At 68.2% G+C, this 108,531-nt stretch carries 122 protein-coding genes and 2 tRNA genes (2 of these 124 only partly in view); 76 read left to right on the plus strand and 48 right to left on the minus strand.

The genetic code is table 11. From position 1 onward, the window contains the following. Nucleotides 1–275: the 3' end of a DUF2268 domain-containing putative Zn-dependent protease gene (locus ASF27_RS01270; RefSeq protein WP_056357128.1), read on the plus strand. The gene continues 388 nt to the left of window position 1, outside the view; only the last 275 of its 663 coding nucleotides appear in the window; its start codon lies beyond the left edge, outside the window; its stop codon occupies nt 273–275. 115 nt (nt 276–390) lie between these two features. Here the strand turns inward: ASF27_RS01270 and ASF27_RS01275 are convergent, their stop codons facing one another. From ASF27_RS01275 to rpmB, 3 genes are all read right to left on the minus strand, one after another. After that, a complete protein-coding gene (locus ASF27_RS01275; protein ID WP_056357131.1) occupies nt 391–951 on the minus strand; it encodes a TetR/AcrR family transcriptional regulator in 561 nt (186 codons plus the stop codon). After that, nucleotides 948–1,421, minus strand: coding sequence for a nuclear transport factor 2 family protein (locus tag ASF27_RS01280; RefSeq protein WP_056357135.1), 474 nt, complete (start codon nt 1,419–1,421; stop codon nt 948–950). The genes ASF27_RS01275 and ASF27_RS01280 overlap by 4 nt, the downstream gene beginning before the upstream one ends. Nucleotides 1,422–1,620: 199 nt before the next feature. Further along, the gene (rpmB, locus tag ASF27_RS01285) at nt 1,621–1,926 is read right to left on the minus strand and encodes a 50S ribosomal protein L28 (protein ID WP_056087207.1); all 306 of its coding nucleotides are present in this window, start codon (nt 1,924–1,926) and stop codon (nt 1,621–1,623) included. Nucleotides 1,927–2,268: 342 nt separating this feature from the next. Between rpmB and ASF27_RS01290 the strand changes: the two genes are divergently transcribed. The 13 genes from ASF27_RS01290 (at nt 2,269) to ASF27_RS01350 (ending at nt 16,659) form a co-directional block, all read left to right on the plus strand. Further along, nucleotides 2,269–3,102: a DUF3108 domain-containing protein gene (locus ASF27_RS01290; RefSeq protein ID WP_056303147.1), complete on the plus strand. Its 834-nt coding sequence runs from the start codon at nt 2,269–2,271 to the stop codon at nt 3,100–3,102. An 8-nt stretch (nt 3,103–3,110) separates the two neighbouring features. Next, nucleotides 3,111–3,482, plus strand: a complete 372-nt coding sequence (locus ASF27_RS01295) for a hypothetical protein (protein WP_056263639.1) — start codon at nt 3,111–3,113, stop codon at nt 3,480–3,482. A 68-nt stretch (nt 3,483–3,550) separates the two neighbouring features. After that, the gene (locus tag ASF27_RS01300; RefSeq protein ID WP_056357138.1) at nt 3,551–6,964 is read left to right on the plus strand and encodes a helicase-related protein; all 3,414 of its coding nucleotides are present in this window, start codon (nt 3,551–3,553) and stop codon (nt 6,962–6,964) included. 15 nt (nt 6,965–6,979) lie between these two features. Continuing rightward, nucleotides 6,980–7,285, plus strand: coding sequence for an RNA-binding S4 domain-containing protein (locus ASF27_RS01305; RefSeq protein ID WP_056171960.1), 306 nt, complete (start codon nt 6,980–6,982; stop codon nt 7,283–7,285). Between the two features lie 214 nt (nt 7,286–7,499). Further along, nucleotides 7,500–7,838: a ferredoxin FdxA gene (gene fdxA, locus ASF27_RS01310; RefSeq protein ID WP_056171963.1), complete on the plus strand. Its 339-nt coding sequence runs from the start codon at nt 7,500–7,502 to the stop codon at nt 7,836–7,838. A 550-nt stretch (nt 7,839–8,388) separates the two neighbouring features. Next, nucleotides 8,389–8,982, plus strand: a complete 594-nt coding sequence (locus ASF27_RS01315) for a CarD family transcriptional regulator (RefSeq protein ID WP_056263635.1) — start codon at nt 8,389–8,391, stop codon at nt 8,980–8,982. A 238-nt stretch (nt 8,983–9,220) separates the two neighbouring features. Next, nucleotides 9,221–10,093: an RNA polymerase factor sigma-32 gene (locus ASF27_RS01320; protein WP_056171967.1), complete on the plus strand. Its 873-nt coding sequence runs from the start codon at nt 9,221–9,223 to the stop codon at nt 10,091–10,093. A 248-nt stretch (nt 10,094–10,341) separates the two neighbouring features. Then, nucleotides 10,342–10,539 (plus strand): hypothetical protein, encoded by a 198-nt coding sequence (locus tag ASF27_RS01325; RefSeq protein WP_156368810.1) that lies wholly within the window; start codon nt 10,342–10,344, stop codon nt 10,537–10,539. After that, nucleotides 10,536–11,324, plus strand: coding sequence for a 4'-phosphopantetheinyl transferase superfamily protein (locus tag ASF27_RS01330; protein ID WP_056357141.1), 789 nt, complete (start codon nt 10,536–10,538; stop codon nt 11,322–11,324). Before ASF27_RS01325 ends, ASF27_RS01330 begins: the two co-directional genes overlap by 4 nt. Before the next feature lie 102 nt (nt 11,325–11,426). After that, nucleotides 11,427–11,503 (plus strand) — tRNA-Pro (locus tag ASF27_RS01335). A gap of 141 nt (nt 11,504–11,644) precedes the next feature. Further along, nucleotides 11,645–13,669, plus strand: coding sequence for a glycosyltransferase (locus tag ASF27_RS01340; RefSeq protein ID WP_056357822.1), 2,025 nt, complete (start codon nt 11,645–11,647; stop codon nt 13,667–13,669). Continuing rightward, nucleotides 13,666–14,772: a glycosyltransferase gene (locus ASF27_RS01345; protein ID WP_056357144.1), complete on the plus strand. Its 1,107-nt coding sequence runs from the start codon at nt 13,666–13,668 to the stop codon at nt 14,770–14,772. Before ASF27_RS01340 ends, ASF27_RS01345 begins: the two co-directional genes overlap by 4 nt. A gap of 453 nt (nt 14,773–15,225) precedes the next feature. Beyond that, entirely contained in the window at nt 15,226–16,659 is a 1,434-nt protein-coding gene (locus tag ASF27_RS01350) for a GumC family protein (protein WP_244480892.1), read from the plus strand. A 128-nt stretch (nt 16,660–16,787) separates the two neighbouring features. Here the strand turns inward: ASF27_RS01350 and ASF27_RS01355 are convergent, their stop codons facing one another. The 5 genes from ASF27_RS01355 to ASF27_RS01375 form a co-directional block, all read right to left on the minus strand. Beyond that, a complete protein-coding gene (locus ASF27_RS01355; protein WP_056357149.1) occupies nt 16,788–17,360 on the minus strand; it encodes an NUDIX hydrolase in 573 nt (190 codons plus the stop codon). Nucleotides 17,361–17,441: 81 nt separating this feature from the next. Then, nucleotides 17,442–17,687 carry a sulfurtransferase TusA family protein gene (locus tag ASF27_RS01360; protein ID WP_056357825.1) on the minus strand — a complete coding sequence of 82 codons (246 nt, stop codon included), beginning with the start codon at nt 17,685–17,687 and terminating at the stop codon, nt 17,442–17,444. Between the two features lie 100 nt (nt 17,688–17,787). Next, nucleotides 17,788–18,240 (minus strand): hypothetical protein, encoded by a 453-nt coding sequence (locus tag ASF27_RS01365; RefSeq protein WP_056263624.1) that lies wholly within the window; start codon nt 18,238–18,240, stop codon nt 17,788–17,790. Nucleotides 18,241–18,359: 119 nt separating this feature from the next. After that, the gene (locus ASF27_RS01370) at nt 18,360–19,727 is read right to left on the minus strand and encodes a glutamate--cysteine ligase (protein ID WP_056166784.1); all 1,368 of its coding nucleotides are present in this window, start codon (nt 19,725–19,727) and stop codon (nt 18,360–18,362) included. Between the two features lie 128 nt (nt 19,728–19,855). Continuing rightward, nucleotides 19,856–20,608 carry a 16S rRNA (uracil(1498)-N(3))-methyltransferase gene (locus ASF27_RS01375; RefSeq protein ID WP_056166782.1) on the minus strand — a complete coding sequence of 251 codons (753 nt, stop codon included), beginning with the start codon at nt 20,606–20,608 and terminating at the stop codon, nt 19,856–19,858. A 270-nt stretch (nt 20,609–20,878) separates the two neighbouring features. On the opposite strand from ASF27_RS01375, the gene ASF27_RS01380 reads away from it, so the two are divergent. Then, nucleotides 20,879–21,361, plus strand: coding sequence for a hypothetical protein (locus ASF27_RS01380; protein WP_244472856.1), 483 nt, complete (start codon nt 20,879–20,881; stop codon nt 21,359–21,361). 111 nt (nt 21,362–21,472) lie between these two features. Further along, nucleotides 21,473–22,429 (plus strand): 4-hydroxybenzoate octaprenyltransferase, encoded by a 957-nt coding sequence (gene ubiA, locus ASF27_RS01385; RefSeq protein ID WP_056357151.1) that lies wholly within the window; start codon nt 21,473–21,475, stop codon nt 22,427–22,429. Between the two features lie 3 nt (nt 22,430–22,432). On the opposite strand, the gene ASF27_RS01390 is transcribed toward ubiA, so the two are convergent. Further along, nucleotides 22,433–22,927, minus strand: a complete 495-nt coding sequence (locus ASF27_RS01390; RefSeq protein ID WP_056357153.1) for a DUF6101 family protein — start codon at nt 22,925–22,927, stop codon at nt 22,433–22,435. 355 nt (nt 22,928–23,282) lie between these two features. Here ASF27_RS01390 and ASF27_RS01395 point away from each other — a divergent pair, with 355 nt between their 5' ends. After that, on the plus strand, nt 23,283–24,164 hold the full coding sequence (locus ASF27_RS01395; protein WP_082478733.1) for a 3'(2'),5'-bisphosphate nucleotidase CysQ: 882 nt from the start codon (nt 23,283–23,285) through the stop codon (nt 24,162–24,164). 220 nt (nt 24,165–24,384) lie between these two features. Here ASF27_RS01395 and ASF27_RS01400 read toward each other — a convergent pair whose 3' ends face one another. Both ASF27_RS01400 and ASF27_RS01405 read right to left on the minus strand, forming a co-directional pair. Next, nucleotides 24,385–24,615: a hypothetical protein gene (locus tag ASF27_RS01400; protein ID WP_056166770.1), complete on the minus strand. Its 231-nt coding sequence runs from the start codon at nt 24,613–24,615 to the stop codon at nt 24,385–24,387. A gap of 192 nt (nt 24,616–24,807) precedes the next feature. Further along, the gene (locus tag ASF27_RS01405; RefSeq protein WP_055956856.1) at nt 24,808–25,017 is read right to left on the minus strand and encodes a cold-shock protein; all 210 of its coding nucleotides are present in this window, start codon (nt 25,015–25,017) and stop codon (nt 24,808–24,810) included. Nucleotides 25,018–25,487: 470 nt separating this feature from the next. Between ASF27_RS01405 and ASF27_RS01410 the strand changes: the two genes are divergently transcribed. Further along, the gene (locus ASF27_RS01410; RefSeq protein ID WP_056166767.1) at nt 25,488–25,874 is read left to right on the plus strand and encodes a hypothetical protein; all 387 of its coding nucleotides are present in this window, start codon (nt 25,488–25,490) and stop codon (nt 25,872–25,874) included. A gap of 8 nt (nt 25,875–25,882) precedes the next feature. Here the strand turns inward: ASF27_RS01410 and ASF27_RS01415 are convergent, their stop codons facing one another. The 3 genes from ASF27_RS01415 to ASF27_RS01425 form a co-directional block, all read right to left on the minus strand. Continuing rightward, entirely contained in the window at nt 25,883–26,101 is a 219-nt protein-coding gene (locus tag ASF27_RS01415; protein ID WP_056357156.1) for a hypothetical protein, read from the minus strand. Between the two features lie 107 nt (nt 26,102–26,208). Continuing rightward, a complete protein-coding gene (locus ASF27_RS01420; protein ID WP_056357159.1) occupies nt 26,209–26,496 on the minus strand; it encodes a hypothetical protein in 288 nt (95 codons plus the stop codon). Between the two features lie 455 nt (nt 26,497–26,951). Next, complete coding sequence (locus tag ASF27_RS01425) at nt 26,952–28,154, minus strand: pyridoxal phosphate-dependent aminotransferase (RefSeq protein WP_056263617.1); 1,203 nt, start codon at nt 28,152–28,154, stop codon at nt 26,952–26,954. A gap of 296 nt (nt 28,155–28,450) precedes the next feature. Here ASF27_RS01425 and ASF27_RS01430 point away from each other — a divergent pair, with 296 nt between their 5' ends. Next, the gene (locus tag ASF27_RS01430) at nt 28,451–28,756 is read left to right on the plus strand and encodes a helix-turn-helix transcriptional regulator (protein ID WP_056357162.1); all 306 of its coding nucleotides are present in this window, start codon (nt 28,451–28,453) and stop codon (nt 28,754–28,756) included. A gap of 34 nt (nt 28,757–28,790) precedes the next feature. Here the strand turns inward: ASF27_RS01430 and ASF27_RS01435 are convergent, their stop codons facing one another. The 4 genes from ASF27_RS01435 to ASF27_RS01450 form a co-directional block, all read right to left on the minus strand. Next, nucleotides 28,791–29,480 carry a class I SAM-dependent methyltransferase gene (locus tag ASF27_RS01435; RefSeq protein ID WP_056357166.1) on the minus strand — a complete coding sequence of 230 codons (690 nt, stop codon included), beginning with the start codon at nt 29,478–29,480 and terminating at the stop codon, nt 28,791–28,793. A gap of 139 nt (nt 29,481–29,619) precedes the next feature. Continuing rightward, complete coding sequence (cysN, locus tag ASF27_RS01440) at nt 29,620–31,026, minus strand: sulfate adenylyltransferase subunit CysN (RefSeq protein ID WP_056357167.1); 1,407 nt, start codon at nt 31,024–31,026, stop codon at nt 29,620–29,622. 1 nt (nt 31,027) lies between these two features. Next, nucleotides 31,028–31,957, minus strand: a complete 930-nt coding sequence (gene cysD, locus ASF27_RS01445) for a sulfate adenylyltransferase subunit CysD (protein WP_056166742.1) — start codon at nt 31,955–31,957, stop codon at nt 31,028–31,030. Next, nucleotides 31,954–32,751, minus strand: a complete 798-nt coding sequence (locus ASF27_RS01450; RefSeq protein ID WP_056166739.1) for a phosphoadenylyl-sulfate reductase — start codon at nt 32,749–32,751, stop codon at nt 31,954–31,956. The genes cysD and ASF27_RS01450 overlap by 4 nt, the downstream gene beginning before the upstream one ends. 228 nt (nt 32,752–32,979) lie before the next feature. Between ASF27_RS01450 and ASF27_RS01455 the strand changes: the two genes are divergently transcribed. The 3 genes from ASF27_RS01455 to ASF27_RS01465 all read left to right on the plus strand — a co-directional run bounded on the left by ASF27_RS01455 (nt 32,980) and on the right by ASF27_RS01465 (nt 37,392). Beyond that, entirely contained in the window at nt 32,980–33,486 is a 507-nt protein-coding gene (locus ASF27_RS01455) for an Lrp/AsnC family transcriptional regulator (protein ID WP_056166999.1), read from the plus strand. Nucleotides 33,487–33,609: 123 nt separating this feature from the next. Beyond that, nucleotides 33,610–35,382, plus strand: a complete 1,773-nt coding sequence (locus tag ASF27_RS01460; RefSeq protein WP_056357170.1) for a flavodoxin domain-containing protein — start codon at nt 33,610–33,612, stop codon at nt 35,380–35,382. Between the two features lie 213 nt (nt 35,383–35,595). Further along, a complete protein-coding gene (locus ASF27_RS01465; RefSeq protein ID WP_056357173.1) occupies nt 35,596–37,392 on the plus strand; it encodes an NADPH-dependent assimilatory sulfite reductase hemoprotein subunit in 1,797 nt (598 codons plus the stop codon). Between the two features lie 33 nt (nt 37,393–37,425). On the opposite strand, the gene ASF27_RS01470 is transcribed toward ASF27_RS01465, so the two are convergent. Then, nucleotides 37,426–37,686, minus strand: coding sequence for a BrnA antitoxin family protein (locus tag ASF27_RS01470; RefSeq protein WP_244480893.1), 261 nt, complete (start codon nt 37,684–37,686; stop codon nt 37,426–37,428). 194 nt (nt 37,687–37,880) lie between these two features. On the opposite strand from ASF27_RS01470, the gene ASF27_RS01475 reads away from it, so the two are divergent. Both ASF27_RS01475 and ASF27_RS01480 read left to right on the plus strand, forming a co-directional pair. Continuing rightward, nucleotides 37,881–38,078, plus strand: coding sequence for a hypothetical protein (locus ASF27_RS01475; RefSeq protein WP_056166727.1), 198 nt, complete (start codon nt 37,881–37,883; stop codon nt 38,076–38,078). A gap of 78 nt (nt 38,079–38,156) precedes the next feature. Then, nucleotides 38,157–38,798, plus strand: coding sequence for a TetR/AcrR family transcriptional regulator (locus ASF27_RS01480; RefSeq protein ID WP_082478734.1), 642 nt, complete (start codon nt 38,157–38,159; stop codon nt 38,796–38,798). A gap of 7 nt (nt 38,799–38,805) precedes the next feature. Here ASF27_RS01480 and pyrF read toward each other — a convergent pair whose 3' ends face one another. Both pyrF and ASF27_RS01490 read right to left on the minus strand, forming a co-directional pair. Continuing rightward, nucleotides 38,806–39,501, minus strand: coding sequence for an orotidine-5'-phosphate decarboxylase (gene pyrF, locus ASF27_RS01485; protein WP_056357178.1), 696 nt, complete (start codon nt 39,499–39,501; stop codon nt 38,806–38,808). 57 nt (nt 39,502–39,558) lie between these two features. Then, nucleotides 39,559–40,188: a uracil-DNA glycosylase family protein gene (locus tag ASF27_RS01490; RefSeq protein ID WP_056263596.1), complete on the minus strand. Its 630-nt coding sequence runs from the start codon at nt 40,186–40,188 to the stop codon at nt 39,559–39,561. Between the two features lie 450 nt (nt 40,189–40,638). Here ASF27_RS01490 and ASF27_RS01495 point away from each other — a divergent pair, with 450 nt between their 5' ends. Together ASF27_RS01495 and ASF27_RS01500 are read left to right on the plus strand one after the other, a co-directional pair. Beyond that, on the plus strand, nt 40,639–41,811 hold the full coding sequence (locus tag ASF27_RS01495; protein WP_056357181.1) for a zinc-dependent alcohol dehydrogenase: 1,173 nt from the start codon (nt 40,639–40,641) through the stop codon (nt 41,809–41,811). A 132-nt stretch (nt 41,812–41,943) separates the two neighbouring features. Next, nucleotides 41,944–42,219 (plus strand): hypothetical protein, encoded by a 276-nt coding sequence (locus ASF27_RS01500; RefSeq protein ID WP_056357184.1) that lies wholly within the window; start codon nt 41,944–41,946, stop codon nt 42,217–42,219. A gap of 54 nt (nt 42,220–42,273) precedes the next feature. On the opposite strand, the gene ASF27_RS01505 is transcribed toward ASF27_RS01500, so the two are convergent. The 3 genes from ASF27_RS01505 to ASF27_RS01515 all read right to left on the minus strand — a co-directional run bounded on the left by ASF27_RS01505 (nt 42,274) and on the right by ASF27_RS01515 (nt 45,411). After that, the gene (locus ASF27_RS01505) at nt 42,274–42,597 is read right to left on the minus strand and encodes a hypothetical protein (protein ID WP_056357187.1); all 324 of its coding nucleotides are present in this window, start codon (nt 42,595–42,597) and stop codon (nt 42,274–42,276) included. 105 nt (nt 42,598–42,702) lie between these two features. Next, the gene (locus tag ASF27_RS01510; RefSeq protein WP_056357191.1) at nt 42,703–44,907 is read right to left on the minus strand and encodes a xanthine dehydrogenase family protein molybdopterin-binding subunit; all 2,205 of its coding nucleotides are present in this window, start codon (nt 44,905–44,907) and stop codon (nt 42,703–42,705) included. A gap of 48 nt (nt 44,908–44,955) precedes the next feature. Next, nucleotides 44,956–45,411, minus strand: a complete 456-nt coding sequence (locus ASF27_RS01515) for a (2Fe-2S)-binding protein (protein ID WP_056166708.1) — start codon at nt 45,409–45,411, stop codon at nt 44,956–44,958. 253 nt (nt 45,412–45,664) lie between these two features. On the opposite strand from ASF27_RS01515, the gene ASF27_RS01520 reads away from it, so the two are divergent. The 5 genes from ASF27_RS01520 (at nt 45,665) to uraD (ending at nt 50,249) form a co-directional block, all read left to right on the plus strand. Next, a complete protein-coding gene (locus ASF27_RS01520; RefSeq protein WP_056357193.1) occupies nt 45,665–47,266 on the plus strand; it encodes a HAMP domain-containing sensor histidine kinase in 1,602 nt (533 codons plus the stop codon). A 129-nt stretch (nt 47,267–47,395) separates the two neighbouring features. Next, entirely contained in the window at nt 47,396–48,757 is a 1,362-nt protein-coding gene (locus ASF27_RS01525) for an MFS transporter (RefSeq protein WP_056357195.1), read from the plus strand. A gap of 25 nt (nt 48,758–48,782) precedes the next feature. Then, nucleotides 48,783–49,343: a hydroxyisourate hydrolase gene (uraH, locus tag ASF27_RS01530; protein WP_082478735.1), complete on the plus strand. Its 561-nt coding sequence runs from the start codon at nt 48,783–48,785 to the stop codon at nt 49,341–49,343. A 39-nt stretch (nt 49,344–49,382) separates the two neighbouring features. Continuing rightward, nucleotides 49,383–49,736 (plus strand): hydroxyisourate hydrolase, encoded by a 354-nt coding sequence (gene uraH, locus ASF27_RS01535; RefSeq protein WP_056166698.1) that lies wholly within the window; start codon nt 49,383–49,385, stop codon nt 49,734–49,736. 6 nt (nt 49,737–49,742) lie between these two features. After that, on the plus strand, nt 49,743–50,249 hold the full coding sequence (gene uraD / locus ASF27_RS01540; protein WP_056357199.1) for a 2-oxo-4-hydroxy-4-carboxy-5-ureidoimidazoline decarboxylase: 507 nt from the start codon (nt 49,743–49,745) through the stop codon (nt 50,247–50,249). Here the strand turns inward: uraD and cobT are convergent. Then, a complete protein-coding gene (cobT, locus tag ASF27_RS01545) occupies nt 50,246–51,283 on the minus strand; it encodes a nicotinate-nucleotide--dimethylbenzimidazole phosphoribosyltransferase (RefSeq protein WP_056357201.1) in 1,038 nt (345 codons plus the stop codon). The genes uraD and cobT overlap by 4 nt on opposite strands. 101 nt (nt 51,284–51,384) lie before the next feature. Between cobT and cobS the strand changes: the two genes are divergently transcribed. From cobS to ASF27_RS01560, 3 genes are all read left to right on the plus strand, one after another. Next, a complete protein-coding gene (cobS, locus tag ASF27_RS01550; RefSeq protein WP_056357203.1) occupies nt 51,385–52,209 on the plus strand; it encodes an adenosylcobinamide-GDP ribazoletransferase in 825 nt (274 codons plus the stop codon). A gap of 61 nt (nt 52,210–52,270) precedes the next feature. Then, nucleotides 52,271–52,504 (plus strand): DUF1289 domain-containing protein, encoded by a 234-nt coding sequence (locus ASF27_RS01555; protein ID WP_056166988.1) that lies wholly within the window; start codon nt 52,271–52,273, stop codon nt 52,502–52,504. Beyond that, nucleotides 52,501–53,196 (plus strand): TIGR02281 family clan AA aspartic protease, encoded by a 696-nt coding sequence (locus ASF27_RS01560; RefSeq protein ID WP_056166687.1) that lies wholly within the window; start codon nt 52,501–52,503, stop codon nt 53,194–53,196. Before ASF27_RS01555 ends, ASF27_RS01560 begins: the two co-directional genes overlap by 4 nt. Here ASF27_RS01560 and dusA read toward each other — a convergent pair. Continuing rightward, nucleotides 53,193–54,215, minus strand: coding sequence for a tRNA dihydrouridine(20/20a) synthase DusA (gene dusA, locus ASF27_RS01565; RefSeq protein WP_082478736.1), 1,023 nt, complete (start codon nt 54,213–54,215; stop codon nt 53,193–53,195). The genes ASF27_RS01560 and dusA overlap by 4 nt on opposite strands. Nucleotides 54,216–54,337: 122 nt before the next feature. Between dusA and ASF27_RS01570 the strand changes: the two genes are divergently transcribed. After that, nucleotides 54,338–55,420 carry a site-specific integrase gene (locus tag ASF27_RS01570; RefSeq protein WP_056357207.1) on the plus strand — a complete coding sequence of 361 codons (1,083 nt, stop codon included), beginning with the start codon at nt 54,338–54,340 and terminating at the stop codon, nt 55,418–55,420. A gap of 483 nt (nt 55,421–55,903) precedes the next feature. Next, nucleotides 55,904–57,730 carry an AAA family ATPase gene (locus ASF27_RS21335; protein WP_082478788.1) on the plus strand — a complete coding sequence of 609 codons (1,827 nt, stop codon included), beginning with the start codon at nt 55,904–55,906 and terminating at the stop codon, nt 57,728–57,730. Between the two features lie 699 nt (nt 57,731–58,429). On the opposite strand, the gene ASF27_RS01575 is transcribed toward ASF27_RS21335, so the two are convergent. From ASF27_RS01575 to ASF27_RS01615, 9 genes are all read right to left on the minus strand, one after another. Beyond that, nucleotides 58,430–58,690 (minus strand): pyocin activator PrtN family protein, encoded by a 261-nt coding sequence (locus ASF27_RS01575; protein WP_056357209.1) that lies wholly within the window; start codon nt 58,688–58,690, stop codon nt 58,430–58,432. Next, nucleotides 58,687–58,935 (minus strand): hypothetical protein, encoded by a 249-nt coding sequence (locus tag ASF27_RS01580; RefSeq protein ID WP_056357211.1) that lies wholly within the window; start codon nt 58,933–58,935, stop codon nt 58,687–58,689. The genes ASF27_RS01575 and ASF27_RS01580 overlap by 4 nt, the downstream gene beginning before the upstream one ends. Beyond that, nucleotides 58,932–59,429 (minus strand): hypothetical protein, encoded by a 498-nt coding sequence (locus ASF27_RS01585; RefSeq protein ID WP_056357214.1) that lies wholly within the window; start codon nt 59,427–59,429, stop codon nt 58,932–58,934. The genes ASF27_RS01580 and ASF27_RS01585 overlap by 4 nt, the downstream gene beginning before the upstream one ends. Next, nucleotides 59,426–59,746: a hypothetical protein gene (locus ASF27_RS01590; protein WP_056357216.1), complete on the minus strand. Its 321-nt coding sequence runs from the start codon at nt 59,744–59,746 to the stop codon at nt 59,426–59,428. The genes ASF27_RS01585 and ASF27_RS01590 overlap by 4 nt, the downstream gene beginning before the upstream one ends. Continuing rightward, on the minus strand, nt 59,743–59,964 hold the full coding sequence (locus tag ASF27_RS01595; protein WP_056357220.1) for a hypothetical protein: 222 nt from the start codon (nt 59,962–59,964) through the stop codon (nt 59,743–59,745). The genes ASF27_RS01590 and ASF27_RS01595 overlap by 4 nt, the downstream gene beginning before the upstream one ends. Then, nucleotides 59,961–60,275 (minus strand): hypothetical protein, encoded by a 315-nt coding sequence (locus tag ASF27_RS01600; RefSeq protein WP_056357222.1) that lies wholly within the window; start codon nt 60,273–60,275, stop codon nt 59,961–59,963. The genes ASF27_RS01595 and ASF27_RS01600 overlap by 4 nt, the downstream gene beginning before the upstream one ends. A 2-nt stretch (nt 60,276–60,277) precedes the next feature. Beyond that, nucleotides 60,278–61,399 carry a DNA polymerase III subunit beta gene (dnaN, locus tag ASF27_RS01605; RefSeq protein ID WP_056357225.1) on the minus strand — a complete coding sequence of 374 codons (1,122 nt, stop codon included), beginning with the start codon at nt 61,397–61,399 and terminating at the stop codon, nt 60,278–60,280. Nucleotides 61,400–61,595: 196 nt separating this feature from the next. Next, nucleotides 61,596–61,970, minus strand: a complete 375-nt coding sequence (locus ASF27_RS01610; protein WP_056357227.1) for a helix-turn-helix domain-containing protein — start codon at nt 61,968–61,970, stop codon at nt 61,596–61,598. Beyond that, a complete protein-coding gene (locus ASF27_RS01615) occupies nt 61,970–62,209 on the minus strand; it encodes a hypothetical protein (RefSeq protein WP_056357230.1) in 240 nt (79 codons plus the stop codon). Before ASF27_RS01615 ends, ASF27_RS01610 begins: the two co-directional genes overlap by 1 nt. Before the next feature lie 214 nt (nt 62,210–62,423). Between ASF27_RS01615 and ASF27_RS21990 the strand changes: the two genes are divergently transcribed. Continuing rightward, the gene (locus ASF27_RS21990; protein ID WP_156467422.1) at nt 62,424–62,684 is read left to right on the plus strand and encodes a hypothetical protein; all 261 of its coding nucleotides are present in this window, start codon (nt 62,424–62,426) and stop codon (nt 62,682–62,684) included. Here the strand turns inward: ASF27_RS21990 and ASF27_RS21340 are convergent. Further along, the gene (locus ASF27_RS21340) at nt 62,681–63,466 is read right to left on the minus strand and encodes a S24 family peptidase (RefSeq protein WP_244480894.1); all 786 of its coding nucleotides are present in this window, start codon (nt 63,464–63,466) and stop codon (nt 62,681–62,683) included. The two genes, ASF27_RS21990 and ASF27_RS21340, sit on opposite strands and share 4 nt — an antisense overlap. Here ASF27_RS21340 and ASF27_RS01620 point away from each other — a divergent pair. Then, the gene (locus ASF27_RS01620; protein ID WP_056357233.1) at nt 63,465–63,710 is read left to right on the plus strand and encodes a hypothetical protein; all 246 of its coding nucleotides are present in this window, start codon (nt 63,465–63,467) and stop codon (nt 63,708–63,710) included. The two genes, ASF27_RS21340 and ASF27_RS01620, sit on opposite strands and share 2 nt — an antisense overlap. Nucleotides 63,711–63,733: 23 nt before the next feature. Here the strand turns inward: ASF27_RS01620 and ASF27_RS01625 are convergent, their stop codons facing one another. After that, the gene (locus ASF27_RS01625; protein ID WP_056357236.1) at nt 63,734–63,949 is read right to left on the minus strand and encodes a hypothetical protein; all 216 of its coding nucleotides are present in this window, start codon (nt 63,947–63,949) and stop codon (nt 63,734–63,736) included. 119 nt (nt 63,950–64,068) lie between these two features. Next, nucleotides 64,069–64,305: a hypothetical protein gene (locus tag ASF27_RS01630; protein ID WP_056357240.1), complete on the minus strand. Its 237-nt coding sequence runs from the start codon at nt 64,303–64,305 to the stop codon at nt 64,069–64,071. Between the two features lie 121 nt (nt 64,306–64,426). Between ASF27_RS01630 and ASF27_RS01635 the strand changes: the two genes are divergently transcribed. Together ASF27_RS01635 and ASF27_RS01640 are read left to right on the plus strand one after the other, a co-directional pair. Then, nucleotides 64,427–65,056, plus strand: a complete 630-nt coding sequence (locus tag ASF27_RS01635; RefSeq protein ID WP_056357243.1) for a hypothetical protein — start codon at nt 64,427–64,429, stop codon at nt 65,054–65,056. Between the two features lie 233 nt (nt 65,057–65,289). Continuing rightward, the gene (locus ASF27_RS01640) at nt 65,290–66,513 is read left to right on the plus strand and encodes a hypothetical protein (RefSeq protein ID WP_056357245.1); all 1,224 of its coding nucleotides are present in this window, start codon (nt 65,290–65,292) and stop codon (nt 66,511–66,513) included. 40 nt (nt 66,514–66,553) lie between these two features. Here the strand turns inward: ASF27_RS01640 and ASF27_RS21995 are convergent, their stop codons facing one another. Next, nucleotides 66,554–66,841 carry a hypothetical protein gene (locus ASF27_RS21995; protein ID WP_156467423.1) on the minus strand — a complete coding sequence of 96 codons (288 nt, stop codon included), beginning with the start codon at nt 66,839–66,841 and terminating at the stop codon, nt 66,554–66,556. Nucleotides 66,842–66,940: 99 nt separating this feature from the next. Here ASF27_RS21995 and ASF27_RS01645 point away from each other — a divergent pair, with 99 nt between their 5' ends. The 26 genes from ASF27_RS01645 to ASF27_RS01765 all read left to right on the plus strand — a co-directional run bounded on the left by ASF27_RS01645 (nt 66,941) and on the right by ASF27_RS01765 (nt 90,673). Further along, on the plus strand, nt 66,941–68,707 hold the full coding sequence (locus ASF27_RS01645) for a DNA primase family protein (RefSeq protein WP_056357248.1): 1,767 nt from the start codon (nt 66,941–66,943) through the stop codon (nt 68,705–68,707). Between the two features lie 314 nt (nt 68,708–69,021). Continuing rightward, nucleotides 69,022–69,729 (plus strand): transcription termination/antitermination NusG family protein, encoded by a 708-nt coding sequence (locus ASF27_RS01650; protein WP_162238629.1) that lies wholly within the window; start codon nt 69,022–69,024, stop codon nt 69,727–69,729. Nucleotides 69,730–70,317: 588 nt separating this feature from the next. Beyond that, a complete protein-coding gene (locus ASF27_RS01655; protein WP_056357254.1) occupies nt 70,318–70,929 on the plus strand; it encodes a phage terminase small subunit P27 family in 612 nt (203 codons plus the stop codon). Between the two features lie 65 nt (nt 70,930–70,994). Next, the gene (locus ASF27_RS01660) at nt 70,995–72,620 is read left to right on the plus strand and encodes a terminase TerL endonuclease subunit (RefSeq protein WP_244480895.1); all 1,626 of its coding nucleotides are present in this window, start codon (nt 70,995–70,997) and stop codon (nt 72,618–72,620) included. Further along, on the plus strand, nt 72,617–73,888 hold the full coding sequence (locus ASF27_RS01665; protein WP_082478738.1) for a phage portal protein: 1,272 nt from the start codon (nt 72,617–72,619) through the stop codon (nt 73,886–73,888). The genes ASF27_RS01660 and ASF27_RS01665 overlap by 4 nt, the downstream gene beginning before the upstream one ends. Beyond that, nucleotides 73,872–74,558, plus strand: a complete 687-nt coding sequence (locus tag ASF27_RS01670; RefSeq protein ID WP_056357260.1) for an HK97 family phage prohead protease — start codon at nt 73,872–73,874, stop codon at nt 74,556–74,558. The genes ASF27_RS01665 and ASF27_RS01670 overlap by 17 nt, the downstream gene beginning before the upstream one ends. 29 nt (nt 74,559–74,587) lie before the next feature. Continuing rightward, nucleotides 74,588–75,988 carry a phage major capsid protein gene (locus tag ASF27_RS01675; protein ID WP_244480896.1) on the plus strand — a complete coding sequence of 467 codons (1,401 nt, stop codon included), beginning with the start codon at nt 74,588–74,590 and terminating at the stop codon, nt 75,986–75,988. Between the two features lie 65 nt (nt 75,989–76,053). After that, a complete protein-coding gene (locus ASF27_RS01680) occupies nt 76,054–76,572 on the plus strand; it encodes a hypothetical protein (protein WP_056357263.1) in 519 nt (172 codons plus the stop codon). Nucleotides 76,573–76,580: 8 nt separating this feature from the next. Next, nucleotides 76,581–77,045 (plus strand): head-tail connector protein, encoded by a 465-nt coding sequence (locus ASF27_RS01685; RefSeq protein WP_056357266.1) that lies wholly within the window; start codon nt 76,581–76,583, stop codon nt 77,043–77,045. Further along, nucleotides 77,045–77,374: a head-tail adaptor protein gene (locus ASF27_RS01690; protein WP_056357268.1), complete on the plus strand. Its 330-nt coding sequence runs from the start codon at nt 77,045–77,047 to the stop codon at nt 77,372–77,374. The genes ASF27_RS01685 and ASF27_RS01690 overlap by 1 nt, the downstream gene beginning before the upstream one ends. Continuing rightward, entirely contained in the window at nt 77,374–77,952 is a 579-nt protein-coding gene (locus ASF27_RS01695; RefSeq protein ID WP_056357271.1) for an HK97 gp10 family phage protein, read from the plus strand. Before ASF27_RS01690 ends, ASF27_RS01695 begins: the two co-directional genes overlap by 1 nt. Nucleotides 77,953–77,954: 2 nt before the next feature. Further along, nucleotides 77,955–78,152, plus strand: a complete 198-nt coding sequence (locus ASF27_RS01700) for a hypothetical protein (protein WP_056357274.1) — start codon at nt 77,955–77,957, stop codon at nt 78,150–78,152. Beyond that, nucleotides 78,142–78,564: a DUF3168 domain-containing protein gene (locus tag ASF27_RS01705; protein WP_082478739.1), complete on the plus strand. Its 423-nt coding sequence runs from the start codon at nt 78,142–78,144 to the stop codon at nt 78,562–78,564. Before ASF27_RS01700 ends, ASF27_RS01705 begins: the two co-directional genes overlap by 11 nt. Before the next feature lie 2 nt (nt 78,565–78,566). Beyond that, the gene (locus ASF27_RS01710) at nt 78,567–79,013 is read left to right on the plus strand and encodes a phage tail tube protein (protein ID WP_056357280.1); all 447 of its coding nucleotides are present in this window, start codon (nt 78,567–78,569) and stop codon (nt 79,011–79,013) included. Further along, the gene (locus ASF27_RS01715) at nt 79,010–79,435 is read left to right on the plus strand and encodes a gene transfer agent family protein (protein WP_056357283.1); all 426 of its coding nucleotides are present in this window, start codon (nt 79,010–79,012) and stop codon (nt 79,433–79,435) included. The genes ASF27_RS01710 and ASF27_RS01715 overlap by 4 nt, the downstream gene beginning before the upstream one ends. Further along, nucleotides 79,432–79,563 carry a hypothetical protein gene (locus ASF27_RS23355; protein ID WP_277996059.1) on the plus strand — a complete coding sequence of 44 codons (132 nt, stop codon included), beginning with the start codon at nt 79,432–79,434 and terminating at the stop codon, nt 79,561–79,563. The genes ASF27_RS01715 and ASF27_RS23355 overlap by 4 nt, the downstream gene beginning before the upstream one ends. Further along, nucleotides 79,564–81,798 carry a hypothetical protein gene (locus tag ASF27_RS01720; RefSeq protein WP_056357286.1) on the plus strand — a complete coding sequence of 745 codons (2,235 nt, stop codon included), beginning with the start codon at nt 79,564–79,566 and terminating at the stop codon, nt 81,796–81,798. Continuing rightward, a complete protein-coding gene (locus tag ASF27_RS01725) occupies nt 81,798–82,433 on the plus strand; it encodes a DUF2460 domain-containing protein (protein ID WP_056357291.1) in 636 nt (211 codons plus the stop codon). The genes ASF27_RS01720 and ASF27_RS01725 overlap by 1 nt, the downstream gene beginning before the upstream one ends. 2 nt (nt 82,434–82,435) lie before the next feature. After that, nucleotides 82,436–83,323 (plus strand): DUF2163 domain-containing protein, encoded by an 888-nt coding sequence (locus tag ASF27_RS01730; protein ID WP_056357293.1) that lies wholly within the window; start codon nt 82,436–82,438, stop codon nt 83,321–83,323. Further along, nucleotides 83,301–83,756 carry an NlpC/P60 family protein gene (locus ASF27_RS01735; RefSeq protein WP_056357298.1) on the plus strand — a complete coding sequence of 152 codons (456 nt, stop codon included), beginning with the start codon at nt 83,301–83,303 and terminating at the stop codon, nt 83,754–83,756. The genes ASF27_RS01730 and ASF27_RS01735 overlap by 23 nt, the downstream gene beginning before the upstream one ends. Beyond that, nucleotides 83,753–87,664 carry a glycoside hydrolase/phage tail family protein gene (locus ASF27_RS01740; RefSeq protein ID WP_056357301.1) on the plus strand — a complete coding sequence of 1,304 codons (3,912 nt, stop codon included), beginning with the start codon at nt 83,753–83,755 and terminating at the stop codon, nt 87,662–87,664. The genes ASF27_RS01735 and ASF27_RS01740 overlap by 4 nt, the downstream gene beginning before the upstream one ends. After that, nucleotides 87,657–88,553, plus strand: a complete 897-nt coding sequence (locus ASF27_RS01745) for a DUF2793 domain-containing protein (RefSeq protein WP_056357302.1) — start codon at nt 87,657–87,659, stop codon at nt 88,551–88,553. Before ASF27_RS01740 ends, ASF27_RS01745 begins: the two co-directional genes overlap by 8 nt. Nucleotides 88,554–88,583: 30 nt before the next feature. Next, complete coding sequence (locus ASF27_RS01750) at nt 88,584–89,246, plus strand: lysozyme (protein ID WP_082478740.1); 663 nt, start codon at nt 88,584–88,586, stop codon at nt 89,244–89,246. A gap of 59 nt (nt 89,247–89,305) precedes the next feature. Further along, a complete protein-coding gene (locus tag ASF27_RS01755) occupies nt 89,306–89,812 on the plus strand; it encodes a hypothetical protein (RefSeq protein WP_056357305.1) in 507 nt (168 codons plus the stop codon). Next, nucleotides 89,809–90,315, plus strand: a complete 507-nt coding sequence (locus tag ASF27_RS22625; RefSeq protein WP_200918670.1) for a hypothetical protein — start codon at nt 89,809–89,811, stop codon at nt 90,313–90,315. Before ASF27_RS01755 ends, ASF27_RS22625 begins: the two co-directional genes overlap by 4 nt. Next, nucleotides 90,284–90,673 (plus strand): hypothetical protein, encoded by a 390-nt coding sequence (locus ASF27_RS01765; RefSeq protein WP_056357308.1) that lies wholly within the window; start codon nt 90,284–90,286, stop codon nt 90,671–90,673. The genes ASF27_RS22625 and ASF27_RS01765 overlap by 32 nt, the downstream gene beginning before the upstream one ends. 317 nt (nt 90,674–90,990) lie before the next feature. Here ASF27_RS01765 and ASF27_RS21350 read toward each other — a convergent pair whose 3' ends face one another. From ASF27_RS21350 to ASF27_RS01775, 4 genes are all read right to left on the minus strand, one after another. Continuing rightward, nucleotides 90,991–92,445: a metallophosphoesterase gene (locus ASF27_RS21350; RefSeq protein WP_162238630.1), complete on the minus strand. Its 1,455-nt coding sequence runs from the start codon at nt 92,443–92,445 to the stop codon at nt 90,991–90,993. Continuing rightward, on the minus strand, nt 92,427–93,203 hold the full coding sequence (locus tag ASF27_RS22550; protein ID WP_162238631.1) for a hypothetical protein: 777 nt from the start codon (nt 93,201–93,203) through the stop codon (nt 92,427–92,429). The genes ASF27_RS21350 and ASF27_RS22550 overlap by 19 nt, the downstream gene beginning before the upstream one ends. A gap of 356 nt (nt 93,204–93,559) precedes the next feature. After that, nucleotides 93,560–93,733 (minus strand): hypothetical protein, encoded by a 174-nt coding sequence (locus tag ASF27_RS01770; RefSeq protein ID WP_156467424.1) that lies wholly within the window; start codon nt 93,731–93,733, stop codon nt 93,560–93,562. Nucleotides 93,734–93,830: 97 nt separating this feature from the next. Continuing rightward, on the minus strand, nt 93,831–94,100 hold the full coding sequence (locus ASF27_RS01775; protein WP_056357313.1) for a hypothetical protein: 270 nt from the start codon (nt 94,098–94,100) through the stop codon (nt 93,831–93,833). Between the two features lie 123 nt (nt 94,101–94,223). Between ASF27_RS01775 and ASF27_RS01780 the strand changes: the two genes are divergently transcribed. The 3 genes from ASF27_RS01780 to ASF27_RS01790 are packed head-to-tail and all read left to right on the plus strand — an operon-like array spanning nt 94,224 to nt 96,240. Then, nucleotides 94,224–94,463: a hypothetical protein gene (locus tag ASF27_RS01780; RefSeq protein WP_056357317.1), complete on the plus strand. Its 240-nt coding sequence runs from the start codon at nt 94,224–94,226 to the stop codon at nt 94,461–94,463. After that, on the plus strand, nt 94,460–94,912 hold the full coding sequence (locus tag ASF27_RS01785) for a S24 family peptidase (protein WP_056357320.1): 453 nt from the start codon (nt 94,460–94,462) through the stop codon (nt 94,910–94,912). Before ASF27_RS01780 ends, ASF27_RS01785 begins: the two co-directional genes overlap by 4 nt. Continuing rightward, a complete protein-coding gene (locus ASF27_RS01790; protein WP_056357323.1) occupies nt 94,909–96,240 on the plus strand; it encodes a Y-family DNA polymerase in 1,332 nt (443 codons plus the stop codon). Before ASF27_RS01785 ends, ASF27_RS01790 begins: the two co-directional genes overlap by 4 nt. 173 nt (nt 96,241–96,413) lie before the next feature. Here the strand turns inward: ASF27_RS01790 and ASF27_RS01795 are convergent. From ASF27_RS01795 to ASF27_RS01800, 3 genes are all read right to left on the minus strand, one after another. After that, a tRNA-Thr gene (locus tag ASF27_RS01795) sits at nt 96,414–96,488 on the minus strand. Beyond that, on the minus strand, nt 96,475–97,338 hold the full coding sequence (locus ASF27_RS22000) for a DUF6236 family protein (RefSeq protein ID WP_156467425.1): 864 nt from the start codon (nt 97,336–97,338) through the stop codon (nt 96,475–96,477). The genes ASF27_RS01795 and ASF27_RS22000 overlap by 14 nt, the downstream gene beginning before the upstream one ends. A gap of 602 nt (nt 97,339–97,940) precedes the next feature. Continuing rightward, nucleotides 97,941–98,564 (minus strand): urease accessory protein UreE, encoded by a 624-nt coding sequence (locus ASF27_RS01800; protein WP_056357326.1) that lies wholly within the window; start codon nt 98,562–98,564, stop codon nt 97,941–97,943. Nucleotides 98,565–98,781: 217 nt separating this feature from the next. Between ASF27_RS01800 and ASF27_RS01805 the strand changes: the two genes are divergently transcribed. From ASF27_RS01805 to ASF27_RS01815, 3 genes are all read left to right on the plus strand, one after another. After that, nucleotides 98,782–99,051, plus strand: coding sequence for a hypothetical protein (locus tag ASF27_RS01805; protein ID WP_056088870.1), 270 nt, complete (start codon nt 98,782–98,784; stop codon nt 99,049–99,051). A gap of 240 nt (nt 99,052–99,291) precedes the next feature. Next, entirely contained in the window at nt 99,292–100,017 is a 726-nt protein-coding gene (locus tag ASF27_RS01810) for a molecular chaperone DjiA (RefSeq protein WP_056263573.1), read from the plus strand. Next, nucleotides 100,014–100,772, plus strand: coding sequence for an N-acetylmuramoyl-L-alanine amidase (locus ASF27_RS01815; protein WP_056263571.1), 759 nt, complete (start codon nt 100,014–100,016; stop codon nt 100,770–100,772). The genes ASF27_RS01810 and ASF27_RS01815 overlap by 4 nt, the downstream gene beginning before the upstream one ends. A 24-nt stretch (nt 100,773–100,796) precedes the next feature. On the opposite strand, the gene ASF27_RS01820 is transcribed toward ASF27_RS01815, so the two are convergent. Next, nucleotides 100,797–101,813 (minus strand): TerC family protein, encoded by a 1,017-nt coding sequence (locus tag ASF27_RS01820; protein ID WP_056263568.1) that lies wholly within the window; start codon nt 101,811–101,813, stop codon nt 100,797–100,799. 237 nt (nt 101,814–102,050) lie between these two features. Between ASF27_RS01820 and ASF27_RS01825 the strand changes: the two genes are divergently transcribed. Then, nucleotides 102,051–103,274: a TIGR03862 family flavoprotein gene (locus tag ASF27_RS01825; protein WP_056357329.1), complete on the plus strand. Its 1,224-nt coding sequence runs from the start codon at nt 102,051–102,053 to the stop codon at nt 103,272–103,274. A gap of 46 nt (nt 103,275–103,320) precedes the next feature. On the opposite strand, the gene ASF27_RS01830 is transcribed toward ASF27_RS01825, so the two are convergent. After that, on the minus strand, nt 103,321–104,208 hold the full coding sequence (locus ASF27_RS01830; protein ID WP_056357331.1) for a collagen-like protein: 888 nt from the start codon (nt 104,206–104,208) through the stop codon (nt 103,321–103,323). A gap of 381 nt (nt 104,209–104,589) precedes the next feature. Here ASF27_RS01830 and ASF27_RS21355 point away from each other — a divergent pair, with 381 nt between their 5' ends. The 3 genes in view from ASF27_RS21355 to ASF27_RS01845 are tightly spaced (at most 25 nt apart) and all read left to right on the plus strand, a layout consistent with a single transcriptional unit that may run on beyond the window. Beyond that, a complete protein-coding gene (locus ASF27_RS21355) occupies nt 104,590–105,369 on the plus strand; it encodes an ImuA protein (RefSeq protein ID WP_244480897.1) in 780 nt (259 codons plus the stop codon). Further along, complete coding sequence (locus ASF27_RS01840; RefSeq protein ID WP_082478742.1) at nt 105,281–106,885, plus strand: DNA polymerase Y family protein; 1,605 nt, start codon at nt 105,281–105,283, stop codon at nt 106,883–106,885. Before ASF27_RS21355 ends, ASF27_RS01840 begins: the two co-directional genes overlap by 89 nt. Before the next feature lie 25 nt (nt 106,886–106,910). Next, nucleotides 106,911–108,531, plus strand: partial view of an error-prone DNA polymerase gene (locus ASF27_RS01845; RefSeq protein WP_056357338.1) — the 5' portion only. The gene runs 1,697 nt beyond the window's last position; the window shows 1,621 of its 3,318 coding nt (coding positions 1–1,621); the start codon lies at nt 106,911–106,913; the stop codon falls past the right edge of the window.

Raw genomic sequence — 108,531 nt, forward strand, 5'->3', positions numbered from 1 at the left:
GCGCGGCCCCCGAACCGTGGGAAAACGCCTTCGATGACACCGCGCTCGCGGCGCAGCGCCCCGACGCGGCTCTTCTGGCGGCGCGCGACTACGATCACGCGGCCTGGTTCTTCGGGTCCGACGCGTATCCGCGGTGGTACGGCTACACCCTCGGCTACCGGATTGCGGGCGACTGGGTGCGGGCGAATCCGGGGGCGGATGGCGAGACCTGGGTGAACGTCCCGGCCGAGGCAGTTCTGGCGGCGGCCCGCGGCCATACTCTGGCAGCGGCCTGAGCCGGCCCGTCGCCCGTTCACCTGGGTGACGACGCAATTCCGGGACGCCGGGGGCGGAGTAGTCGGGACGCCGGTCGGATGAATCGACCCTGCAAAGACGAACGCATCCCTAGGCTCATGGCGTCCCACAGAGCTGCCGCTCCAGGCGAGCGAGCAGGCGTTCGAACACGCCGGGATCGTCGAGGGCGCGGGCCAGGACGAGGCCGCCCTGGATCGCCAGGACGGCGTCCTCGGCCAGGGTCTCGGCCTCCGCCCGGCCGGCGCGGTGCAGCGCTCCCGTGAGGGCATCCCGCCACGCCGCGAAATACCCCGCGATCCGCATCCCGAATCGGTCCCGCCCCTCCGACAGGGCGAGGGCGCCGACGAGGCAGACCCGCCGGCCGGAGCGGAAATACGCATCCGTCTCCGACAGCATGCGCCGGATGGCGGCGCGAGGGTCGGGATCGTCCCGCAGGGCTGCGTAGATCTCCGCCTCGAACCAGGCGCCGATGCTGTCGAGGACGGCGTCCGCCATCTCGGCCTTGCCGCCGGGAAAGGCGTGGTAGAGGCTGCCCTTGCCGAGCCCCGCGCGGGCACCGAGCAGGGCGAGGCTGGCCCCGGCGTAGCCATGCTCGCGAAACACCTCGGCGAGCGCCGGGATCGCCGCCTCCCGCGCGCCCGGGGCCGCTGCGCTCACAACCCGAGTTCGGTGAGCCCCGGGTGATCCTCCGGGCGCAGGCCGGGCGCCGCCCAGCGGAACAGGCGCTGGTTCTCGGTGATGGGCAGATCGTTGATGCTGGCGTGGCGCATCCGCATCAGGCCGTTGGCGTCGAACTCCCAGTTCTCGTTGCCGTAGGCGCGGAACCATGCGCCGACGGCATCGTGGAACTCGTAGGCGAAGCGCACGGCGATGCGGTTCTCGGTGAACGCCCACAGCTCCTTGATCAGCCGGTACTCGTGCTCGCGCGCCCACTTCGCCTCGAGGAACGCCACGATGGCGGGGCGCCCGGTGAAGAACTCCGAGCGGTTCCGCCAGCGACTGTCGGGCGTGTAGGCCAGGGCGACCTTGTGGGGGTCGCGGCCGTTCCAGCCGTTCTCGGCGGCGCGGACTTTCTGAATCGCGGTCTCGCGGGTGAAGGGCGGCAGGGGCGGACGGGCGTCGGACATGCGAACTCCTGGCGCGCCGATTCGCCAGCGCTGTACCGATCGGTACAATCCGGTCGGAGCCGCGTCAATCCGGGTCGCAGCGCCCCACCCGCGCGCGACCGGAGACACCCCGGACACGACGAAGCCGCCGCCCGCACTCAAGCGGGCGACGGCTTCGACTGAGATGTCTGGTCCGGCTCAGGGGCCGGCCCGTCGGCCTTCAGGCAGCGACGGGGGTCTCGACCTCGGCGAGCTTCTTGTGCAGCTCGCGCTTGATCAGGCGGGCCGTCTGCGACAGCTCGATCTCGCGCGCCTTGATGAGGAAGGCATCGAGGCCGCCACGGTGCTCGACGGAGCGCAGGGCATGGGCGGTGACGCGCAGGCGCACCCGACGCTTCAGGGCGTCCGACTGCAGGGTGACCTGGCACAGGTTCGGCAGGAACCGGCACTTGGTCTTGCGGTTCGAGTGGCTCACGAGGTGGCCGGTCTGCACGGCTTTGCCCGTGAGTTCGCAACGGCGCGACATAATCAAACTTCCCGGTTCGTTCCGCATGTCCGACAGGGCGATGGCGGGACACCCGCGAATGGGTCTCACGCACGCCAAGCCCGGTGGAGCGGCGTTCTCATTGAAGGCGCGAGCCTATAGGGGAAGGGTACCCCAGGCGTCAAGGCATCGCGGCCTTTTTCAGCCTCGGCACGGTCAAGCTGGCACGGGTCCAACGATGTGTTAACCATGGGAGCGGACGATGCGGGACTACGGACCCGGCCGCGTCTCGACCGGGCATCCTCGCAGCACCCCGAGTTCCCAGCCATGTGCGCCCAGCGTTTCCCCAGCGCCAGCCTTTCCTTCGCGGCTCTCGCCGCCCTCATGGTCGCGACGGCGCCGGTTCAGGCGCGCCCCAAGGCGTCCGCCGCCGCCCCCGCCAACGTCACCGTCGATTACGGCATCGCGCTCGCTGGCATCCCCATCGGCACCGCCCAGGTGACGGGGGCCTTCGAGAGCACGCGCTACCGCATGGACGTGTCGGCCCGCCTCACGGGCCTCGTCGGCGCGGTGACGGGTGGCATGGGCTCGGCCCGCGCCAGCGGCCTCATCGCCACCGGCCCGCAGCCGAGCGCCTTCGCCATCTCCACCAAGACCTCGAATTCAGGCATCGCCGTGCGGATGGCACTGGCGCGCGGCACCGTCACCCAGGCCGAAATCACCCCGCCGCTGGTCGACATGGGCGACCGCGTGCCGATCACGCCCGAGAACAAGCGCGGCGTCATCGATCCGGCGAGCGCCCTGATGATGCCCGCCGTGGCCCGGGGCGAGCTCATCGACCCGGCCAATTGCAACCGCACCCTGCCGGTCTTCGACGGCGCCACCCGCTTCGACGTGGTGCTGAGCTACGGCGAGACCCGCACGGTGGAGAAGCCGGGTTATTCGGGGCCGATCCTCGTCTGCAACGCCCGCTACCAGGCCATCGCGGGTCACCGGCCCGACCGGCCGGGGGTGAAGTTCATGGAGGACAACCGCGACATGTCCGTGTGGCTCGCGCCCGTGGAGGGCACCCGCGTGCTCCTGCCGATCCGCATCTCCGTGCGCACCACCATCGGCACCAACATCATCGAGGCGACGCGCTGGAACCGCAGCGGCGGCACGACGACGGCCGGGGCGCCCACGACCGGCACCCTCGCGAGCCTCGGCGAGCAGCGCTGACCCTGCGGATGCGACGCTTCCGTCCCGTCCTCGCCCTCCTGCTCGCCGCCGGCCCCGCCGCGGCGGCCCCCTTGAGCACCGACGATTCCGGGTGCGGTGGCGACGCCTATTCCTCGGCCGAGGTGGTGGAGGGGCGCCGCCCCCGGGGCAGGCCGCTCACGGCCATGCCCGACACCCTTTGCGCCGACCTCGCGGCGCCGCCGGCCCGGACCCGGATCGAGATCTACGGCGTGCCGGGCCTCGGCGGTGCGGGTCCGGGGGGATACGACCCGGGCGGCGGTTACGACGCGGGCCGACCTGGCCCCGATGGCCTTGGCGGAACCGGGGCCGGCGCCCCATATGAGCGTGGACCGCCACGTCGCCCACGCCGGGGCGACTGATCGGGCCTTTCCCGCGCGACACGTTCACCGTCGCCGGCCTGTCTCGCCGAAGGGACCGCCCCGCGCCCATGCTCCGCCCCTCCCTCCCCCCGCAGGCCCGCGCACGCGGCGTCACGGCGGTGCTCGGGCCGACCAACACCGGCAAGACCCACCTCGCCATCGAGCGAATGCTCGCCCACCCGACGGGTATGATCGGCCTGCCCCTGCGGCTGCTGGCGCGCGAGGTCTACCTGCGGGTGGTGGCCAAGGTCGGGGTCGACAAGGTCGCTCTCGTCACGGGTGAGGAAAAAATAAAACCCGACCGGCCGCGCTACTGGATCTCCACCATCGAGGCGATGCCGCGCGACCTCGACGTCGCCTACGTGGCCATCGACGAGATCCAGCTCGCCGCCGACATGGACCGGGGCCACGTCTTCACCGACCGCCTGCTGCACCAGCGCGGGCGCGAGGAGACCCTGCTGATCGGCTCCTCGACCATGCTGCCCCTGGTGCAGTCGCTGATCCCCGGCGTCCGCACCACCACGCGGCCCCGGCTCTCCCAGCTCACCTTCGCGGGCGAGAAGAAACTCGGGCGCCTGCCCCGGCGCACGGCCATCGTGGCGTTCTCGGCCGAGGAGGTCTACGCCATCGCGGAGCTGATCCGGCGCCAGCGCGGCGGCGCGGCGGTGGTGCTCGGCGCCCTGTCGCCCCGCACCCGCAACGCCCAGGTCGAGCTCTACCAGTCCGGCGAGGTCGATTACCTCATCGCCACGGATGCGGTGGGGATGGGGCTCAACCTCGACGTCGACCACGTCGCCTTCGCGGCGAACTGGAAGTACGACGGCACGCGCTTTCGCAAGCTCACGCCCCCCGAGATGGGGCAGATCGCGGGGCGGGCCGGGCGCCACCTCTCGGACGGGACCTTCGGCTCCACGGGGCGCTGCGCCCCCTTCGAGCCCGAGATGATCGAGGCCCTGGAGACCCACGATTTCGAGCCCCTGCGGGTGCTGCAATGGCGCAACCCGGACCTCGACTTCTCCTCCCTCAAGGCCCTGCAGGCGAGCCTCGACGAGCACCCGCGCGAACGCGGCCTCACCCGTGCCCCCATGGGCGAGGACCAGTCGGCGCTGGAAATCCTCATGCGCGAGGACGACATCCGCGACATGGCCTCCACACCCGCCACGGTGAAGCGGCTGTGGGACGTGTGCGGGGTGCCGGACTACCGCAAGGTCCATCCCCAGACCCATGCCGACCTCGTCGCCCAGCTGTTCCGCTTCCTCATGCGGGGCATGGCCGGGCGCATTCCCAACGACTGGTTCGCCAAGCACGTGGCGATGATCGACCGCACCGACGGCGACATCGACGCGCTCTCCCAGCGCATCGCGCAGGGGCGGACCTGGACCTTCGTGGCGAACCGGCCGGATTGGCTCATCGATCCGGTGCATTGGCAGGGCGAGACGCGTCGGGTAGAGGACAGGCTGTCCGACGCCCTGCACGAACGCCTTGCAAGTCGTTTCGTCGACCGGCGTACCAGCGTCCTGATGCGGCGCTTGAGAGAGAATACGATGTTGGAAGCTGAGATCACCGCCGGCGGGGATGTGACCGTCGAGGGACAGCATGTCGGCCATCTGCATGGCTTCCAGTTCGTCCCGGACCCCGGCGCGGAGGGCCATGAGGCCAAGACCCTGCGCAGCGCGGCCGAGAAGGCGCTCGCCGGCGAGATCGAGGCCCGCGCCGAGCGGTTCTCGGCCGCCGCCGACGCGTCCCTGGTGCTGAGCCACGACGGCGTCGTGCGCTGGACCGGCGACCCGGTGGCCAAGCTGACGCCCGGCGACAAGCTATTTGAGCCGCACGTGCGCCTGCTGGCCGACGAGCAGCTCACGGGCCCCGCCCGCGACAAGGTCGAGGGCCGGCTGACCGCCTGGCTCAAGGCCCACGTGGTGCGGCTCCTCGGGCCGCTCATGGAGATCGAGACGGCGGCCGACCTCACGGGCCTCGCCAAGGGCATCGGCTATCAGGTGGTCGAGTCGCTGGGCGTCCTGGAACGGTCCAAGGTGATGCACGAGATGCGCACCCTGGATCAGGAGGGCCGCGGGGCGCTCCGCCGCCACGGCGTGCGCTTCGGCGCCTATCACATCTTCCTGCCGGCCCTATTGAAGCCGGCGCCCCGGACCCTGGCGGCCCAGCTCTGGGCCCTCAAGAACGGCGGCCTCGACCAGCGCGGCCTCGACGAGATCGCGCATCTTGCGAGTTCCGGCCGCACCTCGATCAAGGTCGACCCCGAGATCGCCAAGGGCCTCTACCGCGCCGCCGGCTTCCGGGTGTGCGGCGAGCGCGCCGTGCGCGTCGACATCCTCGAGCGCCTCGCCGATCTCATCCGCCCGGCCATCGCCTACCGCCCCGGCACCACGCCGGGCGAGGCGCCCGCCGGCACCGCCGACGGCGACGCCTTCGTGGCCACCGTGGGCATGACCTCGCTGGTCGGCTGCTCGGGCGAGGATTTCGCCTCGATCCTGAAGTCGCTCGGCTACGCCCCGGAGACCCGTCCGGGCCCGGCCATCACCGTGCCGCTGCTGCCCGCGGCCTCGACCCAGCCTGTACAGGTGAGCGTGCCGGCCGATGACACGGCCGACGCGACGACCGGGGACGGCGCCGCGAACGACGATGCCCCCACCGCAGAGGGTGAAGCCGCTCAGGCGGCCGAGGGCCACGACGGCGCCACGGCCGTGGATGCCGCCATCGAGCCCGGCGCGACGGCCGACGCCGTGGCGACGCCCCTGATCGAGAACCCCATCGAAGCCACCGCACCGGAGCCGGCGATGGTTTCGGAAGAAGCGACCTCGGAAGAAGCGACCACACCCGAGACGACTTCGGCAGACACGACTTCGGCAGACACGACTTCGGCAGAGACTGCCGAGACAATTGAGCCGGCCCCCGAGCCCGTGGCCGAGGCCGCCAGCCTCGCCGACGCGGCCGAGCACCCCACCGAGGCCGTGTCGGCCGACGGCGCTGAGGGCGAGGACGCAACGAGCGAAGGCGCCGAGGACGAGGCCGCTGCGGCGGAGATCGTCACCGTCGAGGTCTGGCGGCTTCAGCGCCAGCAGCGTAGCGCCCCGCGTCAGAACCGCCCGCGTGGCGGTGGTCGCGACCGCGACGGGGCGGCTCCCAACCGCGCCCCCGGCGAAGGTCGGCCGGATCAGCGCCGTCAGGCCGGTGCCGGTGCGTCCGACGGTCAGGGACGCCCGCGTGGTGGTGCCCCCGGCGGCGAGCGTCCGGAGGGCGGACGCCGCGAGGGTGGACGGCCCGAGAACGGTCGTCCCCAGCGCCGCGAGCGCTTCGAGCCGGGCCGGACCCGTCCCGACCGGCGCGACGAACCCCGTGCGGCGCCGCGCGACGAGCCGCGGCCGCAGCGCCGCGAGCGGGCCCCGGACCCGGATTCGCCCTTCGCCAAGCTGGCCGCCCTCAAGGCCCAGCTCGAGGCGGGCGAGGGCAACAAGCGTTGAGGCGCACATGAAGCGATGAAGCCGGGGCGCCAGCGTCTCGACAAATGGCTGTGGTTCGCGCGCTTCGCGCGGACCCGCACCCTCGCGGCGGGCCTCGTCGAAGCGGGATACGTCCGGGTGAACGGACGTCGGGCCGACGCGGCGGCCACCGCCATCGCGGTGGGCGACGTCGTCACCGTGGCGGCGGCCCACACCACCGCCCTGGTGCGGGTGCTCGACCTCGGCGAACGCCGCGGCGGTGCGCCGGAAGCCCAGACACTCTATGCCGATCTCAACACGGCCTCCCTGGATACGACCGCCGTCGACACGCCGCCGGGCTGAACACCCCGTGTCCCCCGTACGACACCGGTACCGTCGACTGCGCAGGGCCGGGTTGCCGCGCTTGTCAGCCCTTCGGCCAGGGTCTAGAGCCTGCCCCATCAGGCGGAGCGGGTACCCGCACCAGCCAAAGCGTCAACGGATTTGCAAAGCCATCGGGTCGGCGGGGTTTCCCCATCGCGGTCCGGGCCGGCGCGGATCGAGGACTGAAGGCCCCATGACCTACGTCGTCACCGACAATTGCATCAAGTGCAAGTACATGGACTGCGTTGAGGTGTGTCCGGTGGACTGCTTCTACGAAGGCGACAACATGCTCGTCATCCATCCCGACGAATGCATCGATTGCGGCGTGTGCGAGCCGGAATGCCCCGCCGAGGCGATCAAGCCCGACACGGAGCCGAGCCTCGAGACCTGGCTGAAGGTCAACGCCGACTACGCCAAGACCTGGCCGAACATCACCCAGAAGAAAGACGCCCCCGCCGACGCCAAGGAGTGGGACGGGGTCGCCGGCAAGTTCGAGGCGCACTTCTCGGCGAGCCCCGGCAAGGGAGACTGACGCGCATCGAGGGCGAACGACGCGCGTCGAGGGCGAACGAGAACCGGCTTCGACCGCCTGCCGCGCCCATGGCGCCGGGTGGATCGTCGCGCCCGGGAGACCGCGCCGGATACCGGGTCGAACCGTCCGTTGCGTGCCGCTCCCGATGCCGCTCGCGCGTCCCGGCCTGCGTCAAAGCGATGCGATCGCCGGGGATTCGCGTTGGACGCCGGGTGAGCCTGTGCCGGCAATCCTTTGATTCGGCGGCACGATTGTGCTATGCCTATGGCCTGCCGTCGTTCGTGCCCGACGTGCTGCCTCCGGCCCTCGACAGATGGCTCTCTCGCAAGCTTGAGAAAACGAGGTCGCATGCGATCGACCGCTGGAGGCGCGTGGCGCCTTCGGCGGACGGTCTTTCGTTGCGCTGTGTCGGCTAGCCCGGGAATCCGTGGGTCCGGCCTCTTTCGAGGATCGGCTTCCGGCCAAGGGGCTGAGGCCGGGTGACCCACCCCGGGAGTTACGGTTCGGCGCGGCGATCGATTCCGCGCGATGTTCTGGAGGCGCTTCTCGCATGACCACAGCCAAGAAGACGACGGCAACGGGCCGGCAAGGCTTCAAGACCGGCGAAGCGGTCGTGTATCCGGCGCATGGTGTCGGCCGCATCACCGCCATCGAGGAGCAGGAGATCGCCGGGTACAAGCTCGAGCTGTTCGTCGTCTCGTTCGAGAAGGACAAGATGGTCCTGCGCGTGCCCACCGCGAAGGCCAACAGCGTCGGCATGCGCAAGCTCGCCGAGCCCGAGCTCGTCAAGAAGGCCCTCGACGTGCTCACCGGCCGCGCCCGGATCAAGCGCACCATGTGGTCGCGCCGGGCCCAGGAATACGAGGCCAAGATCAATTCGGGCGATCTGCTCTCGGTAACCGAGGTGGTGCGCGATCTGTTCCGCTCCGAGGCCCAGCCCGAGCAATCCTACAGCGAGCGTCAGCTCTACGAGGCCGCCCTCGATCGCATCGTGCGCGAGATTTCCTCGGTGAACCGCATCACCGAGACCGAGGCCCTCAAGCTCATCGAGCAGAGCTTGGCGAAGTCGCCGCGCCGCGCCAAGGGCGAGGCGGAAGCCGAGGGTGAGGCCGAGGCCGACGAGATCCAGGAAGAGGCGGCCTGAGCCGCATCCGCTCCATCTGAATCGACACGAAGATCCGGGCCCGGCGCAGCAGCGCCGGGCTTTTTCGTACCGACCCCGGCTGCCCCTGCGCGGATCTGTATTCACCAAGGCGCGATGCGGGAACAATCGCCGCGACGCCTCCGTTGTCAGTCGCCACGCAAAGACTGTGTGTTCGCCCCCGAACGGGACGTTCCGATCTTGCGGCAGAAGCGAACGTTTCAACGAGGCGGAGGCGGGGATGGCGGACATCGCTGGGATACGGCGTCAGTTCATACGCACGGCGATGGAAGCGCCTTTCCTTGCCCGGGACGAAGAACGCGGCCTCGCCGTCCGCTGGAAGGACAAGCGCGACGAGCGCGCCCTGCACGGCCTGATCGAGGCCCATATGCGCCTCGTCATCGCCATCGCGGGCCGCTTCCGCCACTACGGCCTGCCGATGGCGGATCTGGTCCAGGAAGGGCATGTCGGTCTGATGGAGGCCGCCGCCCGGTTCGAGCCGGAGCGGGAGGTCAGGTTCTCGACCTACGCCACGTGGTGGATCCGCGCTTCGATCCAGGATTACATCCTGCGCAACTGGTCCATCGTTCGCGGTGGCACGAGTTCGGCCCAGAAGGCCCTGTTCTTCAATTTGAGGCGCCTCCGTGCCCGCCTCATGCAATCCACCGAGGAGCATGTCGGCGACGAGATCCACCGCCGCATCGCCACCGCCATCGGCGTCTCCCGCGAGGATGTCGCGCTCATGGACGCGCGCCTGTCGGGGCCCGACATGTCCCTCAACGCCCCCGTCGGCGAGGAGAGCGAGGCCTCGTCCGAGCGGATGGATTTCCTCGTGGACGGTGCGGCCCTGCCCGACGAGACGGTTTCGGCCCAGGTCGACGGCGAGCGCCGCCTGACCTGGCTCAACGAAGCCCTGGCCGTGCTGTCGGAGCGCGAACTGCGCATCCTCAAGGAGCGCCGTCTCGCCGAGGATCAGGCGACGTTGGAAGCCCTCGGCCTGCGCCTCGGGATCTCGAAGGAGCGCGTGCGCCAGATCGAGAACCGGGCCCTCGAGAAGTTGCGCCGGGCCCTCGCCGAGCGGTTCCCGCAGACGGCGGGCAACGTCTACGCCTGACGGCTCTCGGGTTCTCGGGCTCTCGTAGGAACGAGGCATATCGGTTGGATCTGGGCGTCGCGTCGGGTCGGATATCCGGGGCGGCGCCGTTTTCGTTTCTGAATGTGACACCCACGCAACAGCGTGAGGTTCGGTACAATTTTATCGATCCGGCATCTTTCGCTACCCGCGGCGGTCGCGTTACGCTCGGGCACGGAAGTGTGATCGAGCCGATGAACGACCGAGACCCCCTCCCCTGGAAATCGATCATGGTCCTGCCGACCCTGATCGCCCTCTCGGCCTCGGCGGTGCTGCTGGTCTCGCTTCACCACCGCCTGTCGGTGCAGGCCGCGATCGGCCTGTTCGTGGGCGCCCTCGCCGTGGTGGAGATCGGGTATCTGCTGATCCTCGTCGCCGTGAGCCGTCGCGACACGCCTCGACGACTTCCCGTCTCGCGCGGGCGGTGACGGGTCCTCCCGGAAGCGCATTCCCGGTCTCGGATTGGCCGGTCTCGGATTGGCCAGTCCGTGAGCCCGGTTGGCCCGGGGGCGCCATCGTCTGGCATGCAGGCCTTCGCCTCGACGCCGCACGCCGCGCCGCCTGCTTCGCCCTCCTCGACCGCGACGAGACGCTCCGCGCCGACCGGTTCCTGCAGGCCCGCGACCGGGATCGCTTCATCGCGAGCCACGCGGCCCTGCGCTTCCTCCTGGCCGGCGCCCTGGAGGCGGAGGCGCGAACCCTGTCCTTCTCGGTCTCCGCGTTCGGACGGCCGAGCCTCGCCGGTGCGCAGGCCGGACGCCTCGACGTCAACCTGTCCCATTCGGGCGAGCACGCCCTCGTGGCCCTTTCGCCCACGGGGCGGATCGGGGTCGACATCGAGGTGCCGCGGCCGATGCCCGATGCCCTGCGGATCGCCCGCGCCCATTTCCATCCCCGGGAGATCGCCGCCCTCGAAGCCCACGGATCCGACGGGGAGGCCGCGTTCTATGCCTGCTGGACGTCCAAGGAAGCCTTCGTGAAGGCGGTGGGGGCGGGCCTGTCGCGGCCACTGAACGGGTTCGCCGTCGCGGTCCCACCCGCCCCTGCGGCCCTGCTGGAGGTCGACGATGCGGATGGGCCGGCCTCCGCCTGGACCTTGGCCGCCCTCGCGCCGGCACCGGGCACGGTCGGCGCCGTGGCCCTCGCGATTCCCCGGGCGGCGATCGCCCTGGCGGCCCTGTCGCCCGACTGGGCCGACCGGATCGGCACCTGACGGTCGGCACATCGAAGAAAGCGCGCGGCCGGGCAACGATCCGCTTGCAGGCCGCCGTCGGCCTCGCTATAGGTCCGCTCGTCGGCGCAGCGCGCCGGCCTTCGGAGTGTAGCGCAGTCTGGTAGCGCACCACGTTCGGGACGTGGGGGTCGCAGGTTCAAATCCTGCCACTCCGACCAGCTCTCCCCGGGAGAGCGGTCTTCCCGGCTCAGAGAGCACAGGCAATTCTTCATGAATTCCTCCCACCCTCGGCTAAAGGCTGGGGCTGGTTCGGCGTGTCGAGGTCTCGGCGGCACCCCATCACGGACGTGACCGTCGTCATGCGCGAACACGATGGCCATGGCGTCGCCGGGTGGCCCTTCGGGCCACGAGCCAAGGACGGAGCCGTTCCGGCGACCCTTCCGGACGGACGGCCCTGGCCGAATCTGCACGTCCTCACGCCGTCGCCCCCCGGCACGCCCGGCCTCGCCGGCACGGACGCCTCCGTGGCGGGCCAGGATTACCGGCCGCTCCAGCACCATCACGTCCCGCCCGGACCCGAGGCAACGGCCCGCGTCGCCGCCCTGCTGTCCGATCCGTCCGTGGATTTCGTCCTCGTCCTGCGGGCGGGGGACCTCCTGGCGCCGGGCGCCCTCACGTCCCTCGCCCTGGAGGCGTCCCTCGCGGCGGCGGACGTCGTCACCGGCCTGCGGGTGGTGTTCGGCGAAACGGTTCTGGGCCTCGATGCGGTCGCGCAGGCGCCCGGCCCCCTCGACGGCCGGGTTCCGGCCGGACGCCTCGGCCCCTTCACAGGCGGCGAATGCCTGCTGTCGCGGGCGGCGATCCACGCGGCCGGCGGCCTCGACCTCGCCGATCCGTCTCCGGTCGGCGCGTTGTGGCCACGCCTCGCGGGGCTGCGGCTGGCGCGGGTCGGGCGCCCGGTCCTGCTCCAGCGCGCGCCGGAGGGTCACGTCCCACCCCCGCACCCCGCCGGCCTCGCCATCGCGGCCCTGACCGACCAGGGCGCCGGCGGCGGGGCGGGCATCGCCCATCGCCGCCTCGCCGAAGCCCTCGCGCTGTCGGGGCATCGGGTGACGGGCCTGCGGCTGTTCGACGAGGCCGTGCCGGCGAGAGCCGAGTGGCAGGACCGTTTCCCCCGCACCGAGGCGGCGATCCGGGACGGGGGCCACGATCTCCTCCTCGTCGGCAACATCCACGGCGCGACGCGCCGGCTCGGGCTCCTCGCGCGCCTCGCCGCACACCTTCCCGTCGCCGTCGTGATGCACGACCTGTTCCCCATCACCGGGCGCTGCGCCTTCCCGTGCGACTGCACCCGCCTCGCCACGGGCTGCGACGCGGGCTGCCCGACCCCGACGCAGTACCCCTACCTCGCACCGTCCCGGATCGCGGGCGTCCATGCCGAGAAGCGGGCGTACCTCGCCGGTCCCGGCGGCCCCCTGCTCCTGACCAACTCGGCCTGGACCCACGAGTACACCCGTGCCAACGCACCCGCCGGCACCGCCGTGGCCCGGATCGACCTCGCGTTTCCCACGGGGGCCTTCCGGCCCGGCGACCGGACGGCCCTGCGCCGACACCTCGGCCTGCCCGTCGACGGCGTGCTGGTGATGTTCGCCGCCGTCATCGCCGACGCCCCCGGCAAGGGGTTCGCCGACCTCGTCGCCACCCTGCGCCGCGTCGCGCGGCCGGGTGTCGGCTTCGTCGCCGTGGGACGCCTCGACGATCCGGACGCCCTCGGCCTGCCCGACCTGTTCGCCGCCGGTCCCGTCGGCGACGAGGCCGGTCTGGCGGCGTGGTACGGCGCCTGCGACATCTACCTCACCGCCAGCCTCAACGAGACCCTGGGACAGACCCCTGTGGAGGCGGGGCTGTGCGGACTTCCCACCGTCGCCTACCGGGCCTCCGGACTCACCAGCGCGGTGATCGACGGCGTCTCGGGCGTCCTCGTCCCGCAGGAGCCCGGCTCCCTCGCGGCCGCCCTCGCCGGTCTCATCGCCGACGAAGCCCGGCGCCGGCGCCTCGGCGCGCAGGCGCGGATCGCCTTCGAGGGCCGGTTCAGCCATGCCGCCGCCGCCCTACGGTTCAACGACGTCCTCGTCGCACGGGGCCTGATCCCGGCGCCCGCCGACGGGCGCCTGCGCTTTACGCCGGCCATGCTCGGCCGGTTCGCCTTCGCGCGGGTGCGTCATCCGGGCGAGACCGGGACCGTGCCGGGCCCCTCCCCCGCCCCGATCCGCCTCCTGCGCCGGGCCAAGCGCGCCGTCTTCGGCCGGGACCTGCCGCTTTGGATTCGCCGGGTCCTGTACGTGGGCAGTCTTCTCGCCAGCCCCTCGCGGCGCGCGCGATGAGTGCGGCCCTCGCCCTGACGGCGACGCCGGCGCCGCGCCGGGTCTATCTCGACCTGAGCAACCTGCGCGGCCACGTCACCGGGATCGAGCGGGTCGCCCTCGACCTGTTCTCGGCCGCGAACCTCGCCCCGCACGAGGTCCATTCCGTGCGCAGCGGCGGTGTACCCGGGATGATGCTGGCCCAGCATCTCGGCCTGCCGGCACGGGCGCTCGCCGACCGCTCGGCGCTGTTCGTCTTCCCCGGCTTCCCGCCGAGCCCCCTGAGCATCGCCTTCGGCACCCGCTGCGTCACCTACGTCCACGACACCTTCCTGCTGACCCGGCCGGAGGACCTGAGCTGGAAGAGCCGGCTCTACATGGCACCGAGCTTCGCCTTCGCCATGCGGTTCGGACGCCGCTTCCTCGTCAATTCACGCACCACCGGGCTGGCGGTGCGGGACGTGTGCCGGCGCGACGCCCTCGTGGCGCTGCTTCGGCCGGGGGTACGCGACGTCTTCGGCCTCGCTGATCTGGCGCGGACGGCGGCCTACGATCCGGCCCTACCCCTGCGCATCCTCGCCATCGGCACCATCGAACCGCGCAAGGATTATCCGGCCGCCCTCGCCATCGTGGCGGCCCTGAATGCCGCCGGCATCCGCGCGGAACTGCACGTGGTCGGCCGGGTCGGCTGGGGCCGCCACGCCTTCCTCGACGCACCGCCCGCCTTCCTCACCCTGCACGGCTACGTCGACGATGCCGGCCTGCGCCGCCTCGCCGAGAGCTGTCACCTTCTCCTGTCCACCTCAAAGGCCGAGGGCCTCGGGCTGCCCCTCCTCGAGGTCCAGCACGGCGGGTTGCCCGTGGTCGCCCCCGAGGGAGCGGTGTTCTCCGAGGTGCTGGGAGACTCCGCTCTGTTCGTCGCGTCGGACGACCCGGAGGGCACGGCCGCCCGCATCGCCGCCTGGGCGCGGACGCGGCTGCCCGAGGCGGCGCGGGCATCGCGGGCCAACGTGGCCCGCTGGAACGGTCTCGCGACCGCCGACGCGGCGCGTTTCCGCAGCTTCCTCGACCGGGGGACGGCGGCCTACGCGGACGCGCCGGACGGCGTCGTTCCGGCCTCCTGAGGGGTCGCCTGCGCCCCCCCGGCCGGACCGAGCCACGGGGTCGCATGCGAGATTCGGGCAGAGTTCGGTAATCATACCCCCCTGTCATCGAGGTTCCCCACAGGAATCCCCGTGGAGGTCGGCGTCGCGATAGCGTCTTCTACACCGGGGCGTTCGTAGGGTTTGCCGGTGCCGCGGACGGCTCCGTGAGGCCCGTCCGCGAGGCGACGCTCATCCGTTCCGGTTCGGCCGACGCGAAGCCGGGACGACGCGAAACCGGGACGGTGCGGGCTGGCACGCCCGCTGCTGAACCACCCCGCATCCACGTCGACGACGGGAGCGCCTGTGCCAAATCGGTACGGTCGTTCCCCGGATGAAGCGGAGCGAGGGCGGGGCGACACCCCGGAAGCGGGACGGTCGGGAGACGGGACGATGTTCGACTTCGGGACTACGATACGCGGGGAGCCGATCGCGATGGAGCGCCCGTCCTCGGCGCCCGAGCCCGCCGCCATCCTGCGCCGGCTCCGGCGGGGCCTCGGCCTCATCGTGCTCGCCGGCGTGATCGCCGTCGCCCTCGCGGTCGCGGGCCTCGGACTGCTGAAACCGGCCTACACCTCGGTCCTGCAGATCCTCGTCGATCCGACCGATCTCTCCGTCATCGCCAACGACCTCACCACCCGGTCGCCGCAGGCCGACAGCGGCGTCTCCATCGCCGAGAGTCAGGCGCGGGTGATCCAGTCGGACAGCGTCCTGAGCCGGGTGGTGGAACGCCTTAAGCTCGCCACCGACGACGAATTCGTCCGGACCCCTTCGACGAACCCCGTCGTCATCGGCGTCAAGCAACTCCTCGGCCTCGATCCGCCGCCGGCGAGCCGCGACCCGGTCAACATCGCCCTCGACACCCTGCGGACGAAGCTCGGGGTTCGCCGGGCGGAGCGGACCTTCGTCATCGACGTCTACGTGCAGACCCTCGATCCGGAGAAATCGGCGCGCATCGCCAACGCCATCGGCGACGCCTACTTCGCCGAGGAGGCCCGGGCGCGGATGGACGCGGCGCGGCGGGCCTCGGACGCCCTCTCGGGGCGCCTCACCAGCCTGCGGCGCGGGGTGGAGGAGGCCGAGGGCAAGGTGGTCAGGTACCGGGAGGCGAACAAGCTCGTCACCACCAGCGGCCGTCTTCTGAGCGACCAGCAGCTCAGCGACCTCAACCAGCAGCTCGTCACCGCCACGATCCGCACCGCCGAAGCCCAGTCGCGCCTCGACCAAGCCAGGCGGATGCGGACGGGCGAGGCCGGCACCTCCCTGCCGGAGATGCTGCAATCCACCGAGATGCAGAACCTGCGGCAATCCTACGCCAGCCTGTCCCGCAACACCGCCGAACTCGCGACGCGGCTGGGCGAGCGCCACCCGGCCATGGCCGAGCAATTCGCCCAGCAACGCGATCTCCAACGCATGATCCAACGCGAGAAGGAGCGGATCATCGACACCTCGCAGAAGGATTACGACCGGGCCGCCGCCACCGAAGCCGCCGTGCGCAAGAGCCTCGACCGGGCCAAGGTGGAGACCTCCGGGAACGACCGCGCCAACGTGGGCCTGCGCGAGTTGGAGCGCGAGCTCGACTCACGGCGCGCCGTCTACGAGACCTTCCTCAGGCGGGCACGGGAAACCTCGGAGCAGGAGCGCCTCAACAGCTCCAACGTCCGGGTGATCTCGGCCGCGACCCCGGCGCGCCTGCGGAGCTGGCCGCCCTCGCCCAAGGTGATCCTGCCCGTCGCCCTGGCGCTCGGCCTCGCCCTCGGGGCCGGCCTCGCCCTGCTGCGGGGCGCCAGCCGCGACCGCCGTGACGCGATGGATCGCAGCCCCGCCGCACCCGTCGGCGCCCGGAGTTTCCGCGCCGTCGACGCCTGAGCGGGTTTCACAAGAGTGGTCACCGGCTCTGCGTCGAAAACCAGCGACAGATCAGAGAGCTAAGCAGGTTCACGTTGGCTTGCCGACGTGGACCCGCTCAGGGACCGGCGCCGCGCCGGAAGGCCCCCTCAGGCTGCCGCGAACAGGTCGGGATGGCGCAGGCGCAGGGCGTAGACGAGGAGCAGGGTCTTGATGTCGGTGATCTCGCCCCGGTCGCTCATGCCGCTGAGGCTGGCGAGATCCATCTCGTGCACGGTGATGTTCTCGTGCTCGGCGTCGAGGCCGCCGCCCGGACCGGAGCGGTCGTCGGCGCCGTAGGGGGCGAGGAACAGGTCCATCTGCTCCGTGGAGATGCCCGGCATGCTCCAGCCGCAGGCGATGCGTTCCAGGGCCCCGAGGCGCACGCCGACCTCCTCGTAGGCCTCCCGCCGCGCGCCCTCCTCCGGATCGGCCTCGTCGAGGAGGCCGGCCGGAACCTCGAAGAGGGATTCGGTCCCGGCGGCGTAGAGGGCCGCGGGCCGGAACTGCTCGACGAGGAGCGCCACGCCGCGCACCGGATCGTAGGGCAGCACGGCAACGGCGCGGCCATGATCCTCGATCTCACGGGCGAGACGCGTTCCGTCCGGCATCGTCACCTCGGCGACGAGAAACCGGCTCCAGCCGTCATGCAGGATCCGAGTGCCACGGATGACAGGCGCCATGCTCTTTCCTCACGCGCCGTCCGATGCGGGACGGCCGACGCGCGGGCCTTAGCAGTGCGTTGGCGCACGAATGAGGCGGCCTCAGTCCGGGCAGCGCCGGATCGTGAATCGAATCGCGCCGTCGCGGCGCTCCTGGTCCAGCAGCGCGTCGCCCTCGCTCCGCACGAGATGCGGGATGTCGATGGCCGCCAGGGGGTCCGTGCTCAGGACCGCCAGGACGGCACCGGGGGGCAGGCGCCGCAGGGCCTTGCGGGTGCGCAGAACCGGCAGCGGGCATTTCAGGCCCGACAGGTCGAGTTCGACAGGATCGGGCGGTTCAGCGGGCATCAGCTCTGGCGCCATGAAAAAACCCGTCGCGGCCCGGGAGCCGTCGACGGGTGATGTCGGGATGGAAGCCCGGCGTTCACCGCCGGGACGGCCGCCGCCCTCAGTAGCCGTAGGCCGGGTAGCCGTAGCTGTAGGCCGGCGCGGCGTAGCCGTAGGCGGGGGCACCGTACCCGTAGCCATACGCCGGAGCGCCGTAGCCGTAACCGGCACCGACATAGCCCCGGTCGTAGTAGCCGTAGCGCGGGGCCTGGCTCGCCGCGATGGCGCCGCCGATGATGCCGAGGGCCGCACCGGCCGCGAGGGCGCCGCCGATGCCGGGGCCGCGACGGTAACCGCCGTAATAGCCACGGCCGTAACCCCGGCCGTAGCCGGCGCCGTAATAGCCGCCGCCGTAGCCGCCGCGCCAACGCACGCTCTCGACGCCGGCGCGCTCACCGGCGATCTGGCCGGCGTTGAGGGCCGGGAACGGGGCCGCCTGGGCGGAGGTGAAGGAGCCCGCCGACAAACCGAGGGCGGTGGTGCCCGCGAGGGCGAGGGACAGGATGCGCGACATGCGGAACGTCTCCGGCTTGCGATCAGATATCCCTATGAACGGCATCGTGCCTGAACCGTTCCCGAACGAACACAGTCAAGCCTTTCACAATCGGCGCGATCGGATCCGCAGCGGCTTTCCTAGAAAACGCACTCGGTGAAGGCCGGCTCGACGGAGCGCTGCCACCGGCCCTCGTAATCCGCAAGGTAGCCCTCGGCCCGCGAGCGCCCGGCGGCGACGATGGCCTCCAGGGGCTGGAGGTGGCGGGTCTCGTCCTGCCCCTGGGCGTCGCGACGCCCCCGGGCGGCGAGCCCTGAGCGGGCCACCGCCAGGGCTTCCGCCGCGACCGCGCCGAGGGGCCGTCCGCCGATGCGGGCGGCGAGGCCGAGGCGCGGCACCGTGGCGCGCAGGCATTCGCGATCGCAGTCGCTCCAGCCCTTGGCGATGTCCCAGGCGGCGGCCAGCGCCGCATCGTCGTAGAGCAGGCCGACCCAGAACGCCGCCTGGGCGGCGATCATCGCCGGGCCGCCGACATCGGCGCCGCGCATCTCGAGGAAGCGCTTCAGGCGCACCTCGGGAAAGGCCGTCGAGGCGTGGTTGGCCCAGTCCGACACCGTGGCGCGCTCGCCCGGCAGGGCCGCGAGCCGGCCCGCCATCAGGTCGCGGAACGAGGCGCCGGAGACGTCGTGATAGGTCTCGCCGCGCTTGACGAAGTACATCGGCATGTCGAGGAGCCAGTCGACATAGGCCTCGTAGCCGAAGCCCGGGGCGAAGGCGCGGGGCAGCATGCCGGTTCGGTCGGGATCGGTGTCGCGCCAGATCTCCGAGCGGCGCGACAGGAAGCCGTTGGGCCGTCCGTCGGTGAAGGGCGAATTGGCGAAGAGCGCGGTGGCGACGGGCTGGAGCGCCAGGGCGACGCGCATCTTGGCGACCATGTCGGCCTCCGACGCGAAGTCGAGATTCACCTGCACGGTGGCCGTGCGCAGCATCATGTCGAGGCCGAGCGTCCCGACCTTCGGCATGTAGCCGGCCATGATCTTGTACCGGCTCTTCGGCATCACGGGCGTTTCCTCGCGAGTCCACTTTGGACTCATCCCGAGGTCGAGGAAGCCGATGCCGAGGGGGTCGGCCACGCGCTTGGCGGCCTCGAGGTGCGTGCGCAACTCGGATTCCGTGGCGTGCACGTCGGCCAGCGGCGCGCCGGAGAGCTCGAACTGCCCGCCCGGCTCCAGGGAGATGGCGCCGCCCTCCTGGCCTGCGAGACCGATGAGATGGCCCGCATCCTCTATGGCCTCCCAGCCGGTCTCGCGCGCGAGGCCTTCGAGAAGGGCGCGGATACCGGAATCCCCGGCGTAGGGGACCGGGCGGTTGCCGTCGCGGTAGAACGGGACCTTCTCGTGCTCGGTGCCGATGGCGAAGCGCGCGGGCGGCTTCTCGCCCTCGGCGAACCACGCGATCAGTTCATCCCGCGTCGTCAGCGGCGTCGTGTCGGACGTATCGCGCGCCATGCGCTGGCCTCGTGGTGAATAGGGTCGGATGAAAGGCCGGTCGACCTGGGGTCGGTTGCGCCCCGTCGGGATGCCGCCTCCTTAATCCACGCCCGCGGCGCGAACAACGCGCGCGACGGCGCGCGGCGTCAGCGTGTGTCCCCCAGCACCGACTGCACCAGGGCGAGCACCGCGACGGCGGCCGTATCGGCCCGCAGGATGCGGGGTCCGAGGGACAGGGCAACGGTGTTGGGCCGGCCCGCGATGAGCGCGCGCTCGTCCGGCGCGAACCCGCCCTCCGGCCCGACCAGCACGGCGAGTGGCGGGGGCGCGCCCGGGTCGGCTGCCCCGCGCAGGGCCGCGATGGGATCGGACAGGGGCGCGTCCTCGTCGCAGAACACGAGCAGGCGCTCGGGCGCGAGGTCGGCGAGGGCCTGGGGCAGGCGCACGGCCGGGGGAAGGTCCGGCAGGCTAAGGATGCCGCACTGCTCCGCCGCCTCGACGGCGTTGGCGCGCAGGCGCTCGGCGTTCAGCTTTTCCCCTTGCGTACGCTGCGTGAAGACGGGCCGGATGGTGCCGGCCCCCATCTCCACGGCCTTCTGGGCGAGGTAGTCGAGGCGCGCGCTCTTCAGGGGCGCGAACAGGTAGTGCAGGTCGGAGCGCGGCGTCTGGCCACGGGTCCGCTCCCGCACCACGAGGTCGGCGCTCTTGCGGCCGGATTGCGCCAGGGTGGCCCGCCACTCGCCGTCGCGTCCGTTGAACAAGAGCACCGGATCCTCCGGCCCCCGGCGCAGGACGTTGAGCAGATAGTTCGCCTGCGCCCGGTCGAGGGGCAGGACCACGTCCGGCGCGAGGCTGGCCTCGACGTGAAGGCGGGGGGCGGTGAAATCGTAGGCGGCCATGCGGGGGTGGTCGCGTGGCGCTCGAAGCCTGTCAACGCGCCGCCTGTGGCCAAAGAGCCACGCGGGCCGACTTTGTGCGCTTTGCCCACGGCCGAACGGCCGGCGCGGTTTGCGACTCGAAAGACGCCACATTCCTATGGCGAAACGCCTTTCGGGGTTTCGAATCGCGCGGGACGCATCGCGTCCCCGCAGCGGATCGGGCCATCGCGCCGGCGGTCAGGGGCAGAGCTCCCGTCGGGGCGTCGGGGAGACTTTAAGGGAAGTCAGAGCATGTCGTTCAAGCATATCGCGACGGTCGCCGTCGTCCTCGCCGGCTCCGTGCTGGCCGGCTCCGTGCTGGCTTCGCAGACCGCCTTCGCGCAGGCCGTCGAGTGCGGCGAGATCCAGAAGACCCTGCAGGCCCGCAAGGACCTCGTGGCCAAGGCGAACTCCGCCTCGAACTCGAAGAAGAAGATGACCCCGCAGGAAGCCTGCGCGTTGTTCGGCAAGCTCCAGAACAACGGCTCCGAGGGGATGAAGTGGATCACCGCCAACAAGGAGTGGTGCTCGATCCCCGATTCGTTCGCGGAAGGCTTCAAGGCCGACCATCTCAAGGTCGGCGGCATCCGCACCAAGATCTGCGGCATCGCCGCCCAGGCCGCCAAGATGGAAGCCCAGGGCCGCGCCCAGGCCCAGAACGGCGGCGGTGGCGGCGGCCTCCTCGGCGGCCCGGGCCTCACCGGTGCGATGAAGATGCCCCAGGGCGCACTCTGATCGCGCAGTCCCGGCGCCTTTCCTGGCGACTTGCCCGGCGACTTGTCTCGTCGGGGCATTGCCCGCCATACGCCGCGGGATGATTGGCGTTCCCAGCACCCCCGGTCCCGCATGCGCGTGACCCGCTCCCCCCCATCCGAAGAACACCCCGTCGCCGATGCCGTCGTCGGGCATTGGGTCGACCGCTGGGCGCCGCGGCGGACGCGCCCCTACCTGCGCCTCGCCCGCATCGATCGCCCCATCGGCTGGTGGCTGCTGCTGCTGCCGTGCTGGTGGTCGGCGGCCCTGGCCGGCCTCGCCGCGGGCACGGCTCCGAACCCGCTCCACCTCGTCCTGTTCCTCGTGGGCGCCGTGGCCATGCGCGGCGCGGGCTCGACCTACAACGACATCGCCGACCGCGACCTCGACGCGCAGGTGGAGCGCACCCGCTCGCGCCCCCTGCCCTCCGGCCAGGTTCGGGCCCGGCACGCGGCGGTGTTCCTCGGTCTCCAGACCCTCGTCGGCCTGGCGGTGCTGCTGCAGTTCAACGCCGACGCCGTCCTGGTCGGCATCGCGTCGCTCCTGCCGGTGGCGATCTATCCGTTCATGAAGCGGGTGATGCCGATGCCCCAGCTCGTCCTCGGCCTCGCCTTCGCGTGGGGCGCGCTGATGGGGTGGGTGGCGGTGTTCGGCCGTCTCGATGCCCCAGCCTGGCTGCTCTACGCCGGCACCATCGCGTGGGTGGTGGGGTACGACACGATCTACGCGGTACAGGACATCGAGGACGACGCCATCGCGGGCATCCGCTCCTCGGCCCGCACCTTCGGACCGCGTCTGAAGCCGGCCATCGGTGCCTGCTACGCCGCCGCCGCGGGTTTCGTCGGGGTCGCCGCCTGGCGGGCGGGGGCCGGCCCCGTGGGGCTCCTCGGCGTCGCCGGGTTCGCCGCCCATCTCGGATGGCAGGTCCGGCGCCTGGAAGCGGGGAACGGGCGCGGCGCCCTCATGCTGTTTCGATCGAACCGCGATGCGGGCCTGATCCTGTTCGCCGGTCTGGCGCTCGACGCGGGCCTGCGGGCCTGGACGGGATAAGGTTCAGCAGACGCCCCCGCAGGCGATCTCGCTCTCGCCGCGATGGATCAGCGGGCGCACCGGCAGCGAGCCGGTCTTGCGACGCACGAGGAAGCGCGGGCGGCGGCCGGAGAGCAGGCCGTGGCGGCGGCGGGTGCGGGTCAGGCCCAGCGCCACGGGGCCGATCTGACGCGACACGGCGGCGAGGCTGCCGTCCTCCTTCACGATCATCCGGGCCAAGCCGGACTTGCCGGCAACATCCCGCCACAGGGCCACCACCTCGTCCTCGCAGAACGGGCCGAGGCGGACGATGACGGCACTGTCCGCGCCGACGAGGAGGAGATCGAAGCGATCCTCGCCGCAGGTGTCGCTGGCGTCCTCCGAGAAGGCCAGGGCGACGCCGGTGGGCGCAAGCGCACCGGTGCGGCCGATCACCGGCAGCCGGGCGGCGACGAAGGCGGGCAGGGCCTGAACGGTGGCGGCGTCGGCGGCGTGATTCAGGTTGGCGACGGTGTTCATGCTTGCGAAAGTGTTCGTGCTTGCGAAAGTGTTCATGGCCCGGTGACCCTGTTGCTGGCAACGGCCTCTGCTGGACCGCCCGTCTATGACAAGCAGAATTGCGTCTAACCTCCTCCAGCGACCTTAAGAGTGAGCGTTAAGCGAATATGGACGCGGGCTTGATGCCAAGAATGCTCAACGGTTCCTTGCCGCGATATCCGAGATCCAAGCGTATCGACCTCTGCGCAGCAATCCTTGTGGCGGCCGACCCGGCACCCTACAACGGACGGGACGGCGCATCGGCCTGCCGCGTGGCATCCTCCCTGCTCCGTCCCCAACGCCTTTTTCGCTAGAACCCCGATCCGACAGGAGTCGCATGCCCGATACGAGCGTACCACCCGCCACGGGTGGACCGGATGCGGCCCACGCCCGAGGACCCGTCGAAGTCCGGGACGAGGTGCACGCCCTCGTGCCGGCCCTGCGCGACGCGATCCGCGAGGCGGCCGGCCTCGCGCTTCCGTTCTTCCGGGCGGGCGAGCAGACGGGCGCGCGGATCTGGTCGAAGGCTGGGGGCTCGCCGGTGACCGAGGCGGATGTCGCCGTCGATACGTTCCTGAAGATCCGCCTGAGCGCTCTGCTGCCGGCGGCGGCGTGGCTCTCCGAGGAGACGGCCGACGACGCGCTGCGCCTCAAGGCCGACCTCGTCTGGATCGTCGATCCCATCGACGGCACCCGGGCCTTCCTCACCGGGCACCCGGACTGGTCGATTTCCGTGGCGCTTCTGGCCGGCGGCCAGCCGGTGCTCGGCTTCGTCCATGCCCCCGTGAGCGGACATTTCTACGAGGCGGCGGCGGGCTTCGGGGCGACCCGCGACGGCGCGCCCCTCCGCGCCTCCGCGCAGGCGGCCCTCGCGGGCGCGCGCGTGACGGGCCCGAAACCGATGATGGAGCGCCTCGCACGCGGCGCGACCCAGGGCGGAGTGAAGCCGGATTTCGTCGTGGTCGAGCGCGTGCCGTCCCTCGCCCTGCGCGTCGCGCGGGTGGCCGACGGCTCAATCGATGTCGGACTGGTGTCGTCGGACGCCCGCGACTGGGATCTGGCGGGCGCCGACCTGCTCCTGCGCGAGGCCGGCGGTTCGGTGAGCGACCTGTCGGGCCGTCCCACGCCCTACAACCGCCCGGACCCGGTCCACGGCGCCCTCATCGCCCTGCCGGACGGCTTGCGGGCCGAGACGGTGGAAGCCCTGGCCCGCGGCTAGGGTCGTCGAGGGGCGCGACCCGCGAGGGTCGCCACGACGCGGAAGGTCTCCGCGTCCGCGCTCGACACGACGATGCCCCCTCTGGAAGGTGAGGGGGTGTCCGGTCGTCTGGAGGTGGGTGGAGCGCCCGTCGGGAGCCGAGACGGGGGCGACCCGATCGGCGCCCGTTCAAACGCGGAAAACCGTTTCGCTCAGCGAAACCGGGTCCGCGCGCCGGTGCTCAAGCGTGCTCGCGCAGGGCCACGGCCTCGGGGGCCATGCCGAACCGCTCGGCGAGGTGCCAGCGCAGTTCTCGGGCCGAATGATAGTTGTAGGAGGTGTCGATGAGATGGCTCAGGTCGGTCGTCTTGGCGCCGCGCGTCGCGGCCTGCTTGAGACGGTCCACCCGGAAGGTCGCCGCGTCGGTGACGGGCGAACGGACGCTTCTGCGTCGGGTGTATTCGAACAACATGCTTTTTCTTGTGTACTTTCAGGTGTCGTGATGTGCGGGACCCCTTAACGGGTCCGGTATCGTCGCTTGGTGCTGCGGGATGCCGGATCGAGCCATCGTTCCCATCCGGAACGCGTGATCGATGACCGACGGTGAACGGCTCTTCACGAGGACCGTTGGTGACGCCAGCCCCGAGGGCTGGCGCCGAGGGCGTCAGGCCGCCTGGAGGTTACCAGCCGAGTCCTTGCCGCTGCGCTTGTCCGTCTGGATCTCGTAAGAGATCTTCTGGCCCTCGATGAGGTTGCGCATGCCTGCACGCTCGACGGCGGAAATGTGGACGAAAACGTCCTTGCCGCCATCGTCAGGCTGAATGAAGCCGTAGCCCTTGGTCTCGTTGAACCACTTAACAGTGCCGGTATTCACGAATAGATCCTCGTATCGTTCGTCGATCTGGCCACCGGATCCTGGGGATACGGCAACGTAGATCCTCTTCAAAACGTCCTGACGGGGATCAGCAGGACGTGAAACGCTTGGGTGTACAAGCGCCCGGCTCACCGAAACCCGCTGATGAGATATGTAGTCGGTTCATGCGGCCGCAACAAGGCGTGCCGGCTCACGGATGCCTTCGAATGGCCTGCGGCAATGGCGCCGACCGCTGGGATTCCCGGGCGTCCCGGTGCATATAAGGGTTCGGGTCCAGGCAGTTAGTGTCCCTTTCCGAAACGCCTTCCGCTCCGCCGCGCCCAACGCGCGCACCGGTGGCGGACGGAGATTTTGTAAGGCACTCTTGAGCGCCGTCGATGCCCATCTCCGCCGCGTCCCGCCTCGCCCGTGGGAGTTTCGCGGACCGGAATGGGCGGGGGCGGTTCGGTGACGAGGCAGTTAGGCGGTTCATGGCGGGCATCTCGGTTTCCCTCGAAGGCGCGAACATCCAGCTTTCCTTCCAGAAGGACGACCAGGCGACGGCGGTGGTGATGGATGCGCGTGCCGCCCGCGCCCTGGTGCGGGCCGTCGGCCATCTCCTCACGGCCATCGACGAGCCGGACGACACCGACGGGCCGGAGGAGCTGGACGAGGACTTGGCGATGCTCGACGTGACCTCCTCGGCCATCGAGGTGGGGACGGACGAGCAGGGGCAGGCCGTGGTCGCCCTCCAGGCCGGGGCATTGCCGCCGTTCCAGCTGCGCCTGACGGACGAAGAGGCCCGCCACGTGGTGACGAGCCTCTCGGAAATCCTCAGTGCCCCGCGCGACGTGCGTGCCTCGCACGGGGATCATTGAGCGGACGGTTACATCCGGACGCCGGGATCGGTCGGGCCGCCGGGAAGGTAATCCGGCTCGGACCCCGGACCCGTCGGCTCGTCGATGCCCGGATCGTTGACCGGATAGGGCGTGCGCGGACCGGTGGGGCCGATATCCGGCTGCTCGTCGGGCGGCGGGGGCGTCGGCAGATCGCCCGGAATGCCGCCGGGCAAGGGTTCGGGGATCGGTAGGCCGGGGTTGGCCATGCGGACTCTCCTGCGATGGGAATGCGCTGACCAACACATGCCCCGGACGGAGGGTTCCGGAAACGTGGTCGTCGCGGTCGCAGCGGCGCGCCCCTGTGGAAGTCCCGTCAGCGTTTGACGGCGGCCTTCTGCACCTTGGCCTTTTCGGGTGCGGTGCCGGCGAACAGTTCCGACAGGCGGCGCTGGTCGAGACCGCGGGTCACGTCCGCCGACGCGGCGGCCGGGCCCGCGACGGGCTTTCGCGCGTCGATGGAGCCGGTGGTCACCGGATCGGGAAGCGCCACCACGGGCCGGGGCGCGGTCTCGCGCTGCAGGCGCATGGTCCAATGGGCGGCGGTGGAGAGCGCGGCGATGGCGAGGATCGCCTTGATGCCACCCGTGAGGAGGCGTCTCATTGTGGTCAGGCCCGAAGCTACGCGGTGGCACGCGACCGGTTCCCCGGCCTTGGAGCATCTTCACCGGCGAGCGTTAACGAACCGCCCCGTCCGCCCCGGTCCGCCGTCCCGGATCGGGCCGCACACGGTCTCGGCGGCCAAACACCGGACGGGCAGCAACGGACGGAGCGGGACGCGGTGAAAAGGGTGGGCCTTGCGCCACGGCCGCGGTTCCTGTTCCCCGCATCCGTGACACGCCTGCCGCAACCCGGCCCACTAGGCCTCACAGGAACGGTGCAGAGAACTGGTCCGCACCGCCCCGTCACGACAGGCCCCGCCACCATGCGAGGCCCGAGCGGGTCCGCGAAACCATCGAACGCATCGGCGGCAGGGAGTGTCGATGTAGGCGCCGGGCCGGGAGCCGGCAATTGGTCCCCGCGCCGCAGGAGCCCCGGGCGCGGGTCGACCGACGATGGTTACCGCAACGAACCGCAGAACCGCTGGATGCGGGTGCACGCCTCTTCCAGGGCGGCGTTCGAGGTCGCATAGGAGATGCGCAGGTTCGGCCCGAGGCCGAAGGCCGAGCCGTGGACGGCGGCGACGCCCTCGGCCTGGAGCAGCTCGACCACGAAGTCCTCGTCGGTCTCGATGACCTTGCCGGACGGCGCCCTGCGCCCGATCGCCTCGGCGCAGGAGGGATAGACGTAGAACGCACCCTCGGGCGTCGGGCACTTCAACCCCTGGGTCTGGTTCAGCATCGACACCACGAGGTCGCGGCGCGCCTGGAACGCCGTGCGAAACTCGGCGAGGTGCGCCTGCGGCCCGTCGAGGGCCGCCACCGCCGCCCATTGCGAGATCGAGCAGGCGCCCGAGGTCTGCTGACCCTGGACGAAATCCATGGCCTTGATGAGTTTTTCCGGGCCGGCGGCGTAGCCGATGCGCCAGCCGGTCATGGCGTAGGCCTTCGAGACGCCGTTCATGGTGAGCGTGCGCTCGTAGAGATTCGGCTCGACCTGGGCCGGGGTGACGAATTCGAAATCGCCGTAGCAGAGGTGCTCGTACATGTCGTCGGTGAGAACCCAGACCTGGGGATGGCGCAGGAGCACGTCGGTGATCCGCTTCATCTCGTCCCGCGCATAGGCCGCCCCCGAGGGGTTCGACGGCGAGTTGAGGATGATCCACTTCGTTCTTGGGGTGATCACCCGCTCCAGCTCCTCCGGCTGGAGCTTGAAGTCGTGTTCCATGGTGGTCTCGGCGAAGACCGGCGTGCCGCCGCACAGGACCACCATCTCGGGGTACGAGACCCAGTAGGGACGCGGAATCACCACCTCGTCGCCGGGGTTCAGGGTAGCGAGCAGGGCGTTGTAGATCACGTGCTTGCCGCCGGTGCCGACGATGGTCTGCGACGCCTTGTAGTCGAGGCCGTTCTCGCGCTTGAACTTCGTCACGATGGCCTCGCGCAGGGGCACGATGCCGGAGACGGGCGTGTACTTCGTCTCCCCGCGCGCGATGGCGGCGACGGCCGCATCCTTGATGTGCTGGGGCGTGTCGAAATCCGGCTCGCCCACGGACAGACTGATGACATCCATCCCGCCGGCTTTGAGTTCGCGCGCCTTCTGCGTCATCGCGATGGTCGCGGACGGTTTCACACGCGACAGGGCGTCGGCGAGAAAGCCCATGGGAGAACTCCGGTAGTTTTGCGCGGTTTTCGGACGGGCGGGACCGTAGTCGCCGTTCGAAAGCGGGGCAAGTTCACCGGGACCGCATTGCGCAATGCCATTTTTGATATAAGTTCATGGGCATAAGTTCATGGGCATAAGTTCATGGGCATGAGCTGGATAGTCGATGTCCTCGACGAGGGCGTTCTCGCGGACCGACAAGCGCGTCGTGATCGTGGCCGCTTTCATGAAGAAGACCCGTAAAACACCGAGCGGTGGCTGGATCTGGCCGAAGAGCGAGCGAAAGGCGTGGTGTGATGGCGATTCCGTTCAAGACCATCCGCGAACGGTGGAATGCCGAGCCGGACTACCGGGCCGCGCGGGACGCAGTATCGCCGGTGATGGACCTGGCATTCGCCATGGCCGAGGCCCGTCATCGCGCGCGCCTCTCCCAGGCGGAAGTCGCCCAGCGTATCGGCACGTCCCAGGCCATGGTCGCGCGGTGGGAGAGTGGGAAATCCGCCCCCACAACAACCTCGCTCCGCCGCTTCGCCGACGCGACGGGTGCCATGTTGCATATCCGTCTCGACAGCGCGTCCGCAGAAGACGCTCAGCCGGCCTGATGACAACGTCGGGAACTGCAAGGGGCTCGAAGTTTCACCCCTTGGTGAGAATCGCGATGGACTGCCCGAGCGGCTCGCCCGAAGGCCAGGGCGCGGTGTTGCCGTCGATGAACGCCACGTGCGCATAGCCGAGGCGCTGGGACCAGACGGTGATCTGGTTGCGCTCGATGAATTGGTTCAGGTGGGGCACCGTGCTGGCGCGTTGGGCCTGCACGGTCTTGTCGAACACCGCCCAATGGTCGGGGATGGCGAATTCGAGGAACGAGAGCACCACGCGGCCGCCGGGACGCAGGGCCCGGTGGGCATCCTCAAGGTAGAGGTAGGTCTCGGCGTGCAGAAGGTGGGTGAACACGCTGAAGGCGCACAGCACATCCACCGACGCCGCCTCGACGGGCAGGGACAGGGCGCGGTTGAGGACGAACCTGTAGGCCCGCGGCGTTCGCGACCGCGCGTAGTTGAGGAGGGCCGGCACCACGTCGAGGCCGAGATAGCCGACCGCGATCCGGTCTGCGAGGGCCACGGCGAGGCGTCCGCTGCCACAGCCGAGATCGACCACCGCCATGCCGGGCTCCAGGCCGGCGTGCAGCAGGATCTCGCACTCGATGGCGCCGACGCTCGCGTACGAGCCGCCGACCGCCAGACTCATGGCCGTGTCGATGGGATGCTGCCGGATCAGGTCGGCGACGTAGCGCTCGTAATCCTCGACGAAGTGAAATTTCGCCATTTTTCCTACAAACCGATCCTTTGATGGACGACGGGGTCAGCCGTGTCGCACATCGCCGCCGCGCCCGTCACCCTCGGGAACGACAACGCCGCCGCCCCCGCAAGGGGACGGCGGCGCGAGGGCGGGTCGGGCCGAAGGATCAGCCGCCGAACAGGCGCTTGATGCCGGAGAGTAGGCCGCCGGACTTGACGGGTTCGAAGGGCTCGGATTCGGCGACGTTGGTCTCCGCCGGCTTCGGGGCGGAGGACGCCGCCTGGACGAGGCCCAACGCCGCCGTATCCGTGGTCTCGCGGTCGATGAGGATGAAGCCGCCGGTGTCGCGGTTCTGCGCGTAGGCGTCCACCGGCACCGGCCGGTCGAGGGTCAGGGTCACGTCGCCGATGTCGTTGGCGACGAGCCGGGTCACGGGCTCGGCCTGCCCCGTCTCGGGATCGAGGCGGCTGCGGATGGTGCTGACCACGGCGTTGACCGTGACGGTGCCGATCTTGGCGAGCAGGGTCGCGCCCTGGTTCAGCTCGGTCTCGGCGGCCCAGAACAGGCGGGCGTCGAGACTGTCGGTGACGCGGATCGGCGCGGAGGCCGCCGCAATGACGGCGCCGCGCGAGGCATCGACCTCGTCGGCCAGCACGAGGGTCACGGACTGGCCCTCCACCGCGTGCGGCAGGTCACCGTCGGCGGTGTAGATCCGGGCGATGGTGGAGGTGCGGTTCGAGGGTGCGATGACGACGCTGTCGCCGGGGGCGACGCGGCCGCTGGCGATGAGGCCGGCGAAGCCCCGGAACTCGGAGTTCGGCCGGTTGACCCACTGCACCGCCATGCGGAACGGCGCCGCCTGCTCCTCGACGCGCACGGGCACCTCTTCGAGGTACTGCAGCAGCGGCGTGCCCGTGTACCAGGGTACGGCGGCGCCCGGCAGCACGACGTTGTCGCCGTTCTTGGCCGAGAGCGGAATCGCCCGGACTTCGGTGAAGCCGAGGGGTGCCGCGAAGGCGTCGAACGCCTGGGTGATGGCCGCGAACTTGTCCTGCGACCAGCCGACGAGGTCCATCTTGTTGACGGCGAGGGCGACCCGCTTGATGCCCAGCAGCGAGACGAGGAGCGCGTGGCGGCGCGTCTGCCGGGTCAGACCCTGACGCGCATCGACGAGGATCACGGCCACGTCCGCCGTGGAAGCGCCGGTGGCCATGTTGCGGGTGTACTGCTCGTGGCCGGGGGTGTCGGCGACGATGAACGAGCGCTTGTCGGTGGAGAAGAACCGGTAGGCGACGTCGATGGTGATGCCCTGCTCGCGCTCGGCCTGGAGACCGTCGACGAGGAGCGCGAGGTCGATCTCGGCCCCTTGCGTCCCGTGCTTGCGCGAATCGCGCTGCAGGGCGGTGACCTGATCGTCGAAGATCTGCTTGGTGTCGTGCAGGAGCCGGCCGATCAGGGTCGACTTGCCGTCGTCCACCGAGCCGCAGGTGATGAAGCGCAGCACCTCCTTGCTCTGATGGGCGGCGAGGAAGCTGTCATAGCCGAAGGCCCCGGGCGATTGATGGATGGTCATCTTAGAAATAGCCCTCCTGCTTCTTGCGCTCCATGGCGCCGGACCCGTCCTTGTCGATGACCCGGCCCTGGCGTTCCGAGGTGCGGGCGGCCAGGGTTTCGCCGATGATCTCGGGCAGGGTCGCGGCGTCGCTCTCGACGGCGCCCGTGAGAGGATAATCCCCGAGCGTCCGGAAGCGGACGGAGATGTCCTTCGGGGTCTCGCCGGGCTCGAGGGGCAGGCGGTCGTCGTCGACGAGGATGAGCTGGCCGTCGCGCTCCACCACCGGGCGGGGCTTGGCGAAGTAGAGCGGCACGATCGGGATGTTTTCTTGCTCGATGTAGAGCCAGACGTCGAGCTCGGTCCAATTCGAGATCGGGAACACCCGCAGGGACTCGCCGCGCTTCTTGCGCAGGTTGTAGACGTGCCACGGCTCGGCGCGCTGGCGCTTGGGGTCCCAGCGGTGCTGGGCCGTACGGAGCGAGAAGATGCGCTCCTTGGCCCGGCTCGCCTCCTCGTCGCGGCGCGCGCCGCCGAAGGCCGCGTCGAACTTATGCTTGTCGAGCGCCTGCCGCAGCCCTTGCGTCTTCATCACGTCGGTGTGGACTTCCGACCCGTGGCTGATGGGACCGACGCCGCGCGCCAGACCCTCCTGATTCGTGTGGACGATGAGGTCGAGCCCCAGATCCTTGGCCCGCTGATCGCGAAACGCGATCATCTCCTTGAACTTCCACGTCGTGTCGATGTGCATCAGGGGAAACGGCAGGCGGCCGGGCGCGAACGCCTTCAGGGCCAGGTGCAGCAGCACCGAGGAATCCTTGCCGATGGAGTAGAGCATCACCGGGTTCTCCGTCTCGGCGACGGTCTCCCGCATGATGTGGATGCTCTCGGCCTCCAGGCGCTGCAGGTGGGTGAGGCGCTCGGCGCGGGTGGCTGCGAGGGCGGCGCTCATCGGGCCATCTCCGGGGCGTTCGTGTGGGTCGGGGTTTCGAATGCCGCCGGCTCCTGGCCAGGCTGAACGTCGGCCTCTGGGGCGTGGATGTGCAAACCGCATTCCTTCTTCGAGGCCTGCTCCCACCACCAGCGGCCGGCACGCTCGTCCTCGCCGACCTTGATGGCGCGGGTGCAGGGGGCGCAGCCGATGGAGGGAAAGCCGCGATCGTGCAGGACGTTGTAGGGGATGTAGTTGTCGGCCACGAACCGGTCGACATCCGTCCGGCTCCAATCAGCCAGGGGATTGATCTTGATGAGGTCGCGGGCCTCGTCGGCCTCGGCCAGCGGCGTGTCGGCCCGATTGGCCGATTGCCCGGCGCGCAGGCCCGTCAGCCACCCGGCGGCGCCCGCGAGCGCCCGCCCCAGGGGCTCGACCTTGCGGAAGCCGCAGCAGGCCTGCCGCGCGGACACCGACTGGCGAAAGCCGTTGATCCCCTCCTCCCGCACGAAACGCTCCTCGGCCTCGCGCTCCGGCGCGTAGGCCTGGATGCGGATGCCGTAGGCCGATTCGGTCTCGGTCCAGGTGTCGTAGGTCTCGGGGTAGAGCCGGCCGGTGTCGAGGGTGACGATCTCGGTACGACCCTTGTTCATCGCCAGCGCGTGCGTCAGGGCCTGATCCTCGATGCCGAGGCTCGTGGTGAAGACGAGGCGGCCCGGTACCGTCGCCTCGATGAGGGCGATGCGGCCCTTGAGATCGAGGCCGGCCATGCCGTCGGCGAGGGCGCGCGCCGCGTGTTCCAGGGGAAAGCTCATGACGGTGTTCGGAATGTCCGCTTGTCTGACGATTGAAATGTTCGCTATAACGAACGCTGTCAAGGCATCACAGCCTGCGTGCCGGACATCCCGGCCCTGTGGGCGGTGCGATCGGCCAACGGCCCGATCCCGTCATGGTTGCCTGACAAGGAAAGATCCTTCTCATAAGGGTCGTGCGCCGTGCTCGTCCGCACGCCGCGCCGATCCCGGAACCGACACGAGGCCACCTTGGATGCGATCGATCTGAAGATCCTCGGGCTGTTGCAGCACGACGCCACGCTCTCCATCGCCACCATCGGCGAGCGGGTCGGCCTGTCGCAGACCCCGTGCTGGAAGCGCATCCAGCGCCTGGAGGCCGATGGGGTCATCGACCGGCGCGTCGCCGTGCTCGATCCCGTGAAACTCGGCCTCGGCCTGACGGTGTTCGTCTCCATCGAGACCGCAGACCATTCCCGCGAGTGGCTGGAGCGCTTCGCCGAGACCGTCTCGGCCATGCCGGAGGTGCTGGAATTCTACCGCATGGCCGGGGATGTGGACTACATGCTGCGCGTCGTCGTGGCCGATATGCGCGCCTACGACACCTTCTATAAGCATCTCATCGCGACGCTGCCGTTGAAGAACGTGACATCGCGCTTCGCCATGGAGAAGGTGAAGTCCACCACCGCCCTGCCCCTGCCGGCTCCACCGGCCAGCGGACGCTTCGTGCCGACGCTGTCGGTGGTTGCGGGGGAATAGGCACAAGAGAACGAACTTCTGTTTTGCGGCGCAACCGCAGGCAGCTCCTTCTACCGTGACGTCGTTCTGTAAAACGGACATTCCGTTGACAGCGCGGCCGCTCAGGACGACATGGCTTTCCCAATGGCACGACACGCGATCCTCCCCCGCACGGCCCCGTTCGAAGACAAGGAACGGGCGAGCCTCGACGCCGTCCTGGGCGCCGCGACCCCGATCCAGCGGGCCTGGCTCGCCGGCTTCCTCGCGGGCCTCGACGCCGCGGGCGGCCAGCCCGCCGCCGCCGCGCCCGCCGCCCCCCCGAAGGCGGCCGAGCCCCTGACCATCCTGTTCGCCAGCGAATCCGGCAATTCGGAGAAGCTCGCGAGCGATGTCGCCAAACTCGCCCGCAAGAACGGGTTCAAGCCCAAGATCGTGGATTTCTTCGATCTCGACGTGGCGTCGCTCGCGGGCGAGAAGCACGTGGTGGCCATCGCGGCGACCTGGGGCGAGGGCGAGCCCCCGGCCCGGGCCATGCGGGCCTACGGCGAACTCATGGGGGACGGCGCGCCGCGCCTCGACGGCATCGATTTCGCCGTGCTGGCGCTCGGCGACACCTCCTACGCGGAGTTCTGCGCCATCGGGAAGGCGCTCGATGCCCGCTTCGAGGCGCTCGGGGCCAAGCGCGCGTACGAGCGCGCCGACCTCGACCTCGACTTCGACAAGCCGGCCGCCGAGTGGATCAAGAACACCCTCAAGGCCCTGGCCCCGGCGCCGAGCGCCGACAACGTTGTGGCCGTCGACTTCGCCGCCCGCGCCGCCGAGGACGAGGAGGAGGCCGAGCCGAGCCGCGAGCCCCGGGTGGTCGAGGTCGTCGACCACGTGAACCTGAACTCGTCGCGCTCCGACAAGGAGACGATCCACATCGCCCTCGAATTCGAGGACGGCGCGCCGGCCTACGAGCCGGGCGACAGCCTCGAGATCTACCCCGAGAACGACCCCGCCCTCGTGGACGAGATCCTGACCGCGACGGGGCTCTCCGGCGACGACGCCCTGCGCCGGGCGCTGCTCGCCGAGCGCGACATCACCACCCTGTCGGCCACCACGGTGGAGCGCTTCGCCAAGGCCACGGGCCATGCCGAGGCGCAGAAGCTCATCGACAGCGGCGAAGCCAAGGCCTGGATCGAGGGCCGCCACCTCATCGACCTCATCCAGAGCTTCCCGGCTAAGGTGACGGCCGAACACCTCAGCACCATCACCCGGCCCCTGCCGCCGCGCGCCTACTCCATCGCCTCATCGCGCAAGGAAGTCGGCGACGAGGTCCACCTCGTCATCGCCGCCGTGCGCTACGAGACCCATGGCCGGGCCCGCTCCGGTGTCGCCTCGACCCACGTGGCCGACCGGGTGAAGAACGGCGCCAAGCTGCGGGTGAAGCTGAAGCCGAACCGCCACTTCCGCCTGCCGCAGGACCCCGCCACCGACATCATCATGGTCGGCCCCGGCACCGGCGTGGCGCCGTTCCGCGCCTTCGTGCAGGAGCGCCGCGCCGTGGAAGCTCCCGGACGCTCGTGGCTGTTCTTCGGCGACCGCCACTTCACCCACGACTTCCTCTATCAGCTCGAATGGCAGGACGCCCTGGAAGACGGGTCGCTCACGCAGATCGACGTCGCCTTCTCCCGCGACCAGCCGGAGAAGATCTACGTCCAGGACCGCATCGACCATCACGCCAAGGAGTTGGTGGCGTGGCTCGACGGCGGCGCCAGCTTCTACGTCTGCGGCGACGCCAACCGCATGGCCAAGGACGTGCGCAGCGCCGTCGTGCGCGCTTATCAGCAAGTGAAGGCCCTCACCCCGGCCGATGCCGAAGCGGCGGTCGCGGCCCTGGAGCGCGCCCACCGCTACCAGCAGGACGTCTACTGAGGATCACACCGTCGTTCCGGGCGCGACAGCAAGCCCGGAACCCAGAACCGCCGACGGAGCCGACTGAACCGCGACTTGTGTTTTTTGGATTCCGGGTTCGCCTACGGCGCCCCGGAATGACGCGGCGGACAGCATCCGAGAGCACGACTCCACTGAGCGATCCGCGAGCGATACGAGCCTCGCGATCGACACTGATTGTATCGGAATTCCGCCATGGCCGAGCAGACCCCTCCCCGCCTCTACGAGACCCCGCCGACCGACCGTCCCATCACCGAGGCGGAAGCCGCCCGGTCGGCCGGCCTTGCGCACAACGAGCACCTCAAGATCGCGTCCGGCTACCTGCGCGGGACCCTGGCCGACGGGCTCCTGAAGCACGCCACCGGCGCCATCTCGGAGGATGACGGTCAGCTCGTGAAGTTCCACGGGATGTACATGCAGGACGACCGCGACATCCGCGCGGAACGGACCAAGAAGAAGCTCGAGAAGGCCTTCAGCTTCATGATCCGCCTGCGCATCGCCGGTGGCGTCGTCACACCGAAGCAGTGGCTGGCGCTGGACGAGATCGCCACGGTCTATGCGGGCGGGGCCTTGCGGGCGACGACGCGCCAGACCTTCCAGTATCACGGGGTCATCAAGTCGAACCTCAAGCGCACGATGGCGGCCATCGACGCGACGCTGCTCGACACCATCGCGGCCTGCGGCGACGTCAACCGCAACGTCATGTCGGCGACGAACCCGGCGCAGTCTGGCGCCCACAAGGTCGCGTACGATCTCGCCAAGAACATCTCGGATTCCCTGCTGCCGAAGACCAGCGCCTGGCGCGAGATCTGGCTCGACGGCGAGCGCGTGGTCGGCGGCGAGGACGCGGCCGAGATCGAACCCGTCTACGGCAAGACCTACCTGCCCCGGAAGTTCAAGACCGTGATCGCGGTGCCGCCCTCGAACGAGGTCGACATCTTCGCCCACGACCTCGGCTTCATCGCAATCCTCGACAAGAAGGGGAAGGTCACGGGCTGGAACGTCACGGTCGGCGGCGGCATGGGCATGACCCACGGCGAGACCGACACGTTCCCGCGCACCGCCGACGTGATGTGCTTCGTCGCGCCCGAGGACGCCCTGAAGGCGGCCGAGGCCGTGATGACGGTGCAGCGCGACTGGGGCAACCGCAAGGTCCGCAAGAACGCCCGCCTGAAGTACACCATCGAGCGCTACGGGCTGGCCGCCTTCCGGGCCGAGGTGGAGAAGCGCGTCGGCAAGCCGCTGGCCGACCCGAAGCCCTTCACCTTCACGGGCAACGGCGACCGCTACGGCTGGACCGAGGGCGACGACGGCCGCCACCACCTGACGCTCTACGTCGCTTCCGGGCGGATCAAGGATTACGAGAACGGCCCGCAGCTGCTCACGGGCCTGCGCCGCATCGCCGAGATTCACGAGGGCGACTTCCGCCTCACCGGCAACCAGAACGTCATCATCGCCAACGTGCCGTCCGAGAAGCGTGCCGAGATCGAGGCCCTGGTCGACCAGCACGGCATGATGAAGGGCGCCAGTGCGCTCCGCCGCAACTCCATGGCCTGCGTGGCGCTGCCGACCTGCGGCCTCGCGCTGGCCGAGAGCGAGCGCTACCTGCCCGACCTGATGACCGAGCTCGAGACCAGCCTCGCGTCCCACGGATTGCAGGACGACGAGATCACCATCCGGATGACCGGCTGCCCCAACGGCTGCGCCCGGCCGTTCATCGCCGAGATCGGTCTCGTGGGTCGCGGTCCCGAGCGCTACCACCTCTATCTCGGGGCGGCCTTCGACGGCTCGCGCCTGGGCAAGCTCTACGGCGAAGACATCACCGCCTCCGAGATCAAGACGATCCTCGATCCCCTGTTCGCGGCCTACGCGAAGAACAAGCGGCCCGGCGAGCGCTTCGGCGACTACCTCATCCGCGACGGCTACGTGACGAAGACGGTCAACGGCCCGGATTTCCACGAGAAGATCGGCCCGCTGAAGAGCGCGGCCTGAGTTGCGGCGAGGGAGCGGGGATGTCTCGCTCCCTCACTCATGTTTGAGCGTCGCACGGGCATAGCTTTCCAGAACGGCGCTCATGCGCGTCTGGTAGCCTCGCCCCTGCTGCTTGTAGGCATCGAGGACCGATGTCTTGACCCGGAGCGTGACGGATTGCGTCCGATCCGGCTCGACGAGCTTGGCGTTTGTCCAGAACGCCTCATCGAGTTCCGGCACATCGCTGAAATCGATCTCGGCGTCTGGTACGGCCGCGATCTCATCGGAGGTCATCGGACGCGCGTAGCGCTTCATCATAGCGTTTCCTTTCCCGTTGCGAGGCAGGGCGAGCCGAGATGATTCGGGTGACGCCGCTCCGATCCGTGTGAACGACGGTCAGGAACGCGACCGCATCGGCCACCTTTTTTCGAAACATGTCGAAATTCGGGCCTTGAGTGAACCGTTGCGGTTGATGGCCGTTGATTCCCCAGACAGAGGGGAACCCGGCCATGGCCAAGCACGAGATCCTAAATTTCTTCCAACATCGCCACGACGGTGCCTGGATCTGCGTCAAGCCTTTTACCCTAACGACCAAGTCGAGCAGCGTCGACATTCAGCAGGGCATGCGGTTCGATTACGGCAAGCGCGTCGGCGGAGTCGATCTGGCCGAATATCTGGAGCAGCTCGGATCTCAGTTCGGCTCGTAAGGCACACTCCCCGCGTCACGTGCGTCGAGGGCTCTTTGAGCCTTTGACCTTGCCTGGGCCGCCCCCTAGCGTGATGCCATGACCACCGCAGCGGCACCCGTGACCGCCCTCCCCGACGACCTCGCTCTTCCGCACGAAGCGGCGCCGATGACCCGGTGCCGCATCCTGGAAACCGCCGAACGGGCGTTCCGGGAGATCGGCTACCAGAAGACCACCGTCGCCGACATCGCCCGCGCCCTGCGGATGAGTCCGGCCAACGTGTATCGTTTCTTCGATTCGAAGAAGGCGATCCACGAGGCCGTGATCAAGCGTCTCATGGACGAGACCGAGCAGCGCGTGGCCATCGCGGCGCAGGGGCCCGGGCAAAGTGCGAGTGCACGGCTCACGAGCGTGATCCTGGTCCTGCACCGGGCCTGCGTCGAGCGCTGCGACGCCAACCCGCGCATGCACGAGATGGTCGAGGCCGCCGTCGCCGAGAGCTGGGATGTCTGCGCCCACCATATCGAGCGGATCGGCTCGATGATCGAGACCCTGGTGCGCGACGGGATCACGGCGGGTGAATTCGCGGTGGACGATCCAGCGACCGCCGCCGCCTGCCTGCATACGGCGGTGCTGCGCTACTGCCATCCCACCCTCGTCAGTCGCTACCCCGATGCCGGGGTTCCCCCCGTCGAGGCGATGATCGCCTTTCTGCTGAGAAGCCTGCGCGCGCCCGCCTGATCCCGCATCACGCCATGTCGGCGACGATGGCCTGCGCGACGGCGCGGGGATCGGCGGCGCCAGTGATCGGGCGCCCGACCACCACATGGTCGATACCGGCGCGTCGGGCCTCGCCGGGCGTCATCACCCGCTTCTGGTCGCCGAGGCCGCTGCCGGCCGGGCGGATGCCGGGGGTGACGATGAGGCGCGAAGGCCCGACCACGCCCCGGACAGAGACCGCCTCGACGGCGCTGCAGACGATGCCGTCGATCCCGGCCTCGTCTGCCTGGCGTGCGCGCTGCGCCACGAGGTCGGCGATGGGCAGCGCGTAGCCGGCCTCCTGCGCATCGGCCTCGTCGTAGGAGGTCAGCACAGTGACGGCCAGGATCCGCAGGCCGCCGGTGCCGCGTCCCCGCACCGCCGCCCGCATGGTCTGCGGATAGGCATGCACCGTGAGGAAGGTCGGCCCGAGGTCGGACAGCGCCCGCACGCCCTCCTCCACGGTGTTGCCGATGTCGTGGAGCTTCAGGTCGAGGAACACCTTGAGGCCGGCGGCGGCGAGACGGGGCACCAGGGCGAGCCCGCCCGCATAGGCGAGGCGGTAGCCGATCTTGTAGAAGGTCGCGGCGTCGCCGATGCGCTCCACCAGTGCTTCCGCCTCAGCCACCGTCGCGACGTCGAGGGCGACGATGAGGCGGTCGCGCGGATCGAGCATGGCGGGCATCGTCGGGTCCTTCGGCCTGGAAGCGTCGGGCGGCCATCCCGCGTCGGGAGCCCGGTGTCAACGCGGCGCCATCGCGGCGGCCACCTCCGCCCGCAGAACCGGCAGCAGCTCGGCCTCGAACCACGGATTGGCCTTCAGCCAGCCGCTGTTGCGCCAGGACGGGTGCGGCAGGGGCAGCACGCGCGGCCGGCGCGGGGCCGCCAGGACGGCGCGCCAGCCCCGGACGGTCTCGGTGAGCCCGCCCTTCGACCGCCCGAGGTGCCACACCTGCGCATACTGGCCGATGACGAGGATCAGGTCGAGGTTGGGCAGCCCCGCGAACAGCTCGGCCCGCCAGCGCTCGGCGCATTCGCGCCGGGGCGGGCGGTCCCCACCCTTGGCGTCGTAGCCCGGAAAGCACGCACCCATGGGCACGATGGCGAGGCGCGACGCATCGTAGAACGCGGCCTCGTCGAGGCCGAGCCAGTCGCGCAGGCGAATCCCGGAGGGGTCCATGAACGGGACGCCGCTCTTGTCGGCCCGGTTGCCCGGCGCCTGGCTGGCGATGCAGAGGCGCGCGCTGGAACGGCCCTGGACGATGGGGCGCGGCTCCTGGGGCAAGGGCGGCCCATAGACCGGCGCGTCGCGGCAGATCCGGCAGGCGCGCAGGGACGCGGCCGTCGCGTCGAAATCCGGAACAGGTTGCATGATGATCCGGAGATAGGGGCGCGCCTCGGCCCTGGACAGGGGCGAGACGACTGCTTCCGGCCTGGGCCGATGGCGAACGACGCATCGACCCGATTTCCCTCATTCCCCCCGATGCCGAAATCCGCCGATGCCGAACTCTGCCGATGCCGAGGTGGCAGCTGCGGATGAGGGTCGGTGATCCGGCCGCGGCGGCGGCGATCCCGGAGCCGACCTTCAGGGTCCCGAGAGGGTGGATCGCGGGCGCTCGCGCGGATTCAAGGCGAGCACCGGCCGAACGATCTTGCGACGTTCCTGCGGACCTGGAAATCGGAACATATCCCCGGCCAAGCGTCTTGAATCCGGTATCGAAGCATCATTGGTAGTGGCCGACCGATCGGATCAAGATTTCGATCTGAATTTCTGGGATCGCATCGCTCGGACTGCCACGCGACATCGCAGAGGACGTTCCGGATGAAGGCATTGTGTTGGCATGGCAAGGGCGACATCCGGTGCGATACGGTGCCGGACCCGAGGATCGAGGACGCACGCGACGTCATCATCAAGGTGACCTCGTGCGCCATATGCGGCTCGGACCTCCACCTCATGGACGGCCAGATGCCGACCATGGAGAGCGGCGACGTGCTGGGCCACGAGTTCATGGGTGAGGTCGTCGAGGTCGGCGCCGGCTTCACCAAGTTCAAAAAGGGCGACCGTATCGTCGTGCCGTTCAACATCAATTGCGGCGAGTGCCGCCAGTGCCGCCTCGGCAATTACTCGGTGTGCCAGCGCTCGAACCGTAACGGCGCCATGGCGGCGGCCCAGTTCGGTTACCCCACCGCCGGCCTGTTCGGCTACTCGCACCTCACCGGCGGCTATTCCGGCGGCCAGGCCGAGTACGTCCGGGTGCCCATGGCGGACGTCGCCCCCATGCTGGCGCCGGAGGGCGTCGACGACGAATCGCTCCTGTTCCTCACCGATATCCTGCCCACAGGCTGGCAGGGCGCCGAGCATTGCGAGATCAGGGGCGGCGAGATCATCGCCGTTTGGGGTGCCGGTCCGGTGGGCCTGTTCGCGATCCAGTCGGCCAAGATCATGGGCGCCGAGCGCATCATCGCCATCGACACGGTGCCGGAGCGCCTCGCCCTCGCCCGGACCTACGGGGCCACCGACATCATCGACTACGCCAACGACGACGTGTTCGAGCGCATCAAGGAGATCAGCAAGGGCGAGGGGGCCGACGCCGTCATCGACTGCGTCGGCATGGAGGCCAGCGCCGGGCATGGCCTCGCCTCCATCGTCAACACCATCCAGGAGAAGCTCACCTCGACGGAGCGGCCCTACGCCCTCATGGAGGCGATCAAGGCCGTGCGCCCGTGCGGCATCGTCTCGGTGCCGGGCGTCTATGGCGGGCCGATCCCGATCAACATGGGGATGATCGTGCAGAAGGGCCTGACCATGAAGAGCGGCCAGACCCACGTGAAGCGCTACCTCGAACCGCTGACCAAGCTGATCCAGGCGGGCAAGATCGACATGACGTCGATGATCACGCACCGCTCCACGAATCTCGCCGACGGGCCCGACCTGTACAAGACCTTCCGCGACAAGAAGGATGGCTGCGTGAAGGTGGTGTTCCACCCCAACTAGCGTGCATGACCGGCAGCACCCTGGATTGGAATCCCTTCCCGGTCCAAGTTCGTTGTCGGATCTCTGGCGAGGATTCCTGGAGCGGACCACGTCCGCGCGGGGGGCCTTAGGCGCGCCGGGACGGGAGACGATATGGCGTTCAAGGCGAAATCGGCGTCGGAGGCCAAGGCGGCGGATCTGGCCGCCGCCTTGGTGCGCATCGCGGACCGGGGCGGCGCGCCGCTGCACGTCGGCGTGGACGAACTGCGACGCGGCAACCCGCGCCTGACGCCGCTGGCCATCGGCCAGATGTTCCGCAAGCACCACGATATCCTGGAGGCGGCACTGGCCGAGCGCGGCTACGCCCTCGTCGATTATGCGGATCAGGGACCGGGCCTCGGCATGGCTTTCGCGATCGATCCGGCGTGACCTTCATCGGCTCGGGCGGCCTCGCCTAGCTCACGAAATCCGAGGGGTCCCGGCTCAGGAGGTCTGCGCCCTCGGTGCGGCCCAGGACGTAATCGGCTGGACGCTGATCTGGAGACCATGTTTCCACCGCACGTTGAACCGGCGATAGGTGCGGTCGCGATCGAGCTTGATGTCGATGGCTTCGTTCGGACCGATGACCACGTCCCGGCGCAGGTTCACCAGGGTCTTGTCGCTGACCTGACCGACGATGTCGCAGGCATAGGTGCGGTTGCCGATGCGCAGGATCGCCGGCAAGAGCGCAGTGTCCGTGCTGCGCGGCCGGGACGGCTGCTGAACGCCAGTAAACCGCTTGAAGATCGACGGAACCCAGGACAGCATCTGATCGCTCGAAAACGGTCGTTGTCCGTCCGGTCTACGAGCGAGAGATTGACAATCCATGATTGACGTCACGGGCCTTGCGCCCGTGACTTCCGACGACGGTGGTCAGACGCCCTTGAGCCCGCCGAGATCCAGCGGCAGGGATCGCAGGCGCCGCCCCGTGGCGGCGAAGACGGCGTTGGAGATCGCCGGGGCGATGACCGGCACGCCGGGCTCGCCGATGCCCGTGGGCGCCGTGGTGGACGGCATGATGTGAACCTCGACCACCGGCATCTCGCTCATGCGGGTCGGCTCATAGGTGTCGAAGTTGCGCTCCTGCACCACCCCGTCCTTGAGGGTGATCCGGTTGCGCAGGACCGACGAGAGCGCGAAGCCGACCGCACCCTCGACCTGGGCCCGGATGATGTCCGGGTTGACGGCGATACCGACATCGACGGCGGCGACGATGCGGTTGACCTTCAGCTTGGCTTCGTCGGCGGTGACGTCGGCCACCATGGCGACATAGGAGCCGAAGGATTCGTGGGCCGCGACGCCGAATCCGTGCCCCTTGCCCGAAGGCCGGTTCGACCAGCCGGCCTTCTCGGCGGCGAGCGCCAGGACGCCGGAGAGGCGCGGGGCGCCCTTCAGCATCGCGAGGCGGTAGGCGACGGGATCGGCCCCGGCGGCGTGAGCCAACTCGTCGATGAACACCTCCATGGCGTGCGCCGTGTGGGTGTGGCCCACCGAGCGCCACCACAGCACCGGTACGCCCTCGCGGGCGTTGTTGACCTCGAACCGGTAGGCCGGCAACGCGTAGGGCGTGTCGGACGCGCCCTCGATGGAGGTCGAATCGACGCCGTTCTTCACCAGCATCGCCTCGAAGGGCGAGCCGATCATGATCGACTTGCCGATCATGCGGTGTTCCCAGCCGACCACCGCCCCGGCGGCGTCGAGGCCGGCTCTGAGCTTGTGCACCACCATCGGCCGGTAGTAGCCGCCGGCCATGTCGTCCTCGCGGGTCCAGACGAGATGGACCGGGGCCTTGCCCCCCGTCGCCTTCACGATGGCGGCGGTCTCGGCGAAGTAGTCGGCGCTCGGCGTCGCGCGCCGGCCGAACGAGCCGCCGGCCCATTGGGTGTGGAGGCGGACCTTGTCGGTGGTCACCCCGAGGGTGGCGGCCACCACGGCCTGCTCGATGGTCTGGATCTGGCAGCCGGCGAAGACATCGTAGGTGCCGTCCGGGGCCTGCTCGATGGTGGCGTTGAGGGGTTCCATGGAGGCGTGGGCGAGGTAGGGGAAGGTGAACTCCGCCTCCAGCACCTTCGCGGCCTTGCCGATGGCGCCGCCGGCGTCGCCACGCTCCGAGGCGACGATGCCGGGACTCTTGAGACGCTCGCGGTACTCGGCCAGGATCGCGTCGGACGAGCGGGTCTCGGCGCCCGAATCGTCCCAGGTCATGTCCAGCACCTCGCGGCCCTTGATGGCCGACCACGTGTCCTTGGCGATCACCGCGACGCCGGTGGGGATCGTCACCACGTCGAGGACGCCCGGCATGGCCCGCGCCGCCTTGCTGTTCACCGTCGCCACCACGCCGCCGAAGCGCGGCGCGTGCAGCACCACGGCCGTGACCTGGCCGGGGCGCCGGATATCCATGGAATAGGTGGCGCTGCCGTCGGTCTTGGCGGCCGAATCGAGGCGCGGCACCTTGGTGCCGATGAGCGTCCACTGGTCCGGACGCTTGAGGGTCGGCTCCTGCGGCACGGGCTGCGCCGCGGCCGCCTCGGCGAGCTCGCCGAAGCGGGCCTGCCGGTTGGAGGCGGCGTGGCGCACCAGCCCCTTCGAGACCGTGATCTCGCCGGCCGGGACCTTCCAGCGTTCGGCGGCGGCGGCCACCAGCATGGCGCGGGCGGCCGCACCCGCCCGGCGCAGCTGGAGCCAGGAATTGGCGATGGCCGTGGAGCCGCCCGTGCCCTGCACGGGGCCCATGAGCAGGTTGCTGTAGAGGGCCGCATCCGCCGGGGCGAAGGCCGTATGGACGGTGGCCCAATCCGCGTCGAGTTCGTCGGCCAGGATGGTGGCGAGGCCCGTGGTGTTGCCCTGGCCCATGTCGAGGTGCTTGATCATCACCGTGACGGTGTCGTCGGCGGCGATCCGCACGAAGGCGTTCGGTTTCGCCGGACCGCCGGTGAGGTCGGGACCGCCCGCGGCGCGGGCCTGGCGCGGGCCGCCGAAAGTGAAGCCGAGCAGGATCGCCCCCGTCGCGACGGTGGCCCCGCCCAGGAAGGCGCGGCGGGAGGGGACGGTCTCCAGGGCCTGACGGACCTTCAGCATGGCGGACTCCAATTCGGACGGGTCTTCAGGATTCGGGCAGGGGGACGATCAGGCGAGGCTGCGCGCCGCCTCGTGGATCGCCGCGCGAATGCGCTGGTAGGTGCCGCAACGGCAGACGTTTCCGTCCATGGCCCCGTCGATATCGGCATCCGTCGGCTTCGCGTTGCCCGAGAGGAGGCCGATGGCCGACATCATCTGGCCCGACTGGCAGTAGCCGCACTGGACCACGTCGAGGCCGCGCCAGGCGGTGCGGACGGCCTCGGCGACCTTGCCGGACACGCCCTCGATGGTGGTGACCTTGCCCTCGCCGATGTCGCCGATCCGGGTCTGGCAGGCGCGGACGGGCTGGCCGTCGAGGTGGACCGTGCAGGCGCCGCACTGCGCGATGCCGCAGCCATACTTGGTCCCGGTCTTGTCGAGGTGGTCGCGCAGCACCCAGAGGAGCGGGGTCTCGGGATCGGCCTCGACGCTATGGGCGACGCCGTTGACGGTCAGCTTCACCATGGGTCGTGCTCCGAATTCGTAATTTGGAACGATGCTAGACCGCTGACGGCGCGATTCGTGTGCGCCACCACACAGGACTTGTCCACGCCGACGACCGGTCACGCCGCCGAAGCGTCCGGAATCGAGACAATGCCGCGGATCGCGGCAGGCCGTTCTTAACATATCCGGGTCAGTCTCGCAGGGGTCGTGTTCCGACATGCTCGCGGTCCCCCATGGGGTGCGAGCGCCCCTTCGCGCGATCCTCAAGACGGTAATGCCCGACCTGACAGCGGAGATGATTCAGCGTGGGCGCGGCCCGGCCGCCCCGGAGGCGGTGCGCCGCCGCGAGGTCGCGCGCGAAATGCGCTCGGCCCGCGAGAAGCTGACCTCGACGAGCGGGCTGGAACGCGCCTTCGATTACGAGCTGGTGCGCGTCTATGCCCAGTACCGGGCCGGCGCGGTCATTCCCCTGGCATTGCTGGGCCTCGCCATCGCGGGGGGCTCCGCCCTCTGGGTGCCGCCCCCCGTGGCGGCCGTGTGGGCGGCCTGTCTCCTGGCGGCCGTCGCCCTGTCGATGTTCGCCACCCGGCGCTTCCTGGCGCAGGACCCGGAGGCGGTCTCCGTCGCGGTGTGGCGGCGCTACTTCATGGTGTGCGAGATCGTACAGAGCACATCCTGGGCCCTGATGATCCTCGTCGGCACCACGCCGGGGGCCCGCACCTTCGTTCTGTTCGGCCTGCTCATCGTCGCGGCGGTGTCGACGATGCTCGCCGCGACCCTGCCGGCGGCCGCGGTGGCCGCCCTCATTCCCCTCAACATCGCCGCCCTGTCGCTCCTCGTGTTCTCGCACGACATGGACACGGCGATGCTGGTCACCATGGTGGTGGGCGCGCAGGTGTTCTTCATGGGGCTGGCCCGGCGGGTCTACGCCTCGACGGTCGGTGCGCTGAAATCCCAGGCCGAGAAGGACGCGATCTTCGGCGAACTCGAGCAAGCCAAGGCCAATTCCGACGAGGCGCGGCGCCGGGCCGAGGAAGCCAACCTCGCGAAAAGCCGGTTCCTCGCCACCATGAGCCACGAGCTGCGCACGCCGCTCAACGCCATCCTGGGCTTCTCGGAGGTGATGAAGAACGAGGTGTTCGGCGCCCACGTCGCGCCGTCCTACAAGGAATACGCCGCCGACATCCACGACAGCGGCCTGCACCTCCTCAACCTGATCAACGAGATCCTCGATCTCTCCCGCATCGAGGCCGGGCGCTACGAGCTCAACGAGGAGGCGATCCAGCTCGGCTTCGCCGTGGACGAGTGTCGCCACATGGTCGGCCTGCGCGCACGCAGCAAGGGCCAGACCTTCCACGAGTTCATCGACGACAGCCTGCCGCGCCTGTGGGCGGACGAGCGGGCCCTGCGCCAGATCATCCTCAACCTCCTGTCGAACGCGGTGAAGTTCACCCCGCCGGGCGGCGAGATCACCATCAAGGTCGGCTGGACCTCGTCCGGCGGGCAATACGTGAGCGTGAAGGACAGCGGACCGGGCATTCCGGAGGACGAGCTCGGCACGGTGATGTCGTCGTTCGGGCGCGGGTCCCTCGCCATCAAGACGGCGGAGCAGGGCTCGGGCCTCGGCCTGCCCATCGTGAAGGGTCTCGTCGATCTCCACGGCGGCAACTTCCTGCTGCAGTCGAAGCCGCGCGAGGGCACCGAGGTGGTGGTCACCTTCCCGGCGAGCCGGGTCATGGATACCCTGCCGGCGCTGGACCTGCCGGGCGGGGACCTGCGGGGCGGGGACCTGCCGATCCAGGATCTCATGAGCCAGGATTCGGACAAGGCCACGGCGGACGCCAAGCGCGGACGCTCGGCGGCGCGGGCGGCCTGAGGCCCAGACGGGAGCCGGAGCGCGGATCTCCCCTTTCCAGGCGCCGTCCCTGGTCCGTATGTTGCTTCGTCCCGAAGGATGCCGCCGCGACGATCGGCTGGGCCGAATCGGGCCGCGGGGACGGGGACCATGAGCCAGACAGCCCGGACCGCCCTCCCCCCGTACGCCGGCCTCCCTACCGACCTCGACGCGGCCTACCGCCGGATCACCTGGCGGCTCCTGCCGTTCCTGATGGGCCTGTGGATCCTGTCGTGGATCGACCGGGTGAACATCGGTTTCGCCAAGCTGCAGATGCTCGCCGACCTGAAGTTCAGCGAGACGGTCTACGGCATCGGCGCGGGCATCTTTTTCCTCGGCTACTTCCTCTGCGAGGTGCCGAGCAACCTGCTCCTGGAACACATCGGCGCCCGCCGGACCATCGCCCGCATCACCTTCCTGTGGGGGGCGTGCTGCGTGGCGATGATGTTCGTGACGACGCCGGCCGGGTTCTACGCGCTGCGCTTCCTGCTCGGCGTGTTCGAGGCCGGGTTCTATCCGGGCGTGATCCTGTTCCTAACCTACTGGTATCCGACGGAGCGACGCGCCCGGGTGTTCGGCCTGTTCATGTCGGCCTCGGCGCTGGCCGGCGTCATCGGCGGGCCGCTCGCCGGTGCGATCATGACCGGCATGGACGGCGTGAACGGGTGGGCCGGCTGGCAGTGGGTGTTCCTCATCGAGGGCATCCCATCGATCCTCGCCGGCTTCGTCACCCTGTTCTATCTGACCGACCGGCCCGCGAAGGCCCTGTGGCTCACGGACACGCAGCGGGCCCTGGTGGTGGCGGATCTGGCCCGCGACGCGGCGGCCCTCGGGCCCCGCGAGCACCGCATCCTGGCCTCCCTGAAGGACGCCCGCGTCTGGCAGTGCATCGCGATCTTCTTTAGCATCGTCACCGCCAACTCGGCGCTGACCTTCTTCGGCCCGAGCGTGGTGCGGGAGGCCGGCTTCACCGATCCGCTCACCATCGGCTGGATCCTGTCGGGCGCCTACCTGTGCGGCGGCGCCGGCATGATCCTCAACGGCCTTCATTCCGACCGCTCCGGCGAGGCGCGGCTGCATTGCGGCGTCCCGGCCCTCGTCGGCGCCACGGCCATCGCGCTCCTCGGATTCCTGGTACCCGTGAGCCCGGCCCTGTCCGTCGTCGCCCTCACCGTGGCCATCGTCGGCACCATGAGCGCGATCCCGGTGTTCTGGCAGATCCCCGGCCGGTTCCTGGCGGGCTCGGCCGCCGCCGCCGGCATCGCGCTGATCAATTCGGTGGCCAATCTCGCGGGCTTCGGCGCGCCCGCCGCCATGGGATTCCTGCGCGAACTCACCGGCTCGGTCTCCACCGGCCTGTGGATCGTCGCCGCCGTCGAGGGCATCGCCCTCGTCCTCATCCTCAGTTTCGTCCCGCCCGAGCCGCCTGCCCCGAAGACGCCCGCCCCGGAGCCGCGCGTCGCGGTGGCGTGAGCCGGACCCGCCCAAGGAGCCTTCCATGGATCGACGCAGAACGGATCGACGTGACGTCGCCGGACAGGAATTCGACGGATTTGCCCTGACGCGCCGGAGCCTCGTCGGCGCTGGGATCGGCGGGGCCGCCCTGGCCGCCGTTCCGGGTGCCCTGGCGCAGGCGAATCCGCCCCCGGCGAGCCCGTCCCAGCCCGGCGCCCTGACGACGGCGCCGGTGACCCAGGCCGGGCTCGGGCCACGCCTGACCCTGCACGCCATCGACAATTTCCACGGCACGCCCGGCGCCGGCATGGTCTGCGACCTCTCCATCCGCGAGGGCGACGCCTACCGGCCGATCAAGACCGTCACCACGGCCGCCAACGGCCGCACGCCGGAACCGCTCCTGTCGGAGGATGCCCTGAAGGTCGGCCATTACGAGCTGCTCATGCATTTCGAGGCGTATTTCGCCAAGACCGGCGCCACCCTCCCGAGCCCGAATTTCCTCGGCCTCGTGCCCGTGCGCTTCGTGATCCGCGACGCGAGCCAGCGCTACCACCTGCCGGTGCTGTTCACGCCGTGGGGCTATTCCTACTACCGCGGCAGCTGACCCCACACACGCGACGCCCTCCCGGAGACACGACACCCCATGGCCGGTATCACCACACACGTCCTCGACGCCGATCGCGGCCGCCCGGCACCGGGCGTGCGCATCGATTTCTCGGTGAGGGAGGGCGATGCGTGGCGCCTCGTCAAATCCGTCGTCACCAACGCGGACGGGCGCACGGACAAGCCGATCCTGCCCGGCGACGAAGCCAGGGCGGGTCAGTACCAGCTCGAATTCCACATCGACGCCTATCTGAAAGCCAAGCCCGGCGTGACCGAGGCCGACATCTTCGTAGACAACCCGGTGGTGCGTTTTTCGGTGTTCGACGTGAAGCAGCACTATCACGTGCCGATGCTGTGCACGCCCGGCAACTGCGCGACCTATCGGGGAAGCTGACGCCGCATGACCGACCTCGCCACCCTGAATCACCTCGACCGTGAGGCCTTCGTAGCCCTGTTGGGCGGCGTGTTCGAGCATGCCGCCTGGGTGGCCGAGGGAGCGTTCCCGGCCCGGCCCTTCGCGAGCGTCGCGGACCTGCACGGGGCGATGATGGCCGTGGTGCGGGCGGCCCCGGCGGCGGCGCGCAGCGCCTTCCTCGACGGTCACCCGGAACTCGCCGGCCCCGAAGCGCGGGCACGCAGCATGACGGCCGATTCGGCGAGCGAGCAGGGCAGCGCCGCCCTCGACCGCATGCCACCCGCCGACGCGGACGCCTTCGACCGCCTGAACGCCGCCTACCGCGAGCGATTCGGGTTCCCATTCATCGTCGCCGTGCGGGGCCGCGACCGGGCCGAGATCCTTCGGATCTTCGAAACGCGCGTGCTTCGGGCCCCAGTGGACGAGGCGGCGAGCGCCCTCGACGAGATCGCCCTGATCACCCGGATGCGCCTCGACCGCCTGCTCGCTTAACCGGCCGAGCGCTCCGACACGCCGGCCTGGGAGAACGTCGCCATGTCGCGGTGGCAGGCGAGCGCGCCCTTGAGGAGGCCGACGGCCAGGGCCGCGCCCGATCCCTCGCCGAGCCGCATCCCGAGGGCCAGGAGCGGCACGAGGCCGAGGCGTTCCAGCACGTCCGCATGGGCGCCCTCGGCCGAGACGTGGCCGGCGAGGCAATGGTCGAGGAGCGACGGGTCGAGGGCGTGCAGGATCGCCGCCGACGCCGTGGCGACGTAGCCGTCGAGGACCACGGGCACCCGCTGCAGGCGCGCGGCGAGGATCGCCCCCGCGATGGCGGCGATCTCCCGGCCGCCGAGGCGGGCCAGCACCTCGAGGGGATCGTCGAGATGGCCCGCATGGTGGGCGAGGGCCGCCTCCACCGCCGCGACCTTGCGGGCGAGGCCCGCCTCGTCCACCCCCGTGCCGCGCCCGACCCAGTGGGCGGGCTCGCCGCCGTAGAGGGCGGCGTAGATCGCCGCCGCCACGGTGGTGTTGCCGATGCCCATCTCGCCGACCGCGAGGCAATCGGTCCCGGCGGCCACCGCCTCCATGCCGAACGCCATGGTGGCGACGCAGGCCTTCTCGTCGAAGGCGGCCTCCGTGGTGATGTCGCCGGTCGGCAGGTCGATGGCGAGGTCGAACACCTTGAAGCCGAGGCCGTAGGCGGCACAGATCTGGTTGATGGCGCCGCCGCCCGCGGCGAAGTTCTCGAGCATCTGGCGGTTCACCGCGGTGGGATAGGCCGAGACGCCCCGCGCCGCGACGCCGTGGCTTCCGGCGAAGACGCAGACCAGGGGCCGGTCGAGGCTCGGCTGGCCCTTGCCCTGCCAGGCGGCGAGCCAGCTCACGAGATGCTCCAGGCGCCCCAGGGACCCGGCGGGCTTCGTCAGGGTGGCGTCGCGCTCGGCCACCATGGCGACGGCGTCCCGGTCCGGGCCCGGCAGGGCGTCGAGGAGCCGGCGGATGTCGCCGAACGGGGTCTGCTCGGGGGATGGCCCTTGGGTCATGGCGCGGATCCGGTGGCGGACGCTGCGCCGGGATGGCGGGCCGCCTGTGCCCGGAGCTATAACGGCGGGGCGGGTGGCGGTGAAGGCGGGACGACGTGGCGATGGGCGAGGATGCGCGGGACGAGCCGGCCTTCCCGGGGGCCCTCCTCGCCTACGACGGGGCTGCGTGCCTGCGCTTCTACTCCCGCCTGCCGGTGCCGGCCCTGCCCGGCGAGGGCGACCCGCATGCCGCTCCGGATTTCACCCGCGTGCCCCGGATGCTGCCCCTGGCCGGTCTCGTCCTGGCCCTGCCCGGTGGTCTCGTGCTGCTGGCGGCCTGGGGGCTCGGCCTCGGGCCGTTCCTCGCCGCGACCCTGGCGGTGGCCACGGGTGTCCTGATCACCGGCGCCCTGCACGAGGATGGTCTGGCCGACGTCGCCGACGGGTTCGGCGGCGGCACCACCCGGGAGCGGCGTCTCGAGATCATGCGCGACAGCCGCATCGGTGCGTATGGGGGCGTCGCCCTCGTCCTCGCCCTCGCCCTGCGGATCGGGGCGCTCGCAACCCTCCTCGACCGGACGGGGAGCGGCGCGGCCCTCGCCCTCGTGCTCGCCGCCGCCCTGTCGCGCACCGCCGCCCTCGCCCCGATGGTGCTCCTCGTCCCCGCCCGCCGCGACGGTGCCGCCGCCAGCGTCGGTCGGCCGGGGCGCCCCGCCGTCGCGGTGGCGGGTGCCCTCGCCCTCACCCTGGCGCTCCTCGGCGGACTTCTCGGCCTGCCCGTCGGCGGCGTTCTGCTCATGCTGCTTCTGTCCGGCCTGGGCGCCCTGGCGGTGACGGCGCTGGCCCGGCGCCGGATCGGGGGCCAGACGGGCGACGTCATCGGCGCCTGCCAGCAGATGGCCGAGATCGCCGCCCTCCTGGGCCTCGTGGCCATGGTGCCGGCGTGAGGCTCCGCGCGGACCCAACCGGGCTTGATCCCGGGGCGCACCGGCTGGCATGAACGCCGGGATGATTCAGGCCGCCGCGAAACCCTCCAGTCCCTGCACCAAGCTCTGCCTGCTCGACGCGGTCTCGGGCCTGTGCGAGGGGTGTGGGCGCACGCGCAACGAGATCGCCCTGTGGGGGTCGCTGTCCGAGCCCCAGCGGCGGGCGGTGATGGCCGGGCTGCCCGAGCGCCTGCGCCAGGCCTACCCGAACCGGGCTGCACCGGATCGAGACGTACCGACCCGAGCGACCCCATGAGCGTCCTCGGTCTAGCGCTCGCCGCCCTCGGAATCGTGCTCGCCGTGCTGGTGTTCTCGCACGACAATCAGAGCGTCGTCGGCCTGGAGCCAGACCAGTTGGCGAGTCTCGCCGTCAGCGGCAGCCTGCTGGCCGTCATCGTCGCCGGGTTCTGGCACCAGTTCCGGGGCAATCTCGGGGCGAACCTCCGCGCGGCACTGATCTGGGGCGTCCTCGCCCTCGCCCTCGTCGCCGGTTACGCCTACCGCGACGACGCCCGGACCGTCGGCGCGCGGATCCTGGGCGCCGTCCGGCCGGGCAGCGCCGTGGTCGGGACCGACGGCAGCGTGACCATCACCCGCCGGGCGGACGGCGATTTCCACGTGCGCGCCGAGATCAACGGCCAGTCCCATGGCTTCCAGTTCGACACGGGCGCGAGCGCGGTGGTGCTCACGGCCGAGACGGCGGCAGCCCTGGGCATCCGCCCGACGGCGTCGGAGTTCGCCGTGCGGGTCTCCACCGCCAACGGCACCACGGTCGCGGCCCCGGTCTTCCTCGAATCGCTGCGGGTCGGCACCATCGTCGAGCGCCGGGTTCCGGCCCTGGTCAGCCGCCCGGGGGCCCTACGCGACAATCTCCTGGGCATGAGCTTCCTCGACCGCCTGTCCGGCTTCGAGGTGCGCGGTGACCGGCTGATCCTGCGCGGTTCCTAAGCCGCCTGATCCCGCTCGGCCTCCGCCCGCGCCACCAGGGCGACGGCCTCCCGAAGGATCTCGACGCCGGCCTCCGGGTCGAGGCCACGGGTCGAAAGATGCCGGCGGTAGGCCCGGGCACCGGGGCGGCCGTTGAACAGGCCGAGCATGTGCCGGGTCACCCCGTGCAGGCGCACGCCGTCCTGGAGGAAGTCGGCCAACACCGGCACGAACGCCTCAACGGCGGCGAAGGCGTCGGCCACTGGGGCCGCCTCTCCGAACAGCCCCGGATCGATGTCGAGGAGGATCGCCGGATCGGTGTAGGCGGCACGCCCGATCATCACGCCGTCCACATGCGCGAGCTGCGCCTTGGCGTCCGCGATGGTGGCGATGCCGCCGTTGATGGCGACGGGCAGCCCCGGATGCGCCCGCTTCAGCCGCGCCACCCGATCGTAATCGAGTGGCGGCACGTCGCGGTTCTCCTTCGGCGACAGGCCCTGGAGCCAGGCCTTGCGGGCATGCACCACGAGGCCGTCGATGCCGGCCGCGATCACCGCCTCCGCGAGGGCGTCGAGGGCGATCTCGGTGTCCTGGTCGTCGACGCCGATGCGGCACTTCACCGTGACGGGGACCGAGACCGCCGCCTTCATGGCGGCGACGCACTCCGCCACCAATGCAGGCTCGCGCATGAGGCAGGCGCCGAAGCGGCCGTCCTGCACCCGGTCGGACGGGCAGCCCACGTTGAGGTTGACCTCGTCGTAGCCGAAATCCTCGGCGATCCGCGCGGAGGCGGCGAGATCGGCCGGGTTCGAGCCGCCGAGTTGCACCGCCACGGGATGCTCCATGGCGGCAAAGCCGAGCAGGCGGTCGCGCGGGCCGTGCAGCACCGCCCCGGTGGTGACCATCTCGGTGTAGAGCCGTGCACGCCGCGACAGGGTGCGGTGGAACGCCCGGCAGTACCGGTCGGTCCAATCCATCATCGGTGCAACGCTTAGCTGCCATCCACTGAGATTGCTGAATTTTTCAGGCCCTGCGGTCACTTCGCTCTCATTCAATGCTGTACTCAGTCCGGCTTGGTACGGCTCGGAACGCCTCAAACGTTGCCCGCTGTACAGCAATGCTGTAGCCCTCAGGCCATGCTGTACCGGCCATCGGGGGCGACGTGGGCACCATCCTGCCGCGCAAGCGGAAAGACGGCTCGACCGGATACCATGCGCAGATCGTGGTCAAAAGGGATGGCCTCCAGCACCGGGAGACCAAGACGTTTGATCGGCGTCCGGCCGCTGCAGCGTGGATCGCTAAGCGTGAGCACGAGCTGGGACAGCCTGGGGCTCTTGCCGCGACCAAGGCTGACGATCCGACGCTTGGGGCGGCGATCGACCGATACATCAGCGATTCGCGTCGTGCGCTTGGAAAAACGAAGGCGCAGGTGCTGCGCACCATCAAGACCTTCGACCTTGCGGAGAAGCCCTGTTCGGCCGTGACCAGCGCGGAGATCGTGGCGTTCGCTCGCGACCTGTCGACCGGCCGCCTGCCGCAGACGGTGGGAAACTACATGGCGCATCTCGGCGCAGTCTTCGCCGTAGCGAGGCCTGCATGGGGATACCCGCTCGATCCCGCGCAGATGGATGCGGCTATGTCCGTTGCCAAGCGGCTCGGCCTGACGGCGAAGTCCCGCTCGCGCGACAGGCGCCCGACGCTGGGCGAGCTCGATACGCTGATGGAGCATTTCGGTGGGGTGCGTGCCCGTCGGCCAGGGTCGCTGCCCATGCAGCGCATCATCGCGTTCGCGCTGTTCTCCACCCGCCGTCAGGAAGAGATCACTCGCCTCGCGTGGGCGGACCTCGACGAGGACGGGTCACGCGTGCTGGTGCGGGATATGAAGAATCCCGGCCAAAAGGTCGCTAATGATGTGTGGTGCGAGCTGCCGTCGGAGGCGCTTCACATTGCGACCGCCCTGCCCCGGGTCGATCTGCGCATCTTCCCCTACACGACGGACGCAATCTCGGCTGCCTTCACCCGTGCGTGTGCTTTCCTCGGTATCGAGGATCTACACTTCCATGATCTTCGGCATGAAGGGGTGTCGCGGCTTTTCGAGATGGGGCGCACGGTGCCCCTCGCCGCTTCGGTATCGGGACATCGGTCCTGGCAGAGCCTGCAGCGGTATACGCACATCCGTCAGACAGGGGACCTATACATTGGCTGGCCGTGGCTCGAAGCTGTTACAGCCCCTATGGTTCCGTAGGCAGATTTCCCTCCGCCGAACTAGCGAACGTCCGTCATGAGAAGTTTGCAGCTCGTCCGCTCTTGAGCGACAAAGCATGGAAGCAGACTTAATCGACGGGACCGCTGACGCCCCCTAGAAAAAAATGAAAAAGTTCGCTTCCAGACATTTTAAGCAATTATTTGTATTGCAAAAATTATCACAATAGGACGGCTCCGAAGACAGCGCGCACTGGCCGATGCCATCGACGGCCTATGTCGGATGCCGCAGGCAGAAGCGGCGTAAGCACCGCCCACTCGGCATCGCTGAGGCTGGTTGCCTTAGGCAGACTCTCGCGCGCAAGCTCAGCAGGGGCGGCAAGCGTCCAAGTTTGGGATTCCTGGGTAAGCGTCAGACCATCTGCCACCTTCCATGGCGCCTGTCGCTCACCCAAAAACTTAACTGTTCGACCCGTTACGAAAAATGGACTAATGTAGCATACGCAAGCACTGGGCTGGAGACGAAATGAAATTAACAAAAGCTCAAATAATTGGCTTTCAATCATTTAGTGACTCAGGATTAATTGAATTTTCCGGAGGAATGAATCTTATCGTTGGCCAGAATAACGTTGGTAAAAGCTCCATTTTGAGAGCATTTATGCCAGATCTTGCAGATGATCGGCATCGATCTCCAAACACTTGGGAAGAGTTTAAGCTCCCAATGCCAATTGTTCATCTGACAATAAGTTTCAATAATACAGAATTCCGCGACTGCCTTTTATTGAATAGTCGATCTTTTATACCTGTAAAATACAACGATGACTACCCCGCGTATGTTCCAAAGTTGCTAGAGAAGGCAGAGCACGAAATTAATATTGTGCAGCGACCTGGCCAGCACCCGACCACTGATTACCCTGGGCATCGTGATTTTGTTTGGAACGAAAACCAGCATAAGGTTGCCATCCGCGTCATGGCGGATGGAGGTAATCTCAATTATAGTGCGGAGGGAACAGATAATGATTCCTCTGCAGAGATCGTCATTGGTTTGTGGCGGCGTGAAATGTTCTATTTTTCGGCAGAAAGAATGAATATTGGGAGATCAGCTCCGGATAACGCTCCACGATTGAGTCCTAACGCTAGCAATCTCCCCTCCGTACTACTCACTTTGCAGGGTGATCGCGGCGACCTGTTTCAAAAACTTGTCCGACATATGCGTGAAGTGTTTTCTACCGTCGGCAATGTCAGCGTGACGCCGGTATCGGGTGTTGGGTTGGTCGAGGTTCGGGTTTGGCCAACGGAGAGAATGGAAAGAGTGCAACTGAGCTTCCCTCTGCTTCAGAGTGGCACCGGAGTAGCTCAGGTCATGTCGATTTTTGTAGCCGTTATGACAGTTGAAAATGCTGTTATTATCATTGACGAAATCAACAGTTTTTTGCATCCCGCTGCCGTGAAAACGCTTTTACGTATTCTTCAAACTGAATACAGCAATCATCAATATATTGTTTCGACTCATGCGCCTGAAGTAATCGCCTCAAGCAATCCACGTAATATATTACTTGTCCAAAGAGAAGGCTACGAATCGAGGATCACTAAATTAGATATCGCCAGCGTTGACGCCCTGCGCGAGGTCGCAAGTCAGCTTGGCGTATCCATGGCGGACGTTTTTGCCGCAGATCGTGTAATTTGGGTCGAAGGTCCAACCGAAGAATTATGCTTCCCTTTCATCTATGCTCAAGGTGTAGGTCGAGCGGTCCCAAAAGGAATCATTTTTACATCAGTTTTGACTACTGGTGATTTCAACGCGAAGAGGCGGGATAAGGCATTAGTTTATGAGATCTACCAGCGATTAACTACTGTCGCAATACCTCTTTTGTCTGCTGCTATATTCAGCTTTGACACTGAAAAGCTGACAAATACTGAAAAAGAAAAGATGATCCAAGACTCTCGTGGCGCGCTGCATTTTCTCCCTCGTCGACTTATTGAATGCTACATGGTCTATCCGGATGCAATTTGTAAGTTTATTTCAGATCGTGACCTAACGAATCAAACCATAATATTGCCCAACGTGGTGGAGGCCAAGATAAAAGAAGTTGCGGAAAGGGATAAATACAAAGGCTGTAGCTGGACAAACGATCTGTTTGACCAAGGATGGCTTGCAAAAGTAGATGCTGCGAATTTGATTGCTGATGTTTGTGGTGAGATTTCAGAACAACGTGTCACTTTCAACAAGAAAGATGACACGCTCAGTTTGTTACAAATAATCCAGGTAGAAGCCCCTGAGCGGCTTTCTGAATTGAAGGACTATGTAGAGGGGCTTGTAAATGCCGTCTCTGAGCGTCAAGCTGCTGGGTGATTTCAGTCTATGGCCTGGGTCGAGGTGTTCTCATTGAACAGAAGCACAACGACGTGGCGCGGCGGATCATCTAGCGCAGCTTCGGCCTGATCGGCCCCTGCCTTATTATGATTGGCTGCCCCACGTCCTCTGCGGTCACTTTCTTCGCCTTCGCTGCAGCCATGCTCAACGTCAGACTGATGGCCCAGTATTATGAAACAGGCCTGAAAACTGATTAAGGCGCATGACAAAGCGATGACGAGTATTTATCCAAATGCCGGATTTGGGATGAAAAGCTTGGGATGCTTCCAAACTACTAGCCGGAGCCGCCAGACAATGGGCGAATGACCGCTCGTTCAGAGTACCGATCGTAATCGCAGCGGTTGAAATAGATCGAAAGCGGATGTTGGCGAATTTCATCGCTCTATTCGGTCGCCGGGGGCGGTGCCGGTTTTACAAGGCGGGCGAAGCGGTTCGCCTCGATCTTGCGCGGAACGCACGACGTCATACGCGTCACCGGAATGTGCAGCCGGTGGGACCACACGCGGATGCCACACTTATTGTCGGCTTGTGGAATGCGGTCGGACACGCCCGTTCCCTCCTCGTGATGGCGGATCATTCCTCCGCCGCTAAGCGGGGCGGCTCACGAGAGGAATGCTGCGGGGCACGGGGCATCGGCCCACATCCCAGCCCACATCCGACGCGCGGTAGGCGGCCGGATCAGCCGCAGAGCTGACGGCATTCCTTGCGGGCGGCCTCGACCCGCTCGTCGATCCACAGCGCCAGGTCGTTGAGATGCACGCCCTTGGCGCAGCGCTCGCTCGATTCCATGCGGACCAGCGGGAGGGCGATGGCGCCTGCCGAGATCTTGCGGACGAGCTTTTCCGGGGTGAGGTGTGAGAAGTAGTCTTTGCACACCCGGTCGATCGGGATGACGGCAGCCCCGCTGTACTGCGCCATCAGGAGGAAGGCGGTGTTCATGCGGGCTCCTTAGGCAGGGCTGGGAGTGGCGTGAAATGCGTGTGGTAGCCGGGCCAACCGCCGATGCTGACGCTATGGGTGTGCTCCTCCCCGACAAGCCGGAGCGTGATTTCGCAGGTACGCCCGCAATCGAGCGGGGACCCGACGTAGGGCGCTTCCGTCATCGGGAAGAACCACCACAGCACGTCGCCCATATCCTCGTGCCAATCGGACAGCGGGCGGGCGACTTCCTGTAACTCCGTCATTGTCCTGCCTCACGTTGAACGATGGCAGCGCGGTCGACGCGCTCGATCTCGGCAATCAGCAAAGCACAGGCCCGCACCAGATCGTGGCGGCGGTCCTTCGGCTTGAACGCTGAGAAGCCCCATGCCTCGGGCCAAAGGTCGCGTAGGGTGCAGCCGGCGGATGAAGGGGAGAGGTGGGCCCGCCAATACTCGCTGAGGGAGCCGACGAAGGCATAGGCAGCGGCGGCTTGGGCCAGCGCGCCGTCGGTGTGGGTGTCGTCGTGGGATGCCGTCCAGCCTTCCTCGACGATCTGGCGCCGCCGCTCGGCCGCCACGTCCTGCGCGGCGCGGGATTGCGGGACGAGGGTGTGATGGCCGGCGCTGTAGGCTGGATGGCAGTCGCGCAGCAGGGCTTCGTATCGGCCCGACAGATCGGAATAGGCCTGCTGCAGCCGCGTGGCCTTGGCGACGGCGGCGGCGTGACCGATCGTGGCGACGAGGGCAGCGCGCGTCATGCTGCGCCCCCTGCCTGCTGTTGCGTGGCGGCCTGGCGCTTGCGCAGGGCGCGAGCGACTCGGACCAGGGCCTGTCCCTCGCGGCGGCCGGGCGGGGTGGCGAGGACGATGGCGGGGCGGCCCGTGCACAGGGCGCGGGCGTCGTCACGGTAGGCTTCGACTTCGGCCGGGGAGAAGCCACGGGCCATGAGGTGATGGAACGTGCACGCCCCCTCGGGGCCCGCCTCGTGGTGGCGCATGGCCTCGGCCATGAGCCGGGTGCGCTCGGCGCGATCGGGGGCGGCCAGGGCCGCGCGGATGAGGGACGGTGCGGTCACGGGCGGGCCTCGCTGACGAAAAGGTCGGGGTTGCTCGGGCGGGGGTTGGGTGGGCGACCCCGGCGGGGGCGGTGTTCCTTCACTTCGGCCTTGAGCAGGGCGGTGGTCGCGTCCTGCAGACGAGCGCCGGCCCCTGCCTGCCCGCGATGCCGGCGGCGGGCTTTGGCGTAGGCAGCGGCGAGTTCGACGCGATGGGTGCGCAGCCTGTCGGATTTCATGATCGCGCTCCGCTGGCCGTCGGGGTTGTGGTGAAGCCGAGGGCGGCCAGGGCCACCCCGATCCGGGCCGTCGCTACGGCCGTGTCCTCATCGCTGGCGCGGAAGGCTTCGTCGGCGGCCATGAGCAGTTCGAACGCCATGGCGACGAGGCCGGTCGGGCTGCAGCCGACGTGATTGGTCTGGACGCGGCATCCCTCGTGATGCGCGCCGATGATGACGCGGCCGACGATCAGCCCGGCGTCGTGGTCGGTCAGGAACCAGCGCATGAAGGTCTCCTTCACGTCGCGAGCCTCGAAGATGTCGCGCGCCATGATCACACCCGCATCGGCATGAGGACGACGAGTAGGGCATCGTCGCCCGTGCGCGTCAGGATGGTGGGGCTTCCGGGGTCGGCGAGCTGGAACACGATCTGCTCGCCGCCCAGCACGGCCAGGGCCTCGCTGAGGTACTTGCCGTTGAAGCCGATCTGCAGGGGCGCCCCGTCGAGGCTCGAATTCACCTCGTCGGTGGCCTCGCCGGCATCGGGGTTGCGCTGGCTGAGGCGGATCACCCCCGCGTCGATGTCGAGGCGCACGGCCCGGCCGCGCTCGCTCGACACGGTTGAGACGCGGTCGACGGCGCCGGCCAAAGCCTCGCGGGCGACGGTGAGGCGCTTGTCGTTGCCCGTGGGGATCACCCGGGCATAGTCGGGGAAGGTGCCGTCGATGAGCTTGCTCGTCAGCACCACGTCATCGCGGGTGAACCGGATTTTGGTGGGCGACACCGCCACCTCGAACTGCGCGCTGCCCTCGATCTCCACGAGGTGGCCGAGTTCGGCCACGGTCTTCCGGGGGATGATGACGCCAGGCATGCCCTCGGCGCCTTCAGGGCGGGGCAGCGCGAGGCGGGCGAGGCGGTGCCCGTCGGTCGCGACGGCGCGCAAGCCTTCGTGGCGCTCCAGGCCGTCCGGGGCGTGGAGGTAGACGCCGTTGAGGTAATACCGAGTCTCCTCCGTGGAGATGGCAAAGCTGGTTTGCTCGAACATCCGCAGCACGTCGGCCACGGGCCAGGTGAAGCGGCTCGGCATCTCGCCGGCCTGCAGGTCGGGGAAGTCGCCGACGGGCAGGGTGCCGAGTTCGAACCGCGAGCGGCCGGACTGGACGACGATCTGCCCCTTGTCCGTCGTCTTCATGGAAATCGGTTTGTCGTCGGCCAGCTTGCGGACGATCTCCTTCAGGGTGTGGGCCGGCACGGTGACGCCGCCGGCCTCCTCCACCGTGGCCGCGCATTCCATCTGGATCTCGATGTCCAGATCCGTGGCCCGGATGGTGAGGCGCTTGCCCTCGGCCGCGAAGCACACGTTCGACAGGATCGGGATGGTGTTGCGGCGCTCCACCGTTCGGGTCGCCGCGTTGAGGGCCTTGAACAGGCCGGAGCGTTCGCAGGTGAGGCGCATCGGGTCTCAGGGCCTGTGGAGAGGAAAAGACGGCGGGGCTGCGGATGACGCGCCCCGCCGAAGTGTCCCGCGCCGGGAGGAAGCAGGGCGCGGGATCGGGGTGTCAGGCGCGCGAAACGCTCTGCGTCTCAGGAGCGCCGTCGTAGACGGGGAGCTGCGTGGCACGGCGGCCTCGGTGAGGGCGTGGGCGGCCATGTCAGGCGGCCTCGCTGCGCGCCTGGTGGCGGGCCAGCGTCATCAGCCGGTAGCGGACGGAGTTGGGATGCCGGTCGAGGGCCGCGCCGATGGCGATGTAGCCGTGTCCCGCCGCTTCCAGGGTGAGCAGGCGGGAGTCCTCGTCCGCCGAAAACCGCCGCACGAGGATCCCGCCGCGCTCGATGCGATTTGGGCCGGGGGCGACCGGGGTTATGGGGCGAGCGCCGGGCGGCTCGATCCCGAATTTAAGGCAGACGGCGCTGATGTTCGAGCGAGAGCACCCGTAGGCCTGAGCGAGCTGACCAATGCTCTCGCCCGCTTCGCGGCGTGCCGCGATCTGCTCGTGCTGCTCGGAGGTGAGGAAGGGGCGCCGCATCACGCGGCCGCGCTTTGCAGGCCGCCGGCCTGGGCGAGGGCGTCACACGAGCTGGTGTAGAGCGCCGTGCGGGTCTCTTCCACGTCCACTGTCAGGCAGCGGGCGAGGTCTTCGTTCGAGAGCGGGGCGAGGCAGGCGTCCGCCGTCTTGCCGGACCAGCCGAGCTTGCGGGCGAGGTGATTGCGAAGGGCGGCGCGGACCTGAGCCGGCGACGGCGGGTCGGGGAACGGGTTGGGCACGGACGCGGCTCCATCGCAGGTGGCGATGGCTTATCGCTACGTTGCGTAGCGACAATGGTCAACACGTGGTGTAGCGATTTCAGAATTTTAGCTACGCTGTGTCACGCGCTACCGCCAAGCGTTATCCACACCTACCGTGGGTTGAACAAATTTGTTCTTGCTACGTTCTCATTTTCAGGTGCAGCATATGGGAGTGGATTCCTTGGGGTGAATCATGAAAAGCACTGATCGTTACGCCGTTCAGACATACGTGCGTAACCGCAGGGGGACTATCAATCCAGGCCGAGGTATTGCCTGCAAAAATGCGGACGAAGCTCGTCGCAAAGCAGAGCAAAGCTGCAGTGGCAGGGCAGATATTGGTGCTGCTGCCATGCTGCTGCGGGGCGACGAATATTTGGGATCTACGGAGGAGCCAATCATCCTCGCCGTCTTTGGCGTTTGTCCGCCGGACGTGATTGACGAGATACCGTTCTAGGCTTTCTCTGGATCGGATGTTTGCCTGGACGCGGCAACGATCTGCGTCCAGTGGCGAGCATGGACAGTGCTTATGATCCCTGCTGCCCACTGAAGACTTGCATCAGGAATCAAAGGCGCATTGTAGCTTTCGAGGTGATAGCGACCCTTTTTTGAACCCTGCAAAATGCGCTTAAGGTAACGGTCACCGCTTTTGGTAGTTACGGCTGCATAGGAACCAACAAGACGCTCAGGGTTTTCTCCAAACTTCGAACACAAAACAACGTCATCAGGATCGAATTTGGGGTAGCCTGAATTACCTATGACGCGAAATGCAATCGTTCCGTCTTCAATCGGAAATGGGACGCTAATTTCGTAGATATTTTCATTTTCGCTAAGCTGTTCGGAGCCGGTCTCAATAATACTTCCTGCGCTGATCAGACCTTTTACACCAACGATATGCGTTCCCTCAATCACCTGCTCTGGTGCGTCGGTATCGCCGAACAGTATCCCACGTGCCGTCACTTCTACGCCATCAAACCTAAAGCGTGATGCGTAACGTTCCGCATCGTCTTGGCCGATTGTGCGCGATCCTCGTTCGTGAGCGGCGTAGCTGCTTTCCTTCCACTCGTTCTGCAAAGCCGCCTCACGCGCGGAGCGATACCCGGCTGCGTTCCGAGCCGCTTTCAATCGAAGGCCCTGCGCCTTCCTGATTTTTGCTTCATCCATAGTACGCAGTGTAGCGAACCGACCGCTACGTGCCGTGTTGACTGAAATCGCTACCTCTTGTAGCGATTGCGCCATGAACACGTTCTCCGATGTCATTGAGGCGCTTTCGATCGCTGGCACCGCTGATGTCCTCGATATCACGGAGAGCCATGCGCGGACCTTGAAGGCGCGCGACAGCATTCCCCCTATCTATTTCCGGCGCATCGTCGAGTCGGAAGCCGGGTCGGCTAAAGGCATCACGTTTGAGGTCCTATTCGGAATCCTCGAAAGGACGCTGGAGCGGAAGCCGAAGGCCTCAGTGCATCAAGCCGTTGCCTGATGGCCGCTCCCCGATCCAGTCATTCAGCCTGCCGGCCCTTCGACCTCGGACGTCTCGACCGACCGCAGGAGGTCGCGGGCGAGGTCCCGGGCTTGGCGCGGCGTCAGGCCGAGGGTGTGCCGAACTGGATCAGCGTCCTCGTCGGCTTGGCCGGCAGTGGTCAGGAAGACGAACGGGCCGGGGGCGTGGTCCACCCGGTAGGCCCACAGGGCATGCGGGGCTTCATGCTTCAGATCCAAGGCAGTCTCCTTTCGGGGCTCCGGGTGTTTCATGAACTTAGACCTGATCGGGCAGGCTCGTCCGAGCAAGCGACTCCGCCTCAGTTCAGCGAATGGTGCGCCTAATGCCCGCCTCCCGCTCACTGCTGTGCGCCGGCCTCATGGTTGCGGCGCTGCTCGTCATAGGTCGCGCGGCGCGTCGTCAGCAGGCGCGCCAGCAGGTCGCCGTCCGCCGCGTCGAGGTCGAGGGTCGCGATGGGCCGATCCTCGGCCGAGGTGTCGGCGAACAGGACGATGCGGGCCGCTCCGTCGGGGCCGAACAGCACCTGAAAGCGTGTCGTGATGGGGGGGGCGAGCGGTGCCGGGTGATCGGTCAACGTGCGTTTCTCCAGAATGCCGCTTGTGATGTTTGCGGTGTTGAGGACCCGGTTCGAGCCCTGGCGGAAAAGTCCTGGACCGTGGCGTACACCAGCCCGGCCCGTTGCCGGAGCCACGATCATGCTTGATCGCCTCCGCGCTGTTTCCCTGCCGTCCCTCGCCGACGCCGTCGACGGCGCCTGGTCCGTCCTCGATGCCGGGGCGCAGGCGGCGAGCGAGGCCTGTGCCTCCGTGACCGCGTATGCCTCCGATGCCCTCGCGGCCACGCCTTGCTCCGCCCTCGACTGGATGCCCGACACCTCGCCCCTCCCGGTGTTGCAGTGGTTGTTCGCCCCCGAAACGCCGGTCTCGGCGCTCGCTGCGGTGGAGGCAGCCTGTGCCGAGGGCGCGGGAATGTCCGGCGCTCTGTGGGACCATTTTTTCCCGAAGGCGGAGCGAGATTGGTCCGACGCCGTGGATGGGGCCGGGCTCGCCCGGTTCCTGCGCGGGCAGCACCCCGACAAGACGGCCCAGCACGTGGCGGCGCGCACGCGCCTGCCGGCGGACACGGTGAAGAAGTGGCTGGCCGGGGCGGCGCTGCCGAACGGGCGCGCCATCCTGATCCTGTCCTGCGCCTACGGGCCGGAACTGCTGCGGGCGATGCTGCACCGGCCGCCGGGCTGGCTCGACGCCGCGGCGCGCGGGGCCGAGCAGGTGAAGCTCGAGGCGCGGCTGGCCGACCTGCAGCGTCAGCTCGGGCGGCGGGCATGAGCGGGCTCGCGCGCCTCCTTGCTGCCGGGGCGGCCTCGCTGATCCGGTTGGGCGCCCGCGTGCCCCTCGGGTGTGGGGCGCGGCTCCTCGGGTGGTCCGCTTGGCTGGAGGCGCGGGCGCGGCCGGGGGGCCGGATGCCCGAGCCTTAGCCCGGCCCGCCTCGTCGCTTCCCACCCCGTTCGCCCCGCCCTGCGCGGACCCTTCCGCGCGCCTGCCAGCCTGGAGTTCGAGCCATGACCGGATCGTCTGCCTTCGAGGCGTGGGTGGAGGAGGCGCGGGCCGTCACCCTTGAGGAGGCCGTGGCCGGACGCTCCTCGGCGCTGAAGTGGCGCGGGGGCGAACTCGTCGGACCCTGCCCCCTGTGCGGGGGTGAGGACACGTTTGCGATCAACCCCCGCAAGCGGGTGTTCATCTGCCGGCGCGGCGATGCCGGCGGGGACGCCCTGGCGATGGTGCAGCACCTCGACGGGTGCGATTTCGTCGTGGCGTGCGAGATCCTGACGGGGCGTCCGCCGCCGGACCGCGAGCGCGGCGAGACGGACGCGGCGCGGGCCGAACGGGCGGCGGCGCAGGCCGCGCGGCAGGCCGAGCGCGCGGCGGCCGAGCTGGCGCAGGAAGACGAGAGCAACGCGTTCCGGGCTAAGGAACTGGCGCGGTGCCGTGACCTGTTCCGGGCGAGCGTGGCCCTGCCGGGGACGGCGGCCGAGGCCTACCTGCATCGCCGCGGGCTCGTGGCGCCGCCGGGGACGTGGCTGCGCTGCGCCCCCAAGCATCCCTATTGGGAGCACGTCGCCGACGGGCGCGGCGGCAAGGCGTGGCGGGTGATCCACGAGGGGCCGGCGCTGCTGGCACCCGTGATCGGCCTCACGGGGCGGTTCGCCGGGCTGCACGCCACGTGGATCGACCTTGCCCGGCCCTCGGGCAAGGCCGAACCGGTGCACCCCAACACGGGCGAGGTGCTGCCGGCGAAGAAGGTGCGGGGCTCGGCCAAGGGCGGGCACATCCCCCTGGTGCGGTGCGAGCGGCCGACGACGCTGTTCCTCGGCGAGGGCATCGAGACCGTGCTGTCGGTGTGGCTGGCGCTCCAGGCCTGCGGGGACCCGCGCCTGGAGGGGGCGGTGTTCCGGTCGGGCTACAGCCTCGGCAACATCGGCGGCCGGGCGGCGGGGAGCGTGCCGCACCCGAGCGACGTGACGGTGGACCGCCTCGGCCGGCGCCGGGCGCGGCGGGTGCCGGGGCCGGTGCCGGACCTCGGCGCGCCGTCGATCCCGGTCCCCGACACCCTGACGGCGGCGTACCTGCTGGGCGATTCCGACAGCGACCGGACCCTGACGGAGAACGCCTTGAAGCGGGGTGCGGCGCGCATTCGGCATCAGGTGCCCGCGTGTCGGGTGGGCATTCCCTGGGCGCCCGAGGGCGAGGATTTCAACGATGTGCTGCGGAGGGCTGCGGCGTGAACAATATCGAGCTCATGACCTACAGATACTCTTCGCTCAATCACTTCGGAGTGCGGGAAGACCCCCCTTTTATCTCTGCGAGTTTTTCTTTTGCTTCTTCAATGATTCTTGTGAATTCAACATCGGCCTCAATATCTTGCGCAATATTCATCCTCCTTAAAATTCCTACGACTACGTTCCAAAGATTGCTGGATTTTGGATTTGAAGCATTTGCGACCGCCTGCGTTAGCAAAAGATCAATATGGGTGGAGGACATATCCGTAATTCCCGAGATGAATTCTAGAACGCGCAAAGCGTGCAGTTCCGAATATTCAGTCGATTGTTCCATGTCGATTCCTTCTCAGTTCAATGCCGCGTCTGCGCTTGATCGAAGACTCAACTCAAACCAGCCTGCTTTGTGTTCCTACTCAATGAACGTGGACAGATCATGATCGATGACCAGCGCCACGAGATCACCCGGCTTGTCGACGAGGCGGAAGCTGTTGGCGATGAGGAGGCCGGGCTCGACCCCGCCGATGGCTGGGGCGGCGGCCCTCCGGAACCACCCTCCGGCGGCGACGCCGACGAGGGACCGGATGGCCCACGCAAGGTGAACCCCAAGGATCTGGCCTATTGCGCCACCCTCGATCATTCCGACACCGACAACGGCAAGCGGCTGATCCGGCACTTCGGGGCCGACCTTTCGGTGGTTGCGCAGGATGAGGTGTCAGGCGGATCATGGCTCGCCTGGACCGGAACGCATTGGGACTTGGCGGGTGGCCTCGCACTGGCGAGCATGGTGGTTCAGTTGCTCGGTGACCGGATTATCCTCGAATCCGAGTTCATCCACCCGAGCCCGCGCGAGCAAGCCGCCATCAAGGCGGCCGAGGCCCTGGAAGGCAAGACGCGGGCGGACCTGACGGACGACGAGAAGGTGACCGTGGCGCAAGGGGCAGCGGCGGCCGATGCCCTGGACAAGCGCCGGGGAAAGCGCCGAGCGTTCGGGGTGTCCTCCAAGAACAAGGCGCGTCTGGAGGCTACACTGCACTGCGCCGCACCGCGCCTGCGGCGGAACCCGGACGCGTTTAATGCCGACCGCTACCGGGTGGCGTGCCTGACGCACACCCTTGCGTTCCGTGCCGAGCGGGACGACGAGTGCCCAGACCCCTCCGTGACGCGCCTCGTCGGGATCTGTGACGCCATCGAAGGGCATCGCCGGGACGACTGGATTACCGCCGTGGTCCCGCAACCCTATCGGAAGGATGCGACGGCGCCGTTGTGGCGGGCGTTCATGGAGCGAATGCTGCCGGATGCGGCCAAGCGGCGGACGGTGCAACAATTCACAGCGCTGGGCCTCCTCAGCGTGCCGGTGCAGCACCTCATGTTCCACTATGGCCTCGGCGCCAACGGCAAGTCGGTGTATCTGGAGACCATCGCCCGCGTGCTGGGGCCGAGCCTCGCCGTTGGCCTGCCCCGCGAATCCATCGTGGGCGGCTCGGAACGGGCCTCCGGTGGCGCCTCACCGGATATCGCCCGGCTCTACGGGCGACGGTTCGTCCGCATCCTTGAGGTAGCGGGCAACGTTCCGCTGCAAGAGGACATGATCAAGAAGCTGACCGGCGGCGAGCCGATCCCGGTCCGCTCCCTCTACAAGGGCTATTTCGAGTTCCAGAACTTCGCCACCGCGCATATGAGCGGGAACGATTATCCGACCATCACGGGCACGGATAACGGCATCTGGCGGCGCATGCTGCTGGTGCATTGGGACCAGACCATCCCCATCGAGGAACGCGACGATTTCGAGGTGGTGATCTCCCGGTTCGTGGATGGGGAGGGTGCGGGCATCCTCGCGTGGCTCATCGAGGGCGTGTGCGATTTCATGGCGAACGGGCTCGTCATCGCGCCCTCTGTGACCGCCGACACGCAGGAATACCGCGAGGACATGGACCCGGTGGGTGAGTTCCTGGCGGCTTGTGTCCGGCCCTCGCCCAACGGGCGTGAGACGGCGCACGCGCTCTATGACGCCTATCATTCTTGGTCGCTCGCCAATGCGAAGCGAACGCTGTCGCAGACTCGGTTCGGGAAGCGGCTGAAACAGCTCTACGACCACGGCCCCATCGCCGGCCGGGTCTATTACCAGGGCTGCGAGCTGCACGACGTGCCCGACCGGCCTGATGCCCCGCAACCCCAGGACGGGCTCGATTTTCGCCGTTGAGCCTCACCACGCCGTTTCGTGGTGACGGTGGTGAGGGTGTGGTGACCCTCACGCCACAAGTATCACCAGCCTATTCATGTTTGATTGCAGGCACTTAGGCGCCTGTGGTGACCGTGGTGAGGGTTTCGCGCGCAGGTATAGACAATCGGGGTTCCGGGGTCAGCTAGCACAGAAATCTTATACACCACGTGGAAAAACTATCACCACTCTCACCATGGCTATTTAAGTTGCTGTCATTCAAAGTATTTTGATTGGTGATGGTTCGTTTTGAAGTATCTTCCAACTCTCACCACACTCACCGGACGGACTTCGTGATGGCTCATGACGGTTTTCTGCCCGCTTCTGGCCCTCGTGCTCTGCGCGTTTCGGACTTCTCTCTGGAACAGCGGGCCGGCTGGGTGGCGGCGAGCGAGCGCAAGGCGGCGACGGAGGCCGCCCTGGCGCCGGATGCCGGGCACACGAACGATGGCGACGAGCGGGAATGGTTCGTGGCCTATACGAACCCGAAGCGGGAGCACGCGGCGGCTGCCACGCTGCGGCGGCGAGACTTCGTGACGTGCCTGCCGGTGATGACGGTGAGCCGCACGCGGAGCCGCAAGCGGGTGACGGAGGCCGTGCCGCTGCTGCCGCGCTACCTGTTCGTGGGGCTCGGGCCGGGTCAGAGCCTGTACGGCCTGCGGGAGACGCCGGGGCTCGAAGGCATGGTGCGCGTGGGCGGGGTGCCGGCGACGGTGCCGGTCGAGCTGATCCAAGGGTTGCGCACGGCGCAGGCTGCGGGCGTGTACGACTTCTCCGATGCAGCGATGGAGGCCAGGGCTGCGGATGAGGGTGCGCAGGCGTGGGCCAGGACCGCGCTGCGGTTCGCGCCAGGGCGGAAGGTGCGCGTGTTGAGCGGCGCCTACCGATCCTTTGGCGGTGTCGTGGACGCCGTGAGCCCGCCGGACCGGATCGATATGTGGATCACCCTGTTCGGCCGGTCTTTCTCCGTGCCGATGATGCTTGCCGATGTGGCGTTGGAGTGATAGCGATTGGGGGTCGCACGGGACTGTTGTTGCAAATCTGCAACCACCGCCCCGTGCGTTAGCTTTGGTGGATGGCCCCGGTGCGCGAGCATGCGGGGTCTTTTCGTATCCGAAGGTATGGCTTGGCGTCCCCGTACCTTTCGGCCCGCTGCTGGCCCTGGCTCCGATGCGGACCGGGCGCAGGCGACACGGGCCTATGACCGACGCCGTCGCCAAGAGGTTGAGACCCGCGCCCTGTATGGGACGGCCCGATGGCAGGCGACGCGGGCCGAGCAGTTGAGGCTCGAACCGCTGTGCTGCATGTGCATGGCCGAGCGTCGAGTGACTGCAGCTGTCGTGTGCGATCACGTCGAGCCGCACCGTGGCGATGTCGCGAGGTTCTGGGCTGGCCCGTTCCAGTCCTTGTGCACCCCGCACCACAACTCAGCCAAGCAAGCCGAAGAACAGGCGGCACGCTGAGGGGGTGGGGGGGGTGTCGAAAGTTCAGAGAAGACAGCTGTAGACCGGCTGTCTAACCCCCTCTTTTTCTCCGCGATATTGGCGGAAACTTTTTTATGAGAGGAGCCAAGGCCGCTTGGCTGATCGCCGATGACGCGTGGACGGAAGCCGGACAGCCCGGCGCTACAGGCGGCGAAGGGTAGCCCGGGCAAGCGTGCCCGCGCGGCCCGGACCATGGCGCGCACCGAACGCCTCGCGGCCAACGATCCGCTGCGCCCGCCGACGTTCCTCACCGCCGGCAAAGGCGACGAGGGCTTCACCCTGGCGCTGCGGATCTGGCGCGAGCAAGCGCCGCACCTTCACCGGCGCAACCTCCTCGACCGGATGGACCGATACGCGTTCGCGCGCTGGTGCGTCTATCAGGCCGAGTGGATCGAGACGACGCAGACCATCAAGACCGAGGGCGTCACCCGCCTGGTGAAGACGGTCGGAGGCGATGAGATGCCCCGCCGTCACCCGGCGGCCAGTCACCGGGACCGGATCGAACTTGCCATGGGCAAGCTCGAAGCGTCCTACGGTCTGACCCCGGCGGATCGCTACAAGGTCATGCGCGACCAGGCGGCCAATCCCCTCGGAGGCCTGTTCGATGATGATACCGAGCGCGGGCAGGGCCCGTCTGCGCCGGCCCCCTCCGGGGAGCTTGATCCCGTCGGCTTCATGGCCGACCACGCAGCCCCGACGCCGGGCACGCGACCGAACTGATGGTCGCGTCGCCCGCCCTTCCGGCGGCGCTCGCGAATCCCTCCCCGCTCCCGCGACCGGGGTGGGTGATCGAGGCCGAGGCGCAAGGTCTCGCCTTCGTCGGGGTCCACTGGGACCGAGCGGCGGCGGCGCCGGACGTATGGTTCGATGAGGTCCTGGCCGAGCGCGTCGTCACCCTGTGGCCGACGCTGTTCCGCCACACGGAGGGGCGCTGGGCCGGCAAGCCCTTCCGCCTGACCGCGTGGCAAGCCGCCATCGTGCGCCTTCTGGTGGGGTGGAAGACCGCCGACGGGTTCCGGCTGTTCCGGCGCCTGTTCCTCTGGATCGGGCGCAAAAACGGCAAGACCGAATTCCTGGCCGCGCTCACCATCCTGTTCTGGGTGTGCGACCGGGAGATGGGCGGGCAGGCCTACGCGATGGCCCGCAACGAGGCGCAGGCGCGCATCGTGTTCGAGAAGGCCAAGACGATGGTCCGCCTCTCGCCCGCGTTCTCGAAGCGGGTGCAGGCGTTCAAGAAGTCGCTCTACCTGCCCGACCTGTGGTCCAAGTTCGAGCTGCTGTCGGGCAAGGCGGAGGGCAAGCACGGTCTCAGCGCTTCCGTCATCGTCGGCGACGAGATGCACGAATGGGCGGACGGCACCCTGTACGGGACGCTGCACCAGTCCATCGCGGCGCGCGACCAGCCCATCGAGCTCTACGGCTCGACGGCCGGGTTCAAGAGCCGGAACTACGGGTGGGTGCTGTGGGAGGAATGCCTGTCGATCCTGGCGGGCGGCCTCACCGACGCGACCACGCTGGTGGTGATCTTCGCCGCCGACCCGGAGGACGACTGGACCGACGAGGCGGTGTGGCTCAAGGCCAACCCCAACCTCGGCATCAGCCCCAAGATCGAATACCTGCGGGCGGAGTGCGCCAAGGCGCGGGACAACCCCCGCCTGGAGAACGACTTCCGCCGGTATCACCTCAATCAGTGGACCGAACAGGTGGTCCGCTGGCTGTCGCTGATGAAGTGGGACGCCTGCGCGCCCGACCCGGAGGCGTGGCAACGCTTCCCCGCCGAGCTGCGGGGGCGGCGGTGCTTCGGCGGCCTCGACATGTCGTCGGTGTCGGACCTCACCGCCCTCGTGTGGGTGTTCCCGCCCGTCGAGGCCGATGAGCGGTGGAAGCTGGTGGTGCGCCTGTGGGTGCCGGCGGAATCCATCGTGCTCCGGGCCCGGCGCGACCGCGTCCCCTACGATGCCTGGGCCAAGGCCGGGGCGGTCACCGCCACGGACGGGAACGTGGTCGATTACGCCGTCATCGAGCGCCAGGTGAAGGCCGATGCCGAGGCGTTCGATGTCCAGGGCGTCGCCCTCGACCGCTGGAACGCCACCGGGACCGCCGTTCGGCTGGGCGAGGATGGCGCCAACGTCGTCATGTTCGGCCAGGGCTTCGCGTCCATGTCGGCGCCCTCGAAGGAATGGGAGCGCCTGGTGCTGGCCGGGCTGCTCGACCATGGCGGCCATCCGGCCCTGCGCTGGATGATCGGCAACATCGCCATCGCCACCGACGACGCCGGCAACATCAAGCCGACGAAGGTCAAGTCTTCGGAGAAGATCGACGGTCCCGTGGCAGGGATCATGGGGCTCGGCCTCGCCATCGCGCAGGAATCGCCCTTCGACCCCAACGCCTGGATTGAGAGCTACGCATGAAATGGCTGAGGCGGGCCCTCGGGCTCGAGGGGGCGAAAGACATCGAGCCGTTTCGGTCTGGTCAAGCCTCGACCGAGAATGGCAGCAACTTCGTCACCAACCAGGTCACCGTCGCCGATTACCGCGATTCGCATGCCGCGCATGCGGGTGGCGTGGTCGGTCTGTCCGCGACGTGGGCCTGCGTCCAGCTCATCGCCGGCACCATCGCGTCGCTGCCTCTCATGGTCTACCGGACGGATGCAAACGGGGTCCGCACGGTGGCCCGCGACCATCCCCTGTATTTCGTGCTGCACGACAGCCCGAACTATGACCAGACGGCCGTCGACTTCTGGGAGTTCATGGCTGCCGGCATCGAGTTGCAGGGCAACGCCTACGCGCTGATGGAGCGAGGTTCGTCCGGCGCCATCGCCGCGCTGCACCCGATCCGCCCCGACTTGGTCAAGGGGCGCCGCCGCAGTGATGGCGGCATCGAGTACGAGTGGAAAGAGGACGGGCGGCGCATCGTGAAGCGGGGCGAGGATGTGCTGCACATCCGGGGCTCACTGGGCGACGCGCTGTCGGGGGCATCGACCCTGTCGGTTTGCCAAGGGGTGTTCCGGGACGCGCTAGAGGCCGAGAACGCGGCGGGCGCCATGTTCCGCAACGGCGTGAACGCAAGCGGCGTCCTATCAACGCCTGAAAATGTCCGGCTCACGAAGCCTCAGCGCGACGAGTTGGAGCAAAACCTTCGCGAAAAGTACATGGGCAGCATGAAGCAAGGTGTGCCCATGCTACTCGATGGTGGTCTGACCTGGGTTCCGCTGTCCATCAATCCTGCCGATGCGCAGATGCTGGAAAGTCGCAAGTTCGGTGGTGAACAAGTTTGCCGAATATTTGGTGTTCCGCCAGGGATGGTAGGTTTCGGCGACAAGGCGTCGAACTGGGGCACCGGCAAGGAAGTCGATGTTCTTGGATTTCAGAAGTTCACGCTGCGCAAGCGTCTGAAGCGCATCGAGCAGGCCTTGTTGAAACAGCTCGTACCCCTCGCGGAACGACGCGCGCAGGGACTGACGATCGAATTCAACTTCGAGGGCTTGCTGCGCGGCGACACGGCCAGCCGGTACGAGGCCTACGAAAAGGCGATCCGGATGGGCATCGCGACCCGCAACGAGGTTCGCGCGCTCGAAAACCTGCCGCCGGTTGCCGGCGGCGACGTGGTGACGGTGCAGATGCAGGATGTGCCGCTCGCCAGTGCCATCAGCGGGGATCGAAATGAAGCGCTCAAGTGAGGACAATCGGCGCACCGCCCCGGTCCTGGCGATCAAGGCGCTCAAGGAATCTGGCGAGTTCGAGGGGTACGGCTCGACCTTCAATGGCGAGCCGGACGCATACGGCGATGTGATTGCCTCCGGCGCCTACGCCGACAGCCTCGCGGCACACCAGGCCAAGGGCACGATGCCCAAGCTGTTCTGGCAGCACAACGCCGATGAGCCGATCGGCCGGTGGGTGGGCGCGAAGGAAGACGACCGGGGCCTGCTGATGCAGGGCAAGCTCAACATGGATGTGCAGCGGGGTCGCGAGGCGTACGCGCTGCTGAAGGCAGGCGACATAGACGGCCTCTCCATCGGCTACCGGATCAAGGCCTACAGCGTCGACACCGATACGGGGGTCTGGACTCTCGAGAAGCTGGACCTCGTCGAGGTGAGCATCGTGTCCGTCGGCGCCAACGAACATGCGGTCGTGCAGAGCGTGAAGGCCGCCAAGGCCGCGCACGACCTTACCGAGAAGCTGAAGGCCGGGGACCGGCTGCTAGCGCGAGAATTCGAGGTCTGGCTGAAGGGGCTGGGCTTCTCGAACTCGCAGGCGGAGCGCGCCGCGCGCCTCCACCTGAAGGGGCAGGGGGAACCTGCCGACGCGGCGGATGACGGGCTCGCCTTCCTGCGCGCCCTGACGAACTGACGGCACAACCCCCGATTCCGGAGATCATCGTGAAAACCTTCCTGTCCCTCATGGCGGCGGGCCTGATAGCCCTCGCCTTCATTACCGCCGCACCCGACGCGCACGCCGCGTTCGGCTCGGCCCTCGCCTCCACCTCCCTTGCTCCCTGGGCCCTGGCCGGAGCCGGCGGCATCGCCCGCCTCGCGGCCTGCGCCATCGGCCCCCGCATCGTATTCGAGCGGCCCGGTGAGGGTGGTACCGGCGGCAAGAGCGCTGCCGAGCTGGCCGCCGACTTCAAGCGGGACTTCGACACCAAGCACGACGGTGTGAAGGCCATCGCGGAAAAGGCCCTGGCCGAGGCCGCGAAGGGGACGCCGCTCGCGACCACGGCCAAGGAACTCGCCGACCAAGCCATCCTCGGCATGAACGAAGCCAAGGCGCGGCTCGACGAGCTCGACCAGAAGATGGCCCGTCGCGGCGAGCCGGACGATCGGCTGCTCACGGCCGGCGAGCGGTTCGTGGAAGACGATGCGTTCAAGAGCTTCGCCGGCCAGACCCGTCCCCGGGGGCGTGTTCTCGTCGAGGTGAAGGACATCACTTCGCTCACCACCGAGGCGGCCGGCTCGGCCGGGGCCCTGATCCAGTCCGACCGGCGCGGCCTGCAGGTAGAGCTGCCGCAGCGCCGCCTCACCGTCCGTTCGCTCATCCTCCCGGGCCAGACGGCCAGCAACTCCATCGAGTACGAGCAGGAGAAGCTGTTCACCAACGCCGCCGCCCTGGTCGCCGAAGGGGCCCTGAAGCCGCAGTCCGAGCTGCAGTTCGAGGACAAGACTGCCACCGTCCGCACGATCGCGCACTGGATGCGGACATCCGTGCAGATCCTCGCCGACGCGCCGGGCCTGCGCTCGATCATCGACCAGCGCCTGCGCTATGGCCTGGCCCTCGCCGAGGAAAATCAGCTCCTCAACGGGTCCGGAACCGGGCAGAACCTGCTCGGCCTCGTGACGGCGGCCGTCGCCTACGCAGCCCCCGGTGGGCTCGTCGCCACGACGCAGGTGGACACTCTCCGCCTGCTGATCCTGCAGGCGGCGCTCGCCGAGTATCCGCCGAACGGGATCGTGCTGAACCCCATCGACTGGGCCGCCATCGAAATGGCGAAGGACACGCAGGGGCGATACATCATCGGCAACCCGCAGGGGACCGTCGCCCCGACTCTCTGGGGCCTGCCCTTGGTCCCGACGCAGGCCATGGGCGTCGACAAGGCCCTGGTCGGTGCCTTCAACCTCGCGGCGCAGATCTTCGATCGCCAGGACGCCACCATCGACGTGTCGACCGAGGACCAGGACAACTTCGTCCGCAACAAGGTCACCATCCGCGCGGAAGAGCGGCTGGCGATGGCGATCTACCGTCCGCAGTCCCTTGTCTACGGCGACCTCGGCCGCGTCCCGTAGCCCCCTCGGCTCATGCAGGCGGGCGGCTTCGGCCGCCCGCTCCATGAACCGAAAGGAGACGGACGATGATCAAGGCCATTCTACTCAAGCCCCTCGATGGCGACACTGAGGGCTCCGTTCGCGAGTTCGATCGGGCTGATTTCGATCGTCTGGAAGCGATGGGAGCAATCTGTGTCGACGACGGCACGGGTCCGAGGCGTAAGCCCTCGGTACGCGATGTTGCGTCCCAGATAGCCGCCGGCAACGAGGAACTCGCGCGCCTCGTTCATCTCGTGACGGAGGCTGGCGAGCGCCACCGGAAGGCGATCGACGCCGTCGCGGAAGCGGAGCGGGCCGCGGCCGAGCGCCTGGATCTGCTTCGGCGGGATGTCGCGGGTGCAGAGCGGTCTACCGCCGAGCGCCTCGACGCGCTCAAGCGGTCCGTCGCCGATGCCGAGGCGGCTGCGCGGGAGCGCGGGCGTGCGCTCGCGCAGGAAGATGACGCCGCCCCCAAGGCCGAGAAAGCCGCGCCTGCGGTCATCGACAAAGCTGCGCCGCCAGTCGCCAACAAGGGCGACCCGGCCCCTTCTTCGGTGAAGGGCTGAACCGCCCCATGCGCGTCCGCGTCGTCACGCCGCCGGCACCGATCCTCACCGTCGAGCAGGCCAAGCGCCACCTGCGCGTCGAGGGCGGCGACGAGGATGCGTATATCGTTGACCTCATCGCCGTGGCGACGGCGTGGATCGACGGGCCGGATGGGTGGCTCGGGCGGGCGCTCGGCGAGCAGGTGCTGGAGGCGGTCGTGCCGTCGAGCGCCTGGGCCGGCGAGCGCTGGCTGCCCCTGCCGCCGCTGCTCGACATCCTCGGCGAAACCCCGTCCGACGCGGGCTTCATCACGGTCCGGTATCGTGCCGGCTACGCCGGCGGCGCGGTGCCGGCGCCGATCCGACACGCCATCCTGCTCATGGTCGGTCACCTCTACGAGAATCGCATGGCCGTCACGGCGGCCACCCACATGGGCGCCATGCCCATGGGCGTCGATGCGCTGCTGTCGCCCTATCGTGTGTGGAGCGTCTGATGGACCCCGGCCGGTTCGATCTTCGCGTCACCCTGCGGCGGCGCCCCGAAGTGGGAAGCCCCCGCGAGCGCGGGGCTTATGCCGACGCCTTCCCCGTGTGGGCCAACTTCCGGACGGCCGGCGTCCGCGAACTGGTCGAGGGCGGGCAGGCAACGAACGTCGAGAGCGGGGCGCTAACTTTGCGGGATAGTGCGCAGGCCCGCACGATCACGGGGGCCGACCGGGTCGTGATCCGGGGCCGTGACTTCGCCATCGAGGGCGTCGGACTACCTGACCGCCGCACTGGCCTCATCGTTCTTTCCGTCGCGACCAAGCTCGGAGGCCAGTGATGATCGATGTCTCCGCCGCCTTCGGTGCGTTCACGCAAGGTCAGGGAGCGCTCGAGCTGGCGCCCGCCGCCCGCTCGTTCCGGGTCGGCCCGGGTGCCCTCAGCAGCTTCCGGCTCCTCGATGCCGCCGCCAGCGTGATCGGCGTGGATCGGATCAGCGGGCAGCTCGCGTCGCTCGCCGTGAAGATGGCGTTGCGGTCGGACCGCGCGGCGGAGGGTATCGCCGCCGAGATGGTGCAGGAAATGCGGGCGCGGGTCCCGAAGGACAGCGGCACGCTGTTCAACGGCATCACTTGGCGCAATGAAGGCCGGACCATCATCGTCGAGGCCTCGGCCGTGCGTGGTGGTGACGACTACGCTCGTTGGGTCGAGTTCGGCCACCAGGCCGGGGGCCAGCATGCGGACGCCGATTATTTCGCGAACGGTGACCATGGAGCCATCCGGCGCCGTCCCGCTTCGCAGCCGACCACCGTCCGACCCGAGCCGTACTTCTGGGACGCAGCGCGGGCGGGCCTCGTAAATCTTCGGGGTGAGATGGCGCTCGAGGCCCGGGCGGCCGGGCGCGAGGAAAGGTTCTGATCATGGCGCAGGTGAAGGTCGAGCAGCCCATCACCATCCGGGCGAACGACGTGGGCACGGTGCACTACCCGGCCGGCTTCTCCGGCCGGGTGCCGAAGGATCACGCCGAGCGGATCGCGGCGGCCGGCGCCGGGACGCACCTCGACGCCGCCGAGGCGGACGCGTCGAGGGCTGGTGAGGCCGGTGACGATGACGCCTGAGCTGGCCATGCAGAAGGCCATCACGGACGTTCTCACGGCCAACGCCAATGTGGCCGCCCGCGTCGGGGGGCGGATCTTCGACGAGGTGCCGAACGATGGCACGGTGGCGCCGCCCTACGTCTACCTCGGCCCGATCAACCGCCGCCGTGTGCCGCACGACTGCGCCCAGATCTGGACCATCACGGCCCGGCTCTACGTCATCAGCGCCGAGTTCGGCCGGCAAGAAGCCTGGGACGCCATCGAGGCCGTCGTCCAGGCCCTGGACGGAGCGGACGCCCCCGACCTCGAGTTCGCGGCGCCGTTCTCGATCCAGGAACCGCTTCGGGTGACGCAAGCCGGCGACGTGATCGACCCTCTCGCTCTGAAGAGCGTGTTCCTCGACCTCACCACCACCATCGCAAGGGAATCCTGATCATGGCCGCGCCCAATCTTCTGCCTGGTACCCGATTCCGTGTCCTCCGCGGCAACGGTGCCACCCCCGAAGTCTTCGCCTTTGTGTGCATCGCGCAGAGCAAGACCATCACGTTCACGAACGAGTTCGAGGACGCAACAGTGGCCGACTGTGAAGACCCGTTGAAGGTTCCTGCCCGCAAGAGTGTACTGCGCTCGACGGCTTGGGGCGGACGCATCGCTGGTATCGTCGACGCTAAGCGTTACGCAGTGTTGGAGGCCGACCGGAAAAAGGAAGCCCCTACGAACTATCAGTTCCTCCTCGACCGCTCTGCTGCAGAGGGGGGCGGCACCTTCACCGGCCCGATCTTCACTGAGACACTGGAGATTTCCAGCCAGAACAACGGGCTGGTCAACTTCACGATGCAGTTTCGCGGCGACGGCGAAGTGGTCTGGGCGCCGGTGGCATGAGCGCCATCGACACCGGCCGCACCTGCGTCGACGCCGATTTCGCGGGGGAGCGCCGCAGGTTCCAGCTTCGCCTCGGGGAGATGGGCGAGCTGGAACGCCTGACCGGCATCGGCATCGGCGCGATCTTCATGCGGATGGGCGCGCACCAGTTCAGTCACCGCGACGTGTGGGACACGATCCGCCTCGGCCTCGAAGGGGGCGGCACCTCGGCCCTCGAGGCGACCGCCCTGGTGATGCGCTACCACACGCAGCCGCTGATGGACTTCCTGCCTCTGGCGGCCAGCATCGTGGCGGCGGCCGTGAACGGTGCGCCGCCGGGAAAATCCGCGACGGAGGGGGGCAGCATCGCCCCGGAGACCTCTCCGTCTTCTACGCCGGCGGCGCCATCGTCGGATGGACCCCTCGGGAAGTCGACCGGATGACCCTGCCGCAGTTCCATGCGGCCATCGGCGGATACCTGCAGGCTCATGCGCCGAAGGAGACCGCCGACCTCGATGAGAGCGATTTCCTCGCCGCGCTCGCGGACGAAATGGCAGCAGGACGCGCGTAGATGGCCGAGCCGCTCACCCTCAGTTTCCAGGCGGACACCTCGCGGGCGCAGGGGGCCATGGCGAGCCTCGCGGCGTCCGTCATTGGCAACATGACCTCCATCGGGGTCGCCATGTCGGGTGGCGCGGCCAACACGAACAGCTTCGGCGCGACTCTGCAGGGGTTGGCGAACAATGCCGGCCGCGCGGCTCAGGCCGTCGGGGCGGACGTGTCGAAGATCGCCACGAACACGGTAGCGGCGGCGAGCAAGGAGGGCGCGACCCTGGAGGGGATCGTGCGGTCCTTCACTGCGGCGGCGGCCACCTCAAACACGGCGCAGGCCGCCATCCAGTCGGGCACTGCCGCCACCTCGACGGCGTTGGGAACCCTCATCGCGCAGGTGCCATCGCTGAAGACTCTGCTCGGGGCTTTCCTGGCCTTCGAGGCGGCGAAGCTGGTGTTCGCCAGCGTCACCGCCTCCATCGACGAGGCGCGCGAGCACGTCGAGGATTTCGTCCGCATCGGCAAGGATGCGGAGAAAGCCGGGGTGGGCTCGGGCTTCTTCCAGCGGGCCACCCTCGACGCCAAGGAATTCGGCCTCACCGTCGAGCAGGTGACCTCCGCCCTGACGGCGGCGCGGGCCGCGACGCGTGTGACGATCGGCGAGGGCCGGGATGGGGTGACCACGTCCCCCCTGGACAACCGCCTGCGCCAAAACGTCCAGGCCGGCAACATCACGGCGGCCGATAAGGCCGTGGTGGACGGGGCCGGCACGCAGGAAGCCAAGATCAGGGCGGTTCTCGACCTCATCGACAAGCTGCGGGCGGCGAGCCGCGACGCGGCGGCATTCGATCTGGCCGGCAAGTTCCTCGGTCCCGATTTCGAGCGGCGGATGCGCGACGGAGCGGACGTGGTCGACAAACTGCGGGACAAGCTCGACAGCGGCGCCGTCTCGGCCGGGGGCGTCCGCATCATCAGCGACGAGGAAATCGAGCGGGCCAACGCCCTCGACGCCAAGATGAGAGAGATTTCCAACACCCTGTCGGCGGCCTGGGCGCCCATCGCCAAGAAAATCTCGACGGCGACCTTGGACACCTACGAGAATTTCCTGCTGGTCGAGGGCGCCATCGCCCGCGTCCTCACCATCGCGTCGAACCTCTACGTCCAGATGGGGGCCATCGTCGGCGAGGTTCGGTCCACCGTCGCGGCGATTCCGGGCATCGGCGGCATCCTCACGGCCAATCCGTTCAACCTGCACAAGCGCGTGGGCCAAGCTCTCGGCATCGTCGAGCCCGATGCCCCGGCGGAGTCGTCCACGACCCTGCCGGAGATCGCCAAGACGGCGGATCGGTCGAAGTCCCTGCCTTCGCTGCATGCCAGCCCGCGTGGCGGGAGCGGGAGCGAAAGGCTCGATGCCGTCGAGACCCTCATCAGCCAACTCGAGAAGGCCCGTGATACGGCCAGGGCCGAACTCGAAAACGTCGCGAAGACCAATGTGGAGCGGGAGAAAGCCGTCGCCCTCGCGAAAGCGGAGGCCGCCGCCCGCGAAGAGGTCAAGAAGGGCAATCGGGACAGCGCAGAACTCACGAGCGACGAGCGTGCCCGCGTGCTGGGCGCAGCCGAAGCCTGGCAAAGTTACAAGGACCGGGTCATGGATGCGAATCAGGCGATCCGTCAGGCATCCGATTCGGCTCGCTACTTCGGAGAGGCGGCATCCGGCGCGTTCGCCGACGCCATTCTCGAGGGAAAGTCCTTCGGCGACATTCTCACCAGCCTGAGCAAGCAGTTCGCGCGCTCGGCGATTCAATCCTCTTTCACGGGTCAGGGGCCGCTGGCCGGACTTCTGGGTACGGCGCCCACGGCGAGTTCCGGCGACACCGTCGGCGGCATCGCCGGCCTGTTCACGAGCTTGTTCAAGCCGGGCGCATCGGGCTCTTCGGGGACGGGGACGGGTTCGTTCTTGTCGGGCCTCTTTCGCGCCAATGGCGGTCCCGTGGAGGCCGGCCGCAGCTACACGGTCGGTGAGATCGGCCGAGAGATCTTCGTGCCGGGCGAATCGGGGCGGATGTATCCGGTCGCGAAAGACATCCTCTTTCCCACCGCGGGCAGCGCCGCGGGTACTGCCTCCGCGGCGTCCCGTCCGATCCAGGTGCAGATGACGGTACAGGCCTCGGACGCAGCGAGCTTCTTGCGCTCGGAATCCCAGGTCACGGCCGCGTTGTTCCGAGCGGTGCAGCGGGGCGCGCGGGCGAGCTGATGGCAAGCCCGTTTCACGAGGTCCGCTTTCCCGTCTCGCTGTCCTACGGTTCGCGAGGCGGGCCGGAGCGGCGCACGGAAATCGTCACGCTCGGGTCCGGCGACGAGGAGCGCAATAGCCTCTGGCGGCACTCCCGCCGATCCTACAACGCCGGCCAGGCTCTGCGCACCGCCGCGGACGTGGCACTCGTTCTTGCATTCTTCGAGGAGCGCCGGGGCCAGCTCTACGGCTTCCGCTGGAAGGACCCTTTCGATCATGCGTCCTGCCTCGTGGGTGTCGGCCCCGCTCCGGCGGATCAGGCGATCGGCACGGGCGACGGCGCGACGCGGACGTTCCAACTCGTCAAATCCTACGGCGGCGCCTTCGCGCCCTACCTCCGGCCGATCCGCAAACCGGTGGCAGGATCGGTCCGCATCGCCGCCGCGGGGGTCGAGCTGGCGCCAAGCGCCTTTCGGCTCGACGCGACCACCGGCCTCGTAACCCTCACCGTCCCGCCGGCCGTCGGGGCGAAGGTGACCGCCGGGTACGTTTTCGACGTGCCGGTCCGCTTCGCCACGGATCGGATCGAGGTCGATTTGCAGGCGGTGCGGGCCGGACTTCTCGCCGACATTCCCGTGATCGAACTGCGGCGCTGAGCATGAAGGTTCTTTCGCCCACCCTGGCCGCGAGCCTCGCGAGCGGGATCACGACGCTGTGCCGGTGCTGGATCGTCACCCGGACGGACGGCCTACGGCTCGGCTTCACCGATCACGACGAGCCCGTGACCATTGAGGGCGTGGTGTGTTCGGCTGAGAGTGGGGCCACGGGCAGCGCCATCGAGCAGACGGCCGGCCTCTCCCCAGACGGCTACGACATCATGGGCGCCCTCACCGACGGACGGCTCTCGGACATCGAGCTGGCCCGTGGCCTGTTCGATGGGGCCGCCGTCGAGGCCTGGCGGGTCGATTGGTCCTCGCCCGTCGATCGAGTGCTGGTCATGTCGGGGACCATCGGCGAGGTGAGCCGAGGCAGTTCCGCCTTCACCGCCGAGGTGCGCAGCCTCGCCGACCGCCTGAACCAACCGCGGGGGCGCATCTATCAGCGCTCGTGCGACGCGACATTCGGTGACGCGCGGTGCGGGATCGATGCGACGGCCGCGACCATGCGGGGCGTCGGGGTCGTCACCCTGACGCGCACGACACGCTCGTTCGTCGCGAGCGGGTTGGCGGGGTTCCGCAGCGGGCGCTTCACGGCCGGCCGGTTCGTCTGGACCACCGGGGCCAACGTCGGAACCGTCGTCGAGGTGCGGACGCACCTGCGCGCCAATGGCGGAGCCCACCTCGAACTCTGGGAGCCGATGGCCGCGCCGATCACACCGGGGGACGCTTTCGACATCACTGCCGGTTGCGACAAGGCCCTCGACACCTGCCGGGACAAGTTCGCCAACACCATCCGCTTTCGCGGTTTCCCGGACCTCCCGGGCAACGACTACGCCGTTCGCTACGTCACACCGGGGGCAGAGAATGACGGGGGTCGCCTCGGCTGAGATCAATCGCACGCGCATCGTCGCGACGGCGCGCGGGTGGCTCCGCACGCCGTACCATCACCAGGCGGCCGTGAAGGGCGCCGGGTGCGACTGCCTCGGCCTACTGCGCGGTGTGTTCGCCGAGTTGTACGGGGCCGAGCCGGAAGTGCCCCCGCCCTATACGCCGAGCTGGGCCGAGGATCGCGCGTGCGAGGCCTTGCGGGACGCGGCCCGCCGCCACCTTGCGGAGATCCCCACGGGCGAGGCCGATGCCGGCGACGTGATCCTGTTCCGCTGGCGCGACGGCCTTCCCGCCAAGCACTGCGCCATCCTCACCGCCCGCAACCGCATGATCCACGCCTATGACGGCCACGCCGTCGCCGAGAGCTGGATACCGGACGCGTGGGCGCGCCGGGCCGCCTATGCCTTTCGCTTCCCCGGGGTAGATCAATGAGCACCCTTGTCCTCACCTATGCAGGACAGGCGATCGGGACCGCCATCGGCGGCCCGATCGGCGGCATGATTGGTGGAACGATCGGCGCGGCGGCAGGCAGCGCGGCCGACCGATCTCTGTTCGGCTCGCGACCCAAGCCGCAAATTAACACCGGTCCGCGCCTGTCGGATCTCTATGTGACGGCCTCAACGGAAGGCGCCGCCGTCGCGCGCGTGTTCGGGCGGGTCCGCGTGTCCGGGCAAATCGTCTGGGCGACCAAACTCAAAGAAGAACAGGACGTCGAGCGGGTCAAAACCTCCGGCGGCAAGGGTGCTCCGAGCCAAAAGGCCTTCAACGTCACGTATCGATACAGCGTGAGTTTTGCGGTCGCGCTATGCGAGGGTGTTCTGACTTCGGTTGGAACCGTCTATGCGGATGGAAAGGCGATCAAGCTTTCCGATTACAATGTACGGGTCTATCTCGGAACCGAAATCCAGAACCCCGACCCCAAGATCGAAGCCGTCGAGGGGGCCGGCAATGCGCCCGCCTATCGCGGCGTCGCCTACCTCGTTTTCGAGGATTTGCCCCTCGCCGGGTTCGGCAACCGCGTGCCCGTCATCACGGCCGAGGTGACACGGCGTCCACCATCCGTGTCCGACCGCCCATCCCTCGAGGACATCGCGACGGCCGTCACCATGATCCCGAGCATGGGCGAGTTCGTCTACGCCACCAACGCCATCATGGCGACCTCGCTCGGCGCGGTGAACGGGCAGAACACGATTTCCGGCGGCGTCGATATCCTCAAGGCTCTCGATCAACTCGCGACGGATGCGCCCAACTGCCGACACGTCTCCCTCGTGGTGGCCTGGCAGGGCACCGACGTGCGCCTGGAGGAATGTCGGATCGTCCCGAAGGTCGAGACGCAGAGCAAGGAAACCAACGTCCCCTGGCAAGCTGGCGGTGTCGTCCGTGCCGACGCGGAGGTGGTGAGCCTGGATGAGGACGGCATTCCCTTGCTCGGCGGAGCGCCCTCAGACCTGTCCGTTGTCGAGGCGATCCAGGCGCTCAAGGCGCGCGGGTACGTCGTCACGCTCTACCCGTTCGTGATGATGGACATTCCCGAGGGAAACGGCCTGCCCGATCCCTACGGCGGAGCGGAACAGGCGGCATTTCCCTGGCGAGGCCGGATCACATGCACCCCAGCGCCGGGGCGGCTGGGCTCGCCGGACAAGACGGGTGCGATCACGGCCGCCGTGGCGAAATTCTTCGGCACCGCCAGTGCCGGCGACCTGTCGTGGAACGGCGCGACGGTCCGTTGCGCGAAGGCCGAGTTTTCGTTCCGGCGGTTCATCCTGCACGTCGCCACGCTCGGACAGGCGGCCGGCGGCGTGGACAGCTTCGTGATGGGCTCCGAAATGATCGGCCTCACGTCGGTTCGCTCGGATGCCTCGACGTACCCGGCCGTGGGCCATCTCAAGCGCCTCGCGGCCGAGGCACGCGCGATCCTCGGCCCAGCGACGGCGATCGGTTACGGGGCGGACTGGACGGAATTCGCCAATCATCGTCCGGCGGACGGCTCTAACGACGTGTTTTTTCGGCTCGATCCGCTTTGGGCCGATCCGAATATCGATTTCATCGGCATCGACAACTACATGCCCATCGCTGATTGGCGCGATGGATACGATCATCTTGACGCGCGGGCCGGCGTCCGCTCGGTCTACGATTTCGATTATCTCACCGGCAATATAGCCGGTGGCGAGTTGTTCGATTGGTTCTATCCGACACAGGACGATCGCGACACGCAGAACCGCGTTGCGGTCCAGGACACGGCGCACGGCGAGCATTGGGTTTTCCGCATCAAAGACCTGCGCGGGTGGTGGGCGAACGCGCATCACGATCGGCCCGGCGGGGTTCGGCAGGCCAACGCCACGGCGTGGGTTCCGCAGTCGAAGCCCATCCGCTTTACGGAAATCGGTTGCCCCTGTGTCGATAAGGGCGCGAATCAACCGAACGTCTTCGTCGATCCGAAATCCTCCGAAAGCTTCTTGCCGTATTACTCGAACGGCCGGCAGGACCTGGCGATGCAACGGGCCTATCTTGAGGCGACCTTGTCCTATTGGCAGGGCATCACGGGAAATCCGGTGTCGGCGGTCTATGGCGGCCGGATGGTGGATCAAAGCCGGATCTACATCTGGACGTGGGATGCGCGACCGTTTCCCGAGTTCCCCCGGCAGACGGCGGTCTGGACGGACGGCCTGAACTATCACCTCGGCCATTGGATCAACGGTCGCCTCGGGCTGGCGCAGCTTCCCAACGTCGTCGCGGACCTGTGCAACGGCGCGGGCGCGCCGGTGGACGTGGGGCAGCTCCACGGCGTCGTGCAGGGCTACACGGTCGCCGAGGTGCAATCCCCAAGGGCGTCCATTGAGCCGCTCCGGGCCGCCTATTTCTTCGACGGGGCGGAGAGTGCCGGCCGGATCGCATTCCGGCCGCTCGCGGGTGCACCGGTCGCAGGCTTCACCGAAAGCGATCTGGTGGCGGCCGGATCGGGCGCGGACTACAACCGGACCCGTACCGAGGAAACCGCCCTCCCCGGCGTGATCGCGTTGACGTTCATCGATCCGAGCCGGACCTACCAGACCGGGTCCGTCGAGGCGCGGCGCATGAACGGGCGGGCGGCTGCCGTGGCACGCATGGCGCTGCCCTTGTGCCTGGACGAAGGTGCCGCGCGGGGCATCACGCAGGCGACGCTCTATCAGGCCGTGGTGGAGCGGGAGGCCTTCACCGCCACCCTGCCGCCCTCGGCGCTCGCCCTCGACGCCCTCGACATCGTCACCGTTTCCCTCGGCGGGGTGTCCACCGACTATCGGTTGACCCGCCTCGGCCTGGAGTTGGGCCGACCCGCAAGTGGCGTCCGGTCCGATTCCGGCGTGTTCGCCTACCGCGACGGCACGGCGACGCGGCGGGAGCCTGCGCCGCCGGCGACGATCGGCGTCGGCCTGTTCCGCGTCATGGACCTTCCGCAGCTCCGGCCGCAGGCGATCCCGCACGCGCCGTATCTCGCGGGCTTCACCAGCCCGTGGAGCCCGATCGCGGTGCTGCGCTCCATCGACGGCGGTCCCTTCGAGAACGACGCAACGGTGGGCGCACGCTCGATCATCGGTCGCCTGGTCGCTCCGCTCCACAGCGGCCCGTCCGGCCGCTGGGATCGCGTGAACGACGTGTTTGTCGAGGTGCCGAGGGGAACGGAGCTGCCGTCCGCGCCGGAGGCCGACGTGTTGAACGGGGCCAATGTGGCGGCCCTTCTCACCCCCTCCGGTGAGTGGGAGGTGTTGCAGTGGGCGAGCGCCGCCCTGCTCGGGCCGGGTAAGTACCGCCTCCGGAATCTCCTGCGCGGCCAGCTCGGGACCGAGTTCACCATGGGGAACCCGGCGCCGGCCGGGGCGGATTTCGTGGTCCTCTCGGATGCGCTCGCGCAGTCGAGCATGCCCCTGGCGAGCCGCACGCTGCCTCAAACCTTCAAGTGGGGGCCGCTCGGCCAGCCAACGGAATCACCGGCCTACAGCGCGGCGACCCTGACGTTCCAGGGCGTCGGGCTCCGGCCCTACGCTCCGGCACAGGCCCGGATCGCGCGCGCGGGAAACGGCGACCTCGCCTTGTCGTGGGCCCGGCGAACCCGGATCAACGGGGATGCGTGGGAACAGATCGACGTTCCGCTGAACGAAGAGGTCGAGGCCTACAGCCTTGATATCCGCAAAGGATCGGGCGTGGTCCGCACTCTGGAGCTGGACGGCCCGGCCACGGTCTACGCCGTGGCCGACCAAACCGCCGATTTCGGCGGCCCGGTCACGGCCTTGTCCGTCGCGATCCACCAGCTTTCCACGATCTACGGCCGGGGCCCGGCCTTGGAGGCGACGCTCTATGTCTGATCAAACCGCGAACCTCGGCCTGCCGTACCTCGCAGCGGCGCAGGCCCAGAAGCACGTCACGGTGAACGAGGGCCTGACGGCCCTCGATACGATCGTCCAGCTCGCGTGCCTGGACAAGGATCGAACCGCGCCCCCGGCCGAACCGATCGAAGGCGACCGCTACCTCATCGCGGGCGCGGCACCGTCGGGGGCCTGGGCGGGATGGGCTGGCCGCATCGTCCGGTTTCAAGATGGGGCGTGGCGGTCTTTCATCCCGAAACCGGGCTGGCTGGCCTTCATGGTGGACGAGGGTGAACTGTACGCCTATGCGGCCGGCGCGTGGACGAGCTACCGCAGTCTTTCGGGGGTGATCGTCGTTCCCGCTTCAGCCGACCCGCCGACGAATGGCGCGAAGCTCGGACAGTTCGCGGTCAACAGCTCGGCCCTGGCAATCAAATGGTTCAATGGCGACGCCTGGGCTCGGATCAACAACTTCGCCAAGTTCATCGCCTATACGAATTTCGACAATTACGTAGGCGCCAACGCTTGGACGAAGGTGAGATTCAACAACACCGACAGCAATGATCAGAACGCATTCGTTTCTGGAACCAACCGATTCGTTGCACCGGAGGCGGGGCTTTACCGGATGACGTCCGGGTTGGCCTACAAGCGAAACGGCAGCAACGCGCCGACCGCCTTCGAGGTGCAGTTCTATCAGAACGGCGTCGCAGCCGGCCGAGGGCGCGCCGCGGCGACCGGTACGCTCGTGGACGGCGTCACGACACTCAACCTCACCGCGACGCTGAAGCTTGCGGCGGGCGATACCGTCGAGGTGTTCGCGCGCTTCACGGGCGCGGACGGATACGTCGCAACGGCCGATTCCAGTTTCAGCGGCGCACAGCTCGCCTGACCGTTCCCCCTGACAATCCGGAGACCCATCATGGAGCTTAGCGCCATCGGCGAAGCCGTGCTCATCGCCCGCGAGGGCCGCCGGCTGAAGGCCTACCGCGATTCCGTCGGCGTTTGGACCATCGGCATCGGCCACACCTCGGCGGCCGGCGCGCCGCTGGTCACCGCCGGCCTCACCATCTCGGCGGCCGAATGCGACGCGATCTTCGCCCGCGACATCCGGCAGTACGTGGCCGCCGTGCGCAAGGGCTTGAAGGTGACCGTGCCGCAGCACGTGTTCGATGCCCTGGTGTCGATCTGTTTCAACATCGGCCCAGGCGGCTTCACAGGCTCCACCTTCCTCAAGCGGATCAACGCGGGGGACATGGCCGGCGCCCGCGACGCGATCCTGATGTGGCAGAAGCCGGCCGCCATCATCACCCGGCGCCAGGCCGAGGCCGAGCAGTTCGTGACGCCCTACACCGTGGCCCTGCCGCGCGCGACAACGGCGGCAAAGTCCATCAAGGTCGCGGCGCCCGTCATCGCCGTGCTGCACCCCGAGGTGGCCACCCCGGTCATCGTCCCCGTGGCTCCGGCCGTGACCGCGCGGCCGAACCTGCTGATGCGGTTCTTCCGCTGGATCGACGACACCTATGGCGACGGCGCCCGCGTACCCGCCAACGATGCAGGCCTGCCGACGATCCGCGCGGCCTGATCCAAGCTCCCGAGCCGGCCGGGACCGCCGCGCAGCCTTCCTCACCGAGAGACTGAACCATGACCCGCATGCTTGTCGCGGCGCTGGCGTTCGCCTGTGCCCTCTCCACCCATGCCCTCGCCGTCGAGGCCGCCCCCGTCAATTCCGTCGGCATCCCGTGGGGCGATTACATCGTCTCCGGCGGTCAGATGCTCACCGCGATCCTGCTGCCCGTCCTCGTCGGCCTCGTGAGCCGGGCCGTCTATCAGGTCGCACCGTGGGCGCGCCTGGTGCTCACGCAGGCCCGCATCGAGCAGATGACAAAGGCCGTCACCGACTATGCCCTTAACGCCGTGGCCGGGGCCGCCAAGGGCCAGGTTCTGACCATCCCCATCGGCTCGGCCGTCATCGCCAAGGGCGTGCAGCGCGCCGTCGATGTGGTGCCCGCCAAGGTGCTGGCGGCGGCCGGCGGGGAGAAGGGCGTGGCCGAGCTGATTTTCCGCACCCTGAAGCTCGAGGACGGCGCCAACGCCGGTAACACCCTGGCGCCTGCGCAGGCGGCGCTCTCGACGAAGTCGGGGGCGTGATCGTCTACGACTCCGATCCGCAGATCAACGAGCGCATTCGGCGCGCTGTCCGCTATGGGCAGACGCGCTGGGCGGAAATCTGGCTCTCGTTGATCGCGGTGGGCGTAGGGCTGATCCTCCTCGGTCCAACCGAAACGTTCAGCAACTCGGACTTCCGCGTGATCGCCTGCGTGATCGACGAGAGACCGGCCGGCGGCCTGTGCATGTTTTTTGGCTGCGTCCGGCTGGGGGCTCTGTGGATCAATGGTCGCCGCGGGCGGGAAACGTCCATCATCCGTACCATCGGCTGCATCGGCGGGTTTCTCTTCTGGCTCGCCATCGCATTCGGCATGGTGCTCGCCGTGCCGCCCCTCTCAACGGGCATCGCGGTCTATACGGTGCTGGCGATGGCCGAGCTGCACGCCTCCGGCCGGGCCGCTGGGGACATGGCGGCGGAAGATTCGCTCGGCATCAGGAGGCGTAGGAGGCGGGATGCCAGATCCCACACCAATCCAGCAGCTTGATTCTTGGCCCGCCATCATCGCTGCAGGGGCCGCCGCCATTGCCGCCGTCTTGGTCCCCCTCAATGGCTTCGTGAAAACCCTCCTCGACTACAAAGCCGAGGCCAATAAGGGCGAAGCCCTCAAGCCGGAGACGGCCCGGGAGATCGCCAGCAGCAGCAACTGCCATCAGCTCTTCGACAGCATGGCCCTGGCCGACCTGACTGCAGCGGTGAAGGGGCTGACCGCAGCGATCGCGGCCGACACGGCATCCGACGAGGCCCACCACGCCAACCACCTATCGGAGGTGTTGACCCGCGTCACGAAGGTGCTGGATCGGCAGGACGAGCACGTCCCCCCGCCCCGCCGGGGGGCTCGCTGAGCGCAAATCGCAGCCTGCCCGACTCCCCCTAAACGGGTTTTGTCTCCGATACAAGCGCATTTGATGAATGTCTTCGCGGTCATTCGCATGCATAAGTAGCGACGATCAACTTACAACGAAGCCCAGCTGCAATTATAGCGCTTTAAACTTTCTGCGTTCTATTCGTGAAAACTTAGAGAATGACATCCACTAGACCCGTCTCCTTTGGATGGGAAGATTAGCTCAGCCGCCGAACCAATAGCTAAATCTTTAGCCCTCGATAAATGAGACTCAAACGAACGGGTATGGTTGATATACATGACGGTTTACAAAGATTACTATGCCTCTATTGGAATAGCAGCAAGAGAACCACTGTAGATTGTAGCACCAGCTTGTCCATCAAGGCGCAATTCCCTAATCCACAGATCTATACTGTCTGGCTTAATCTTAAAGAGGCAGTAGGTATTTCGCTCTCCTGCGGGAAGTCGAGCATTCTTGGCTCCTGCGCTTCCATTCGATACCACGTAGATTGGCCCGTTCGTCTGGTCACCGTTAAGCCCGAGGCTCTGATACATGGCAATCTTCGGTTTGTGCTGGTGACCATGTAGCGCGACGTGAACTCCTGCCATTTGACAGGCGGCCAGGACGTCTGCGGCGTCAATTGTCAGTGTTACTCCTTTTGATTTCAATGCCTCTACATTGACGACTGGCAGAAGATGATGGTGTAGAGCCAAAAATCTGAATGTCGGGCGCTCAATTGGCTGATTGCCGAGCTCGATGATAGCGTCAAGCCCGTTTCGTCCGACGTAGCCATATTCGGTCCATTCGGTTGGAGCGATCGTGCAAGAATTTACGACGCAAACGTCCAGGTCGGTCTCGCCCAGTCGTATACGGCGTGTGTAGTTTAGCGACGCCTTCCAATTTCTACCGGTCAGTTCGTCAACAAACGCTCTGAAGGGTGTCTCATGCTCGTATCTGGTTTGGACTGCGATAGCGTTTTCGCGGACGTTTATAGTGGTGCCCTCGGGGTAGCGAACAACGTCGTGATTACCAGGAAGTGGGATAATCTGCTCAGGGGTTAGCCCAAGCCGCGTCCGCAGAGCATCGAATTCGGCAAGCGCAGCTTTTTTATGCTGGTCGTCGAACTTGCCGTGAGTCATGAAGTCGCCTGTTACGATCATCGCGGCGATGCTTTTTGTCAGCCCCAACCTGTCGAGGTCTGATATAAGACAGTCGGTCAATGTTTTGCGCAGATCGCCAAGATTTACATCCTCATTTTGCCTACGAAAGCCGTAGTCACCTCCAAAGTGGAGATCGGAGAGGTGCAGCACACACGAGCGACCCGTTGCGTCCGCCGGCACCTCTACGTGCCCCTGGGGAGTATCAGCAAGCGAGCCGATCCAAAGAAATGTTTCATCACCAATCAAATCCCCGAGTGCAGCATCGAATGCAATGTCATCAATACTTAGCAATGCGAATACGCCAGCAGTCAAATGTAAATGGTCTTTGTAATAGGCCGGTACTGTATTCGCGTCTGCCTCAGATGGCTTATTGAAAGCAATACAACTGCAGCAAAAGGCGCGTTCCGTGGTGCGGTCTACGATTATGATTTCGATTTTGCCCGAGTCGGCGAGCAGTTGAATTATGCCGTCACACTGGTCAGCTTCGAAGGTCTTCTTCCACCAGCCCCAACCCACCAAACCATTGCGCGCAAGCACTGCCCTGTGTTCGATGATTGTATCGACTCCTGGCGTAGTGTCGCGGAATCGGAGAGCTATTGCCGGTGTTGCCATTCCATCCATCTCCTGTACGGGGGGCGTGGAATACGCCACGAAAGAAGCTCTGGCAGTTCAGCCAGCGCCGTCTCAAAATCAGAACTATCACGGCTGAGGAATGCGGAGCGTAGTGTTGCGGCGATTACGCTGGGGGCACCGATAGAGGCTACCTCGCCGGCGGAACTCCACAGGCCGATTTGCTCACGGAACGGCGCGCGGGCGCTGACATACGGCCATTTCCACCCATCGACACCATCGACGAATTCAATAGGTGTTGACGCGGTAGCAGTGTCGAGACGTAAGGCCAATTGGTAGTCATCAGCAGTAAATCTAAGCCAATTTTTCCGTATTTTCGACCTGTCAACTTGATGCGGTAAACGTTTTACGTCAAGGCGGATCAATTCACCTACGAGTGGCGATCGCGATAGATGGCCTGTCAGCCCGTGGCCATGTGCTGCAGCCTCAAATGCTGGTTCGGCGTAACCCAGCGCTTCAATGTTGCGATATATGTCGGCCCAGGAGGAAATCTCGCAAAGGACGCTGGCAAGTTCATGCGAAGCTTGCGGTCGCGTATGCTCTGGCCAAGCCGACACAAACACTGCCCCCCCAACTCCAACCGCACGCCCCGCCACGCACGACCAGTCTCGTAACTGTTTCGGATACCAAGGAGAGTCTACGATCGCCGTGCGGAATTCAGTTAAGGCAGCGAAGTCCTCGACCTGGCATATGACGTGGTTTTGCACTTGCTGCAGTGGCTGTCTGTCGATCAGCGTCACCGAAACGTTTTCGCGTTCGAGTAAGCGTGCAACACTTGGAACGCCGAACGCGCCAATGGGACCGCTACAACGAAGCCGTTTGGCGAGCCGACGCGCCGTCTCGCTATCGTAGCGCCAGTCAAAGTCCAGCGGGTGGGGCGATGGAGGTTCAATCACTGCAGGCAGGTCATATCATCTGACTCGCCGATGTGCACTACCCCGACAATATTACGCGACTAGGTCAGCCAGAACGGACCTTCTGAATGTCCGATTCGAGTGGAGAGCCGCCTCGGCAGTAAGGTACTAAGGGCCAGATTTCCTCCACCAGAGCGCCGCTGGCCGCATCCCACTCCGCCGCACCTTCGCAAGCAGTCCTGCTACTGCGTCCATCGCTCACTTTGCGCGTCGTCGAGGTTCCTGGCGATCATGCGTCCAGCCTCCAGCATCAGCGCCCGCATGAGTTCGGCAAGGTGCGGATCGCCGATCGCGAAGACCATTTCCGCGAGGGCCAGCGTGCGTTCGCCCAAACGCTCACGGGTCGCCGCATCCAAGTTCTTGGGCTCTCGCGAACCAGGCATAACTCAATCCTAGGTTGTGCTATTGGATATATGCATATTTAGGATGTGCTGTATAGACTGCGAAATTCCATCAGTCTTGCTGACGTGCTGCTGGCGCGTGGGATCGGTGGTCATTCCGCACCTCCTCGAAGGCCTTTGACAGCACCACCCGGCCCTTCGCGTCGTAGACCTCGACGTACCATTCCGACCAATCGAGCCGGGCACCGCGAGCCATGAGGTCGAGGGCGACCTGCTCCGCGTGAAGGCGCATCAGCGCCACCGTCGGAATCCGCCGACCGCGCAGATCGACCACGAGATCGTGCCCGTCCGTGCAGTGGAAGCGGTAAAGCCGCGTCGGCATTGAGCTTCTACCCCGCACTCCACAGGCGTCCACCGGCGCCTTTCCAGACTTGGCCGTATCGATTGAACCACCGGCCGAGATGCGGTTTGTTCCCTATCTGTTCTAACAGGAGTCGGACGCGCGATGCACGCCCATCCCCACGAGCCACCTGTTGAGATCCGCCTGTCCGAGGCCGAGCGAATTGCGCTCGCGTATCACCGAGCCGCCCATGGGGATGCCTGGACCGCGCTGGTGCGAGCGGTGGATGACGCGCTGGCCGACCTCGCTGAGGCCGAGCGCCGGACGATGCAGCGGGACCGGTTGATCTCGCGGGGCTACGTCCGCGGGGCCGTGCCCCTGGCACGCGCGAGCACGGCTTCATGAGCCCGTATGCCGTCGACGAGTTGATCCTGGGCAGCACGGACGCGGTCCGCGTGCCGGTGATCGGCCAAGCCCTGTGCGCCGGCTTCCCGAGCCCGGCCGACGACTTCATCGAGGGTGCGTTGGAGCTGCCGCGCTGGCTCGTGCCGAACCCACCGGCGACCTTCCTCATGCAGGTCCGCGGCGAATCCATGCGCGGCGCCGGCATCCACGACCGGGACCTCGCCTGCATCGACCGCAGCCTTCGCGCCGAGGACGGCTCTGTCGTCGTGGCGGTGGTCGACGGGCAGCTCTCGTGCAAGCGCTACCGGATGGCCGGCAACCGCCCCCGGCTGGACTTCGACAGTCCCGATATGCCTGCCTTCGCCGTCGACGAGTACGGGGAAGTCGAGATCTGGGGCGTGCTGCGCTTCTCGATCCGCTGGCACCTCGTGCGCGGGCGGCTGTCGTGAGCGGTCCGGCGCCGGGCCTGCGCGATCGGATCGGCGGCGGGCGCGCCCTCGCGCTCATCGACGGCAACTCGTTCTACTGCTCGTGCGAGCGCGTGTTCGACCCGAAGCTCGCCCGGGTGCCGGTGATCGTGCTGAGCAATAATGATGGATGCGCGATAGCCCGCACGGCCGAGGCCAAGGCCCTCGGGATCAAGATGGGCGACCCGTTCTTCAAGATCCGCGAGCAGTGCCGGCGCGACGGCGTGCGGGTGTTCTCCTCGAACTACACCCTCTACGGCGACATGAGCGCGCGCACGAACGCGGTCTACCGGGACTTCTCCCCGCGGGTGGAGATCTACTCGATCGACGAATCGTTCCTCGACCTTTCGGACGTTCACCCGGACCTACGCATCGAGCTCGCCCGCGATCTGCGCGCAACGGTGCGGGCCTGGACCGGCATCCCAACCTGCGTCGGCATCGGCGCGACGAAGACCCTGGCGAAGCTCGCCAACCACATCGCCAAGACGCAGCCGGACCTCGACGGCGTGTGCGACCTGACCGACCCGGTGTCCTACGACCACTGGCTCTGCCGGATCGCGGCGGCCGAGGTCTGGGGGATCGGGCGCGCCTCGGCGGCGAAAATCGAGGCCATGGGCGTCGACACCGTGGCGGACCTGCGCGACCTCGACCCGCGCCCGGTGCGCAAGGCGATGACGGTGGTGGGCGAGCGCATCATCCACGAGCTGCGCGGCCTGTCGTGCCTGCCCCTCGAGCTGGTGCCAGCCCAGCGCAAAGGCTGCGCGGTGACCCGGTCGTTCTCCCGCCGGGTGGAGGATCGGGGCACGGTCGAGCAGGCGGTGGCGACACACGCGACGCGCCTGGGCGAGAAGCTACGACGCGAGGGGCTGGGCACCGACCAGCTGACGGTCTTCTACCACACCTCGACCCACGACCGCGGCGACCCGATGCGCTCGGTTTCCACCACCGTGACGCTGCCCGAGGCGACGAACGACAGCCTCGTGCTCATCCAGGCCGCGCAGCTTGGCGTCGCCCGGACCTGGCGCGAGGCGCCCGGCGACCGGCCGTGGCGCTACAGCAAGGCCGGCGTCATCACGACCGACCTCATGCCGCTCCGCCACAGCCCGCGCGCGCTCATCGGTCGGCTGGATCGCGAACGCAGCGGTCCGCTCATGGCGGCGATGGACGCGTGCAACGGACGGTTCGGCCGAGGCACCGTAGTGCCAGCGCGCGCCGGACTCACCGAGAAGCGGACGTGGTCGACGAAGTTCGAGATGCGCAGCCCACGCTACACCACGCAGGTGGCCGAGCTGCCAACGGCGCACGCGTGACAGACTCTCGGCGGAACAGGAGCGGCCAGATACGGCCGGCAAGCCGCTGCCAACCCAACCGTCGCCACAGTATGACTTCGGGATCCATAGGCCGCTTATCGCGCCAGCCTACGGGCAAATTCCAGTTCCGAGTTGAAACTTTTGGCGGCAGTTTCAACTCGGATTGGAAAAAGTGGTGCCGGTTGCGGGACTTGAACTCGCGACATACCGCTTACAAGGCGGTTGACAGATATCCTATTGACCAAGGCCACTCTTCTTCAGATCGACGGCAAACCAATATGGATTAGCCCTGTCGGCCTTTCGTTTTTTTCCGACATCCACGAGGACCTTAAAGGCCGCTACTCCTGCAGCTGCAGCAGTTACATGCGGAAGGCTAAGCGTATATCCGAGCTGCGTTAGGTATGGCGCCGCAAAAGGCATCGCAACTGTAGCCGCATATTGAGCAATGCTCTTCATGTCAGCGGGCTTTGCGGCCTTCCAATCCTCTTTGCTCGATTTCATTAGGTCAGCACATGATTTGTCAATCTCATCTACTGCATGCCGTAGAGCCATTTCTTCATCTGGTGATGACGCAATTGTCAGGTAGATTTTTTCGAGTGCTGTGCGGAGCCGATGAAGTTCTCCGGATCTTTTTCGTTTGAACTCAAGCACTTTGTCTATCGGCGTATCATCAGAGGGGGCAGGTAGCGCACCATATAGTTCGACAAGCAATCCTCTATCTTTGGAAAATTCATCAATTTCAACCAACTTAGCAAGTGGTGTATCCATCATTGCCCATTGACCCGGCATTTCCGAGTTTCGCCGGTCTAACTCAGCGATCTGCGCTCTCACTGTCGCGTGAACTGTATGGTTGTCGAAATAAACACCATCGGGTAAATCGAGCTTTGGCGTTTCAAGAACGCCTTCAGATAACAGCTCATCTTCGCCATCGAATGAGCTTTTAAACATGAAATCGGATGGAATAACAACCTTATCCCAATAAGCTGCATTGAACAGAACTTTGTTTCGGTCAATACCGTGCAAGGTAAAGCCACCGCCCGGGTAGACTTCAATATTTGTCGGCATGATTATGCCGCGAAACTTGCTGCTAACTGCCAACGTCATTTCACTACATACCGCTTGGCGTGCTATCGCGAGTGGTCGCGAATTGTAATGCAGCTTAGGCCAATTTTCTAGGAAACGGCAACACCCGCAACGGTGAGTTGAGTTGCGTAAGGAATTTTATCAGCCCAAACGGCTGCGAATCCCAGTCGATCAACCAGCATAACTATTGTCGTCGGAGTGATAATTTCCAATGCGCCACAATGAAATCATGGACTTGGCTGTGCCTCTTAATCAGTTGCGCCAGCCTAAGCGGTCTAAGCCCCGGCCGCCCGCATCAGGTGTCCTCGGACCTCCGCAAGCTTCTCTTCGGCCGTTCGCTCCACGATGTCCGTCCATACCATCAGCGCAATAAGGCGTAGCGTGGTCTCATCCACGCCGAGCCCCTCGCAAACGGCAACAGCCGCCCAACGGCAATGTCAACCTCACCCATCATCGCTACAGCATTTCCTACAGCATGCCTTTGACCGATGTCCGTTTTCCCTCTGCGGAACGGGCATCGTCGGTCCCATCCATCATGGGCGCGATGGAAAAGCGCAGGTCGTCGGAAATCATCGCATCGCCATGGGAGTCGAGCGCGGCTTCACCGCGGCGGACGGTCAGTGATCGTGCTTGCAGTCGGGCCCGTGGACGTGGCCGTGATCCTGGTGGGCGTGATCATGACTGTGGCCGTGGTCATGCGCGTGGTCATGGCTGTGCCCGTGGTCATGCCCATGCGTTTGCCCATGCGCTTGGCCCGCCTCGCCGTGGGAATGCGCGTGCGCGTGATCATGGCCGTGATCGTGTCCGCACTGGCTGTGGTCGTGGGCCTCGCGCTCCGGCTTGAAGGCGCGGGTCACGGGGGTTCCGGTGCAGCCCTGGCCGCGCACGAGTTCGGCGGCCGAAGCCGGGACGTAGAGCACCTCCGCGGCGATCTCCGCCGGAACGTGACTGCCGCCGAGCTGCCAGGCGAGGCGCAGGAGACGGGCGGGGTTGGTGGCGCGAACCTCCAGCAGGGCTTCGGGGGCCGCCTCCACGAGGATCAGGCGTCCGTCCTCCAGCCGTAGGGCGTCGCCGTCCTCGAGGCCGGCCGCCTTGGCCAGCGCCGGCGTGAAGCCGAGGCCACCGACGCCCGTCAGGGTCGCGGGCAGGGCCTGACGGGCGCCATGATCGAGGGTGACGCGATCGACGACGGCGTCGGCGCGGACGGCGGCTTTGCGGATCAGGGTGGTGGCGCGCAGCATGGGAACCTCTCGGACAGGCCACACCCCTACCGGATTTCGGGCTCGAACGGAAAGCGCCGCGAACCATCGGCCCGAATGCGGAAACTTCGACCGCAGCCCATGTCGGCGGGAACCTTAGCCGTAGGACGTGCATTCCTTGAGCGGAATAGCTAAGCTCAAGCCTCGATTCGGACCGGCCCAAGACCGGACACCACCACGCCTACGGGAGTCTCGCACCATGAAGAAGCTCATCGCCGCCACCCTCGCCGGGGCCCTCGCCCTCTCGCTCGGTGCCTGCAACACCCCCGAGGATCGCGCCCTCGGCGGCGCCGGCCTCGGTGCGCTCGCGGGTGCGGCCATCGGCGGCGCGGCGACTGGCCGGGCCGGCGGCGCGCTCGCGGGTGCGGCCATCGGCGGCGCCGGCGGCGCCATCGTGGGCGCCTCCACCGCCCCGCGCTGCCCCTACGGCACCTACCGCGACGCCTACGGCGACGTGTACTGCCGCTGAGTTTTATCCATGGGATGCCGCGCCTCCGGGCGCGGCGGACCACGCAGTTCGGGAAGGGCCGGGGCACACGCTCCGGCCCTTCCTTCGTTTGTCGTCACCCCTCGCATCGCCGGACCCCTCCGGTATAAGGGCGCCTCACGATCCCTCTCCCGCCCGGCCGCCGATGCCCCCGCTCCCCGCCCCTGCCCTGCCGCGCCCGGCCGCGAGGTCCGCTCCGAGATCCCGCCCGAGTCTCCAACGATGAGCATCGGCATCTGGGGCAAGCTCGGGGGTGCGGGTCTCGGCCTCGCCGTCGGCGGACCGATCGGCGGTCTCGTCGGCGGGGTCGCCGGCCATTTCCTCGTCGACCGCGAGGGCGCTCCGTTCGGCACCACGCCCCGCGACGTGGTGTTCACCACGGGCCTCGTGGCCCTCGCCGCCAAGATGGCGAAGTCCGACGGCGTGGTGACGCCCTCCGAAATCGAGGCGTTCGCCCAGGTGGTGCAGGTGGGCGAACGCGAGCGCGCCGGGGTTCAGCGCCTGTTCGATCTCGCCAAGGGCACGTCCAATGGCTTCGAGGCCTATGCGCGCCAGCTCGCCACCACCTTCCACGACGAACCGGGCCTGCTCGAGGACGTCCTCGACGGCCTGTTCCACATCGCCAAGGCCGATGGTGCGATCCACGAGGCCGAGGAGCGCTACCTGCGCGCCGTGGCCGAGACCTTCGGCTTCGACGAGCCGGCCTTCCGCCGCATCGCCGCACGCCACGTCAGCCTGTCGGACGATCCCTACGCGGTGCTCGGGCTCGACCACGGGGTGGACGACGCCGCCCTCAAGGCGGCCCACCGCGCCCTGGCCATCGAAAATCACCCCGACCGGGCCATGGCGCGCGGCCTGCCGCCGGAGGCCGTGACCATCGCCACCCGGCGCTTGGCCGCCATCAACGCGGCCTACGACCGGATCGCCGCCGAGCGAGGTTTGCGATGAAGCCGACGGCCGAGAGCCCCCTCGCCACCTCCGTCCACCCCTCGCCCAACCACGGCGAGCGGCGGAGCGGCCCCGTCGACCTGCTGATCCTGCACTACACCGGGATGGAGAGTGCGGCGGCCGCCCTGCAGCGCCTTGCCAATCCGGTGGCGGAGGTCTCGGCGCATTACGTGGTGCTGGAGGATGGCCGCGTGGTGCAGATGGTGCCGGAGGGCCGCCGGGCCTGGCATGCCGGGCAGGCCACCTGGGCGGGCATCACCGACGTCAATTCCCGGTCGCTCGGCATCGAGATCGTCAACGGCGGCCATGCGGGCGGATTGCCGGCTTATCCGGAGGCGCAGATCGCGGCGGTGATCGCGCTCTGCGGCGACCTGACCGGGCGCTGGAACGTGCCCAGCCACCGGGTGCTGGCCCATTCCGACATCGCGCCCGAACGCAAGGAGGACCCCGGCGAGCACTTCCCATGGGACCGCCTCGCGCGGGCCGGCATCGGTCATTGGGTGACGCCGACGCCGATCCGCGACGGGCGCTTCTTCTCCCAGGGCGATTCCGGCCAGCCCATCGAGGCGCTTCAGGCGATGTTCGCCCTCTACGGCTACGACCTGCCGGTGACCGGCGTCTTCGACGCCCGCACCGGAGCGGTGGTCACCGCGTTCCAGCGCCACTTCCGCCCCGCCCGGGTCGACGGGGTCGCCGACGCCTCCACCATCACCACCCTGCGCGATCTCATCGCAGCCCTGCCGGGCCGGAGTTGAAGGAGGGGGGAGAGCCCCCTCCCCTCAGGCGTGGTGCGGGGCCTTGTCCGCTTCCGAAGCGTCGGGGCGGATCTCGCCCCGCGTGCGCCACAGGCTGTAGCTGACGCCGGCCACCAGCAGCACCACGGTGACGGCGAGCGACACCCAGGCCGGCACGTGGACGAGGTCGAACGTGTCGGCGACCACGATCTTGGTGCCGATGAAGATCAGGATGAAGGCGAGCGCCGTCTTGAGGTAGGCGAAGCGGTCCACCATCGCGGCCAGGGCGAAGTAGAGCGCACGAAGGCCCAGGATGGCGAAGATGTTGGATGTGTAGACCACGAAGGTGTCGGTGGTGATGGCGAAGATCGCCGGCACGCTGTCGACGGCGAAGATCACGTCGGCGCCGTTGACGAGGATGAGGGCCAGGGCCATCGGCGTCAGCCACAGGGCGAGCTTGCCGGTCTTCGGATCGGGTTTGCGCACCACGAAGCGCTGGCCGTGCAGTTCGGGCGTGATGCGCAGGACCTTTTGCAGATAGCGCACGGCCCGGTTCTCGTTGATGTCGCCGGGCTCCTCCTCCTTCGAGAACAGCATCTTGAGCCCGGCGAAGATGAGGAAGGCGGCGAAGATCGACAGCACCCAGGCGGCCTGGTGCACCAGGGCGGCGCCGAGCCCGATCATCAGACCGCGCAGGAGCACGGCGGCGAGGATGCCCCAGACCAGCACCCGGTGCTGGGCCGCGCGCGGGATGTTGAGGGCCGTGAGGATGACGGCGATGACGAAGACGTTGTCCATGGACAGCGACTTCTCGACCACGAGGCCGGCGACGTATTCCTGCCCCGCCTGCGGCCCGAGGTACCACCACACCCAGCCGCCGAAGACGAGGCCGAGGCTGAAGTAGAACGCCGTGAGGAGCAGGCTCTCCTTCACGCCGATCTCGTGGTTCTTGTCCTTGTGCAGGAGCCCGAGATCGAAGGCGAGCAGACCCGCGACCAGGGCGTGGAAGCCGAGCCACATCCAGACCGGCTTGCCGAGCCATTCGTAGGTGAGAAGTTCCATGTGCGGACCGTCGATGCTTCTTGGGGAAGAGAAAGCATCGGCTCCGACATCACGGAACGCATCACAGAGCATCCCGCCAGAGGGGCCCGCAGCCGATGGGCCGGAGTTGGGGCCAGGGTGCATGCGAATCAAGGGCGATGCGAATCAAGGGCGACGCGAATCGAGGGCGGCGCTTGACAGGGCCCCCGCGCCACGGGCTTGCCGGGGGCGAGCGGCGCGGGATCCACCGGAGTTCGGATGACGGAACACCACGAGAGCGGCCCGGCGGTGATCGGCGGCGGCCCGGCCGGGCTGATGGCGGCGGAGGTTCTGGCGCGGGCCGGCCATGCCGTGACCGTCTACGACCGGATGCCGTCGCCCGCGCGAAAGCTTCTCATCGCCGGGCGGGGCGGCCTCAACCTCACCCATTCCGAACCCCTGCCCGCCTTCCTCGCCCGCTATCAGCCGCAGGACGGGACCCTGGCCGGAGCCGTCGGGAGCTTTCCGCCGGAGGCCCTGCGGGCATGGTGCGCCGATCTCGGCCAGCCGACCTTCGTCGGGTCGAGCGGCCGGGTGTTTCCCGAGAGCTTCAAGGCCTCGCCCCTGCTCCGGGCCTGGCTCGCGCGCCTCGACGGCCTCGGCGTCACGCTCCGCACCCGGCACCGCTTCGTCGGATGGTCGGAGACGGGGGCGGTGCTGTTCGAGACGCCGGAGGGGCGGGTCGCGGCTCGTCCCGCCGCCCTGCTGCTGGCGCTCGGCGGCGCGAGCTGGCCGCGCCTCGGCTCGGACGGGGCCTGGGTGCCCGTGCTGGAGGGCCAGGGCATTCCGGTGACGCCGCTCCGGGCCTCGAATGTCGGCTTCTGCGTCGCCTGGTCGCCTGTGTTCGCCGATCGCTTCGCCGGCCAGCCCCTCAAGCGCATCGCCCTGAACGTGGGCGAACACCGGGTTCGCGGCGAGGCGATGATCACAGCGGAAGGCATCGAGGGCGGTGCCCTCTACGCGGCCTCCCAGGCGATCCGGGCGGCCCTCGCCGAGGGGATGGGCGGCGCCATCAGCCTCGACCTGCGCCCCGACCTCGCGGAAGCCGCCCTGGCGCGGGCCCTGGGCAACACCAGACCCGGCGAATCGCTCGCCAACCGCCTGCGCAAGGCCGCCGGGCTGTCCCCCGTGGCGGCCGGGTTCCTGCGCGAAGCGGCGAGCTCGGCGCTCCCCGCCGATGCGGCGGCCCTCGCGGCCCTGATCAAGGCCGCGCCCCTGCGTCTCCTGGCCCCGCGCCCCATCGAACGCGCGATCTCGTCCGTCGGCGGCGTGCCGTTCGGGCAGGTCGACGACCGTTTCATGCTGAACGCCCGGCATGGCACGTTCGTGGCCGGCGAGATGCTCGACTGGGACGCCCCCACGGGGGGCTACCTGCTCCAGGGCGCCTTCGCCAGCGGCCGGGCGGCGGCGGAGGGGATGCGCGCCTGGATGGCGCGCCCGTGATGGGAATCCGGCTGCCTCTCCGCATTCGCGGGGACGCGGCGGCGGATCAGAGGCGGCCGCAGACGGCCACCAGCCCCTGGCTTTCGGAGGGGCAGGCCGCGCCGGTGCCCTTGCTCATGGTCGGGATGCCGGTCGGCAGGCAATAGGCCGAGACCAGGGTCTCGCCGGTCTCGCAGGTCACGGCGCAACCGCTCGCCGGGCAGGATTCCTGACGCACCGCCCGCAGGGGCGACGACGCGGCCACTGGAGCCGCGACGCCGGCCGGGCCCTGCGGACCGGCAGCGCCCCTGGTGCCGGCTTCGCCCTTCGGACCCGTGTCGCCCTTGGGACCAATCTCTCCCTTGGGACCCGTGTCACCCTTGGGACCAATCTCTCCCTTGGGACCCGTGTCACCCTTGGGACCCGCTTCGCCTTTCGGACCCGTCTCGCCCTTGGCGCCCGGAACGCCTTGAGGACCGGGTGAGCCTTGAAGGCCGGCGACGCCCTGGGGTCCGGTGGCGCCGTCCTCACCCTTTGCGCCGGGCTCCCCCTTGGCACCCGCCTCTCCCTTCGGCCCAGGCTGGCCCGCCGGACCGCAATTGCCCACCACCACCTCGCGCTCGTCCTCGCCCGCCTTGAGGGTCGCGACGCAATTGTTCGGCATGTGGGGCAGGCGGAAGACGAAGCGGCCCCGGCTGTCGGCGATGACGGAGATGTCCTCGTCGAGGATCACGGTGGTGCCGGCCTTGCGCACGCTGCCGGAGATCCGCAGGTCGCCGTTCTCGAAGCGCGCGTCGTAGACCTGGATCGGCTGGGACGGGGCCTGCGCCCGGCGGGCTTGCGGCTTGACCTGCTGAGCCTGGGCCTGCCGAGCCTGGGCTTGGGCTTGGGCCGAGATCGGTCCGGCGCACACGAACAGGCCCGACAGGACCACGAGGACGCGATCGACGCGCATGCATTCTCTCCCGGCTGAGCCCGCGTCTCGCGCGCGGCGGCCTGGATTGCTGCCCTGCCCGTTCCCCAGGGTCAAGCTACGTAGTCGACCGCAGGCGCGATCGCGGCTCCCACCACGTCGGGCGCTCCGTCCACACGCATCCACAGCCCTCCACAGGCCAAACCTCTGGCGACAGGGACGGAACGCCGAGAAGTCGCAGGCCGAGGGCAAGGCCGCGGGAAATCGGTTGAATATGTTCCTGTTTTGTTCTTATCATCCGGCCATGGAGCCACCCGGATGTCGCAACGCCCCCACCCCCATTCCCAATCCCCGGATGCGTCCCACCGGGCGGATGGGGATGCGACTGACGTTCCCGCACGGCTCGCATCCCTGCGGGCGCGCGTGGCCCTTCACCATGGTCGGGACGCCCCGCGAAAGACCCTGTCCTTCGGGGTCCACGCCGTCGACGGGCACCTGCCTGGCGGTGGCCTCGGCCTCGGCCAGCTCCACGAGGTCGCCCCCGCGGCCGAGGGCGACGAGCCGGCGGCCCTGGGCTTCGCCCTCGCCCTCGTCGCCCGGCGCCTCGCCGCCGTCCGGGGCGAGGCGCTCCTCGTCATCGCGAAGGGGCATCCGATGCCCTACGGCCACGGCCTCGCTGGCCTCGGCCTCGACCCGGACCGGCTGCTCCTGTTCGAGGCGGGCAGCGACCGCGACGTCTACCGCGCCCTGGAGGAGGCCCTGCGGGCCGGCGGCAACGGTGGCCCAGCCGCAGGCAACGGGGGGCAAGCCGCAGGCAACGGGGGGCAAGCCGCCGCCGGGGGCGGTCTTGCGGCGGTGGCGGGCCTCGTCGATGCCGGCATCCCCCTGATCCAGAGCCGGCGGCTGCATCTGGCCGGGGCCCGCACGGACGGCCTCCTCGTGGTCCTACGCCCGGCGGGGGCGGAGAGCCCCAACGTGGCCGCGACCCGGTGGCGGATCGCCGCCGGCAAGGCCCTGCGCGACCGGTTCGGCTGCATCGAGCGGCCGTGCTGGCGGGTGCGGCTCGACCGCTGCCGCAACGGACGGACGGGGGATTGGCTTCTGGAGTGGGATCATGCCGCGCATCGTTTCGGTCTGGCTGGAGCATTGGCCGGTCACCCGCCTGAGGCGGGCGCATGCGGGCCTCGCGCAGGGCGGCCATGATGGGTCTCCCCACCGCGCATGCTCGCACGACGATGCGTCCCCCCTCGTCGTCGCCGCCGGGGAAGCGACGGGCCTGCGCCTCACCGCCGTCGATGCCCGGGCCCGGGCCCTGGGACTGCGCCCCGGCGAGCCCCTGGCCCGCGCCCGCGCCCGCCTGAACACACCGCTCGCGGTCCATCCGGCAGATCCGGAGGCCGACGCGGCGGCCCTCGATCGCCTGTGCCTGTGGGCCAAGCGCTACACCCCGAGCGTCGCGGCCTTCGGCGAGGCCGAGGGTCGCGACGGGTTCTTCCTCGACGTCGCGGGGGCGAGCCACCTCTACGGTGGCGAGGCCGGGTTGATGGCCGACCTCGCCCGGCGCCTCGGCGCCAACGGTCTGCCGGCGCGCCTCGCCCTCGCGGGCAATCCCGGCTGCGCCTTCGCCCTGGCCCGCCACGGGGCCGGCGGCTTCGTACCCACCGGCGGCGAGGCCGATGCCCTGCGCGGCCTGCCCGTCCTCGCCCTGCGCATCGACCCCGAGGTGGCCGCGGCCCTCGGCCGCCTCGGCCTGCGCCGGATCGGCGACCTCGTCGACGCCCCCCGGGCGCCCCTGGTCCGGCGGTTCGGCGACGCCCTCATCCGGCGCCTCGACCAGGCCCTCGGGCACCGGCCCGACCCCCTGGCCCCCCTCGACGAACCGCTGGCGTTCGGCGCCGCGCGCGGCTTCCTCGACCCCATCGGCCATCAGGACACCATCGTGGCGACGGCGACGCGCCTCATGGAGACCGTCGCCCCGCGCCTGGAGGCCGCCGGCCTCGGCGCACGGGCCCTGCGCCTCACCCTGCACCGGGTCGACGGCGTGATCCGGACCCTCGACCTTGCCTTGAGCGAGCCGACCCGCTGTCCGGTGCTGGTGGGACGGCTCCTCGACCTCCGCCTCGACCGCCTCGGGGCGGCCCTCGATGCCGGCTTCGGCTTCGAGGCCGTGCGCCTCGATGTGGTCGGCACCGGCCCGGTCACCGCGCGTCAGGGCGATCTCTCGGGGGATGGCCGCGCGGCGACGGGCGCGGCGGGTCTCGCCGATGCCCTGCGCCAGCGCCTCGGGCGCGGCATCCTGCGCCTCGCGCATCACGAGAGCCACGTGCCCGAGCGGGCCGAGACGGCCGAGCCGTGGCGCGTGACCCGCATCGCCCTGCACCGTCCGGCCCGGGCCGGCGCGGGGTTGCCCCGGCCCCTCGTTCTCCTCACCCGCAGCGAAGCGGCCGAGGACGTTCTCGCCCCCGATGGGCCGCCCCAGCGCTTCCGCTGGCGCAGACGCCTGCACCGGGTCGCCCATGCGGAGGGCCCCGAGCGCATCGCCGGGGAATGGTGGTCGGGCGCCACCCCGACCCGCGACTATTACGTGGTCGAGGACGAGGCCGGTCGCCGCCTGTGGGTCTACCGGCAGGCGGCTTCCCCGGCGCAAACGCTTCCTCCAGCTCAGACGCTTGCCCGGGCCCAGACGGCCGGCTGGTTCGTCCACGGGATGTTCGCGTGAAGCCGCCTCCCCGCCGGGCGGGAGCATGACGCCGCCCTACGCCGAGCTCGCGGTCACCACGAACTTCTCCTTCCTGCGCGGGGCCTCGCACCCGGAGGAGATGGTGGCGCGGGCGGCCGAATTCGGCTTCGTCGCCATCGGGATCGCCGACCGCAACACCTTTTCGGGCGTGGTGCGCGCCTATGCGGAGGGCCTGCGCCGGGCCAAGGCCGGGGAACCCTCCGTCCGCACCCTGGTCGGCGTACGCCTGGTGACGGAATGCGGGTTCGAGGCGGTCACCTACCCCATGGACCGGGACGCCTATGGCCGCCTGTGCCGCCTCCTCACCCTGGGCAACCGCCGGGCGGAGAAGGGCGCCTGCCACTTCTCCTTCGCCGAGATGCTGGGGACGAGCGCGGGGCAGATGTTCATCGCCATGCCGTCGGACGATATGCCGCCGGAGGTCCCGGGCGGCGCCTTCGCGGACCGCCTCGCCGCCCTGGCGGAGGCGGCGCCGGGGCGGACGTTTCTCGCTGGCAGCCACCGCCATCGCGGCGACGAGCGCCGGCGCCTCGGCCGCCTCGCCGAGTGGGGAAACCGCCTCGGCGCGCCCCTGGTGGCGGTATCGGACGCCCTCTACCACGTGCCCGGCCGGCGCCCCCTGCAGGACATCCTCGCCTGCATCCGCGCCGGCTGCACCCTGCGCGAGGCCGGCTACCGGCTGGAGGCCAACGCCGAGCGGCACCTCAAGGCCCCCGCCGCCATGGCGCGGCTGTTCGCCGAGCATCCGGATGCCATCGCGCGGACGGTGGAGATCGCGCAGGCCTGCGGCTTCTCCCTCGATCAGCTCCGTTACGAGTATCCCGACGAACCGGTGCCGCCGGGCGGGACCCCGCAGGGCTACCTCACGGACAAGGTCCACGAGCGCGCCCGATGGCGCTACCCGGATGGAATTCCCGAGAACATCGCCGTGACGATCGCGGAGGAACTCCGCCTCATCGCGAAAATGGATTACGCGCGCTACTTCCTCACCCTGTTCGACATCGTCGAGTTCGCGCGCAGCCGAGGCATCCTGTGCCAGGGCCGGGGCTCGGCCGCCAATTCCGTGGTGTGCTACTGCCTCGGCATCACGGCGGTGGACCCCACCGAGATCCGCCTGCTGTTCGCGCGCTTCATCTCGGAGAACAGGGCAGAGCCGCCCGACATCGACGTCGATTTCGAGCACGAGCGGCGCGAGGAGGTGATCCAATACCTCTACACGCGCTACGGCCGCGACCGCGCCGCCATCTGCGCCACGGTGATCCACTACCGGCCGCGGAGCGCCGTCCGCGAGGTCGGCAAGGTGCTGGGCCTCACCCCGGACATCACCGGGCTGATGGCCGACACCGTGTGGGGCTCGTGGGGCGCCGCCCTGCCCGACGCCCATATCGAGCAGGCCGGCCTCGACCCGAAGAACCCGGCGATCCGGCAGGCGCTGGATCTCGCCCACGCCCTCATCGGCTTCCCGCGCCACCTGTCGCAGCATGTCGGCGGGTTCGTGCTCACGCGCGGGCGCCTCGACGAGACCGTGCCGGTGGGCAACGCCGCCATGGCGGACCGCACCTTCATCGAGTGGGACAAGGACGACATCGACGTGCTCGGCCTGATGAAGGTCGATATCCTGGCGC

The organism is Methylobacterium sp. Leaf102 (assembly GCF_001422425.1).
GTDB lineage: Bacteria > Pseudomonadota > Alphaproteobacteria > Rhizobiales > Beijerinckiaceae > Methylobacterium.

Coding starts and splice junctions, on each gene's coding strand:
- ASF27_RS01705 (WP_082478739.1), top strand. CDS start 78,142: ATGACGCCTGAGCTGGCCATGCAGAAGGCCATCACGGACGTTCTCACG.
- ASF27_RS01475 (WP_056166727.1), top strand. CDS start 37,881: ATGGCCAAGCACGAGATCCTAAATTTCTTCCAACATCGCCACGACGGT.
- ASF27_RS01755 (WP_056357305.1), top strand. CDS start 89,306: ATGACCCGCATGCTTGTCGCGGCGCTGGCGTTCGCCTGTGCCCTCTCC.
- ASF27_RS01715 (WP_056357283.1), top strand. CDS start 79,010: ATGAGCGCCATCGACACCGGCCGCACCTGCGTCGACGCCGATTTCGCG.
- ASF27_RS01290 (WP_056303147.1), top strand. CDS start 2,269: ATGGTCGCGACGGCGCCGGTTCAGGCGCGCCCCAAGGCGTCCGCCGCC.
- ASF27_RS01360 (WP_056357825.1), bottom strand. CDS start 17,687: ATGCCCGCTGAACCGCCCGATCCTGTCGAACTCGACCTGTCGGGCCTG.
- ASF27_RS01395 (WP_082478733.1), top strand. CDS start 23,283: ATGCCCGATACGAGCGTACCACCCGCCACGGGTGGACCGGATGCGGCC.
- ASF27_RS01645 (WP_056357248.1), top strand. CDS start 66,941: ATGATCGATGACCAGCGCCACGAGATCACCCGGCTTGTCGACGAGGCG.
- ASF27_RS01450 (WP_056166739.1), bottom strand. CDS start 32,751: ATGAGCTTTCCCCTGGAACACGCGGCGCGCGCCCTCGCCGACGGCATG.
- ASF27_RS01420 (WP_056357159.1), bottom strand. CDS start 26,496: ATGAGACGCCTCCTCACGGGTGGCATCAAGGCGATCCTCGCCATCGCC.
- ASF27_RS01350 (WP_244480892.1), top strand. CDS start 15,226: ATGGAGCGCCCGTCCTCGGCGCCCGAGCCCGCCGCCATCCTGCGCCGG.
- ASF27_RS01315 (WP_056263635.1), top strand. CDS start 8,389: ATGACCACAGCCAAGAAGACGACGGCAACGGGCCGGCAAGGCTTCAAG.
- ASF27_RS01500 (WP_056357184.1), top strand. CDS start 41,944: ATGGCGTTCAAGGCGAAATCGGCGTCGGAGGCCAAGGCGGCGGATCTG.
- ASF27_RS01295 (WP_056263639.1), top strand. CDS start 3,111: ATGCGACGCTTCCGTCCCGTCCTCGCCCTCCTGCTCGCCGCCGGCCCC.
- ASF27_RS01300 (WP_056357138.1), top strand. CDS start 3,551: ATGCTCCGCCCCTCCCTCCCCCCGCAGGCCCGCGCACGCGGCGTCACG.
- ASF27_RS01600 (WP_056357222.1), bottom strand. CDS start 60,275: ATGGCGCGCGACATCTTCGAGGCTCGCGACGTGAAGGAGACCTTCATG.
- ASF27_RS01515 (WP_056166708.1), bottom strand. CDS start 45,411: ATGGTGAAGCTGACCGTCAACGGCGTCGCCCATAGCGTCGAGGCCGAT.
- ASF27_RS01490 (WP_056263596.1), bottom strand. CDS start 40,188: ATGCAACCTGTTCCGGATTTCGACGCGACGGCCGCGTCCCTGCGCGCC.
- ASF27_RS01505 (WP_056357187.1), bottom strand. CDS start 42,597: ATGCTGTCCTGGGTTCCGTCGATCTTCAAGCGGTTTACTGGCGTTCAG.
- ASF27_RS01470 (WP_244480893.1), bottom strand. CDS start 37,686: ATGAAGCGCTACGCGCGTCCGATGACCTCCGATGAGATCGCGGCCGTA.
- rpmB (WP_056087207.1), bottom strand. CDS start 1,926: ATGTCGCGCCGTTGCGAACTCACGGGCAAAGCCGTGCAGACCGGCCAC.
- ASF27_RS01345 (WP_056357144.1), top strand. CDS start 13,666: ATGAGTGCGGCCCTCGCCCTGACGGCGACGCCGGCGCCGCGCCGGGTC.
- ASF27_RS01585 (WP_056357214.1), bottom strand. CDS start 59,429: ATGACGCGCGCTGCCCTCGTCGCCACGATCGGTCACGCCGCCGCCGTC.
- ASF27_RS01480 (WP_082478734.1), top strand. CDS start 38,157: ATGACCACCGCAGCGGCACCCGTGACCGCCCTCCCCGACGACCTCGCT.
- ASF27_RS01410 (WP_056166767.1), top strand. CDS start 25,488: ATGGCGGGCATCTCGGTTTCCCTCGAAGGCGCGAACATCCAGCTTTCC.
- ASF27_RS01825 (WP_056357329.1), top strand. CDS start 102,051: ATGACGGAACACCACGAGAGCGGCCCGGCGGTGATCGGCGGCGGCCCG.
- ASF27_RS01730 (WP_056357293.1), top strand. CDS start 82,436: ATGAAGGTTCTTTCGCCCACCCTGGCCGCGAGCCTCGCGAGCGGGATC.
- cysD (WP_056166742.1), bottom strand. CDS start 31,957: ATGAGCGCCGCCCTCGCAGCCACCCGCGCCGAGCGCCTCACCCACCTG.
- ASF27_RS01710 (WP_056357280.1), top strand. CDS start 78,567: ATGGCCGCGCCCAATCTTCTGCCTGGTACCCGATTCCGTGTCCTCCGC.
- cobT (WP_056357201.1), bottom strand. CDS start 51,283: ATGACCCAAGGGCCATCCCCCGAGCAGACCCCGTTCGGCGACATCCGC.
- ASF27_RS21335 (WP_082478788.1), top strand. CDS start 55,904: ATGAAATTAACAAAAGCTCAAATAATTGGCTTTCAATCATTTAGTGAC.
- dnaN (WP_056357225.1), bottom strand. CDS start 61,399: ATGCGCCTCACCTGCGAACGCTCCGGCCTGTTCAAGGCCCTCAACGCG.
- ASF27_RS01435 (WP_056357166.1), bottom strand. CDS start 29,480: ATGGCGAAATTTCACTTCGTCGAGGATTACGAGCGCTACGTCGCCGAC.
- ASF27_RS01510 (WP_056357191.1), bottom strand. CDS start 44,907: ATGCTGAAGGTCCGTCAGGCCCTGGAGACCGTCCCCTCCCGCCGCGCC.
- ASF27_RS01690 (WP_056357268.1), top strand. CDS start 77,045: ATGGACCCCGGCCGGTTCGATCTTCGCGTCACCCTGCGGCGGCGCCCC.
- ASF27_RS01840 (WP_082478742.1), top strand. CDS start 105,281: ATGCCGCGCATCGTTTCGGTCTGGCTGGAGCATTGGCCGGTCACCCGC.
- ASF27_RS01680 (WP_056357263.1), top strand. CDS start 76,054: ATGATCAAGGCCATTCTACTCAAGCCCCTCGATGGCGACACTGAGGGC.
- fdxA (WP_056171963.1), top strand. CDS start 7,500: ATGACCTACGTCGTCACCGACAATTGCATCAAGTGCAAGTACATGGAC.
- cobS (WP_056357203.1), top strand. CDS start 51,385: ATGGGCGAGGATGCGCGGGACGAGCCGGCCTTCCCGGGGGCCCTCCTC.
- ASF27_RS01430 (WP_056357162.1), top strand. CDS start 28,451: ATGGCGATTCCGTTCAAGACCATCCGCGAACGGTGGAATGCCGAGCCG.
- ASF27_RS01580 (WP_056357211.1), bottom strand. CDS start 58,935: ATGACGGAGTTACAGGAAGTCGCCCGCCCGCTGTCCGATTGGCACGAG.
- ASF27_RS01810 (WP_056263573.1), top strand. CDS start 99,292: ATGAGCATCGGCATCTGGGGCAAGCTCGGGGGTGCGGGTCTCGGCCTC.
- ASF27_RS01325 (WP_156368810.1), top strand. CDS start 10,342: ATGGTCCTGCCGACCCTGATCGCCCTCTCGGCCTCGGCGGTGCTGCTG.
- ASF27_RS01425 (WP_056263617.1), bottom strand. CDS start 28,154: ATGGGCTTTCTCGCCGACGCCCTGTCGCGTGTGAAACCGTCCGCGACC.
- ASF27_RS01355 (WP_056357149.1), bottom strand. CDS start 17,360: ATGGCGCCTGTCATCCGTGGCACTCGGATCCTGCATGACGGCTGGAGC.
- ASF27_RS01305 (WP_056171960.1), top strand. CDS start 6,980: ATGAAGCCGGGGCGCCAGCGTCTCGACAAATGGCTGTGGTTCGCGCGC.
- cysN (WP_056357167.1), bottom strand. CDS start 31,026: ATGACCATCCATCAATCGCCCGGGGCCTTCGGCTATGACAGCTTCCTC.
- ASF27_RS01610 (WP_056357227.1), bottom strand. CDS start 61,970: ATGCGGCGCCCCTTCCTCACCTCCGAGCAGCACGAGCAGATCGCGGCA.
- uraH (WP_056166698.1), top strand. CDS start 49,383: ATGGCCGGTATCACCACACACGTCCTCGACGCCGATCGCGGCCGCCCG.
- ASF27_RS01635 (WP_056357243.1), top strand. CDS start 64,427: ATGCTTGATCGCCTCCGCGCTGTTTCCCTGCCGTCCCTCGCCGACGCC.
- ASF27_RS21340 (WP_244480894.1), bottom strand. CDS start 63,466: ATGGCGCAATCGCTACAAGAGGTAGCGATTTCAGTCAACACGGCACGT.
- ASF27_RS01775 (WP_056357313.1), bottom strand. CDS start 94,100: ATGCCGACGCGGCTTTACCGCTTCCACTGCACGGACGGGCACGATCTC.
- ASF27_RS21990 (WP_156467422.1), top strand. CDS start 62,424: ATGAAAAGCACTGATCGTTACGCCGTTCAGACATACGTGCGTAACCGC.
- ASF27_RS01740 (WP_056357301.1), top strand. CDS start 83,753: ATGAGCACCCTTGTCCTCACCTATGCAGGACAGGCGATCGGGACCGCC.
- ASF27_RS01415 (WP_056357156.1), bottom strand. CDS start 26,101: ATGGCCAACCCCGGCCTACCGATCCCCGAACCCTTGCCCGGCGGCATT.
- ASF27_RS01595 (WP_056357220.1), bottom strand. CDS start 59,964: ATGAAATCCGACAGGCTGCGCACCCATCGCGTCGAACTCGCCGCTGCC.
- uraD (WP_056357199.1), top strand. CDS start 49,743: ATGACCGACCTCGCCACCCTGAATCACCTCGACCGTGAGGCCTTCGTA.
- ubiA (WP_056357151.1), top strand. CDS start 21,473: ATGCGCGTGACCCGCTCCCCCCCATCCGAAGAACACCCCGTCGCCGAT.
- ASF27_RS01320 (WP_056171967.1), top strand. CDS start 9,221: ATGGCGGACATCGCTGGGATACGGCGTCAGTTCATACGCACGGCGATG.
- ASF27_RS01725 (WP_056357291.1), top strand. CDS start 81,798: ATGGCAAGCCCGTTTCACGAGGTCCGCTTTCCCGTCTCGCTGTCCTAC.
- ASF27_RS01655 (WP_056357254.1), top strand. CDS start 70,318: ATGACGCGTGGACGGAAGCCGGACAGCCCGGCGCTACAGGCGGCGAAG.
- ASF27_RS01380 (WP_244472856.1), top strand. CDS start 20,879: ATGTCGTTCAAGCATATCGCGACGGTCGCCGTCGTCCTCGCCGGCTCC.
- ASF27_RS01620 (WP_056357233.1), top strand. CDS start 63,465: ATGAACACGTTCTCCGATGTCATTGAGGCGCTTTCGATCGCTGGCACC.
- ASF27_RS01520 (WP_056357193.1), top strand. CDS start 45,665: ATGCCCGACCTGACAGCGGAGATGATTCAGCGTGGGCGCGGCCCGGCC.
- ASF27_RS01560 (WP_056166687.1), top strand. CDS start 52,501: ATGAGCGTCCTCGGTCTAGCGCTCGCCGCCCTCGGAATCGTGCTCGCC.
- ASF27_RS01400 (WP_056166770.1), bottom strand. CDS start 24,615: ATGTTGTTCGAATACACCCGACGCAGAAGCGTCCGTTCGCCCGTCACC.
- ASF27_RS21995 (WP_156467423.1), bottom strand. CDS start 66,841: ATGGAACAATCGACTGAATATTCGGAACTGCACGCTTTGCGCGTTCTA.
- ASF27_RS01370 (WP_056166784.1), bottom strand. CDS start 19,727: ATGGCGCGCGATACGTCCGACACGACGCCGCTGACGACGCGGGATGAA.
- ASF27_RS01745 (WP_056357302.1), top strand. CDS start 87,657: ATGTCTGATCAAACCGCGAACCTCGGCCTGCCGTACCTCGCAGCGGCG.
- ASF27_RS01665 (WP_082478738.1), top strand. CDS start 72,617: ATGAAATGGCTGAGGCGGGCCCTCGGGCTCGAGGGGGCGAAAGACATC.
- ASF27_RS21350 (WP_162238630.1), bottom strand. CDS start 92,445: ATGGCAACACCGGCAATAGCTCTCCGATTCCGCGACACTACGCCAGGA.
- ASF27_RS23355 (WP_277996059.1), top strand. CDS start 79,432: ATGACCCTGCCGCAGTTCCATGCGGCCATCGGCGGATACCTGCAGGCT.
- ASF27_RS01720 (WP_056357286.1), top strand. CDS start 79,564: ATGGCCGAGCCGCTCACCCTCAGTTTCCAGGCGGACACCTCGCGGGCG.
- ASF27_RS01555 (WP_056166988.1), top strand. CDS start 52,271: ATGATTCAGGCCGCCGCGAAACCCTCCAGTCCCTGCACCAAGCTCTGC.
- ASF27_RS01460 (WP_056357170.1), top strand. CDS start 33,610: ATGGCACGACACGCGATCCTCCCCCGCACGGCCCCGTTCGAAGACAAG.
- ASF27_RS01750 (WP_082478740.1), top strand. CDS start 88,584: ATGGAGCTTAGCGCCATCGGCGAAGCCGTGCTCATCGCCCGCGAGGGC.
- ASF27_RS01495 (WP_056357181.1), top strand. CDS start 40,639: ATGAAGGCATTGTGTTGGCATGGCAAGGGCGACATCCGGTGCGATACG.
- uraH (WP_082478735.1), top strand. CDS start 48,783: ATGGATCGACGCAGAACGGATCGACGTGACGTCGCCGGACAGGAATTC.
- ASF27_RS01375 (WP_056166782.1), bottom strand. CDS start 20,608: ATGGCCGCCTACGATTTCACCGCCCCCCGCCTTCACGTCGAGGCCAGC.
- ASF27_RS01340 (WP_056357822.1), top strand. CDS start 11,645: ATGCGCGAACACGATGGCCATGGCGTCGCCGGGTGGCCCTTCGGGCCA.
- ASF27_RS01700 (WP_056357274.1), top strand. CDS start 77,955: ATGGCGCAGGTGAAGGTCGAGCAGCCCATCACCATCCGGGCGAACGAC.
- ASF27_RS01765 (WP_056357308.1), top strand. CDS start 90,284: ATGCCAGATCCCACACCAATCCAGCAGCTTGATTCTTGGCCCGCCATC.
- ASF27_RS01695 (WP_056357271.1), top strand. CDS start 77,374: ATGATCGATGTCTCCGCCGCCTTCGGTGCGTTCACGCAAGGTCAGGGA.
- ASF27_RS01650 (WP_162238629.1), top strand. CDS start 69,022: ATGGCTCATGACGGTTTTCTGCCCGCTTCTGGCCCTCGTGCTCTGCGC.
- ASF27_RS01685 (WP_056357266.1), top strand. CDS start 76,581: ATGCGCGTCCGCGTCGTCACGCCGCCGGCACCGATCCTCACCGTCGAG.
- ASF27_RS01670 (WP_056357260.1), top strand. CDS start 73,872: ATGAAGCGCTCAAGTGAGGACAATCGGCGCACCGCCCCGGTCCTGGCG.
- ASF27_RS01805 (WP_056088870.1), top strand. CDS start 98,782: ATGAAGAAGCTCATCGCCGCCACCCTCGCCGGGGCCCTCGCCCTCTCG.
- ASF27_RS01640 (WP_056357245.1), top strand. CDS start 65,290: ATGACCGGATCGTCTGCCTTCGAGGCGTGGGTGGAGGAGGCGCGGGCC.
- ASF27_RS01390 (WP_056357153.1), bottom strand. CDS start 22,927: ATGAACACCGTCGCCAACCTGAATCACGCCGCCGACGCCGCCACCGTT.
- pyrF (WP_056357178.1), bottom strand. CDS start 39,501: ATGCCCGCCATGCTCGATCCGCGCGACCGCCTCATCGTCGCCCTCGAC.
- ASF27_RS01280 (WP_056357135.1), bottom strand. CDS start 1,421: ATGTCCGACGCCCGTCCGCCCCTGCCGCCCTTCACCCGCGAGACCGCG.
- ASF27_RS01785 (WP_056357320.1), top strand. CDS start 94,460: ATGAGCCCGTATGCCGTCGACGAGTTGATCCTGGGCAGCACGGACGCG.
- ASF27_RS01575 (WP_056357209.1), bottom strand. CDS start 58,690: ATGAACACCGCCTTCCTCCTGATGGCGCAGTACAGCGGGGCTGCCGTC.
- ASF27_RS01820 (WP_056263568.1), bottom strand. CDS start 101,813: ATGGAACTTCTCACCTACGAATGGCTCGGCAAGCCGGTCTGGATGTGG.
- ASF27_RS01800 (WP_056357326.1), bottom strand. CDS start 98,564: ATGCTGCGCGCCACCACCCTGATCCGCAAAGCCGCCGTCCGCGCCGAC.
- ASF27_RS01815 (WP_056263571.1), top strand. CDS start 100,014: ATGAAGCCGACGGCCGAGAGCCCCCTCGCCACCTCCGTCCACCCCTCG.
- ASF27_RS01365 (WP_056263624.1), bottom strand. CDS start 18,240: ATGTCGCGCATCCTGTCCCTCGCCCTCGCGGGCACCACCGCCCTCGGT.
- ASF27_RS01735 (WP_056357298.1), top strand. CDS start 83,301: ATGACGGGGGTCGCCTCGGCTGAGATCAATCGCACGCGCATCGTCGCG.
- ASF27_RS01465 (WP_056357173.1), top strand. CDS start 35,596: ATGGCCGAGCAGACCCCTCCCCGCCTCTACGAGACCCCGCCGACCGAC.
- ASF27_RS01830 (WP_056357331.1), bottom strand. CDS start 104,208: ATGCGCGTCGATCGCGTCCTCGTGGTCCTGTCGGGCCTGTTCGTGTGC.
- ASF27_RS01525 (WP_056357195.1), top strand. CDS start 47,396: ATGAGCCAGACAGCCCGGACCGCCCTCCCCCCGTACGCCGGCCTCCCT.
- ASF27_RS01780 (WP_056357317.1), top strand. CDS start 94,224: ATGCACGCCCATCCCCACGAGCCACCTGTTGAGATCCGCCTGTCCGAG.